Source organism: Methylobacterium sp. J-092 (assembly GCF_022829325.1).
Taxonomy (GTDB): Bacteria; Pseudomonadota; Alphaproteobacteria; order Rhizobiales; family Beijerinckiaceae; genus Methylobacterium.
Window position 1 is genome coordinate 1 of sequence record NZ_JAKSXU010000141.1, and the last position, 102,881, is coordinate 102,881.

The following is a 102,881-nucleotide window of genomic DNA, read 5'->3' on the forward strand; positions in this document are numbered from 1 at the left end:
GGATCGCCGGCCGGGGTCGCGACCGCCGCGAGGCTGGTCTGCCGCAGGTCCCGACGCCCCGGCAGGCGGACGAGCGCCGCGAACGGGTTGAAGCGTTCCGCCTCGGCAGCCGTCACCCGCAGGGCGAGGTAGCGGTCGCCCGCGAGGGGAACCGGGAACGGCGCCCAGGTGGCGCGGATGCCGTGGCCGTGCGTCCGCAGGGCGGCCAGCACCCGCGGCTTGATGCAGTCGAGATGGATGTGGAGCTGGTCCTGGCTTCGGCCCCGGGCCGAGTTCACCGCGAGGCCGACCTCCTCCACCGGCACGCGGCCCTTCAGCGGGGCGGATGCGAAGCGCCGGGCCGCGAGGGCGGCGCGCCAGTAGGCGATCCCCCGCGCCCCGCGCAGCACCGGCGCCTCGAGCCCGGCGACCGTGTCCGTCGGCATCACGACGACGTGGGTCGGCTCGCCCGGCGCGCGCAGCACCGCCGTCCCAGGCCGGTCCTTGTCGCCGAGATCGACGTCGAGGCAGGGAAAGGTCCGGTCGGCGAGCCTCTTGGCGAGGACGCAGGTCTTGAGCGCCGCCCAGAGCACGTCCCGGCTCGGATCGCCGGCGGCGCGGGCGGCCGCCGGAAGCGCGGCGAGAACGATCGCGGTCGGCACGATCCAGCGCATGACGTCCCTCCCGGATCCCCGACGCGCCGTCCGCCCGAGGCGGCCGCGATCACCCCCGCCGCGTCGCATCGGCGATCGCGCCTTGCAGCACGGCTTTCGAGCACCCTGCGGGCATGAAAAAACCCGCCACGTCGAGACTGGGCGGGTTGAAGAAATGGTAGCGGGAGAGGGACTCGAACCCCCGACACGAGGATTATGATTCCTCTGCTCTAACCAGCTGAGCTACCCCGCCCCAGCCCGCGGCCGTCTGCTCGGGCAGGCGGCCGGTTCGGAGATCGGCGGTATAGGGAACGGCGGCTTGCGGTGTCAACGCCCTGTTTCGGGATGGAGCCCGGGTTTTTTCGGGACCGGTTTGCGTCGCTTCCGCCGGGCCGCAACGGATCGGGCCGGGGCGGCTTATCGCACTGCGTGTCGTTCGAATGCCGGAACCCAGCGAGGGCCGTTTCCTTGTCAGACCTCCCATCCCAAGCGGCGCGGCCCTCCCGCCGCCATGCCGACCTCGGCGGCGACTTCTTCGACGTGGTCGAGGCCGCGCGCTTTCCCGAGACCATCCTGCGCGTCCGCAACCAGCCCTGGGCCGCGCGCGTCGGCCTCGACGGGCTGTCGGACGCCGAGTGGATCGCGCGGTTCGGCCGGTTCGAGCCCCTGCCCGGCTCGTTCCCGGCGCCGCTGGCCCTGCGCTATCACGGCCATCAGTTCCGCTCGTACAACCCCGATCTCGGCGACGGGCGTGGCTTCCTCTTTGCGCAGCTGCACGACCTGCGCGACGGGCGCCTGCTCGATCTCGCCACCAAGGGCAGCGGCACGACGCCGTGGTCGCGGGCCGGCGACGGGCGCCTGACCTTGAAGGGGGGCGTGCGCGAGGTGCTGGCCACCGCGCTCCTCGAAGCGCAGGGCGTGAACACCTCCAAGAGCTTCAGCCTGATCGAGACCGGCGAGGCTTTGGAGCGCGGCGACGAGCCCTCCCCCACCCGCTCGGCCGTGCTGGTGCGCCTGAGCCACGGCCACATCCGCATCGGCAGCTTCCAGCGCTTCCTGGCGCTCGACGAGCCGGGCAACGTCGCGCGGCTGCTCGATCACACGATCACCACCCACATGCCCGATCTCTGGCGCGAGTCGGTGGCCGAGCGGGCCGTCGCGTTCCTCGCCGAGGTCACGCGGCGGGTCGCGCGGATGGGCGCGCAATGGGCGGCGGCCGGCTTCGTCCACGGCGTGCTCAACACCGACAACATCAACGTCACCGGCGAGAGCTTCGATTACGGCCCGTGGCGCTGGCTGCCGGCCTACGACCCGAACTTCACCGCGGCCTACTTCGACACGCAAGGGCTCTACAGCTTCGGCCGGCAGCCGGAGGCGCTGTACTGGAACCTCGCCCGGCTGGCGGATTGCTTGCTGACGCTGGCGCCGCAGGCGGATCTCGAAGCCGTCCTCAGGGGCTTCGGCCCGGCCCTGCAGGAGGGGTTCGCGGACGCGTTGCTCGCGCGGCTCGGACTCGCCAAGGCGGGCCAAGACGAGACCGATCGCCTGGTCGGGGCGTTCTGGCGCTTCCTGGCCGAGAGCGGCGCCCCGTTCGAGCAGACGTTCTTCGACTGGTACGGCGGGACGGCCAGCGCGGACCGTGCCGCGGCGAGCCCGTCCGCCGCGCTCTATGCCGGCGAGAGCTTCGCGCCGGTGCGCGCGGCCCTGCAGGGCATGGCGCCGGCCGCCGGGGCGAACCTCGCCCACCCCTACTTCGCGCAGACGCGGCCGTGCACGCTGCTGATCGACGAGGTCGAGGCGCTCTGGGCGCCGATCGCGTCGTCCGACGACTGGTCGGTGCTCTCGGACAAGCTCGCGGCGATCGCGCACATGGCGGAGGCCTACGGCACCGCGCCGCTGCCCGTCGGATAGGGGCTCAGCGCTCCTCCTCCTCGCGCCGGCGCGCCTCGGCATGCCCGGCGCGGATGCCGAGGTCGACCATCACGCGGGTGATGCGCAGGCCGAGCCAGAACAGCAGGGCGCAGACGGCGACCGCGGCAGCGATCTTGAGTGGGCTCACGGGCGAAGGTCTCGCGACGGTGGACGATGCGTCCGAGTTAGGGCAGAGGCACGGCGGTGCGCGAGACCTTTCACATCGAAGTCCTCGGCCCCGAGCCGGGCGACGTCCAGACGCGGATCTCGGTGCGCAGCGCCGGGCTCGAGGGCGCGCAGGAACGCGCCTTGCGCCTGTTCGCCCGCGCCCGCGTCCCGCAGCGTTCGGGCGGGCCGGCGGAGGCGGTGCGGGTGATCGACGGCGCCGGGCGCGAGGTGTTCTTCCGCAGCCGCTTCGACGAGCCGGGCTGAGGCCATGCGCAAGGCTCTCGTCGTCCTGGCGCTGCTGGTGCTGGTCCCGGCCCTGTTCGTGCGCAGCTACAGCTTGCCGCCGGCCCCCGACCGGCGCGGCGGCACCACGATCCAGCTGACGCTGCCGAACCGGCCGCTGTTCGGCAGCCCGCGGGCCGACTGCGTCGGCGCGCCCGAGGACGATCCCGTGATCGCCTGCCTGATCGCCTCGGTGAACCGATCGCGGACCGAGGGCGTCGTGCTGCTGTCGCTGCCGTTCTCGCCGACCGCCTACGGCTTGTCCGAGCGGGTCGCGCTCCTCGGCCGGGACGAGGCCGCCGGCAAGGCGCAGCTCGCCCGGATCGCGCGGTTCGGCTGGTAGAGGCGGACCGACCCGGGCTTCCCCATCATGTGGGCGTGATCATTTGGGCTTAGTCATTTGGGCTTGGCCGGCGCGGCCGGCTCCAAGGCGGGCTTGGGCTTGCGCGCCTCCTGCAGGTCCTCGGCCTTCTCCTCGTCGGTGTCGCCCTTCTCGATCGTCTTTTCCGGGTCGGCGGCCAGGGTCTTCACGATCTCCAGAACGCGCTCGCACTCGGTGACGTAGGAATAGGTTTCGAGCACGATCGCCGCGTCGCGCAGCGTGCGCAGGTCGCGCACCGTCTGCTTGTTGGCGGCTTCCTGCAGCTCGCTCTTCCGGGCGATCGTCTCCTCGATCTTGGCGCCCTTCACGTCGCAGGCGGCTTCGACCGGCGTGGCGAGGCCGGCGGCGAGCATCAGGAGGGCGGCGTGAGCGAGGCGCATGCGTCAGGTTTCCGGGCGTCGTGCGTCGAGGGATCGGGATCAGGCGTGGTGGGCGTGGCTGCGCAGGATGTCGTTCGTGAGCGCGACCAGCTGGCTCGGTCGATAGGGTTTCGGCACGAAGATCGATTCGGGGACGGCCTCGCCCTGCGAGAGGCAGGCGCGGCCGCCGGAGGTGTAGACCACCGGGAGCGAGGGGCAATGCGCCCGGGCGGCCCGCGCCAGCGTGATCCCGTTCGTGTTGCGGGCGAGATCGATATCGGTGAAGAGCAGATCGACGGTCTCCCGGGTGAGGATCGCCTCGGCTTCCCAGGCATCCGCGGCGGTCAGGACGCGGTAGCCCTCGTCGAGCAGCGCCTCCGCCGCCAGTTCGCAGACGAACGGCTCGTCCTCCACCACCAGGACGGTGGTGGGCGCGCGGTCGAGGTAGCTCGGCAGGCCGATGGCGGCGCAGGCGAAGGACATCATGACGCAACTCCAACTCACCCGGCGCGGAACGAAGGTCCCGCAGCCGGATCGCAAGACCAACGGGGCCCTGTGCTCCGGCGTTCGCCGTGATTGCATCGAATTGCCGAGGTTTGGTGAGCGAAGCCTTAACCCTGCCCGCCCGCCCCTGGACGAGGCGCTGGGAATGGTTAACCGAGTGTTGACGGAACGCGCACCGGATCGGGTTTCGTGAGCCGGTCCTGGCAGCTCGGCACCGGCCTCGTGCTGACGGCGCTCGCTGGATACGTCGACGCCCTCGGCTTCGTTCGCCTCGGCGGCCTCTACACCTCGTTCATGAGCGGCAACACCACGCAGCTCTCGGTCTTCCTCGGGCACGCCGACTTCGCGCACGTGGTGCTGCCGGCGGTCCTGATCGGCGGGTTCCTCGCCGGCGCGGTCCTCGGCAGCGGGTTGTCGATCCTAGTCCCCTTCCCCTGGGCGACGCCGGCGGTGCTCGGCTACGAGGCCTTGCTGATCCTGGCCGCCCTCGGCGTCGGCCTCGCGATCCCGGAGCTCGGCATCGCCTCGTTCTTCATGGCGGTGGCGATGGGCTCGCAGAACGCCGTGCTGGCGCAGGTGAAGGGGTTTCGCGCCGGCACCACCTTCGTCACCGGAGCGCTGTTCAGCCTCGGGCACAAGATCGCGCAGGCGCTCACCCGCACCGGGCCGCCCTTCGGCTGGGTCGGGGACGGGGCGGTCTGGGCCGCCCTCCTGGTCGGCGCCCTCGCCGGCGCCGTGGCCTATGCCCGCCTCGACCTCTATGCCCTGGTGATCCCGGCGGCGATATCGGGCGTTCTCGCCCTGGTCGCCGCGATCTTCGCGCTCCGCCACCGCGCGATGATGCCCGAGCCGCCCGCCGCCTGATCCCGTTCCGCACCCGTCCTGTCCGCCTTCGTTCCGATCGAGTCGCCCGATGAGCAACACCTCGCTGACCACCCACGTCGCGCCGATCGAGGCGGGCGCCCACGTCGTCGCCGCGCACTTCGTGAAGGACGCGCTGCTGCTGGCGCTCGGCGACGGCACGATCGTCCTGAGCCGCGACGGCACCTCGAGCCGCCTCGCCGCCCATCCCGAGGCCGGCATCCTCGCTGCCGCCGGCGATGCTAACCGCCTCGTCACCGGCGGCGACGACGGGCGCGTCGTGGCGATCGGGGCCGACGGCACCCTGTCCGAGGTCGCCACCGCCAAGGGCGGCGCCTGGATCGATGCGCTGGCGCTGCACCCCGACGGGTCGGTCGCCTACGCCGCCGGGCGCAGCGTGGTCGCCCGCGACGCCAAGGGGCGCGAGCGGACCCTCACCGCCCCCTCCACCGCCCGCGGCCTCGCCTTCGCCCCGAAGGGCTACCGGCTGGCGGCGTCGCACTACAACGGCGTCTCGCTCTGGTACCCGAACCACGAGACCCCGGCCGAGATGGTCGAGTGGAAGGGCTCGCACATCGACGTGACGTGGTCGCCCGACGGGCGCTTCGTCGTCTCGACCATGCAGGAGAACGCGCTGCACGGCTGGCGCCTGCAGCCGGACCGCGGCCACATGCGGATGTCCGGCTACCCGGCCAAGGTGCGCTCGGTGTCGTGGTCGTCGGACGGGCACTGGCTCGCCACCAGCGGCGCGGAGGCCGCGATCGTCTGGCCGTTCGATTCGAAGGAGGGCCCGACCGGCAAGGCCCCGCGGGAGTGCGGGGTGCGCCCGGCCCGCGTCTCGCGCGTCGCGTTCCACCCCAAGGCCCTGGTGCTGGCGATGGGCTACGAGGACGGCTGCATCCTGCTCGTGCGCTTCACCGACGCCTCGGAGCTGCTGGTCCGCCCGGCGGTGAAGGGCAGCGCGATCTCGGCGCTCGCCTGGGACGCGAAGGGCGGGCGGCTGGCCTTCGGATGCGTCGACGGCGCGGCGGGCCTGCTGACCCTGCCGGCCTGAATCCGACCGGGTTCTGGAACTGCCGCCGTCGCCGTGCTCTTCTGCAACGACCATTTCGACGAGGCGATGCCGTGTTCCGTGTCTTCCGCACCCTCGGTCTGGCGCTCGGCCTCCTCGGCGGCGGGCTGGCGGCGCAGGGCCCCGAATTCGCCCAGCAATACGCCCAGCGCCTCGGCGGCGCCCTCGACGAGCTGAAGCGCGAGATCGCGACGCTCGATTCCGACGCCAAGGCCACCGGCAACACCCGCGACGGGGCGGTCGACCGGCTTCGCACCAACCCCGACACCCTGGTCGCGCGGCGGGGCGAGGCGGCGCGCTACGACATCGAGCGGCTCGCCCGGCTTTCGGCGCAGCAGCAGGCGCTGGCCTCGGCCACGAGCCCGCTCGGGCGGCTCGCCGCCGTGATCCGCGACCCGGACGTGCCGCTCGCCCGCGCCACCTACCAGGATTACGACCCGGCGCTGCCGACCACGACGGACGGGGTGGTGGCCGGGCTGCTCGGGTTCCTCGCCGCCTGGGGCGGCTGGCGCGTGCTGTCCGACGTCGGTCGCCGCGTGGTCCGCCGCCGGCCGCGGACAGAGGTCACGACCGCCTGAGGCGGGCGACGTCGGCGCCCCTGTGTGGCCGGGCGTCTACAGCTCCTAGCGCGCGGCTTGCTTAAGCGGGAAGGCAAGGACGGGCGCGGCCGGGTTTCCCGGGCACGTCGCCGTCACGCTGGTTTCGAGTCGCACCATGGCGCGCCCATCCACCCAGACGATCGACCCGGCGCTCGATGCGGCCGCGCTCCTGCGCCGCGTCGGGTTCTTCGGGCTGTTCGTGATCGTGCCGGTGGTGGCGCAGGTGGCGCGCCGCGCCACGGTGATCCTCGCCCCGATCGCGGTCGCGCTGCTGATCATCGCCAGCGCCATCGACGGGCGCCAGCGCCCGCTGCTGTCGGGCAGCGCCCGGCTGCTGCGCGCGCCGGCCTTCCTCGCCGGCCTGCTCGTGCTGGTGTGGATGGCGCTGTCGCTGGTCTGGACGCCGTTCCCCGGCGCCGCCTCCGAGCGCTTCGCCAACCTCGTCGCGACGATCCTGCTGACGCTCGCCGGCTACATGGCGCTGCCGGACCGGATGCGCTCGGCCAACCTCTACCTGCTGCCGCTCGGCGTCACCGCGGCGGCGATCGTCGCCATCGTGCTCGGCCTGTTCGGTGACACCCTGATGCGCGGCGTGCCCGACGACGACAACGCGCTCGATCGCGGCCTCACCCTCCTGGCCTTGCTGCTCTGGCCCTCGGTGGCGTGGCTGCGCTCGCGCCGGCGCGACCGCGAGGCGCTGGGCCTCGCCGTGGTGGTCGCCGTGGCGCTGGCGGTCTCCCCGAACGTCGGGCAGATCGCGGCCCTGGCGATCGGCGCCCTCGCCTTCGCCGTGACGAGCTTCCGGCCGCGCCTCGGCGTCGGCCTCACCGCGGGCCTGGCCGCCGGCCTGCTCGCCGTGGCGCCGCTGCTGCCGTTCCTGGCGCGACCGATCGGCGCCGCCCTGTTCGGGCCGCTCAGCCCCGGCGTGCTGACGCTGAAGAGCTGGCAGCGGATCGTGACCACCGAGCCGGTCCGGCTGATCACCGGCCACGGCTTCGAGACGGCGCTGCGCGGCCGGGTCTTCGGGTTGATCCCGGTGAACGCCCCGAGCACGGCGCTGTTCGCCATGTGGTACGAGCTCGGCGTCGTCGGGGCGCTCGCCGCCGCCTTCGCCCTCTACGCCTCGATCCGCCGGGCGGGCCGCGACGTGCCGCTGCTGGTGCCCGGGGCGATGGCGGGCTTCGCCGCCGCCTTCACCATCGCCTGCATCGGCGTCGGGCTCACGGTGGTGTGGTGGCTGACGACGCTCGCCATCACCATCCTGGTCTTCGTCGCGATCGAGCGCGGCCAGTTCCGCACGCGGCGCCCGAAGGTCAGCCGCCTGAAGCTGCCGGCGCCGGGCGAGCCGCCGCGCGCCTGACGGGTCAGAGGTCGGCCGCCGCCTCGATGCCGGCCATGTCGGCGTCCGAGAGCCCGACATGGTGGCCGATCTCGTGGATCAGGACGTGGGCGACGAGGTGGCCGAGCGTCTCGTCGTGCTCGGCCCAGTAATCCAGCAGCGGCCGGCGATAGAGCCAGACCGTGTTCGGCATCTGGCCCGTCACGGTCTCGCCCGCCTGGGCCAGCCCGATGCCGCGGAACAGGCCGAGCAGGTCGAACTCCGAGTCGCACGCCATTTCTGTCAGCGTGTCGTCGTCGGGAAAATCGTCGACGACGATGCGGACGTCCTTCGCCAGCGCCCGGAATTCCGCCGGCAGCGCGGCGAAGGCCGCCTGGGCCAGATCCTCGATCTCGGCGAGGCTCGGCGCCTTGGCGGCGGCGAGGCTCACGCGGCGTCCTTCGCCACCGGGAGGACGCAGCTGCGCAGGAAGCCGGCGAGGTCGTTGGTGATGTGGTCGATATGCACCTCCCGCACTGCCTCCTGCTCGAACGCCTCGCGGTAGGGGTCGATCGCGGCCGGAACCACCAGGACGGTGGCCATCCCCATCTGGTGGGGCACCGCGAGGTTGCGGGCGATGTCCTCGAACAGGGCCGCCCGCGTCGGGTCGACCGCATGCTGCGCGAGGGAACGCTCGTAGGTCGCGCGCTCGGGCTTGGGCACGAAGTCGGCGGCGGCGATGTCGAACACGTCCTCGAAATGGTCGAGGATGCCGAGGCTCTTCGCGACGTTCTCGGCGTGCCTGCGGGAGCCGTTCGTGAGGATCAGCTTGCGCCCGGGCAGCCGCTCGATCGCGTCGCCCAAAGCCGGGTCGAGCCGGATCGTCGCGTGGTCGATGTCGTGGGCGAAGTCGAGGAAGGCGTGCGGGTCGACGTTCTCCTCGACCATCAGCGCCTTCAGCGTCGTGCCGTAGCGGTGGTAGAAATACTTCTGCAGCGCACGCGCCGAGAGCCCGTCGAGGCCGTAGAGCTGCATTACGAACAGCGTGATGCGCTCGTCCACCTGCGGCCACACCATGGCGTCGCTCGGGTAGAGGGTGTTGTCGAGGTCGAACACCCAGGTGTCGACGGCCTCGAAGCCGCGCGCATCCGGGGCCGTCACGTGGCTCTCGCCGGGTATGGTTCTGTTCGAGATGTCCGGTCTCCGAAAATGACCGCGGGGCGCGATGCGGTCGCCCGGGCCGAAGCACGACCCGGGCGCTTTCGATGGTGCGTTCGTCCGTCAGCTTCGGCGGATCAGGGTGCCGGCGCCGTAATCGGTGAAGAGCTCGAGCAGCACCGCGTGGTTGACCTTGCCGTCGAGGATGACGACCGCCTCGACGCCCTGGTCGATCGCGTAGATGCAGGTCTCGATCTTCGGGATCATGCCGCCGGTGATGGTGCCGTCGGCGATGAGTCGCCGGCAATCCTCGACCGTCAGCTCCGGGATCAGGTTCTTGTCCTTGTCGAGCACCCCCGGCACGTCGGTGAGCAGCAGCAGGCGCTTGGCCCGCAGCGCGCCGGCGATGGCGCCGGAGAAGGTGTCGGCGTTGACGTTGTAGGTCTTGCCATCGGCACCGTACGCCACCGGCGCCAGGACCGGGATCAGCTCCGCCTTGAGCACCGCGTCGAGGACGCCGCGCTCGACATGCTCGGGCTCGCCGACGAGGCCGAGGTCCACCGTCTGCATCTCCCGGCTCTCGGGGTCCATCACGGTCTTCGACGCCCGCTTGGCGCGGACCATGTTCCCGTCCTTGCCGCACAGGCCGATCGCCCGGCCGCCCTCGGCCGAGATCCAGCCGACGATCTGCTTGTTGATCGACCCGGCCAAAACCATCTCGACCACCTCGACGGTGGCCTCGTCGGTGACGCGAAGGCCGCCGCGGAACTCGGATTGGATGCCGAGCCGGTCGAGCATCCGGCCGATCTGCGGGCCGCCGCCGTGGACGACGATCGGCTTCACGCCCGACTGCTCGAGCAGCACGATGTCCTCGGCGAAGTCCTCGGCCGCCGAAGCGTCGCCCATGGCATGCCCGCCATACTTGATGACCACGATCTCTTGGTCGTAGCGCTGCATGTGGGGCAGCGCCTGGGCCAGGACTTCGGCACGGACGTGCACGTTGGGCAGTTCGGTCATCGGCATCCTTTCGCGCCGGCATCGCGACGCGCGGGCTTCTACAGGAACGCGGGCGAACCGCGAAACGCGGTCACAGGCCGAGGTCGCTCAGGCCCGGATGGTCGGCCGGGCGCGGTCCTTGCGGCCAGTGGAACTTGCGCTCGGACGCGTCGATCGCGACGTCGTTGATGCTGGCCTCGCGGCGGCGCATCAGGCCCGTTTCGGTGAATTCCCACTGCTCGTTGCCGTGCGAGCGGAACCACTGCCCGGACGCGTCGTGCCATTCGTAGGCGAAGCGCGCCGCGATCCGGTTCTCGTGGAAGGCCCAGACCTCCTTGATCAGGCGGTACTCGCGCTCGCGCTCCCACTTGCGCGTCAGGAACGCGACGATCGCCGGCCGCCCGGTCAGGAACTCGGAGCGGTTCCGCCACCAGCTGTCGGGGGTGTAGGCGAGCGACACCCGCTCGGGATCGCGGGTGTTCCAGGCATCCTCGGCGCCGCGCGCCTTCTTCGCCGCGGACAAGGCGTCGAACGGCGGCAGCGGTGGGCGCGTCTCGGTCATGCTGGAACGGTTTCCTGTTGCCGATGCCCGATTGTTCGCGGGCCGTCGGGCCACGTCAATGCGCCGGATGGCGGCTCAGGCGCCGAGCCCGAGCATCAGGCCGATGTTCTGCACCGCCGCCCCGGAGGCGCCCTTGCCGAGGTTGTCGAGGCGCGCGACCAGCACCGCCTGACGGTGCTCGGCCGAGCCGAACACCCGCAGCTCGAGGCGGTCGGTGTCGTTCAACGCCTCCGGCTCGATCTGCTCCTTGTGCGCGCCGGTGGTGGCGCCGATCACCACCTGCACCAGCGCCTGCCCCGCGTACCAGCGCGCGAGCGCGTCCTCGAGATCGCCGGCGGACGGACGGCCCGGCAACGCGTCGAGATGGAGCGGGATCGAGACCAGCATGCCCTGCCGGAACGCGCCGACGGACGGGATGAAGATCGGCCGGGCGGTGAGCCGGGAATAGGCCTGCGTCTCCGGCAGGTGCTTGTGCGCGAAGCCGAGGCCGTAGAGCAGGAACGGGGCCGCGGAGCCGGCCTCGTAGGCCTCGATCATGCTCTTGCCGCCGCCGCTGTAGCCGCTGACCGCGTTGATGCTGACGGGGAAGTCGGACGGGATCAGGCCGCCCTCGACCAGGGGCCGCAGCAGCGCGATCGCGCCGGTGGGATAGCAGCCGGGGTTGGCGACCCGGCGCGCGGCGGCGATCGCCTCCGCCTGCCCCGGGGCCATCTCGGCGAAGCCGTAGGTCCAGCCCGCCGCGACGCGGTGGGCGGTGCTGGCATCGAGCACGCGGGGGCCGCCGCCGGGCAGCGCGTCGCAGAGCGCCACCGTCTCGCGGGCGGCGTCGTCCGGCAGGCAGAGCACCACGAGGTCGACCTCGGCGAGCAGCGCCCGCTTCACGCCGGCATCCTTGCGGTCGGCATGCGCGATGCTGCGCAGGGTCACCTTGCCGTCGCGCTCCAGGCGCTCGCGGATGCCGAGCCCGGTGGTGCCGGCCTCGCCGTCGATGAACACCGTCGGCTTGTGGTTCTCGCCCGCCATCGTCGTCGCACCCCCGAATCCGGCCGCCGCCGGCGCGTCGTGTCGCGGTGCGGGAGGTGGCCGGTGCGTGCCGGCCTGTCAATGCCGGGCGTCATCAACAGGCCATCGCATCACCGCCGGAACGGGGCCGGCGTGCTCTCGTTGTTGGCAAAATCCACGACGACGGGTGATCGAGCGATGTCCGAGACAGCGAAGAAAACCGACCCCAAGCTTTGGGAGAAGACCAAGGACAAGGTCACGAAGAGCGACAAGGGCGGAAAGGCCGGCCAATGGTCGGCCCGCAAGGCTCAGCTCGCGACCCAGGAATACAAGAAGGCCGGCGGCGGCTATGCCGGCAAGAAGACCGACGACAACCATCTCAAGCAGTGGACCGACGAGGCATGGGACACGAAGTCCGGCAAGGAGAGCGGCAAGACCGGGGAACGCTACCTGCCGAAGAAGGCGCGCGAGGCGGTCTCCGACGAGCAGTACGACCGCTCGACCGAGAAGAAGCGCAGCGACACGGCCAAGGGCAAGCAGTTCTCGAAGCAGCCGAAGGACGTGGCGAAGAAGGCCGCCGCGGCGCGCAAGTCCGCCTCCGGCGAGACCAAGGCCGACCTGATGAAGAAGGCCAAGGCGCAGAAGGTCGCCGGGCGCTCGAAGATGTCCAAGGCCGAGCTGGAGAAGGCCGTCCACGCCTGAAACGGAGTGGTTCGACGGCCTGCTCCATCGGACTCCCTTCGAAGCGCCGCGCGATAAGCGAGCCGGCGGTTCGACCAAACCAAGAAAAAAGGCGGCTCCGCGAGGAGCCGCCTTTTCCTTTGTCCGACCGGGCCGATCAGCGCTTCGAGAACTGGAAGCTGCGGCGGGCCTTCTTGCGGCCGTACTTCTTACGCTCGACCACGCGGCTGTCGCGGGTGAGGAAGCCCTCGCGCTTCAGCGGCGCGCGCAGCTCCGGCTCGTAGTAGGTCAGCGCCTTCGAGAGGCCGTGGCGCACCGCGCCGGCCTGGCCCGAGAGGCCGCCGCCGGCGACCGTGACGGTGATGTCGTACTGGTCGACGCGGTTGGCCACCGTGAGCGGCTGGCGCAGGATCATCCGCAGGACGGGGCGGGCGAAGTACACCTCGACCGCGCGCTTGTTGATGACGACCTTGCCGGTTCCGGGGCGGATCCAGACGCGGGCGACCGCGTCCTTACGCTTGCCGGTGGCGTAGGCGCGGCCCTGGGCGTCGAGCTTCTGGACGTGGACGGGGGCGGCGTGCTCGTTGTCGAGGCCGCCGGCGTTCGACCGGTTGAGGTCGGAGAGGGACTGAAGCGTCGCCATCTTAAGCGCTCACGTTCTTGCGGTTGAGGACGCCGACGTCGAACGTCTGCGGCTGCTGGGCCTCGTGCGGGTGGCTGGTGCCCTTGTAGACCCGGAGGTTGCCCATGATCTGGCGGAACAGCGGGCCGCGGGGCAGCATGCGCTCGACGGCCTTCTCCACGACGCGCTCGGGGAAGCGCCCTTCGAGGATGAACTTGGCCGACCGCTCCTTGATGCCGCCGGGGAAGCCGGTGTGGTGGTAGTACACCTTCTGGACGTATTTGCGCCCGGTGAACTTCACCTTGTCGGCGTTGATGACGATGACGTTGTCGCCGCAATCGACGTGGGGGGTGTAGGCGGGCTTGTGCTTGCCGCGCAGACGCAGGGCGATGATCGAAGCCAGACGGCCGACGACGAGGCCCTCCGCGTCGATCACGATCCACTTCTTGTCGACGTCGGCGGGCTTCAGCGAAAAGGTTTTCATAAGCCGAATTCCGTTGGCGCTCGGTGGTGTATCGAAAAACGAGCCGCCGCCGCGTCGGGGGACGCGGCGGCGTTGGGCGCTGGATAGACGGGCCGAGGTTCGAGGTCAACCCGTTTCACGGGCGCGCATCGTCCGAAAAGCGAAGTTCTGGAAGGGGTTCGGCCTGGTGGTATTAGGATACCGCAAGGCGGGAACCGGTGCTGTTACGCCGGATGCGGACGCAGCGTCTCAATCCGTTCCGCCGCCGCGCGGGGCGATGGTGAACTTCTGCACGCCCTTGGCCGCGAGCACCGGCTTCTTCGCGCTGATGATCCGCGAGTTGACGCCGGTCCAGCCGATCTCGCCGGACAGGCGGCCGTACTCGATCTTCGGGCAGCGGTTCATGATCACGGTGACGCCGCGCGCCTGGGCGCGGGCGGCGGCCGCGTCGTCGCGCACGCCGAGCTGCATCCAGATCGTCTTCGGCAGCGGGTCCAGCGCCAAGGCCTCGTCGACGAGGCCGCCGGCGGCGGCGGAGTTGCGGAAGATCTCGACCATGTCGATCGGTTCGCCGATCTCGGCGATGGACGCGGCCACCGGGCGCCCGAGCAGCGTCTGCCCGGCGAGCCCCGGATTGACCGGCGTGACCGCGTAGCCGCGATCGAGCAGGTACTTCAGCACGATCCAGCTCGGACGCGCCGGATTGGCCGAGGCGCCGACCAGGGCGATGGTGCGCGTCGCCCGCAGCGTGGCGCGAATATGCGCGTCGGCGTAGCGGTCGTGGCGGGTGGCGAGGCCGTCGGGAACCTGGTCGAGGGTCGGGATCATCGGGCTTGGCTTCTTCTTCGGATCGCAGCCCGCTCTGCTTACGGCTGCGCGCGGATCGGGTCGACCCGGTGCACGGTCTCGGGTCGTTCCGGCGGTCGGCCCCCCGGGTGTCGGCCATCGCCGCGCCGGCGGCGGCGGGCCCCGCGCCACGGGTCCACATCGCGCGGGGCATCGCGCGCCGCATTCGGCACCAAGCGCGGCAATTAGGTCGCTTGATTGCCGGGCGTCCCGCGCAACTTTGCTGGCATGAGCCCGCACGTCCCGTCCGCCCCCTCCCCGCCGCCGACCTTGTTCTGCCTGCACTTCCTCGGCGGCAGCGCACGGGAATGGGCGCAGGTCGCCGATCGCCTCGGCGCCGCGGTCGCGTGCGTCCCGATCGACCTCCCCGGCTTCGGCGACGCCGCCGACGTGCCGGGCTACGACGTCGCGGCGATGGCCGATCACGTCGCGGGCAAGATCCGTGCGGCGGCCCCGGCGCGCTGGCTGATCGCCGGGCACAGCATGGGTGCCAAGGTGGCGCTCGCGCTGGCCCGCCGCGCCGAGGACGGCGAGGCGGGGCTGGACGGTCTCTCCGGCCTCGTGCTGCTCGCGGGATCGCCGCCGAGCCCCGAGCCGATGGAAGAGGCGCGCCGCGAGACGATGATCGCCTGGATCGGAGCCGACGCGGCGACCCGGAAGGCGGAAGCCCGGGCCTTCATCGAGAGCAACGTCGGCTCTCCCCTCCCCGCCGAACGCGCCGAAGCCGCGGTCGCCGACGTGCTGCGCGCCGCGCCGGCGGCCTGGCGGACCTGGCTCAGCGACGGAAGCCGCGAAGATTGGTGCGAGCGCATCGGCATCCTGCGCACCCCGGCCCTGATCCTCGCCGGGGGCGAGGACGGCGACCTCGGGCCGGAGGCGCAGGCCGCGCTGATGGCGCCGCATCTCGGTTCATCGCGCCGTGTCACCCTCGACGGCGCCGGCCATCTGCTGCCGATCGAGCGGCCGGACGCGGTCGCCGACCTGATCCGCGCCCATGCGGCCGCACCCGACACGACGTTTGCCGAGACGCCTGTGATCGACGTGGCGTATGCGAGACTCATCGCGTCGGACCGGGTCAACAGCCGCCTGCGCGACGCCTTGCGCGCGCGGGCCGAGCCCGAAGATCCCAGCTATCGACCGCGGGCCCTCGACGCGATCGAGCTCGCGATCCTGCGCGCCCTCGTCGCCCGCGTCCTGCCGCAGGCCGCCGGGATCGACCTCGCCGCCCGCATCGATGCGCGGCTCGCGAGCGGCCAGGGCGACGGCTGGCGGTTCTCCGCCCTGCCGCCGGACGCATCGGCCTACAAGACCGCGCTTCGCAGCCTCGATGCCGCGGCGGGCGCCGACGGTCGGCGCTTCCTCGCCCTCGACGGCGCGGCGCAGGACGACCTGCTCCGGGCGATCGAGAAGGGCGTCCTGCCGGGCGGATCAGCGCTCGGCTTCGCGCCGGAGCAGCTGACCGTCTGGTTCGAGGACTTGCGCGCCGACGTGGTGCGCACCTGGCTCGCCCAGCCGGCGGCGCTCGCCTGGATCGGGTTCTCCGGCATCGGTGCGGGCGGCGACGGTGCGCGGCCGGTGGGCTTCACCAAGATCGGATTAGGCGAGCGCGAGGGCTGGGAGCCCGTCGCGCAGGGTGGGGACGGACGATGAACCTCGATTCGATGACGCGCTACGCGACCGACGAGGTCGTCGATGCGGTGGTGATCGGCACCGGTGCCGGCGGCGCGCCGCTGATGGCGCGCCTCGCCGCCGCCGGATCGCGCGTGGTCGCCCTCGAGGCTGGCCCGAACTTCGACCCCAAGGGCTTCGCCTTCGACGAGACGCTCGCTGACGAGATCTACTGGACCGACGAGCGCCTGAGCGGCGGCTCGACCCCGGAAGCCTTCGGCGGCAACAACAGCGGCACGGGCGTCGGCGGCTCGACCCTGCACTGGGGCGCGTTCTGCCCGCGCGCCGACCAGCGCGATTTGATGATCCGCACCGAGACCGGCGAGGGCGTCGACTGGCCGGTGAGCTACGACGAGCTGCTGCCGTTCTACGAGCGCGTCGAGGCCTTCATCGGCGTCTCCGGCCCGCAGAGCTATCCGTGGGACGCGAGCCGTCGCTACCCCCTCGCGCCGGTGCCCCGCAATGCGTCGGCGCAGATCATGGCGCAGGCCTGCGAGGGTGCGGGCATCCGCGCGACCGATGCGCCTGCGGCCGTGGTCTCCCGCGACTTCGCGCAGGAGGGCGGGGGCCTGCGCCCGGCCTGCATCAATTGCGGCTACTGCCACCAGGGCTGCCGCAACGGCGCCAAGACCAGCATGGACGTGACCTACCTTCCCCTGGCGGTGGCCCACGGCGCCGAGATCCGGTCCGAGGCGCGGGCCCACGGGTTCGAGCGCGATCGCGACGGCCGGATCACCGCGGTGGTCTACCGGCAGGGCGGCGTCGACCGCCGCCAGCGTTGCGCGCAGGTGTTCCTCTGCGCCGGCTCGGTCGAGACCGCGCGGCTGCTGCTGCATACGGGGCTGGCCAACGGCAGCGGGCAGGTCGGGCGCAACTACATGGGTCACGTCGCGACCCAGGTCTGGGGCACGTTCGACGCCGAGACGCGGCCCAACCGCGGCTACCCGTCGTCGCTGATCACCGAGGACATGATCCGGCCGAAGGACGCCGACTTCGCCGGCGGCTACCTCGTCCAGAGCCTCGGCGTCGCGCCGCTGACATTCGCCAACTCGGTGGCCCGCGGCCGCAAGCTCTGGGGCAAGGCGCTCGGCGACTACCTGGCGGACTACAACCACGTCGCCGGCATCGGCATCAACGGCGAGACCCTGCCGTGCGATGCCAACCGGCTGACGCTCTCCGACGAGACCGACGCCCTGGGCATGGGCAAGGCGGCGATCGATTTCGGCTACGGCCACAACGAGGAGCGGCTGAACGCCCACGCGACGAAGCTGATGATCGACCTGTGGACGCGGGCCGGCGCCCGCGACATCTGGGCGCTCGACCGGGTCGCCCACACCATCGGCACCTGCCGCATGGGGCATGACGGCGACGAGGCCGTCGTGGACCCGTTCGGAAAATCCTTCGAGGTCCCGAACCTGTGGATCTGCGACGGCTCCACCTTCCCGAGCTCGCTCGCGGCGAACCCGGCCCTGACCATCATGGCGCTCAGCCTGCGCAGTGCCGAGAAGGTGCTGAGCGGGGCCTGATCCGACGGGGCGCGCCGGCGGCGGGCCCCGTCGGAGCGACCGATCGCGCGACGTCAGGCTGCGATCGCCTCGGGCTTCGGGGCGGGAGCGTCCATGGCCCGCATATAGACGTCGAGCAGCGTCTCGTGCTCGTCGCGCGCATTCTGGTCGAGCTTGCGCAGGCGGATGATCTCCTTGAGGATCTTCACGTCGAGGCCCTCACCCTTGGCCTCGGCGAAGATTTCCTTCTTCGCCTCCATCAGCGCTTTGATCTCCTCGTCGACCCCCTCGACCCGCTCGATGATGGAGCGGATGCGGTCGCCGGCGATCCCAATCGTGTCGGTCATCCAAGAACCTCTGTTCGCGAGAAGCCACGGCCGGCTCGTCGCGCATTGGGGTGAGCGAACGGTTAAGGCGAGACCGCCCCCCGCGCACGAGGGATCTGGATTTTCGGCCGGGGACCGGCTATATCAGGGGTGCGGTTGATGACCGGTTCGTAATAACGTTTCAGGACCCGGAGGGCAGTACTCCGGCGCCTCCACCACGAACGCAGCGGGCGACGCCTGACGGAGCTGCGTTTCTGATGGGGGCGAAATAGGTTCGACTGGGCGGTAAAGGGATCGCGAGTTCAGCTTCACTCCGGTGAGGTACGATGCGACTGTCGGTAGGGACTCGACCGGTTCGACGCGGGCAACCCCCGTTTCGGGCACCTGACCAAATCCTAAATGCCAACGATAACGTTGTCATGGATGCCCGCCTCGCGGCGTAAGCATCTTGCGGTAGGGTAACCGTCGAAACAGAACCCGGGGCTTCGGCCCTGGGACCCACCTTTCCCTTCTCGTCGGCGTTCGCGTGCTCGATGCGCTAGGCCACCCGGCCCGGCATGTGCGCTCGCAGCCCCGCCGTCTCGAGAAACGGCGGGGCCGAGCGCTGCGAAGCCCTCAGCGCTTCTTGTTGGCGTTGTGGTGCCCGACGGCGCAGCCCGCGGCCGCACCCATCTTGCCGTGGCCGGCCATATGGCCCGCGACGCCGCCGACGATGGCACCCTTGATGCAGCCCTTGGCCTCGGCCGCTGCGGATTGGGCGAGCGCGCCGAGGGCGAGCAGGCCGGCGAGGATGGCGATCTTCATGAGCGTTGGTCTCCTTGGATGTGGAGACCGAACGAGCGGGACGCCGACAGCGTTCCGGACTGCTTTTTTCCGGTCTTCGATGCAGGGCCGCCATGCGCGCATCGAGCGACATGAATTGACACCGCGCGAAAACCCGCGACATCACGGGGCTTGATCGCACTGACACAGGAAGGCGCACGTGGCTCGTCCCGAACTCGGTACCAAACGGATCTGCCCGACGACCGGCAGGAAGTTCTATGACCTCGGTCGTGATCCGGTGGTTTCCCCCTATTCCGGCGAGGTCGTCCCGACCGCCGCCCTCACCCCCTTCGCCAGCCGGTCCGCGCCGATCGCCGCCCGCAAGGATCCGGTCGCCGACGACGACGAGGCCGATGCCGCCGGTCCGGAACTGGTCTCCCTTGACGAGGTCGAGGCCGAGGAGACCGAGAAGGATACCGACACGGACACCGAGGGCGACGACGTCATCGAGCCGGATGCCGACGGCGAAACCGCCGACGACGACACCCTCGTGGTCGACGACGAGGACGACGACACCACCGATCTCGTCGACGTCGAGGAAGACGACGACGATTGAGCGTTCGCGACGGGTCGGGTCGGCTCGATCCCCGCGATAGGATCCGGCTCGATGCACCCCCGGTGCGTCGAGCCGATCGCATGTCGGGATGAGCGATCGTCGGCGTCCTCCTAGGAACGTGTCCGAAACGACGCCTCGGCCAAGAAAAAAGGGCCCCCTGCGGAGCCCTCGCTTCGTTCGTCGATCATTCCACGAAAGCGGAATGGTGGGCGCGACAGGGATCGAACCTGTGACCCCTTCCATGTCAAGGAAGTGCTCTCCCGCTGAGCTACGCGCCCTCGCCGAAGCCGTTTCGCTTCGGTGTGGGGGGCCTATAGCCTCCGCCGTTCGGTGGCGCAAGCCGCATTGGACGATTGAGGCCGCGAAGCCTGCCAACTGAGACGGCCGCCTGTCCGCTCGCCCGGTCTGGCGGCGCTGCAACGACCACGGAAATGCGCTATGGCGCGGTCCCGGGCGGCGCGCGACGCCTCGCTCAGGACTGGGCCCGGAGCACGGGCGCGGCAGCGATGGAACATGCGGTTCTTGATCGACTACGACAACGGCGACGTGATCCGCGGCTGGATCGTCCCGGACAACCCTCTGGCGGTGAGCCGGGTCGTGGTCTCCGTCGAGGGCCGGCGGTTGGCTGAGGTCGCGGCCACGATCACCGAGCCTGCCTTCCAGCACAACGGCTGGCACTCGACCGGGCAATGCGTCTTCGAGCTGCGGGACGCCGAGGTGCCGGGCCTCTCGACGATGCCGGTCCTCGAACTCTACGACGCCGACACCAACGTGCTGGTCCACCGGCGCGTGCCGCGCGAGCGCCTGATCGACCGGCGGGTGCTCCTGATCAACACCGGCATCCACTCCGAAGTCGGCCTGCAGAACGCGCTGTTCCCGTACTTCCAGCAATCCTACTTCGGCATCCACAAGCTGTCCGACGAGATCGTGAGCAGCGTTCTGGGAAACATGACGCCGACGTCTCAGCTCCTGTCCGGCGCGCTGGTGGTGCCGCGCTACGAGCAGTACTTCCCACCCGAGCGCATGCTGTCGGCGATTCTGGTCCAGGACCCGTACGTCGAGATGGCGACGCGCATGCTGTGGCTGAAGGCGCGGACCGCGGCCGAGGAGGATGCCGGCTGGCGGATCGGCCGCTACGCCGAGGCGGCCCTGTTCGTCGACGCGTACGATTACGCCGACCCGAAGAGCCTGAAGCGCTTCTTCCGGATGCTCCCGGAGCCGGCCTATCACCTCCTCTACAATCCCCTGTCCCGCCAGCTCGGCACGCGCCTGCCCGACGACCGTCTGCACCCCGGCAATTCCATCGTCGCGATCGAGATCCTCGCGCGCCTCGGCATCGTCGGGCACAGGACCTACTTCAAGGCCTTCGCCTCCACCCTGTTCGACCAGATCGGGCTGGAGGGCATTGTGCCGATGCCGGCGCCGGTTCCGATCTCGAACGAGGCGCTGGCCTTGGCCGAGCGCCTCCGCGCGGTGAAGGCGGTCGCCGACATGCTGGTGTTCGACATCGCCATGTCGGACGCGGTGCTGATGTCCCTCGCCAAGAGCTGGAATAACTGAGGTGTCGGAGATCGAGGCTACCGTCCTCGGACGCGGACCGACGCGGACGCTCGCGATGCAACGCGACGCGGACGGGCTGCGCCTCGACCTTGCAGGGTTAGGCCTCGACGGGGCCTGGGTGACCATCACGCTGTACGACGACCCGGCCGCCCCCCGCGAGGCACGCCCGCTGATGAGCCTCGTCGTCACCGACGATGCCCGGCCCGGCGTGCCGCTCGCCGACGAAGCCATCGGCGGCGGCGTCTCCGCCTGGACCGGCCAGGTCCCGGCCGCGATCCGCGCCCTACGGATAGCGAACCTCGCCGGCGGCAGGCCGCCGCATCCGAGCCGGATCACCATTCGACGCCGCACGCGTCCGGCCCTGGTCGCCCGCGCCTTCGCGCGTGCTCCTGGGCTCGCGGTGCAGGCCGTGTACTGGCGCAGCCTCGGCAAACGGCTGCGCGGGCGCGGGTTCCTCGATCGGGCGCTGCGGTACCGGACCGAGAGCGGCTATGCCGCTTGGATCCGGCGAGCCGACACCCTGGACCCGGCCGAGCGCCGCCGCATCCGGGCGGAGGTCTCGGCCTGGGAAACGCCGCCGCTGATCTCGATCCTGATGCCGGTCTACGATCCGGCTCCGAAGGTCCTGCGCACGGCGCTGCTTTCGGTCCAGGCCCAGCTCTATCCGCATTGGGAGCTCTGCGTCGTCGACGACGCCTCGACCGACCCGGCGGTCCCGAGGCTGCTCGAACGGTTCGCCGCTTCCGATCCCCGGATCCGCGTGGCGCGCCGGTCGGAGAACGGGCACATCGCCCGCGCGACCAACGACGCGCTGGCGGCGGCGCAGGGCCCGTTCTGCGCCTTCCTCGACCACGACGATGCGCTCCCCGCCCATGCCCTCTACGAGGTTGTCCGGGCGATCCGCATCGATCCCGACCTCGTTCTGATCTACAGCGACGAGGACAAGATCGATCGCCGCAGCAACCGCTTCGAGCCGCACTTCAAGGCCGACTTCGATCGCGAGCTGCTGTACGGGCAGAACTACATCAACCACCTGACCGTGATCCGCACCGAGGCCCTGCGCGCCGTCGGGGGCCTGCGCCCCGGCTTCGAGGGCAGCCAGGATCACGACCTGCTCCTTCGCCTCACCGACGGGCTCGATCCCGCCCGGATCCGGCACATCCCGGCGGTGCTGTATCACTGGCGGGCGGCGGGCGGTTCGGGCACCTTCTCTGACCGGGCGCTCGCCCGCGCCGAGGCGGCCCGCCTCCAGGCGCTCGCCGAGGTCGTCGCCCCTTGGGGCGGCCGGGCCGAGCGTGGGCCCGCAGGCTTCAACCGGCTGGTGCGCCCCCTCCCCGATCCTGTACCCCGTGTCTCGGTGATCATCCCGACGCGGGACCGTGCCGAGTTGCTGCGCGTGACCCTCGACGGCCTGTTCGGTCGGACCGCTTATCCGGCGATCGAGGTCATCGTCGTCGACAACGACAGCCGGGAGCCCGAAACCCACGCCCTGTTCACACGATACCGGGACGATCCGCGCCTGCGTGTCCTCCCGGTTCCCGGCGCGTTCAACTTCTCGGACCTGTCGAACCGCGGGGCGGCGGCCGCGACGGGTTCGGTGCTGCTCTTCCTCAACAACGACGTCGAAGTGATCGAGCCGGGCTGGCTCCGGGAGCTGGTGTCGATCGCGCTCGCGCCCGACATCGGCGCGGTCGGCGCCAAGCTGCTCTACCCGGACGGGACGCTGCAGCACGGCGGCGTGATCCTCGGGATCGGGGGCGTCGCCGGTCACAGCCATCTCGGGCTCGACGGTACCGAGCCCGGCTATTTCGGGCGGATGACGATGGCGCATGAGGTTTCGGCGGTCACGGGGGCGTGCCTCGCAATGCGCGCCGACGTCTTCGCCGCCCTCGGCGGCTTCGACGCCGAGGATCTCAAGGTTGCCTTCAACGATGTCGACCTCTGCCTGCGCGTGCGCGCGGCCGGCTACCGGATCGTGTGGACGCCCTTCGCCGCCCTTGTCCACCACGAGTCGAAGAGTCGCGGTCCGGAGGACACGCCGGAGAAGTGGGCGCGGTTCGAGCGCGAGACGGCGGTGATGCAGGCGCGCTGGGGCGCGCGACTGCGCGCCGATCCCTACTACAACATCAATCTGTCACGGATTTCCGGGCATTACCGGCTCTGAGCCGTGGCCGGGATCGTGGGCCGTGCGAGAAGACGACGCAGGTCTGCGGCCTTCCCCCGCACGCGTTCCGATGCGGGCGCTCTCCGGCCTGTTCCCTGGACGTCCGATCCGGGGTAATGCTGCAGTGCAATCGGCGATCGCACCCGAGCCGACGACGGAGGTTGCATGCGGATCGTCATGGTCGGGTCGGGGTATGTCGGCCTCGTCTCCGGGACCTGCTTTGCCGATTTCGGGCACGAGGTGGTGTGCCTGGACAAGGACCCGGCCAAGATCGAGGCGCTGCGCGCCGGTCGCATGCCGATCTACGAGCCGGGCCTCGAGGCGCTGGTCGCCGAGAACGTGCGCAGCGGCCGGCTCGGCTTCGGGCTGGACCTCGCTGCGGCGGTGGCCGAGGCGGATGCGGTGTTCATCGCGGTCGGCACGCCGTCGCGCCGCGGCGACGGGTTCGCCGACCTGAGCTACGTCTACGCGGCCGCCCGCGAGATCGCCGCCGCGCTCACCGGCTACACGGTGATCGTCACCAAATCGACGGTGCCGGTCGGCACCGGCGACGAGGTCGAGCGCATCATCTGCGAGGCGCGGCCCGATGCCGCCTTCGGGGTCGTGTCCAACCCCGAGTTCCTGCGCGAGGGAGCGGCGATCGACGACTTCAAGCGGCCCGACCGCATCGTCATCGGCACCGACGACGCGCGCGCCGAAGGCGTGATGCGCGAGGTCTACCGGCCGCTCTACCTCAACGCCGCGCCGATCCTGGTCACCGGACGGCGCACGGCCGAGCTGACCAAGTACGCCGCCAACGCGTTCCTGGCCACCAAGATCACCTTCATCAACGAGATCGCCGACCTGTGCGAGCAGGTCGGTGCCGACGTGCAGGAGGTCGCTCGCGGGATCGGCCTCGACAACCGCATCGGCGCGAAGTTCCTGCATGCCGGGCCGGGCTACGGCGGCTCGTGCTTCCCCAAGGACACGCTGGCCCTGGTGAAGACCGCGCAGGATGCCGGGACGCCGATGCGGCTGGTCGAGACGGTGGTCTCGGTCAACGACCAGAGGAAGCGCGCAATGGCGCGCAAGGTGATCCAGGCCTGCGGCGGCTCGGTGCGGGGCAAGACGATCGCGCTGCTCGGCCTCACCTTCAAGCCCAACACCGACGACATGCGCGATGCGCCCTCGCTCGCCATCGTCGCGGGGTTGCAGGATGCCGGCGCCACCGTGCGCGCCTACGATCCCGAGGGGATGGAACAGGCCCGCCCGCTCCTGCCCGACATCGCCTACGCCGAGGATCCCTATTCCTGCGCGGAGGGCGCCGACGCCCTGGTGCTGGTGACCGAGTGGAACGCGTTCCGGGCGCTCGATCTCGAACGCCTGCGCGCCACCATGGCCGAGCCGGTCCTCGTCGACCTTCGCAACGTCTATCGCGTGCAGGATGTCGAGCGCCTCGGCTTCCGCTACGCCGGCGTGGGGCGTGCGTCCGATCGCCGAGCGCGGCTGGATTGAGCCGGCAATCCGCGCCTCGCGATGGCGATCGCATCGCCGACCTGGGGACAGGCGGCACGTCGCTGCGACGTGCGGCAATGATGCAGCGGTCTCAACACAAATTCACCCGGTTTCATCGGCTCAGATGCGGGGTGATATCAGTGTGCGGCAAAGCTTAGGTTGATGAACGTTCGCCACAGCCGACCGCAAATCGGCCATTTCGATGCCGTCGTCCCTTCCTCAGGTTGGACAGCGATTTAGAGCCATACTAAGCATCGGCCCGGGGGCTGTCTTGCCGGCGACTGAACCGTTTTCCGTTAACGAGCGTGTGCGAATCAAACGTGACACAACGTACTGACATCGCGATCGTCGGTCGCGCCTGCCGGCTCCCCGGCGCGCCGAGCGTCGACGGTCTCTGGCAGCTCCTGACGGAGGCGCGCTGCGCCGTCGGCCGCATTCCCGGGGACCGCTGGTCCCTGGACCGCTTCGGGCATCCGCGGGCGCAGGAGCGCGGCAAGAGCTACACCTGGGCCGCCGGCGTCCTCGACGACATCTGGTCGTTCGACCCGGCGGTGTTCGGCATCTCGCCGCGCGAGGCCGAGCAGATGGATCCGCAGCAGCGGCTCCTGCTCGAGCTGACTTGGGAGGCGCTGGAAGATGCGGGCATGCGCCCCTCGAGCGTCGCCGGCAGCCCGATCGGCGTGTACGTCGGCGCCTCGTCGCTCGATTACGGCAACCTGCGCATCCTCGACGTGCCGTCGGGCGACGCCTACGCGGCGACCGGCAACACGCTCTCGATCCTGTCGAACCGGATCTCGTACATCTTCGACCTCAAGGGTCCGAGCTTCACCGTCGACACCGCCTGCTCGTCCTCCCTGGTCGCCCTCGACAACGCGGTCGCCGCGATCCGGTCCGGCCGCGTCGACACCGCGGTCGTGGCCGGCGTCAACGTGCTGGCGAGCCCCTTCAACTTCATCTGCTTCTCCAATGCGCAGATGCTGTCGCGCACCGGGCTGTGCCAGGCCTTCTCGGCCTCCGCCGACGGCTACGTCCGCTCGGAGGGCGGCGTGGTGCTCGTGCTGCAATCGGCGGAGGCCGCGCGGCGCGGCGGATCGACCGTGCGCGGCGTGATCGCCGCGTCCGGCGTGAACTCGGACGGGCGCACCACCGGCATCTCGCTGCCGTCGGGCTACGCGCAGGGCGCGCTGCTGGAGCAGGTCTACCGCGAGGCCGAGATCGACCTCGACGACATGGCCTTCATGGAGGCCCACGGCACCGGCACGCCGGTGGGCGACCCGATCGAGGCCTCCGCCATCGGCGGCAAGATCGGCAAGGGCCGCAAAAGCCCGCTGCCGATCGGCTCGATCAAGACCAACATCGGGCACACCGAGCCGGTCTCCGGCCTCGCCGGCCTGCTCAAGGCGAGCCTCGCCCTCGAGCACGACCTGGTGCCGCCGTCGCTGCACTCGGCCGAGCTCAACCCCGACATCCCCTTCGCCGAGATGAACCTGCACGTGGTGCAGACGGCGCTGGCGATTCCGCGCGGCGCGCGTCAGCGCTTCGCCGGCGTGAACTCCTTCGGCTTCGGCGGCACCAACGCCCACGTCGTGCTGACCGATCCGGCCCCGGTGGCCACGCTGGCCTCCGCGGCCCGCGCGCCCGAGGTGCTGCTGCTCTCGGCCCAGAGCCGCGCCGCCCTCAACGAGCTCGCCCTCGACTATGCCGATCGCTTCGACGCCGCGGGCCCTGCCGAGGCCGATCGGATCGCGGCCGGCGCCGCGCATCGTCGGGAGCGCCTGTCGTCCCGCCTCGCGATCACCCTCGACGGCAAGGCCGACATCGCCGCCGAGCTCCGTACCATCGGCGAGGCCGAGGACTCGGCCGTCGCGCTCACCGGCACCGCGATCGACCGGGCGGCCGACGTCGCCTTCGTCTATTCCGGCAACGGCAGCCAGTGGGCCGGAATGGGCCGCGAGGCCTATGCCGAGAACGCGGTGTTCCGCGCGGCCTTCGACCGGATCGACACGCTGTTCGCCGCCTACTCGAAATGGTCGCTCAAGGCGGCTTTGGACGCCGAGGACCTCGACGAGCGCCTGGCGCTGACCAGCGTCTCGCAGCCGCTGATCTTCGCGATCCAGAGCGCTTCGACCACCGCCCTCCGCGCGGCCGGCCTCGCGCCGAAATTCGTGCTCGGGCACAGCGTCGGCGAGATCGCCGCGGCGGAGGCTGCCGGGATCCTCAGCCTCGAGCAGGCGGTGAGGGTCATCTTCTACCGCAGCCATCATCAAGAGACGACGCGCGGCCAGGGCACCATGGCGGTGCTGCTGATGCCGGCCGAGGAGGTCGAGGGCTTCCTCGAGGATTACCCGACCCTCGACATCGCCGCCTACAATAGCCCCAAGGCCGTCACCGTGGCCGGGCCCGTCGCCGCGATCGACGCTGCGCTCAAGGCGCTGTCGCGCAAGCGCCGGCGCGGGCGCAAGCTCGACCTCGACTACGCCTTCCACGGCCGGTTCATGGACCCGACCGAGAAGCCGCTGCTGCGCGACCTCGCCGGCCTGAAGCCGTCGCCCGGAACCACCGCGATGGTCTCGACGGTGACCGGCGCGGTGCTCGACGGCGGCCAGTTCGGCGGCACCTACTGGTGGCGCAACATCCGCGAGCCGGTGCGCTTCTGCGAGGCGGTGCAGGAGGCGACCCGCCAGGGCGCCCGCATCTTCGTTGAGGTCGGCCCGCGCGCGACGCTGATGTCGCATATCGGCGACGCCATCGAGCCGCTCGGCATCGACAACGCCACCGTCGGCGTGATGCACAAGAAGGCCAGCGGCGGCGATCCGATCGCCCGCGCGTTGGCGGCCGCCCTGGTCCAGGGCGCGGCCGTGGACGAGCGGACCGTCTTCGGCGACGCGCCGGCCGGCGCCCTGAACCTGCCGGCCTATCCCTGGCAGCGCCGCCCCTTCCGCCTCGGCGACACCACCGAAAGCCTGGGTGCGGCGACCCCGCGCGTGTACCACCCGCTCATCGGCTCGCGCGTCCAGGTCGACGGCCTGGAATGGCACGGCTTCGCCGACATTGCCACGATCCCCGAGCTCGACGACCACCGCATCGAGGGCCAGGCGATCATGCCGGGCGCCGGCTTCGTCGAGATGGCTCTGGCCGCCGTGCGCGAGGCCCTGCGCAGCGACCACGTCGTGCTCGCCGAGTTCGAGATCCACTCCCCGATGGTGTTCGGCGAGGAGGCCCTGCGCGAGGTCGCGGTGCGGATGTCGGGCTCCGGCAACGCGGTTCAGGTCCTGAGCCGCCCGCGGCTCACCCCGTCGCCGTGGCAGCTGCATGCCTCGGCCAAGATCGTCGAAGGCACCTTCGCGCCGCCGGTGCGGCCCGACGTCGAGATGCCGTCCGAGGACGTGCTCACCGGCGACGAGCTCTACCTGCGCGCCGAGGCGGCCGGGCTCGGCTTCGGCCCGAGCTTCCGCCAGGTCGCGGCGAGCGCCCGGATCGACGACGTCACCATCGTCTCCGACCTCGTTCCCGCCGAGGCCGACCCGCGCTACGGCCTCGTGCCGGCCCGGCTCGACGCCTGCTTCCACGGGCTGATCCTGCTGTTCGCCGACCTGCTCGGCGAGAATGCCGGCAAGGCCTACATCCCGGTGCGCTTCGGCGAGGTCCGGCTGCTGCGCCCCGGCGCCGCGATCGCGCGGGCCGTCATCCGGACCCGACGCTGCAACGAGCGCTCGATCCTGGCCGACTTCACCATCCTCGACGCCGAGGGCGAGGTCGTCGCCACCATCCGCGAGGGCCGCTTCCAGGCGCTGCGCGCCAAGGGCGGCGGCGACCTCGCCGCCTACGCGATCACGCAAGCGGCGGAACTCGCGACCGAGCCGACCGCGATCGCGACGGACCGCCGGTCGAGCATCGCCGCGCTGCTGAAGCCGGCCGCCAAGGCTGCCCGCGCCGCATCCGGCGCCCCGCTCTCGCCCGGGCATCTCCTGCTCGAGGGCTGGGCGACCTCGCTCGCCTACCGCCTCGCCTCCGGCCTGAAGCAGGGCGCCACCGTCGCGATCGACGCGCGCGTCCCGGACGAGATGCGCCCGTGGCTCGTCAACGCGCTCTACGCCCTGGAAAGCAGCGGGCTCGCCGAGCAGGATGGCGACCTCTGGCGTCTCGGCGACGGCGACGCGCTGCCGGCGCCGACCGAGATCATGCGCTGGATCGCGGCCGACCATCCCGAGCTGTCGGCCGAGCTGGTCCTGCTGGCCGATGTCGGCGCCCTGGTCGATCGCCTGCTCGCCGGCACCCTCACCGAGGCTCCGAGCCTGCCGCAGAATGCGCTCGACGCGTTCACCCTGCGCAGCGCCACCGCCCGCGCCTCGGCCGACGTCGTCGCCGGGATCGCCGAGGCCTGCGGCGGCATGCTGCCGAAGGACCGGGCGCTCCGCCTGCTCCAGGTCGGCTTCGGGCCGTTGTCCGCCCAGGTCGCGGCCTTCGCCGAATCCGCCGAGGCGCGCCTCACGGTGTTCGACACCGACCGGCGCCTTGCGGAGCGCGCCCGCCTCGCCCTCCCCCGCGGCGTCGCGGTGATCGAGGCCGCCGAGGACCTTCCGGCGGCCGGCTTCGACCTGATCCTGGCCAGCGGCGCGTTGCATCGCGGCGAACGCGACCTGCCGCAGCGGCTGGCCAACGCGCTCGCCACCGGCGGCCTGCTGCTCGCGGTCGAGCCCGGCGCCTCGCTGTTCCGCGACCTCGTCTTCGGCCTGATCCCCGGCTGGTTCGAGGCCGGGCTCGGCGACATGCCGGTCGGCCGCCTCGACGACATCCCGGGCTGGCAGCGCACCCTCAGCGCCACCGGCCTCGTCAGCGTCGCGGTCGACCGCGCCGCCTCGGTCAACGGCGACGACCTCCTGCTCGTCGCCGAAGCGCCGCCCCGGCCCGGCAAGGCCGCCGCGCAGACCTTCGCCTTCGTCATCGGCTCGGACGACGAGTTCGCCGCCGAGACCGCCTCGTCGCTCGCGACCCTGCTCGTCGCCGCCGGCGTGCACGTCTCGATCATCCTCGACTCCGAGGCCTCGCTGCTGGAGCTGGAGCGCGAGACCCCGGACACGGTGGTGTTCCTGGCCGGCGCCTTCACCCGCGGCGGCGATGCCGCGGCGCGGTTGCGCGAACGCTGCCTCAGCCTGAAGCGCTGCACCGAGCATCTCGGCGCGCGCCAGACCAAGCTCTGGGTGGTCTCGCCCGGCGCGACCCGCGACGGCGGCGGGCAGGCCGCGTCCGTCGAGGCCGGGGTCTGGGCGTTCTCGCGCACGCTGGCCAACGAGATCGCGACGCTCGACGTGCGCCGCATCGACCTCGCCCCCGAGATCGGCTCGAAGCGCGCGGCCGAGCGCCTGCGCGACCTGATCCTCTCGGGCACGCAAGAGACCGAGATCGTTCTGGACGACGACCGCACCCGGGTGATCCGCTTCCGTCCCGGTCACACGCTCAGGCGGATCGATCCCGAGGCGGTGCCGGCCGAGGCCGCCCGCCTGGAGCGCAGCAACACCGGCGGCCTCAACGAGATGGTCTGGGGGCCGGCGATCCGCCGCGCGCCGGGTGCCGGCGAGGTCGAGATCGCCGTCGAGGCGACCGGCCTGAACTTCCGCGACGTGCTCTGGGCGCTCTCGATGCTGCCCGAGGAGATCCTGGAGGACGGCTTCGCCGGCCCCCGCCTCGGCCTCGAATGCGCCGGCCGCGTCGTCGCGGTCGGTGCCGGCGTCCAGGCGTTCAAGGTCGGCGATCCGGTCGTGGCCTTCGCGCAGTCCGGCTTCTCGACCCACATCGTCGTGCCCGAGCTGGTCGTCGCGCCGTCGCCCGCCGGCCTCGATCCGATGGCGGCGGCGACCGTGCCGGTCGCCTTCCTCACCGCCTATTACGGGCTGGTCTCCTGCGCCCGGCTGCGCCGCGGCGAATGGGTGCTGGTCCACGGCGGTGCCGGCGGCGTCGGCCTCGCCGCCCTGCAGATCGCCAAGCTCAAGGGCGCCCGCGTCATCGCCACCGCCGGCTCGCGCGAGAAGCGTGCGCTGGTCAAGGCGCTCGGCGCCGAGCACGTGCTTGACTCGCGCTCGCTCGCCTTCGTCGACGATATCCGCGCGCTCACCGGCACCGGCGTCGACGTGGTCCTGAACAGCCTGTTCGGCGAGGCGATGGAGCGCTCGCTCAACGCGCTGAAGCCGTTCGGCCGGTTCATCGAGCTGGGCAAGCGCGACTATGTCGCCAACACCCATATCGGCCTGCGTCCGTTCCGGCGGAACCTGAGCTACTTCGGCGTCGACCTCGACCAGGTGCTGCAGCACCAGGGCGACGACGGCGCACGGATGTTCCGCGAGGTGATGGCGCTGTTCAACGACGGCGGCCTCAAGCCCCTGCCCTACCAGCCGTTCACCGCCGACGAGACCTCGGACGCGTTCCGGCTGATGCAGCAATCGGGACACGTCGGGAAGATCGTGATCGCGCCGCCGAAGCCCGGCCGCGTGCTCACCGCCCGCAACACGCCCTTCACGGTCTCGACCGACGGCGTCCACCTGATCACCGGCGGCCTCGGCGGCTTCGGTGGCGTGGCGGCCCGCTGGCTCGCCGACCGCGGCGCGAAGAACCTCCTCCTCGTCGGCCGCAAGGGCGCCGAGTCCGACGAGGCCAAGGCCGTCGTCGCCGACCTGACCGCCCGCGGCGTGACGGTCGCGGCCACGCCGTGCGACATCACCAACCGCGTCGCGGTGGATGCATTGCTCGCCGGGATCGAGGCGTCGGGCCGCAAGCTCGCCGGCGTGATCCATGCGGCCGCCGTGCTGCAGGACGGGCTGATCGCCAACCTGGACGCCGCCGCGCTCGACGCGGTGATCGGCCCCAAGGTGATCGGCGCCCAGAACCTCGACGCCGCGACGCGCGACCGTGCGCTCGACTACTTCGTGGTGTTCTCCTCGGCCACGACCTTCATTGGCAATCCCGGCCAGGGCGCCTACGTCGCGGCCAACGGCTTCATGGAGGGGCTGGCGCGCCAGCGCCGCCGCCGGGGGCTGCCGGCGCTGGCCGTCGCCTGGGGCGCGATCGGCGACGTCGGCATGCTCGCCCGCAACAAGACGGTGATGGAGGGGCTTGCCGGCCGCGTCGGCGTGACGCCGATGGAGGCCCGCCGCTGCCTCGACCTCATGGCCGATGCGCTGGGCGTCCAGGGCTCGGCGCCCGACGACGCGGTGCTCGCCATCGCCTCGATGCATTGGGGCAAGACGCGCGAGCGCCTCGCGACCATGCGCTCGCCGAGCTACGACGACCTCGGCTCCGACCAGCAGATGGAGGCCGGCGCGGTCGCCGCGATCAGCATCGGCACGCTGCTCAAGGGCAACGACATCGACGCGGTGCGCAAGACCGTGTCCGACGCGATCGTCGAGGACATCGCCCGCATCCTGCGCCTGCCGAAGGACGACATCAGCCGCGTGCGCCAGCTCTCCGAGATCGGCCTCGACTCGCTGATGGGCGTCGAGCTCGGCGCCAGCCTGCAGGAGCGCTTCGGCCTCGATTCGCCGCCGGCGGGCCTATCCTCTGGGATGACCGTCAACGAGCTGTCGGAGTCCTTAATTCAGGCGGTTTCGGCGCCGATGGACGAGGCCGCCGGGGTCGCCCTGAGCCTCGCTTCGAGGCACGTCGGCAGCGAGGTCGATGCGGCGGTGCTCCAGCCGTTCCAGGATCTCGTCGAGAAGAAGAGCCTCGAGAGCAAAGAGATCCTGTCATGACGCAATCGCCACGGCCGGATGGGGGGCGCGCCGCGCTCGCGGGCTTCGTGACGAACCGGCTGGGACGCAACGCGCCCCGGCCGACCGCGCTCCGCGCGCCGGAGAAGGTCGGCGATCCCTCGGTGCAGGATTTCGCGAGCCTGCCCGGCTACCGCGAGCTGCGGCTGCAGCGCTCGGCCGCCGAGCTGATCGGCCTCGACAACCCGTTCTTCCACGTCCACGAGACCAAGGCCGGCGCGACCACCCGCATCGCCGGGCGGTCCTTCGTCAACTTCTCGTCCTATGACTACCTCGGCCTCAACGGCCACCCGCGCATCTCGGATGCCGCCCGCGCGGCGATCGCCGAGTTCGGCACCTCGTCGTCGGCGAGCCGCGTCGTCGCCGGCGAGCGGCCGGGCCACCTCAGCCTGGAGAAGGCGCTGGCGGCGCATTACCAGACCGAGGCCTGCGTGGTGATGGTGAGCGGGCACGCCACCAACGTCACGACGATCGGGGCGCTGCTCGAGCCGGGCGACGTGATCTTCCACGACAACCTGATCCACAACAGCATCGTCACCGGCGCGCAGCTGTCCGGCGCCCAGCGCCGCTCCTTCGCCCACAACGACCTCGACGCGCTCGAAACCCTGCTTCAGGCGACCCGGCACGAGCACCGCCGGGCCCTGATCGTGATCGAGGGCCTCTACAGCATGGACGGCGACGCGCCGGACCTCGCCGGCTTCATCGCCCTCAAGGAGCGTTACAACGCCTGGCTGATGGTCGACGACGCCCACGGGCTCGGCGTGCTCGGCCGAACCGGCGCCGGGCTGTTCGAGCATGCCGGCATCGACCCGAAGCGGGTCGACATCTGGATGGGCACCTTCTCGAAGACGCTCTCGGCCTGCGGCGGCTACATCTGCGGCGCCTCGACGCTGATCGAGTACCTGAAGTGCACGGCCGGCGGCTTCGTCTACAGCGTCGGCATGTCCCCGCCGCTCGCGGCCGCCGCCGAGGCCGCGCTCGCGGTGATGCACGACGAGCCGGAGCGGGTCGAGCGCCTGCGCCAGAACGGCGCCCTGTTCCTCGCCTGCGCGAAGAAGCGCGGGCTCGATACCGGGACCAGCATGGGGCTCGCGGTGATCCCTGTGATCGTCGGCGATTCGCTGAAGTCGGTGACGTTGTCCGATCGGCTGTACAAGCGCGGGATCAACGTGCAGCCGATCATCCACCCGGCCGTGCCCGAGCGCGCCTCGCGCCTGCGCTTCTTCATGACCTCGGAGCACACGCCCGAGCAGATCCGCGAGACGGTCGCCGCGGTCGCCGAGGAGCTCGCCGCCATCGAGAAGGGCGGCTCGCTGATCGAGCAGCTCCTGGCCAAGCGCAGCTGACGATCCGATCGATCGAGACCAATGACGCCCGGGTTCGAAGCCCGGGCGTTTTCCGTTTCAGTGATCGAGACAAGCAACGCGATCTGAATCGAGCGACTGTAGATCGTCGATCAACAAGTCTAGGATTGGGCGATCGGTTTTCGGTGACGAAGAGTGCTTCCGAACCTCGGCGAACGCGATGGCGATCGGCTGTCCCGAGCATTCGAGGATTGTCGACTTTACGGTCCTTTAACCACGACCTGCAACGTTGACGAGGTCTTCCAGGGACCGCCGACGATGCTCCATTCCGACCCGCTCCTGACCCGCCCCACCCTCACCCATACCGGCCTGCTCGCGCGGGCGGTCGATGGCCTGAAGGGCGAGGCCGCCTCTCCGGCCGAGATGTGGCGCCTGCTGACCGACAACTACATCGTCGATCTCGACGCGGTCGCGGCGCTGATGCCGATCCCCGAGCCCGAGCCGGTCTGGCTCGCCGCGCGGGGCTGATGCAGCAAGATCACAGGTGCGGCCGGCCTCGCCGAGCTGGCACGACATCTGCAAACCCCACAGCGTCATCAAGAGAAACGTCACGACGAGGAACGCCCGGACAAGAAACACGCGGTGGCTCGAACGCCTGAGCACCCCGCGGACCTGTCGATCGCTCGAACACGGGGTCCGTCATGTCCGAATTGTTGTCCGTTGCCCTCGTCTGCGCCGGGACGCTGCTGGCCCAGGATTGCTCCCGCGAGACCGCGCTCGACGTGATCGTCTCGCCGGCGCGCACGCCGATGGAGTGCATCATGCACGCCCAGACCATGGCCGCCGCGGCCGGGCTGCCCGGCGGCGACCATCGCTACCTCAAGGTCTCGTGCGAGCATCGGCGTACCGAAGCCGCCCCGGTGGTCGTCGTGCGCCGGGCGTCCTGAGCGCGGCTCAGCCGACCGCCGTCAGGGTGTCGCCGACCGCGAGGGTCCCGCCGGCGATCACCTCGGCATAGACGCCGCAATCGCGGTGGCCGAGACGCGCGTCGATCGCCCAGGGGATGTCGAGGTCGCGCACGCCGCTGACCGGGTCGACGTTGGTCGCCGCGCAGCGCACGGTGCGCTGGGTCAGCTTGAGGCGCAGCCCGCTCGGCGCCTCGAGCACGCGGCCGACCATCTCCAGCTCGGCCCAGGGGGCGAGCCCTTCCACGAAGAGGTTGCCGCGAAAGCGCAGCGGATCGACGGGCGCGCCGACGTAATCCTCGATCGCGCGCACGCTGGCGAGGTTGATCAGCGAGACGAAGCCGATCCTGGAATCGGTGAAGCGGTATCCGGTCTGCGCCGCCGCCGCCAGCACTCGCGGCGCGCCGCGCAGGGCGTGGGGCAGCAGGCGCCGCAACAGGTCCTCAAGCGTCGCCCGGCCCTCTTCGGTGTCGAGCTTGGCCTTGACGGTCTCGCCTTCGGCCTCGATGGTGAGCGTCGCGGTGGCGTCGTCGTAGCGGGTGCGCAGGCGCGCCAGCGCCTCGTCGCGCATCAGCATCATGTACTTCGTCTTGGGCTGATGACGCGGTGCGTTCGGGTCGAAGCCCGAATCGCCGTTCTCGACCGCGTAGAGCCGATCGCCCGGGAAGTTGCCCGACGTCTCGAGGTCCGCCCGTTCCAGCGGCTCGGGGCTGAACCCCTTCACGGGGTAGCGGTAGAGGGCGGAGAGCGTCGCGGTCATGCCGGCACCGTGGCCCGGATCTTCACATCGATGCAAGGGGTCTGCCCCCTCTTGTGGTGCGCAACTGCAACACCACATCCTCGATACCGGCGGCCATCGGCGCCGGGGCCTTCCGCGGCGGTTCCTCGTCGGGAGGCGGCGTCTCGGGCCGACATCGCGCCTTCCAGGGCGGCGGAGGCCGAAGCGGTAGGAAACAAGAACGCATGAATTTCGAGAAATACACCGAGCGCGCCCGCGGCTTCGTCCAGGCTGCGCAGAACCTCGCGATGCGCGAGGGCCATCCCCAATTGCAGCCGGGCCACCTGCTCAAGGTGCTGCTCGACGATCCCGAGGGCCTGTGCGCGGGCCTGATCGACCGGGCCGGCGGCCAGTCGCGCGTCGCCCTGGCGCAGATCGAGGCGTGGCTCGCCAAGCAGCCGAAGGTCTCCGGCAACGCAAGCCAGCCGCAGGCGACGCGCGACCTGATGCGCCTGTTCGACACCGCCGAGAAGGCTGCCGAGAAGGCCGGCGATTCCTACGTCACCGTGGAGCGCCTCCTGCTCGCGCTCGCCGTCGAGAAGGACACCGAGGCCGGCAAGGCGCTCGTCTCCGCCGGCGTGACGCCGGCTTCGCTCAACGGCGCGATCAACGCCCTGCGCAAGGGCCGGACGGCCGACAACGCTTCGGCCGAGAACGCCTACGACGCCCTGAAGAAGTACGCCCGCGACCTCACCGAAGCCGCGCGCGAGGGCAAGCTCGACCCGGTGATCGGCCGCGACGAGGAGATCCGCCGCACGATCCAGGTCCTGTCCCGGCGCACCAAGAACAATCCGGTCCTCATCGGCGAGCCCGGCGTCGGCAAGACGGCGATCGTCGAGGGGCTGGCCCTGCGCATCGTCAACGGCGACGTGCCCGAGAGCCTGAAGGAGAAGAGCCTTCTCGCCCTCGACCTCGGCGCGCTCATCGCCGGGGCGAAGTTCCGCGGCGAGTTCGAGGAGCGGCTGAAGGCCGTGCTGTCCGAGGTCACCGCGGCCGCGGGCGGCATCATCCTGTTCATCGACGAGATGCACACCCTGGTCGGCGCCGGAAAGGCCGATGGGGCGATGGACGCCTCGAACCTGCTGAAGCCGGCGCTGGCCCGCGGCGAGCTGCACTGCGTCGGCGCGACCACGCTCGACGAGTACCGCAAGCATGTCGAGAAGGATGCGGCGCTGGCCCGCCGCTTCCAGCCGGTCTTCGTCTCGGAGCCCACCGTGGAGGATACGGTCTCGATCCTGCGCGGGATCAAGGAGAAGTACGAGCAGCACCACGGCGTCCGCATCCAGGATTCCGCCTTGGTCGCGGCCGCGACGCTGTCGAACCGCTACATCACCGACCGCTTCCTGCCCGACAAGGCGATCGACCTCATGGACGAGGCCGGCTCGCGCCTGCGCATGCAGGTCGATTCGAAGCCCGAGGAGCTGGACAACCTCGACCGCGAGATCGTGCGCCTGAAGATCGAGGGCGAGGCGCTGAAGAAGGAGACCGATTCGGCCTCCCGCGACCGTCTGGCCCGGCTCGAGAAGGAGCTTGCCGACCTCGAGGAGCAGTCCGCCACCATCACCTCGCGCTGGAAGGCGGACAAGGACAAGCTCGGCGCCGCCGCCGAGCTCAAGAAGAAGCTCGACGAGGCGCGCAACGAGCTGGCCTCCGCCCAGCGCCAGGGGCAGTACCAGCGCGCGGGCGAGCTCGCCTACGGCGTGATCCCGGGGCTGGAGAAGCGGCTCGCCGAGATCGAGGCCGCGGCCGAGAGCGCGGTCGCGCGCGACGGCATGGTCGAGGAGGCGGTGACGCCGGCCCACATCGCGGGCGTGGTCTCGCGCTGGACCGGCGTGCCGGTGGACAAGATGCTGGAGGGCGAGCGCGACAAGCTGCTCGCGATGGAGGACGCGATCGGCAGGCGCGTCGTTGGCCAGCGCGAAGCGGTGGAAGCGGTCTCGACCGCGGTGCGCCGCGCGCGCGCCGGCCTGCAGGACCCGAACCGGCCGATCGGCTCGTTCATGTTCCTCGGGCCGACCGGCGTCGGCAAGACCGAGCTGACCAAGGCGCTCGCCAGCTTCCTGTTCGACGACGACACCGCGTTGGTGCGCATCGACATGTCGGAATACATGGAGAAGCACTCCGTGGCCCGGCTGATCGGCGCGCCCCCCGGCTATGTCGGCTACGAGGAGGGCGGCGCGCTGACCGAGGCGGTGCGGCGCCGGCCGTATCAGGTCGTGCTGTTCGACGAGATCGAGAAGGCGCATCCGGACGTGTTCAACGTCCTGCTGCAGGTTCTCGACGACGGGCGCCTGACCGACGGGCAGGGGCGGACGGTCGACTTCCGCAACACGCTGCTGATCATGACCTCGAACCTCGGGGCCGAGTATCTGGTGGCGCAGAGCGAGGGCGAGGACACCGATGCGGTGCGGGACGACGTGATGGGCGTGGTGCGAAGCCACTTCCGGCCGGAGTTCCTGAACCGGATCGACGAGATCATCCTGTTCCACCGGCTCAAGCGGGCGGAGATGGGCGCCATCGTCGACATCCAGCTCGTCCGCCTCCAGAAGCTGCTGGAGGAGCGCAAGATCGTCCTCGACGTCGACGCCGAGGCGCGCGCCTGGCTCGCCGACCGCGGCTACGACCCGGCCTACGGGGCGCGGCCGTTGAAGCGGGTGATCCAGAAGACGGTGCAAGACCCGCTGGCGGAGCTACTGCTGTCGAGCAAGATCCACGACGGCGAGAGCGTGCCGGTGGCGGTGGGGCCGGACGGCCTCGTCATCGCCGGCACCGCGACAGCGCCGCGGCGGCGGCCGGCCAACGTGACGCTGAACTGACCTCGTGCGGCGCATCGGTTTCGAACCGGTGCGCCGCAGTTCTCGTGAAACGCTGCGCTCAGCGCACGACGACGTGGTATCGCTGCCGCAACGGATTGCCGAGCGGCCCGATGTACTCGACCGTGAAGCTGTCCTCACCGACCGTTCCCAGCGCGGTGCTGTAGATCAGCTGCGTCGCCGGCACCTTCCGCGTGTTGCACAGCGATCGCGGATTGTAGAAGCCGAAGCTCGGATATTCCCGGCCCTGACGGACCGTGACGCTGCCGAGCCGCGGCGGATCGATGAGGCCAAGCGACCCGGCGCCCATCGAGTGGCAGGCCGGATCGAGGTAAATGCGCCAACCGATCTTCTGGCTCTGGCCGGACGCGACGACGCGCTCCTGGTCAGCCAGGAATTGTGCGTAGGCGATATGTGAAGACACGCCAAGGTAAAAAGTTGCCAGAAGAAATGCAATTACGCGTTTCATCTTGAGTCTCCGAATCGAAACCGCAATCACATCGCACGACATTATGGTTATTGAGAAGCCCATGACATCGGGAGCTTCGTGACATCCGCGACCTCAGCGTAGAGAGAAATGCGACGCCGGCAGGCGGAGTGGTGCGGGGCGGCAAACCGTGCATTCTGGCCGTCGGCGACGCGCGCGCCGTCCGCGGCGCTTCTGGCCTTCCACCGACGGAACGATCCGGCTGACATGCTGACCTACGCCATCGGCGACATCCACGGCTGCGCCGACCTGCTCGACGCCCTGCTCGCCCGCATCGAGGCCCATGCGGCGGGCGAGCCCTATCGCCTCGTCTTCCTGGGCGACTACATCGACCGTGGCCCGGACAGCGTGCGGGTGCTGCAGACGGTCAGCCGCCTGCACTGGAGCGATCCCGGGCGCGTCGCCTGCCTGATGGGCAACCACGAGGCGATGCTGCTCTCCGCACTGACGACCCCGGGGGCCGACGCGCTGTGGCTGCGCAACGGCGGCGCGGAGACGCTGGCCTCGTTCGGCGTGGACGAGGCGGCCGCGATCCCCGGCGACGTGCTCGACTGGATCGAAGGGCTGCAGACGGTGCATGCGGATGCCCGCCGCTGGTTCGTCCATGCCGGCTTCAGGCCGGGGTCCGACCCGGAGACCGCCGAGGTGCAGGACCGCCTCTGGATCCGCGAGCCGTTCCTCGCCGAGGATCACGATTTCGGCCGCCACGTCGTCCACGGCCACACGCCGCAAACCGGCGGCAACCCGGAGGTTCGCCCGTTCCGGACCAACCTCGACACGGGCGCCGTCTATGGCGGAGCGTTGACCGCGGGCGTGTTCTCGGATGCGCAGGGGCCGGCGCTGACGTTTTTGCAGGTCCGGGCGGACTGACCGGCTCCGACCTGCGCAATGCGAAGCGATCGGCCGAGTCGTCCCAAACCCCCGATCATCGGGGGGCCACGACCCGCGCCGGGTTGCCGACCACCGTCGCGCCGGCCGGCACGTCCCGCGTCACGACGGCGCCGGCACCGATGATCGCGTCGTCGCCCACCGTCACGCCCGGCAGGATCAGGGCGGCCCCGCCGATCCAGACGTTGGCGCCGATCGCGATCGGGCGACCGAACTCGAGGCCAGACCGGCGCGCCTCGGGATCGCGCGGGTGGTCCGCGGTGAGAATCTGGACGCCCGGCCCGATCTGCGTGCACGCACCGATCGTCACCGCGACCACGTCGAGGATCACGCAGCCGAAGTTGAGGAACGCCTCCGGGCCGAGCGTGATGTTGTAGCCGTAGTCGCAATGGAATGGCGGCCGGATCACCGCCTTCGGGCCGACGCCGCCGAGATGAGCGGCCAGCAGCGCGTGCCGCTCGGCCGACGGCAGCGCCAGCGTGGTGTTGTAGTGCGCGAGCCACGCCATGTTGGCGGCGGCATCCCGACGAAGCTCGGGATCGCCCGCGCGGTAGAGCGCGCCCGCGAGCATCTTCTGTTTCTCGGATCCCGACATCGGGCCTCGCGGTCACCTTGGGCGTGGAGAGCGGTCGTCAAGCCGCGCCTGTCCCGGCAGGGGCTCAACGCCTGGCCGGGATGAACGCCGCGATCGCCCCCAGGGTCCAGCCTGCCATCAGCAGGATGCCGCCCGACGGCGCGGCCATCGGGAACAGCGGCTGCCCGGCAAGCGCGCGGAGCGCGAGGTCACCGGAGAACAGCGCGAGGCCCAGCACAAGCGCCCAGGCGGCGATCCGGGTGGCGATCGCATGGGTCAGGCCGGCGGCGGCGAGTCCGGCGAGGGCCAGGATCGCGGGGGCATGGAACAGCAGGAACTGCGCCGCGGTCTTGAGGCTGTCCGCCCCCGGGATGTGGGCGGCCGCGGCGCTGGCTGCGACGCCGAGCCCGCCGGCGAGGCAGGCCAGGGCGACGAGGGCCCGATCCTTGACGGCAAGCATCAGGCGCCGCGCTCGGCCATCAGCCGGGCCACGGCGGCGCGCAGCTCGGGCACGCCGCGGTCGTCGCGGCTCGAGGTCAGCAGGATCTGCGGATAGGCCGCCGGACGCCGGGCGAGCGCGGCCTGGATGCCGGCGATGCGCGCGTCGATCTCGGACTTCTTCAGGGCGTCGCCCTTGGTCAGCACGATCTGGTAGCTCACGGCGGCCTTGTCGAGCCCGTCGAGCACGTCGGTGTCGATGCCCTTCAGCCCATGGCGGGAATCGATCAGCATGAAGACCCGCGCGAGGTTGGCGCGGCCCTTGAGGTAGGCGTGGATCAGGTCGGTCCAGGCCTCGACCTTCTCCTTGCCGACCGCGGCGTAGCCGTAGCCCGGCATGTCGACCAGCGTCAGGCGCTCGCCGATCCGGAAGAAGTTGAGCTGCTGGGTCCGCCCCGGCGTGTGCGAGGTGCGGGCCAGCGTGTTGCGCCCGGTCAGCGCGTTGACGAGGCTCGACTTGCCGACGTTCGAGCGGCCGGCGAAGGCGATCTCGACGCCTTCCATCGCCGGCAGCGTCCCGAGCGAGGGCGCCGCCGCGACGAAGTCGGCGGCGCCTGCGAACAGCAGGCGGCCGCTCTCGGCGAGCGCCGCATCTTCCTGCTCCTGCTGTGTCACGTCAGCTCTTCGCAGGCGCGGTCTTGCCGCCGCGCTTGAACGTGTTCCGCAGGTTGTCCCACAGCTCCACCTTCACGCCGTTGCGGCGCATGATGACGTATTGCTGCGTCACCGAGAGGGTGTTGTTCCAGGCCCAGTAGATCACCAGGCCGGCCGGGAACGAGCCGAGCATGAAGGTGAACACGATCGGCATGAAGGTGAAGATCTGCGCCTGCACCGGGTCCGGCGGGGCGGGGTTCATCTTCATCTGCACGAACATCGTCACGCCCATGATGATCGGCCAGATGCCGAGATGGACGAAGTCCGGCGCCGCGAAGGGCAGCAGGCCGAACAGGTTGACGATGCTGGTCGGATCGGGCGCGGCGAGGTCCTGGATCCAGCCGAAGAACGGCGCGTGACGCATCTCGATGGTGATGAACAGGACCTTGTACAGCGCAAAGAAGACCGGGATCTGCACCAGCACCGGCCAGCAGCCGGCGACGGGGTTGATCTTCTCCTTCTTGTACAGCTCCATCATCGCCTGTTGCTGCTTCATCTTATCGTCTTTGTACCGCTCCCGGATGGCGGTCATCTCGGGCTGCACGGCCTTCATCTTGGCCATGGAGACGTAGGAGCGGTTGGCGATCGGCAGGAACAGCAGCTTGAGGCAGAAGGTCACGATCAGGATCGCGACGCCGAAATTGCCGAAGAGGTGGAAGAAGAAGTCCAGCGCCCGGAACATCGGCTTGGTGATGAAGTGGAACCAGCCCCAGTCGATCATCAGGTCGAACTGCTTGATGCCGAGGTTCTTCTCGTAGCCGTTGATCGTGTTGACCTCCTTGGCGCCGGCGAACAGGCGCTGGGTGGTCGAGGCGGTGGCGCCCGGCTCGATGCTGCGGCCGTCGCCGCGCACGCTCGCCTGGTAGATCTTGGTCGCGCCGTCAGTGCGCTCGGTGAACGCGCCGGTATAGGACATCGTCTGGTCGGGGATCGCGGCCGCGGCCCAGTACTTGTCGGTGATGCCGACGAAGCCGCCGGTGACGTTCGCCCAGGCCTTGCCCTTGGTGGCGGCCCCGCCGTAGGCCGGCTCCTTGGCGAGGTGATCGTAGGTGTATTCCTGCAGGCCGTCGCCGCCGAGCACGCCGATCATGCCCTCGTGCAGCACGTAGTAGCCCTGGGTGTGCGGCTTACCCCAGCGCGAGACGAGGCTGTAGGGATAGAGCGTGACGGCGTTCGCGCCCTTGTTCTCGACCTCGTCGCGGACCGTGAACATGTACTTGTCGTCGACGGCGAGGATGCGCTTGAACACCAGCCCCGCGCCGTTGTCCCACGACAGCGTCACCGGCATGTTCACGCCGAGCGTCTGGCCGTCGGCGGTCCAGACGGTGTCGTTGGTCGGAAGCGGGCCCGCGGCGGCGCCGACCCAGCCGAACTCGGCGTAGTACGGCGCTTCCGTCCCGGCCGGCGACAGCAGCACGATCTCCGGGCTCTTGTCGTCCACGGTCTCGTGGTAGTTCTTCAGCGCGATGTCGTCGATGCGGCCGCCCTTGAGCGCGATCGACCCGGCCAGCGCCGGGGTCTCGATCTTGATGCGGGGCGAGCGGGCGAGCGCCTCGGTGCGGCCGATCGGGCCGGTGGCGGCGTTGGGCAGCGTGCCGGCGACGGGGGCGGCCGGGCCGCCCTCCTTCGGGCTCGGCGAGGGCACGCCGTCCGGCGTCACGCCGGGGCTCTGCTGGGCCGCCTGGTTCTGGATGTTGGCCTGGCGCTGCTGCTCGACCCGCGGCGCGGCGACGAAGTAGTTCCACCCGAGCAGCACGACCAGCGACAGGGCGATGGCCACGAACATATTCGTCTTGTCATTGCCCATCGGGGCCACCGTCGCACGCGTTCGAGGTTGCTGAGGGCGCACGGGCTGGTGCCGCTGCGCGATCGGATCTTTGGGGCGTCGCTTCCCGGGATGGCGCCGGCCCCTTGCCGCGGCCCTTCGCGGATCCCGGCTTGCCGGAGCGCGACGGACGGGCGCGCTCGCTCGGCCCGCGGGGCTTGGCCACCGCGGGGATCGCCCGGCGCAGGTCGTCCTTGAGGATGTCGAACGCGGCGTCGATCGCCGGGCGACGGGCGATCAGCACGACGTCGGCCGCGACCGCGCCGAACTCGGGCCCGAGTTCGGCGACCGCGGCGCGAAGGCGCCGGCGGATGCGGTTGCGCTCGGTGGCATGGCCGACCCGCTTGGTGATCGTGAAGCCGAGATGGAGCCCGGCGATCGATTCGCCGTCCCGGGTCTCGCACGCCTCGCGCACGCGGCCCTGCGCCGTCAGGCGCTCGGTGTGGAAGCGGCGCCCGTCGGCCGCCGCCAGAAAGTCCGGCCGCCGCCTCAGCCGCGCGATCGCCGCGCGATCCGTCGTCGGCAGATCCGTCGTCGGCAAGTCGGTCGCAGGCAAGTCGGTCATAGGCATGGGAAGCTCGGCCTCGCTCACGCCTCGGGCACCCTCCGCGCCGCGATGGGCGGCGCGACGGTCACGCTCAGGCCGAGAGCTTCTTGCGGCCGTGCGCGCGACGACGGGCGATGACCTTGCGGCCGCCGGCGGTCGCCATGCGGGCGCGGAAACCGTGACGGCGCTTCCGGACGAGGCGGCTCGGCTGGTAGGTTCTTTTCATGGCTCTTCAAGCCTCCAAAGGTCGAGGCGCGCTCGCGGGCGGCTGACGCCGCACCCGACCTTCACGCGTCTTTGAATTGTGAATGCACGTGCGGACGGCGCCCGAACGGAGCGCCATCGCGACTGCGCGGCTTATGGCGGATGGGATTTACCGAGTCAACGTTTTGGCGGGCCTCCGATGCCGGCGCGCGCGTCAGTGGCCCTCGAATTCCATCAGGGTCCGCACGGGCACGTCGAGGTCGCGCAGCTTCTGCGCACCGCCGATCTCGGGCAGGTCGATCACGAAGCAGGCGGCCACCACCTCGGCCCCGATCTGGCGGAGCAGGTTCACCGCCGCGGTCGCGGTCCCGCCGGTGGCGATCAGGTCGTCCACGAGCAGCACCCGGTCGCCCGGCTTGATCGCGTCGACGTGGATCTCCAGCTCGTCGGTGCCGTATTCGAGGGTGTAGGCGATCGACACCGTCTTGTGGGGCAGCTTGCCCTTCTTGCGCACCGGCACGAAGCCCGCCGAGAGCTGGTGCGCGACCGCCCCGCCGAGGATGAAGCCGCGCGCCTCGATGCCGGCGACCTGATCGATCCGCCCGCCCGCGAACGGATGCACCAGCGCGTCCACCGCCCGGCGGAAGGCGCGCGGGTCGCTGAGCAGCGTGGTGATGTCCCGGAACACGATGCCGGGCTTCGGATAGTCGGGGATCGAGCGGATCGATTCCTTCAGGGCGATGTGGCGGCGTTCCATGCCGGGCGGGCCTTCCTCGTGGTGATCGGCGGCTTAGAGCAGATGGCGCGCACCCTGGCCAGTTCGGCGCTCAGCCGTTGACCTTGCGCAGGATCGCGACGAGCTCCCGGTGCAGGCCCTCGTTGCCGCAGGCCACCGACTTCGCGGCGAGGGGCTCCGAGGCGCCGTCGGCCGAGGTGACGAAGCCGCCGGCCTCGCGCACCAGGATGATGCCGGCGGCGATGTCCCAGGTCTGCAGGTCGCGCTCCCAGTACAGGTCGAGGCGGCCGCAGGCGACGTAGGCGAGGTCGAGGGCCGCCGAGCCCATCCGGCGGGTGCCGCCGGAGACCGCCATCACCGCGGCGACCTCGCGCAGCAGGCGGGGATGGTTGCCGCGGCCGAGATAGGGCGTGCCGTAGGCGCTCAGCGCGTCGGCCATGTCGACCCGGCCCGAGACGCGCAGGCGCCGGTTGTTGAGGTAGGCGCCCTTGCCGCGCTCGGCCACGAACAGCTCGTCCTTGACCGGATCGTAGATCACGCCGGCGACCACCTGGCCCTCGCGCTCGAGCCCGACCGAAATCGCGAAGTGCGGGATGCCGTGCAGGAAGTTCGAGGTGCCGTCGAGCGGATCGACGTGCCAGACGTGGCTCTTGTCGGTGCCCTCGACGATGCCGGATTCCTCGAGAACCATGCCGTAGCCCGGCCGCGCCTTCGTCAGCGCGTCGCGCAGCACCTCCTCGGCCTTGCGGTCGGCCGCCGAGACGAAGTCGCCGGGGCCTTTTCGCGAGACCTGAAGGTTCTCGATCTCGCCGTAGTCGCGCCGCAGCCCCCGCGAGGCCTTGCGCACGGCATCGACCATCACGGTCATTAGGGGAGAGGAGATCATCGGGGAGCCTCGAGCGTTCGCGCGTCGTTTGACGCCGCGTTAAACGCTCTCGGGCGCAGAATCGAGGGCCGGGCGGGGTATGCCTGTCATCCGCGCACGGGCCGGTCCGGCGCCGGATTCAATTCGGGTCGGCAATCGAGGAGCGGTGATCGAGGCGATGCGATGTCGTCACTGACCCCCATCGTGCTGCTTCACGGGCTTGGGCGGACGCCGAGGAGCATGGCCCGGCTGGCGCGGCGCCTCGAAGCGCTGGGCCATCAAACGCTCATCCCGGGCTATCCCTCGCAGAGCCGCGGGGTTCATGCGTGTGCGACGGGCCTCGAGCCTGTGGTCGAGGCTTTCCGGCAGCGTACCGGTCGAGCCATCGCGTTCGTCACCCACTCGATGGGCGGACTCGTGGCGCGCTGCCTCGCGACGGATCCGAATGACTCTCGGGCTATCGTGATGTTGGCGCCGCCGAACAGAGGCAGCGAAGTGGCCGATCACCTGTTCCGGTATCGTCTCGCGCGGGCGATGCTTGGTCCGGCACTCGCCGACCTGAGATCAGGCGTGCCTGACAAGCTGCCGATCCCACCCTGTTCGATCGGGATCATCGCCGGCACGCGGGCTTGGTTGCCGTTCACGGGACGTGTCATTGCTGGCCCGCACGACGGCTTGGTCGGTCTCGCCCGCACGCGCATCGCCGGACCGCACGACTGGATTGTCGTGGATGCCGCGCATACGCTGCTGATGAACCATCCGGACGTGTTCGAGGCGACGGGCGCCTTCCTGAGGGACGGCCGCTTCCCGGACCATCTGCATGATCTGCCGGACGACGTCATTGGCCCGGCACGGTAGGCGCCATCGCCGTTTCGCCGTCCAGCTTGTCCCGGCACGCGACGGTTCCCGTCCAAGCGAAGATCCGAGGCGATCGCGTTGGCCGAGGCCTTCTCGCCCTTCCGGTGCTTGCAGTGGAGAAGCGTCACGGTGCCGTGTTCGGCGTCGGCGCCGACCGACGGTCTGGCTGCCGGGCGGCATCAGCACCGACCATTATCGTCATGACGAGGGCGCAATCGCCGTGCGCCGCTCGAATTGAGCCTTATGCTCGCAACGCCATCGCTGGCGCCGCCGGAGGGGATGGATCCCAATCAGGCGATGATGCCGGAGCATAGTGACTGAAGCTCATGGCCACCGTAGCGCGACCGCCAGCCAGCGAGTGCAGCGGTTGATCATATCCGATCATGCCAGAGAGCGGCACCATGGCGTTGACGACGTTCGCGTTGCCGCGCATGTCCTGGCCCTGGATCTGGCCGCGGCGGGAGTTGAGATCGCCGATCACCGAGCCGGTATACTCCTCCGGCGAGACGACCTCGACCTTCATCACCGGCTCGAGCAGCACGGAGCCACCCTTCTGCAGGGCCTCGCGCAGCGCCGCCCGGGACGCGATCTCGAAGGCCAGCGCCGAGGAGTCGACGTCGTGATAGGCGCCGTCGATCAGCTCGACCTTGATGTCGACCACCGGGAAGCCGGCGAGGATGCCGGCGCCGAGGACCGAGTTGAGCCCCTTCTCGACGCCCGGGATGTACTCCTTGGGCACCGCGCCGCCGATCACCTTCGAGGCGAACTCGAAGCCCTTGCCCGGCTCGTTCGGCTCGACCACGAACTTCACCCGCGCGAACTGGCCCGTGCCGCCGGTCTGCTTCTTGTGGGTGTAGTCGATCTCGGTCCGGCGGGTCAGCTTCTCGCGGTACGCCACCTGCGGCTGGCCGATGTTGGCGTCGACCTTGTAGGTGCGGCGCAGGATGTCGACCTTGATGTCGAGGTGGAGCTCGCCCATCCCGCGCAGGATGGTCTGGCCCGACTCCTGATCGGTGGAGACGCGGAAGGACGGATCCTCCGCCGCGAGCTTGGCGAGCGCGATGCCGAGCTTCTCCTGATCGGCCTTCGACTTCGGCTCGACCGCGATCTCGATGATTGGCCCCTGATCGTTCGGCATCGCAAGCGCCCTCGAAGAGCTGAAATCGCCACCTGACGATCCTCTATGAAGGAAATCCCTATCGGACTCAATGCGCACTATGCCTATAGTCCTAAGATAGTCATCACTGCCAGCGAGTTTTTTCGAAGGATCCGTTTCTTGGCTGGGCACGTCGAATAGTATGCGTCGACGGAATGCCGAGTCTACCAGTGCGCGATCAGGACATTATTCCAGTGCGACCATCGCTGCGTCGCTTGGTAAGGAATACTGATGAACCATCCCGACGTGGCGGAAGCGGCCCTCGCCTTCCTGCGCGACCGCCGCTTCCCGGATCGGTTGCGCGACATGCCGGGCGGAGCTGTCCGCCCGGCGCGATAGGGCCTCAGCCCGCCATCGCCGCTTTGAGGTTCTCGTCGACCTTGTCGAGGAAGCCGGTGGTGGAGAGCCACTTCTGCTCGGGCCCGACCAGGAGGGCGAGATCCTTGGTCATGAAGCCCGCCTCGACGGTGTCGACGCAGACGGTCTCGATCGTCGTCGCGAACTTGGCGAGCTCGGCGTTGCCGTCGAGCTTGGCCCGGTGGGCGAGGCCGCGGGTCCAGGCGAAGATCGAGGCGATCGAGTTGGTCGAGGTCTCCTTGCCCTTCTGGTGCTCGCGGTAGTGGCGCGTCACCGTGCCGTGCGCGGCCTCGGCCTCGACGGTCTGGCCGTCCGGCGTCATCAGCACCGAGGTCATCAGGCCGAGCGAGCCGAAGCCCTGCGCCGCCGTGTCGGACTGCACGTCGCCGTCGTAGTTCTTGCAGGCCCAGACGTAGCCGCCGGACCACTTCAGGCACGAGGCGACCATGTCGTCGATCAGCCGGTGCTCGTAGGTGATGCCGAGCGCCTGGAACTTGCCCTTGAACTCGGCGTCGAACACTTCCTGGAACAGGTCCTTGAAGCGGCCGTCATAGGCCTTGAGGATGGTGTTCTTGGTCGACAGGTAGACCGGGTACTTGCGTGCGAGGCCGTAGTTCAGCGAGGCGCGGGCGAAGTCGCGGATCGAGTCGTCGAGGTTGTACATCGACATCGCGACGCCGGCGGCCGGGAACTTGAACACCTCCTTCTCGATCACGGTGCCGTCGTCGCCCTCGAACTTGATCGTCAGGCGGCCCTTGCCCGGCACCTTGAAGTCGGTGGCGCGGTACTGGTCGCCGTAGGCGTGGCGGCCGATGACGAAGGGCTGGGTCCAGCCCGGCACGAGGCGGGGCACGTTCTTGCAGATGATCGGCTCGCGGAAGATGACGCCGCCGAGGATGTTGCGGATCGTGCCGTTGGGCGAGCGCCACATCTCCTTGAGCTTGAACTCCTCGACGCGCTGCTCGTCGGGGGTGATGGTAGCGCACTTCACGCCGACGCCGTGGCGCTTGATCGCCTCGGCCGCGTCGACCGTCACCTTGTCGTTCGTGGCATCGCGATGTTCGACGCCGAGGTCGTAATAGTCGAGGTCCAGGTCGAGATAGGGGTGGATCAGCTTGTTCTTGATCTCGGACCAGATGATCCGGGTCATCTCGTCGCCGTCGAGCTCGACGACGGGCTTCGCCACCTTGATCTTGTCCATGAGCCGCTGCCTTCCGTGGTAATCCGGGCGGGCCCCATGCAAATGCCGTGCGGCCGCGGGGCGGGTCATAGCGCGGGCGTTTCCCGGGCGAAAGCCGGGGGCGCGGACAGGCCGCCGGGGCTGTCATGCAAGCTCGGCCGTGCGGCGCTTAGGGGTGGACATCCGGGCGTCCGGCTGGGATCAGCGCGCATCCATCACGCGTGAGGAGCAACCATGAGCGAGCGCATCATCCTGCGGGCCGGCGAGGCGCTGGTCGCTGGCGGGCCGCCGAACACCGCATCCGAGCCGGAGGTGATCATCGGCGAGCTCGACGGGCCGGTCGGCACCGCGCTGGCCACGCTGACCGGCGACCAGGTCGTCGGCCATTCCCGCGTCTTCGCGCTGCTGAACACCGACATCATGGTGCGGCCGGTGACGCTGTGCGTCTCCAAGGTCAGCGTCACGGAATCGAAGTACACCTCGATCCTGATGGGCACGGTGCAGTTCGCCATCGCCAACGGCGTGCTCGACGCGGTCCGCGCCGGCTACATCCCCAAGGAGAAGGCCAACGACCTCGGCATCATCTGCTCGGTCTGGCTCAGCCCCGGCGTGATCCAGGCCGAGACCGTCGACCACAAGGCGCTGTTCGACATCCAGCGCCGCGGCATGACGGAGGCGATCCGCAAGGCGATGACCAACGAGCCCTCGATCGACTGGCTGCTGGAGAACCAGGACAAGATCGTGCACAAGTATTATCAGATGGGCCTCGACGGGAAGATCTGATCCTTGCGGCTGAGACCCTCCGGTCCGGCCGGCGGCCCTTCCGCACGGCGGACGTCCATGCGAGAGCGCCGCGCATGAGCGCCCCCGTCGTCATCCTCGTCGAACCGCAGCTGGCCGAGAACATCGGCATGACCGCCCGCGCCATGGCGAATTTCGGGCTGTCGGAGCTGCGGCTCGTCGCACCGCGCAACGGCTGGCCGAAGAAGGGCGCGCGCGAGGCCGCCTCCGGCGCGACGCATGTGCTCGCCGCCGCCAAGGTCTTCGCGACGCTCCCAGACGCCGTCGCCGACCTCACCATGCTGCTCGCGACCACCGCGCGGGAGCGCGGGCAGATGAAGCGCGTGCTACTGCCCGACGCCGCGATGACGGAGGCGGCCGAGCGCGGCGCGAACGCCGAGAAGGTCGGGGTGATGTTCGGCCGCGAGCGCGTCGGGCTCCTGAACGACGAGGTCTCGCTGGCCGATGCCATCGTCACCTTTCCCGTCGCCGAGGCATTCCCGTCGCTCAACCTCGCCCAGGCCGTGCTGCTGGTCGGCTACGAGTGGCGGCGCGCGGCGGGCCTCGCCCGACCGCGCTTCACCGGCGAGATCCGGGCGCCGCAGGCGACCCGCGAGGCGCTGCTCTCCTTGTTCGACATCCTCGAGGCGACGCTCGCGCGCGCCGGATTCTACCCGCCGCAGAAGCGCGAGATCATCGCCCGCAACATGCGCGACCGGCTCCACCGCATGAGCCTGACCGACCAGGACGTGCGCACCTTCCGCGGTGCGCTCAAGGCGCTCGAACGCGGGGCGCACCGCCGACCGGACGACGCGTCCTAGAAGATTTTTTGGTGATCCCCGGATCACGAAAAACGCTCTATCTTGTCGAGAGATCGCATTGTCTTCACGCGAGCCGGGATCCACCTCGCTGGAAGATGCTCTAGCTGCGATCGGCCGGCTTGCGGGCCGAGGCGGCCGCGGCGCGGCTCGACTGGGCGGCGAGGCTGCGCAGCGAGGCGAGGTTGGCGGCGACCTCCGCGGGCGGCAGGTCGCGCCGCAGGATCGCCTCGGCCTCGTCGAACCGGCTCTTCAGGCCGAGCACCAGGGCGAGGTTGCCGCGCACCCGCGCGTCTGCGCCGGGCCGCGAGACCGCGACGCGCATCGTCTCCTCGGCGCGGTCGAGCTGGCGCGCCAGCGCGTAGGACAGACCGAGATTGGACAGGACGGAGGGCTCGTCGGGGCGGATCTTGAGGGCCGCTTCGTAGAAGCTCTGCGCGCGGGCGTGGTCGCCGAGCTGGTCGGAGACGGAGCCCTGCGCCGACAGGATGCGCCAGTCGGGCTGCGCCGGGGAATGGGCGTTCTGCAGCACGTCCTGCGCCTCCTGCAGCCGTCCGACCTCGACCAGGGACTTGCCGTAGGCGCCGAGCACCGCCGTGTTGCGCGGGTTCCGCAGGGCGGCCTGCTGCAGCACCGCGCTCGCCTGGGCGCGTTGGTCGGTGGCCCGCAGCGCCTGCGCGTAGCGCATCGCGATGCCGAGATCGTTCGGGTTGGCGGCGTAGGATTCGGCGAGCGACTCGACCTGCCCGGCCGCGATGCGCGGGGCGTCGATCGAGCCGGTGGTCTCGGGCGAGCGCGACTGGCACCCGGCGGCCACGAGGGTGACCAGGCAGGCGGCGACCAGGCGGGGGGCCGAACCCCAGGCGAACGGGGCCGTATTCGGCCGGAGGGCCGCGATCATGGAATGCTCCGTCGAGGTCCGGCAGGAGGTTCTTCCCGTGCCGGACGGGACGGTGATAGAGCGTTAACCCTAACCCGGGGTTAAGCGCCCGGCCCGGCCAGGACCGCATGACAGACACCGCACCGTCCCTTCCGCCCCTGTTGCCGGCCGGAACCTCCGGCATCCCGATCTCCCTGGTCGCGAAGGACGGGTGGCCGAGGATCGAAGCCGGCCTCGACGCCGCGCAGCGGACCTATGCGGCGGCGATCGGCTTCGCGGCCAAGCCCGGGCAGGTCGCGTTGCTGCCCGCCGCCGACGGGACGCTCGCCCGCGTTCTGTTCGGCCTCGGCGAGACCGACGCGGCCGGCCACGATCGGCTTCTCGCCGGCAAGCTCCCCGGCCTGCTGCCGCCCGGCACCTACGCCTTCGCGGATGCCGAGGCGCCGGCCGAGGCGGCGCTCGCCTGGCTGCTCGGATCCTATCGCTTCTCGCGCTACCGCCCCGCCGGGCCGGAGCGCCCCCGCCTCGTCGCGCCGGACGGGATCGACGCCGCCGACACCGATCGCATCGCCGCCGCGGTCGCGCTCGGGCGCGACCTCGTCAACACGCCGGCCAACGACCTCGGCCCGGCCGAGATCGAGGCGGCGGCGCGCGCGCTGGCCGAGCGGCACGGGGCGACGATCACGGTCATCGCCGGCGCCGAGCTCGAGCGCGATTTCCCGCTGGTCCACGCGGTCGGCGCCGCCTCGACCCGCCCGCCCCGGCTGATCGACCTCACCTGGGGGCCGGCCGACGCGCCGCGGGTGACGCTGGTCGGCAAGGGCGTCGCCTTCGACACCGGCGGCCTCGACATCAAGCCGTCGGCCGGCATGCTGCTGATGAAGAAGGATATGGGCGGCGCAGCCGCAGCCCTCGCCGCCGCCGACATGGCGATGGGCGCCGGCCTGCGCCTGCGGCTGCGCCTGCTCATCCCGGCTGTGGAGAACGCGATCTCCGGCGAGGCCTTCCGCCCCGGCGACGTGATCCGCAGCCGCGCCGGGCTCACCGTCGAGATCGGCAACACCGATGCCGAGGGCCGGCTGATCCTCGCCGACGCGCTGGCGCTCGCCGATGCCGACGCGCCCGAGCTGCTGATCGACTTCGCGACGCTCACCGGCGCCGCCCGCGTGGCGCTCGGCCCCGACCTGCCGGCGTTCTTCACCGAGGACGACGCGTTCGCCGCCGCGTTCGAGGCGGCGGGCCGCGCCGCGGCCGATCCGGTCTGGCGCCTGCCGCTGCACGCGCCCTATGCGAGCCTGCTCGCCTCGAAGGTGGCCGACCTCAACAACGTCTCCGGCGGCCCCTTCGCCGGGGCGATCACCGCCGCGCTGTTCCTGCGCCGCTTCGCCCCGAGCACCAAGCGCCACGTCCACCTCGACCTCTACGGCTGGAACCCCTCGGCCAAGCCCGGCCGGCCGGAGGGCGGCGAGGTGCAGACCGCGCGCCTGGTCTACGCGCTGCTCAAGGAGCGCTACCCGGCGGCGTGACACGCGGGATCTCCGTGGGGGAAGATGGCCCACGTCGTCGTCGGCTCGCCTGCCGGGCTCGTCGCGGGCCGGAGCCGGGCCGCTAGGCCGCGGCGGCCAGCGCCTCCGGGCCGGCGGCCTCGATGCGGTTCCGACCGAGGACTTTTGCCCGGTACAGCGCGCCGTCGGCGCTCGCGAGCCTCTCGGCGAGACCGCGGCCCTCCGGGGCCGCGAGCCCGCCGCTGACGGTGGCGTGGATCGCGAGGCCGTCCGCCCCCGCCGGCGCCGCAGCGAACCGGCGCGCGATCGCCGCGCCGCGGCTGAGCGCCGGCTGCCGGTCGTAGCCGGGCAGGAGCGCGGCGAACGCCTCGCCGCCGAGACGGACGAGGAGCGCATCGGACCCCGTCCCCTCGCGTACGGTCTCGGCGAACAGCGTCAAGTCTCGTCGCCGACCGGATGGCCGTAGCGGTCGACGGTCCGCTCGCGAAGCTGGACGACGCCCGCGATGCAGGCTTGCCGCATGCCCGACATCCTTACGCCGCGTGATCACGAGGCTGCACGCGCCTGCGCGCCGAGGTTTCCACCAGCGCGCGTGTCGGCGACGGTCGCCGCGACCGCGATGATCAAGCAATGGCGGCGCTCTCATCTTCCCGCGTCGACAGCCGCGACCCGGAGACGCTTGCGCGTCCACGTCTCATCCCGCCAGCGGCAGCCCCGTCTCGATCAGCCGTGCCCAGAGCGAGGCGCCGAGCGGGGCGGCGGCGTCGCAGAAATCGTAGTGCGGGTGGTGGAGCGCGGCGCTGTCGCCGTTGCCGAGGAACAGGTAGGCGCCAGGGCGCCGGCCGAGCATGTAGGAGAAGTCCTCGGCCGCCATCATCGGCGCGACGGCGCGGTCGACCCGCGCTTCGCCGACGAGGCCGGCGGCGACGTCGGCCATGAAGGCGGCTTCCGCCGGGTGGTTCTCGGTCACGGGGTAGCTCGATCCGAAGTCGACGCTGCCGACCGCGCCGAACCCGGCCGAGACCTGCTCGACGATCGCCACGATCCGCGCCTTCGTCGTTGTGCGCACCGCGGTCGAGAGCGCGCGCATGGTGCCGCGCATCGTCACCGTCTGCGGCAGCACGTTGAAGGCTTCGCCGGCTTCGAGCGCGCAGACCGAGACCACGGCCGATTGCAGCGGGTCGATGGTGCGCGACACGATCGATTGCAGGGCGATCACCACGTGGCTCGCCACCACGACGCTGTCGATCGCGTTGTGCGGCAGGGCGGCGTGGCCGCCGCGTCCCTCGATCGTCAGGGTGAAGCGGTCGGTCGAGGCCATGATCGGGCCGGGACGGATCGCGAAGGATCCGAGCGCGAGGCCGGGGATGTTGTGCATCCCGTAGACCGCATCGATGCCGAAGCGCTCCATCAGCCCGTCCTCGACCATCGCCTCGCCGCCGCCGCCGCCCTCCTCCGCGGGCTGGAAGATCAGCACCGCCGTCCCGTCGAAGTTGCGGGTGGCCGCGAGGTACTTCGCGGCGCCGAGCAGCATCGCGGTGTGCCCGTCGTGCCCGCAGGCGTGCATCTTGCCCGGCACGGTCGAGCGGTAGGCGAGGTCGCGCACCTCCTGGATCGGCAGGGCGTCCATGTCGGCGCGCAGGCCCAGGGTGCGGGCGGCGGCTTGGCCCGCGCCGTGTCCGGCCCCGTTTCCCCTGCCCCGGATCACGCCGACGACGCCGGTCCGGCCGATGCCGGTCTCGACCGCGTCGCAGCCGAAGGCCGCGAGCTTGTCGGCGACGAAGCCGGCGGTGCGCGTGACGTCGTAGAGCAGCTCGGGATGGGCGTGCAGGTTGTGCCGCCAGGCGGTCATCTCGTCGGCGAAGCGCCGGATCTCCGGCAGGCCGCCCGTGGATCGGTCCTCGGCGGCCGCGCCGCGGACGTGGGCATCGCGGGCGATCGGAGGTTCGGCGGACGGGTGCGGCAACGGCATGGATCGGTAGGCCTTCGGCTCCGGTCGTCGCGGCCGGCAGGTCCCACCAGCAAACAGGGGGCCAACGCTCCGGTCAACGCGGGAGCGACGGCGTATCGCCTCAGCGGCGGCGCCCCGATCCGCCGTCGTTGTGGGCGAGCGTCTGCGCCGCGAGCGCCGCGTCGAGCTTCCGCATCGCCTCGAAGCGCGCGATGTCGGCCTCAACGTCGCGGATCGTCTCCTCGACGAGGTGATGCTGGATCGCGAGGCGGGGATCGTCGGGCGCCATGCCCTCGCGCTCGCGCAGGCGCAGCACCGCCTGCCGCACCACCCCGTAGACCGCCTCGCGCTCGGCCCGGTTCATGGTCGGCTTGATCGCCTGGGCGACGAGGTCGGAGAAGTCCGGCATGGGCGTGCGATCGGGTCCGCTCGAGGGGGGGCGGCCGGACCCGGATGCGGGCCGGCCCTATCGGGCGCTGCGCCCGCTCAGATCCGCTGGTCCCTGATCCCGCCGACGATCAGCGACACCGAGCTCCACAGCACGACGAAGCAGAAGAACAGCACCGCGAGCTGGCGCCAGCGCTTGGGATAGAGCGAATCCGTCGGGATCATCGGCGGCACGAAGGCCGTGAGGAAGATGTGCTGCTTGCCGGCGGAGACGCGCGCCCGGTCGAGCAGCGTGTTCGCCATCTCGTTGAGCTTCTCGGCGATGGTGCGCTCGACCATCAGGCCCTCGTATTCGAGCAGCGCGTTGGTCATGGTCGCGCCGCCGGCGGCGCCCCCGTCGGTGGTCAGCTGGTCCTGCAGCGTCTTCATCTGGCCGTCGATCGCCGCCACCGTCGCGGCGAGGACCTGGATCGAGCGGGACTTCTCGTCGAGGTTCGAGCCGCGCAGCACCTGGAGGTCGTTCTCCGCCTTCAGCTTCTCCTTACGCAGGGTCATCATCGTCAGCAGGGTGCCCTCCGCCGACTTGATCGGATCGATGATGCCCCAGTGGTTGCGGTAGCGCTGGATGTCGAGCGTCGCCTTGCGCAGCCGCTCCTGCGCCGCCGCCGAATCGATCTCGGCCTGCTTGACCATGTCGACCTGCGCGCGCCGCGAGATCTCGTTGATCAGCACCTCGGAGCGGGCGACGACGTCCTTGGCGATCGCCAGGGCGTCCTCCGGCGTGAAGGCGCGGACCGACAGCTGGATCACGCCCGAGATCGCGTCGATCCGCGCCTGGACGTGCTCCTGCCAGTACTTCGTCAGCTCCTCGATCGGCTGCGGCGTGCGATAGCGCGCCCAGAAGTCGGCTTCCTTGCGAGAGAACATCTGCGACACGCCGAGGCTCTTCTCGACGGCGTCGACCATCGCCTGGCTGTTGATGAAGTCCCGGACGATGTAGCTGTCCTGGCTGTTGTGCTTCTGAATCAGGCTGGTGTACTCGCCGAGCGACACGTTCTCCATCGGCTCGACGTTGCCGCGCACGGCGAACTGCGCCTCGGCGATGTACTGGTCCGAGGCGATCGCGAACAGGTAGAACCCGACGACCGCGGTCGGCAGCAGGACGAACAGGCTGAAGCGCTGGACCAGCCGGGCGACGTAGCTCTTCGGCTCCGCGTCGACCGGGCTGAGGCCCGGCAGGCGGGTCCAGGCGAGGCTCTCGCGGGTGCGCTGGACCAGCGAGCGCCGGGCCGGATCGCGGATCGGCTCGATCGTCTCGGCACCGCGCCGAAGCTCGGTCACAGACCGCTGCGCGACCTGCAGAAGGCCGCGGAGCCGATCGCCTTGCCTGACCTCGTCGACGCTCATCCGTTCCGGTTTCCTGCGCTCTGCTCGTTCGACCGCGCCGTGACGGAGACGGCCGCGCCGTGCGACCTCGCCGGCTCGCTTTCGAGACGAGGCCCGCTCGCGATCGGAGCGGTGCCGCAATCCCGTTCTTTTCGGCCCTTTTTAAGGCGTCGGCGGTGCGCGGCCGGCGGCGGCCGGCACGATCCGCCGCGGTTGCGCGCCGCCCGTCCCCGTCCTACCCGATGTGCGATGAAAACGGATTCCGCCGACGTTGCACCTGCCCGACCCGTCCGAACGGCGAAGGCGAAGTTCTCCGAGGTCGTGGCGGTCTGCACGAAGTGCGCCAAGCGCCAGGGCCTGCCCAAGCGGGCGATCCGCGACCAGGTGAAGGCCGGCCTGAAGCAGGCCCGGCCCGGGGCGAAGCTTCGGATCGTCGAGACCGGATGCCTCGGCCCCTGCCCGAAGCGCCTCGTCGCCGTCGCCACCGGGGCGAGCGTTGCGGGCGGGCGGATCCTGCTGATCGACCCGACGGCGCCCGCGGCCGATATCGCCGCCCAGCTGCTGCCGTGCCGGAGACCGGCCGCGCCGTCGCACGATCCGGATGCCGGAGACGATCGGGACGCGGCCGCGTGACGGCGCCGGGGGCCTCCCGCGCGGGCCGGCCCGGGGTCGCGCGGGCGATCCTGCGCCGCCTGCCGCTGGCCGGCACCGTGCTCGGCCTCGGCCTCGCCGTCTGGCTCGTCGCCACCAACGACCTCGGAGCCGTCGCCGACGCGTTCGGCCGCATCGGGTTCCTGGGCCTGGCCGCCGTGGTGATGATGCGGGCGGCCATCGTGACGATCTGCGCGGTCGCCTGGCAGCGCATCCTCGACGGCCTGTCGCCGGCCGGCCTTCCCGCCTTCGCCACCCTGCGCTTCGTGCGCGAGGGCATCAACGTGCTGCTGCCGGTCGCCTCCGTCGGGGGCGACGTGGTCGGCGGCCGGCTGTTGACCTTCTGGGGCGTCGCCGGGCCGCTCGCCGCCGCCTCGATCCTCGCCGACATGCTGTTCCAAGTCGGGACGCAGGCGCTGTTCGCGCTGCTCGGCGCCGGCCTGCTGATGCAGGTGGAGGGCGAGCCGGCCGCCGAGCTCGCGCGCTGGGTGCTGCGGGCGCTCGCGGTCGCCGGCCTCGTGCTCGCCGCCTTCTTCGCCTTCCAGCGCACGGGTGCGGCGCGCTTCGTCGAGCGCAAGCTCGGCGCGCTCTCGCGGCGCTTCGTGCGCGAGGCCGAGCCGGCCCGCTGCGAGGGCGGCAGCGTGCAGGATGCGCTCGATGCGGTTTGGGGCTGCGGACGGCGCCTGCGGCTGCTGCAATCGGTCCTGCTGCACGCCCTCGCCTGGACGCTGGGCGCGGCCGAGATCGCCATCGTGCTCGCCTGCATCGGCGTCGAGGGCGTGACCGTGCCCGAGGTCCTGGTGATCGAGGCCCTGAGCCAGGCGATCAAGTCGGCGGCCTTCCCGATCCCGAGCGGGCTCGGCGTGCAGGAGGGCGGCTTCGTGATCGTCGGCGCGCTGTTCGGCATCGATCCCGGCACCGCCATCGCCCTGTCGCTCGCCAAGCGCATCCCCGACGTGGTGCTCGGCCTGCCCTCCCTGATCGTGTGGCAGAACCTCGAATCGCGCCGCGGCACCGTGGGCTCGCCGACGCCATGAGCGCGCGCGGCCCGTCCGCAAGGCTCGATCCGTCCTCCAGGCTTGCACGGCCCGAGAACCCGCCCCAGGGTGCCGCCGCCATGAAGCCCGCCGACATCCATCCTCGTTTCCGGATCCCGCGTCGTCTCGGGCTCGCCGTCTTCGCGCTCGCGCTCGGCGCGGGTCCGGCCGCCGCGCAGAGCCTCACCGTGGATCTCGGGGCGGGCGGCGCCAGCGAGCGCGCGCTGCAGCTCGTCGCGCTCATCACCGTGCTGGCTTTGGCGCCCTCGGTCCTGGTGATGGCGACCGCGTTCACGCGGATCGTGGTGGTGCTGTCGATCCTGCGCTCGGCGCTCGGCACCCAGACCGCGCCGCCCACCACGGTGATCGTCAGCCTCGCGCTGTTCCTCACCGCCTTCGTGATGGCGCCGACCGGGCGCGAAGCCTACCGCGCCGGCATCGAGCCGCTGCTCGCCAACCAGATCACGCAGGGGCAGGCCTTCGAGCGGGCGTCGGCGCCGTTCAAGGCGTTCATGCTGAAGAACGTCCGCGAGAAGGACCTGAAGCTGTTCCTCGACATGGCCAAGGTGCCGGTGCCCTCCGGGCCCGAGGCGGTCGGCCTCGAGATCGTCACGCCGGCCTTCATGATCTCGGAGCTGCGCCGCGCCTTCGAGATCGGCTTCCTGCTGTTCATCCCGTTCCTGATCATCGACCTCGTGGTCGCGTCGGTGCTGATGGCGGTGGGCATGATGATGGTGCCGCCGGCGACCGTGGCGCTGCCGTTCAAGCTGATCTTCTTCGTGCTGGTCGACGGCTGGACGCTCGTCGCCGGGTCGCTGGTGCAGAGCTACGGGGGAAGCTGACGCGGGCTTCGTTCGCGGAAAGCTCACATTGACGAGCCGCCCGGCGCGGCCCATCCTGAGCCCATGTCGGTCGACACCATCCACCTCATGCGGCGGACCGATCCCGGCGCTCCGCTGCGGGATCTCGACGACGTGCGCGTGCTTGCCAGTGTCGTGACGATGGACGGCGACATGATCCCGGCCGGCGCCGCGGGAACCGTGGTCGCGGTCTGGGGGGCCGGCGAGGCCTACGAGGTCGAGTTCCCGGAACCACCCGGCGCGCTCGCCACCGTCGAGGCAGCGCAGCTCGTGCGAACGGGGCGCTCGGTTCCTTGATCGACGAAGGCTGGTGGCCGGTCCTCGAGATTCCGGACGGCAAGCTGGTCGATTACCTCCCAAACCCCGAACATCCGACAGGCGGCTCGAAGGCGCGCTTCTTCCTGTCTTTCGGGTTCGTCCCGGCCGCAAGATCTCGGCCGAGCCTTGCTGGCACAGGCCGACGCACTCTACGGCACGGAAGCCCTTCGCTTGGTCCAGGTCGACGGTCGCGTGCGCCTCGTCGTCGAGGGGCCGATCGCTGCCCCGGATGGACGGCGCCCGCGCGTCCGCGTCGTCTGGCAGCAACAAGCGGCGATCGCTTGGCGCCTCATCACCGCGGTGCCGCTGACGCGCTGATGCCTTCGCCCATCGACCCGACGAAGCGAAGGCCGCGATCACGGCAACCGCTCCGATGACGAATGCATGCGGCGGACGCATCGCCATCCGGCGAGGCCGCACCGCCAGGTCCGACGATGCTCAGCCTGGCGGCGTCGCCTGCCCGTCCGCGCGCTTCTCGGGCTCGCCGCGGGCGGGGAGCGAGGCGTCCGGGTAGCGCTTGCGGTACTCGGCGAGGAAGGCAGCCAGGGTCTCGGCGTTCGTCGCCTTCTGGGCGATCTCGCGGAACCCCGGCTTCTTGGTCGCGTCGGCGCTGGTCAGCAGCGCGAAGGTGCGGGCATCGGCGCTGTCGGCCATCGCATCCGAGAACTTGGCCTTCAGCCGCTCGAGCCCGATCGGCTCGACCGCGAGGTCGTAGGCGATGCCGGCGCGGATCACGTCGGCGCGGGCCGCGTCGTCGAGCACCTTGCCTGAGCGCCACGCGTCACCGAGCAGGGCCTCGTGCGCCTCCCCGGCCTCGCGCCAGCGCCGCGCCGACCACAGGATGTCCGCCCGCAGCCGCGCCGCGTCCGGGCCGGCCTCGCCCTCGATCGTCTCGAGCGCGAGATCGGTCCGCGACAGGTCGGACAGCGCGCGCGCGCGCAGCAGCGACCGGGCGCGGCGCAGGTCGCGGGGAAGCTCGGGCAGGTAGGTTCCCTCGATCGCCTCCAGCGCCATCAGCGGCTTGCCGTCCATGAGACGGATCGAGGCGAGCTGCGTCGCGACGCTCGATCGGCTCGGTCCGGTGAGGCGGTTGTCGATCTGGTACTGGAGCAGGTTGGCGGCGGGATCGAGCAGGTCGAGGCCGACGAGCCGCTCGGCCAGGCGACGCACCACGGCGTCGCCCCGCCGCCCGATCGGCGCGAAGTCCTTGAAGTCGAAGTACAGCGCCACCGCGTCGATCCCGCTGAGCGAATCGCCCCGCGGCGAGAGGTACAGCTCGTCGAACAGCGCCATCGCCTCGTCGTGCAGCGCCCGGGTCTCGGGTGCATCGGAGCCGATGGCATCGGCGGCCCGCACGGCGGTGAAGGCGTCGCGATAGCGCCCGGCCGCCATGTAGAGCCGGGCGAGCCCGGCGGTGATCGCGTTCTCGATCTCGCCGCCGTGCCAGGTGATCGCCAGCCGCTCGAGCTGGTCCATCGCCTCGTCGGGGGTGATCTTGCCGGTCTCGCGCGCGAGCAGCGTGCCGCGCAGAGCCGCCGCCGCCGCCGCCGGTCGCTCGCCCGATTCGGCGAGGCGATCGTAGGCGTCGAGCGCGGCCTTGGTCCGATCGGTCGCCTCGTCGACGCGGGCCCGGACCAGGGCGACGCGGTCCCGCTCCAACGGTGTCGGCTCGGCGGTCGCGAGCCGCGCGACCCGCTGCAATGCGGTGTCGAGGTCACCGGTCTCGAGTGCGGATTCGGCCGCCAGCGTGCGGATCGTCGCCTGCAGGGCGAGCGGGTAGCGCTCGATCACCGGCAAAGTCCGCTGGAAGCCGGCCTCGGCGTCGTGCCAGCGTCCCGCCTGCCCGTCGGCGACCGCGCGCCACAGCACTGCCTCGGGATCGCGTTGCAGCGCCTCGGTCGCGAGCACCCGACGCGCCTCTGCATTTCGGCCGATCGCGGCGAGCGCCGCGGCGCGCAGGATCGCGGTGTCGCGGCCGCTCGCCACCAGGGGGTCGTCGGCCGAGGCCGCGTCGAGGGTGGTCAGGGCCTCGGGCGCGAGGCCGTTGGCGAGCTGGGTGCGCGCGAGGGTGAGCCGCAGCGGGCCGCGCGTTCCGGCGGACGCCGCGATCGAGGCGCCGAACTGTGCCCGGATCGTCTCGCGCACGTCGCCGAGGCGCGCCTGCTCCCAGGGCTCGCGCTGGATCGCGAGGTTCGAGGCCTCGGCGAGCGGCGCTTCGGGGGGCCGCGCCACGGACGAGACCGCGAGGCCGCCCTCGCGCCCGATGACCACGCCGTCGAGGTCGGGACGCACGGTGAGGTCGTCGGCCTGAGCCAGCACGGCGAGGCCGAAGCGGCTCGGCAGCAGCTCGAAATCGACGAAGCGCTGGCGCTTCGCGATGCCGGCGGGCTTCCAGCCGCGCGCGGTGACGACGGCGATGCGCTCGCCGTCGAGATCGAGCCATGCCGCGCTGGCGGGTTGCGGCAGGCCGACCGCGACGCGCCCGTGCCCGGCGGCGTCGGACAGGCGCGTCGGCGCGAGGGTGTCGCTCGGGCCGAGGTCGTCCCCCGCTATCAGCTCCCAGGCGCCGGCGGCGGACCCGGCACGCACCGGCACGAGATCGAGCAAGGTCCCGGCCGTGACGGCGAAGCGCAACGCCGTCAGCGCACCCGTCCGCACCGGCTCGCCGAGGGCGCGCAGGCCGCCCGACCCGCCGGTCGGGAGGGCGACCGGCTCGCCGGTCTCGAAGACCAGGGTCGCGACCCCGCCGCGCTCGAACAATGCGACCGCCGGGCGCTTGGCGAACGGGAAGACGAGGCCGGACCCGGCCTGCCGCTCGGGCGGCTCGGGCGCCGGTGGCCGGTTCGGCGCCGCGGTGCCCGGTGGTCCGGCGGCCGCCGGAACATCGGCCGTGGCGGAGGCTTTGGCATCCCCGGTCCTGGGCGCGACCCGGCTCGGCGGCTCTCTCTTGCTCGTGGGTTCGGGCTTGGTCGCAGGTTCGGCCTTGGTCGCGGCTTCGGCCTTGGCAGCCTGCTCCGCCCTGGCAGCCGCCTCGGCCTTGGCGGCGGCGTCCTTCTTGGCGACGATGTCGAACACCACGGTGTCGTCGTCGCGGTCGGTCGAGACCGTGAAAGCATCGCCCGCCGCCACCACGAGCCCGGCCGAGGCATCGTCGGCCGACGCGGTCAGGCGGGCCATGTCCTGGCGCAGCCGGCCACGGGTCTCGGACAGGTCGAAGCTGTAGGCCCCCAGGATGCGCAGCCGCGTTGCGCCACCTTCCGGGCCGACGGTCGCCTCGGCGCCCTCGGGCAGCCGCACCGTCAGGCGGGTGAGCGTCGGCAGCTTCGCGACCTCGACGCCGAGCGGCCGGCGCACGGGTGCGGGGTTGCGCGATTTCAGGATCGCTTCCGCGGCACGCGCACGCCGGGCCAGGTCGGCGACGATCTCCGGCGGCAGCGGCGGCGGCAGGCTCGTCCAGCTCTCGGGCAGGAGGTCGACGAAGACTTTCTCGCCGGCGTCCTGCACGTTGACGCGCACGGTCCGCTGCAGGGCGAGCCGCAGGCCGCTGCCGTCGGGATCGCGCCGGACGGCGGTGAGGTAATCGGGCAGCTGCGAGACCAGCCGCTCCGGCCCGGCCTCGGTCCGCTCGCCGTAGCCGAGCACCAGCACGCCGTTCGAGAGCCGCGCCTTGATCGAGACCGCGCTGTCGAAGGTGAAGGCGATTCGCGCATAACCCTGCGCATCGGTGCCGGCGACGGCGAGGAGCTTCGCCGCCTGGACCGGCAGCCCGAGGCCGATCAGGACGGCGAGCGCGAGGCCCGCGCTGCGGGGCGTGCGGCGGACCCCTGGTCCCGTCTCAAGCCTCGCGCCCATTGATACGCCGCACCCGGGGCGGCGGGCGCCCCGGACGAGGGACGCAACGCTCCGACGCCGCTGAGGGCCGACACTGCCGGATCGCGGCTAACGTGCGCTTAATCGTGGTCGCCGCCGACGTCCCAACGGCATTCCCGATGGGAGGCCGCGCGACGCTCAGCGCTTGACGATCAGGTTCGGGACGATTCGGCTCGACGGGCCGAACGTCTCGATCGCGCGTTGGCAATTGGCCGGAACGTCCTTGCGATAAGTCTCAACATACGAGCGCGAGATCGCCGCCAGCTCGCCCTGCTCCAGGTCCTGCGGATCGATCCCGAGGCGCTCGACGGCCGATTTCAGCAGCGCGGGATCGCCCTGGATGTCCGGGCAGGAGGTGTTGGCGAAGCCGACCAGCCCGGCGAGCCGCGCGGCCATGACCCGCTTCTTGTCCATCGGCGGTGCGTCGGGCATCGAGTCCGGCGGCGCACCGGGCGGGCTCGACTCTTGCGACGCGAGCGGGCTGGCGAGGCAGGCGAGCAGGGCCGCCAGGATCATCGGGTCGCGCATGCTCGGCCTCTCCTCTCGCTCGCCGGTGTCGTGGCGCGGCGGGTTGATGTCCCGCGCGTCGACTTGGTCGCCGCGCGTCAGTTGCTCAGGGCGATCGCCCGGTCCCAGACCGGTGCGAACCCGCCGAGCGGCACGGCGATCGGCTGCGGATCGTTGGTCCCGGATTTCACCCCGATCACCTGAAGGGTCTTGGCCGTCCGCATCGCGTCGGTGGCGAGCGTCGGGAAGCTGATCGGCACCAGGCAGCCCTCGGACCCGCACGAGATGTAGGGCGCGCCCTTGCCGAGCACCACGTCGTCGAGCTTGAAGGTGATGCCCGGGTCGATCGCCAGGCCGAACGGCATCAGGATCAGCCCCTCGGACCGCCCGTCCTTGGGCGCCTGCAATTCGAAGGCGAACAGGCGCTTGCCGGTCTTGTTGTCCCCCTGCGACTGCATCAGCATGCACGACGTCGCCGGCTCGGCACGGCTGCAGCTCAGCGTCCAGTCGCCGTAATTCTCGGTGATGGAGAGTGCGCCGGCCGGCCAGACCGCCGCGGTCTTGGCAGGCGCGGCCTGCGCGGCAGGGGCGGCGGCCGGCGTCGCCTTCGGGGCCGGCTTCGGCGCGGGCGGGCGCGGCTTCGGCTTGACCTTCGGCGCGGCCTCGGGCGGAGCCTCCGGCGCCTCTTCCTGTGCGGCGCACGGGACTGTGCCGATCGACAGCGCGATCAGGACGGCGGCGAGGATCGCGGGACGGCGGGATGCGCGGATCGGCGACATGCGAAGAACGGCCCCCCCGGCCGATGTGGCGTTGAGGAAGCCGCCTAGCGGTCAAGCCGAGGCTGCGCAATCCGGTGCCGGTGGATTCGACCGGCGCCGCAACAGGATCAAGGGTGCGGCAGCGTCTCGGCGGCGCGTGCGCAACGCCGCTCGAAGGCGCTGCGGCCCTCGCGCCGGAGGACGCGCACGACCGTGAAGGCGAGGGTCAGGAAACCGGGATCGCGGTCCTGCGGCTCGTCGGCGGGTACCGGAACGCGGGCGGTGAGGACGGACAGCATGGCGGACTCCGTTCGATCGATGATCCGGCACGGATCGTGATCGATTTCGCAGTGCAGCATGCGAGCGTTGTGCGATGCACGCAACATGAGGTTCGGTGGGGCTCGCATGCAGTCATCGCATGCCGCGGCAACACTTCGTTGACGACTCTGCTCGCCGCGCGGGCGTTGCCCGGTTGACCCACACGGCACGAGGCGGCACTAGGGCCGGACATACCCCGTGCCGCGATCGATCGCCGACCGGGATCGGCGCCCGGGCCGGAGGGCCGTCGCGGACGCCCGTTCGCGGACGAGCCCAGCCTGTCGCCCCATCGTCACATTGGCCGCCTAACCCGAGCCGCCCCTGCGCGCCGCGCACATCCGAAGGACCGCCCGAGCCATGACCGACACGCCGAACCAAGGGCCGAACAGAGGGCCGATCCACGGCCACATCAGCGGACCCATCGTGATGATCGGGTTCGGATCGATCGGTCGCGGCACGCTTCCGCTCATCGAGCGCCATTTCGAATACGACCGTGCCCGCTTCACCGTGATCGATCCGGATGATTCGCACCGGTCTCTCGCCGACAAGTACGGCCTGCGCTTCGAGACGGTCGCGCTGACCCGCGAGAATTATCGCGACGTGCTCACGCCCCTCCTCACCGAGGGCGGCGGCCAGGGCTTCTGCGTCAACCTCTCGGTCGACACCTCGTCGCGCGCGATCCTGGAGCTGTGCCGCGAGCTCGGCGCCCTCTACATCGACACCGTCGCCGAGCCGTGGCCGGGCTTCTACTTCGACAAGGAGAAGAGCCAGGGCGACCGCACCAACTACGCGCTGCGGCAGGACATCCTGGACGCGCGCACCGCCAGCCCCGGCGGCACCACCGCGGTCTCGTGCTGCGGCGCCAATCCCGGCATGGTCTCGTGGTTCGTGAAGCAGGCGGTGCTGAACATCGCGAAGGACACCGGCGTGACCACGCCCGAGCCGACGTCCCGCGCCGAATGGGCCGCGCTGATGCGCGAGGTCGGCGTCAAGGGCGTCCACATCGCCGAGCGCGACACCCAGCGCGCCAAGCATCCGAAGCCGCAGGGCGTGTTCGTCAACACCTGGTCGGTCGAGGGCTTCGTCTCGGAGGGCAACCAGCCGGCCGAGCTCGGCTGGGGCACGCACGAGAGCTGGATGCCCGAGAACGCCCGCGAGCAGGAGAAGGGCTCGCGCTGCGCGATCTACCTGCTCCAGCCCGGCGCCGACACCCGCGTGCGCTCGTGGACCCCGACTGCGCAGTCGCAGTTCGGCTTCCTCGTGACCCACAACGAGGCGATCTCGATCTCGGACTACTACACGGTTCTCGAGGGCGAGCGCGCGGCCTACCGCCCGACCTGCCACTACGCCTACCACCCGGCCAACGACGCCGTGCTGTCGCTCCACGAGATGTTCGGCAATGCCGGCAAGGTGCAGGAGAAGCACCACATCCTCGACGAGAACGAGATCGAGGACGGCATCGACGAGCTCGGCGTGCTGCTCTACGGCCACAAGAAGAACGCCTACTGGTACGGCTCGCAGCTCTCGATCGAGGAGACGCGCCGGATCGCGCCCTACCAGAACGCCACCGGCCTTCAGGTGACCTCGGCGGTGCTCGCCGGCATGGTCTGGGCGCTGGAGAACCCCGAGGCCGGCATCGTCGAGGCCGACGAGATGGATTTCCGCCGCTGCCTCGAAGTCCAGACCCCGTATCTCGGCCCCGTCGTCGGCGTCTACACCGACTGGACGCCGCTCGCCGGCCGCCCGGGCCTGTTCCCGGAGGACATCGACGCCAGCGACCCCTGGCAGTTCCGCAACGTGCTCGTGCACGGCTGAACCCGAGCGTCCGCGCCGTTGCGGACCGGTCCCGGACTGCTACCATCGCGGCCTCACCGGAGGAGGCCGCGATGGCCGTTGCCCGACGACGCGACGCGCGCATGGGCGTCGCCGAATACCAGGATTGGGTCGCGTCCAAGCCGGACGACCAGCGCTGGGAACTGCTCGACGGCGTACCGACGCTGATGTCGCCGACGAGCGGGCGTCACCAGCGCATCGTCGCGAACCTGGTCCGGCGCCTCGACGAACTCGCCGAGCGCAGGGGCTGCAGCGCCCTCCCCGGCCTCGCCGTGCTCAGCGCGGAGATGGACGACTTCGCGCCGATCCCCGACATCGTGGTCCAGTGCGGCCCGCTGCCTCGCGACGGCTACACCCGCGACCCGCTGCTCGTCGCCGAGGTGCTGTCCCCCTCGACGATGAGCATGGATCGCGGCCGCAAGACCGATTTCTTCCGCACGGTCGCGGCGCTGCAGGTCTTCCTGATCGTCTATCAGGACGATGCCCGGGCCGAGGTCTGGCGGCGCGACGCCGGATGGGCGATGCGGATGCTGGGACGGGGCGACGTGATCGACCTGCCCGAGCTCGGCGGCACGCTCGCTGTAGCCGACATCTACGCCCGGGTGGAATTCTGAACGCCCGCGGCTGACGCCGGTCGCGGGCGGACCCATCTATGGTACGCTCGCCCAGGCAGTTCGGAGAGGCCCGCATGGCAGTCGCGGCGAAGCGGGACGACCGCATGAGCGTCCCGGACTACCGGGCTTGGGTCGCCGGCCGCCCGGACGACGAGCGCTGGGAACTGCTCGACGGCGAGCCGGTGCTGATGTCGCCACCGACCGAGCGGCACCAGCGCATCGTCTCCAACCTCATCCGTCGCCTCGGCGACCTCGCCGATGTGCGGGGCTGCCGCGTCGTCCCCGGCATCGCGGTCGTCGGCCGGGACATGGACGACTTCGCGCCGATCCCCGACGTGGTGGTGCGTTGCGGCCCGATGCTGCCGGACGGCTACGCGTCCGATCCCGTCCTCGTCGCGGAGGTGCTGTCCCCCTCGACGATGAGCGCCGACCGCGGCCGCAAGACCGACTTCTACCGTGCCGTCGAGAGCCTGCAGGTCTTCCTGATCGTGTATCAGGACGAGCCGCGGGTGGAGGTCTGGCGCCGGCAGGAGGGCGACGCCCGGCGCAAGCAGGCGCTCGGCCTCGACGGCGCGATCGAGCTTCCCGAATTCGGCAGCGCCTTGCCCGTCGCAACCGTCTTCGCCGGTCTGTCGTTCTAGCCAACACCCACCAGGTCGCAGCCCTTGCCCCATTTCGAAGACTTCTACGCCGACAAGCTGCGCGGCGGCCTCGGCGTCACCGATGCGGAATCGGTGATGGACCTGCGCGGCGCCAACCGGGCGACCGCGGAGGCGTCGCTGAACGAGTTGCTGGAGCGGAGCCGCTTCGCCAAGGGCAAGACCGTGGCGATCCGCCTCGATCCGCCGCCTGAGGGCGGCGGCGAGACCCTGTTCCAACCGGCGGGCCGCCTGCTGCTCGACGCCAAGCGCCGCGGCCTCGTCGACCGGTTGCAGACGCTCCCGGCCGGGGACGGGCTCGGGTTTTACGTGGCGCTGGCCGGGAAGCCGCAGCGCGAGCCGGCGTGACCGGCTCGGCCCAAGGTCCGTCCACCGTGTTCGCCGGGCGCAACACCATCGAGCGGCTGGCGCGCTTCGGGTTCTGCGCCCGCGGCGCGGTCTACTGCGTCGTCGGCGTGCTGGCGGTGCTCGCGGCGGTCGGGGCCGGCGGCAAGGCCGGCGACAGCGAGAACGCGCTCCGCTTCGTGCTGCTCGGACCCCTCGGCCCCTGGATCGTCGGCCTGATCGCCCTCGGGCTCTGGGGCTTCGCCGCCTGGCGCCTCGTCGAGGCGGTGACCGACGCCGACCGGCGCGGCACCTCGCCCAAGGGGCTCGTGGTGCGGGGCGCCCACCTCGTCAGCGCCGGCATCTATGCCGGCCTCGGGCTCACGGCGGCGAGCCTCGCCCTCGGGCTCGGCCTGCAGTCGGACGGCGACGGCCTGCAGGACTGGACGGCGTGGCTGCTGGCCAAACCCTTCGGCCGCTTCGCCGTGGCGCTGATCGGCCTCGGCGTCGCCGGCGGCGGCGTCGGCTTCCTGGTCAAGGCCGTCCGCGGCGACGTGACCGAGCGCCTCGCCCTGGACGCGGCGCGGCAGGCCTGGGCGGAGCCGGTCGGCCGGTTCGGCTACGCAACCCGCGGCATCGCATTCCTGATCATCGGCGGCTTCGTCGTCGTCGCGGCCTGGTATCAGGCCTCGTCGGAGGTGAAGGGCCTGTCCGGGGCGTTCCAGGCCCTGCGCGCCCAGCCCTACGGCCGGATCCTGCTCGCGATCGTCGCGGCCGGCCACGTGGCGTTCGGGGCCTTCGGCCTGATCCAGGCCCGCTATCGCCGGATCGACGCGCCCGACATCGACCAAGCCGACGACGCGGTGGCGCGGGCCGTCCGCCCGACCGGCTGACCGATCGCGTTGACACCGCCCGAGGCGGAGCCGATACCGCCGCGGAACATCATGCAGCAGCGCACCTACAAGACCGCGGTGATGGTGGTCCACGATCTCGTGGCGACCGCGCTGGCCGTGGTCCTCACCTTCGTGTTCCGCTTCACCGGCGACGCCCTCGCCGAACGCGTGCACGCGCTTCCCGTCCTGCTGCCGCCGTTCCTCGTCGTCGCCGGCCTCGTCTACGGACGGTTCAGGCTCTACCGCACCAAGTGGCGCTTCGCCTCCCTGCCCGATCTCGCCGGCATCGTTCGCGCCGCGAGCGTGCTCGCCTTCGGGCTGCTGGTGCTCGACTACGTCCTGGTCTCGTCGGACCTGTACGGGTTCTACTTCTTCGGCAAGATCGCCATCGTCCTGTACTGGGTGCTGCAGATCTTCCTGCTCGGCGGCACGCGCCTCGCCTTCCGCTACCTGAAATACGCCCGCTCCAAGCAATCGAGCGCACGCTCGGCCACGGTGCCGACGCTGCTGCTCGGCCGCGGTGCCGACATCGAGACGCTGCTGCGTGCGATCGAATCCGGCTCGGTGCGCAAGCTCGCGCCGAAGGGCATCCTCTCGCCGCGCGCCGACGAGGCCGGGCAGACGATGCGCGAGGTCGCCGTGCTCGGCGGCTTCGCCGACCTGGAGCGGGTCGTCGGCGACCTCGCCGCCCGCGGCCAGCCGGTGCGCCGGCTCGTCGCGACCCCGAGCGCGCTGGCGCCCGAGGCCGAGCCCGACGACCTGATCGCCCGCGCCCGGCGGGTCGGCCTGCCGCTCGCCCGGGTGGTCAGCCTCGGCGACGGCATGCGCGACGCCGAGCTCGCGCCGCTCGAGATCGAGGACCTGCTGCTGCGCCCCACCGTCGCGATCGACAGGCCGCGGCTGGAGCGGTTCCTCGCCGGCAAGCGCGTGCTCGTGACCGGCGGCGGTGGCTCGATCGGCTCCGAGATCTGCGCCCGGGCGCTCGCCTTCGGCGCCTCGGCGCTGATGGTGGTGGAAAGCTCCGAGCCGGCCTTGCACGGCATCCTGAGCCAGCCTGCGCTGCTCAACGCGCAGGCCGAGGTCGGCGGGACGCTCGCCGACATCCGCGATCGCGAGCGCCTGCACGCGGTCTTCGCCGAATTCCGGCCCGACTACGTGTTCCATGCCGCCGCGCTGAAGCAGGTGCCCTATCTCGAGCGCGACTGGAGCGAGGGCATCAAGACCAACGTGTTCGGCTCGATCAACGTCGCCGACGCGTCGGTGGCGGCCGGCGCCCGCGCGCTGGTGATGATCTCGACCGACAAGGCGATCGAGCCGGTGTCGCAGCTCGGCGTCACCAAGCGCTTCGCCGAGATGGTGGCGCAGGCGCGCGACGCCGAGCAGGCCGCGATCCCCGGCCACCCGACACGGCTGATCGCCGTGCGCTTCGGCAACGTGCTCGGCTCGGTCGGCTCGGTGGTGCCGGTGTTCAAGGCGCAGATCGCCCGCGGCGGCCCCGTCACCGTGACGCACCCCGACATGGTCCGCTACTTCATGACCGTGCGCGAGGCGGCCGACCTCGTCCTCACCGCGGCCTCGCATGCCGACCGCGAGGCGCGCAGCCTCGCGCCGGGCGCGGCCGACCAGCGCGCCGCGGTCTACGTCCTCAAGATGGGCCAGCCGGTGAAGATCGCCGAATTGGCCGAGCGCATGATCCGGCTCGCCGGCTTCGAGCCCGGCGCGGAGATCGAGCTGGTGTTCTCCGGCGCACGGCCGGGCGAGCGCCTGAACGAGATCCTGTTCGCGCGCGAGGAGCCCCGCGTCAGCCTCGACGGGATCGACGGCGTGATGGCGGCCAAGCCGGTCTTCGCCGACCGCGCCCGGCTCGATGCCTGGACGGCGTCCTTGCGCGAGGCGGTGGAGGCCGGCGACCGGGCCGCCGCGGAGGCGGTGTTCGAGGCGGCGATCCCGCATTTCCGCGAGCGCTTCGACAAGCCGGTCGCGGCGGCGCCGGCGAGCCCGGATGCGCCGGCCCTCGGAACCGCCGACGCCGGCCTCTGTTGATTCGCGAGCTTTCCCGGTCGGGAACCATTCGACGCCCCGCCGATTGAGGCGACGACCGAACCGAGCGCAGTTTCCGTACAGGGAGTGTGCCGAAGGAAGGACGAATTCATGCGGACGAAGACGTTTCTCGCAGGCCTCACGATGGTCGCCGGTCTCGGCGTGGCCGGACTCGGCGTCGCTGCGCCGGCCTCGGCGCAGGGCATCCAGATCGGACCGGGCGGCGTTCGCGTCGATCCCGGCTATCGCGACCGCGGGCCCCGCGACGACATCGACCTGAGCCGCGGCGAGGCGATCCGGATCGCCCGTCGCGAGGGCCTCGCCGACGTCGACAACGTCGACCGCCGCGGGCCGCGCATCATCGTTCGCGGATCGGATCGTCGTGGCGACGACATCACGGTGGTGGTGGACAGCCGCTCGGGCGACGTGATCGACGTTCGCCGCTGACGCCATCGCCTCGGTGTCGTAGGATCGAGCCCCGGCCTCGCGGCCGGGGTTTTCTTTCGACCGAGGCCTGACTTCGATGATGCCGTCCCGTGCCGCCGCATCGCTTCGCCGAAGCTCCATCGTCGCCGCTGCGGCGTTCGCGATCGTCCTGCCCGGGGCCTTATCCGCAAGCGCTGAAAGTTGCCGCGCCGCCGTTGGGGCGCGTCAGGCCGAGCGGCTGGTCGCGCGCTGCATGTCGGTCTCCCCGGCGACCCATCCGCCCTGCAACGCTGACAATGCCTGCGCCCTGATCGAATCCGAGATCGCCCGGGGCTGCGGGATGATCGACGACGGCACCGCGCCGTCGTTCTGCCGGGACGACTGATCCGCCGATCAGGCCGACAGGCGCGCGAGCCGAGCGAGGCCGCCCCGCGTCGTGCCGGCCGGCGCCCAGCCGAGGGCCGCCAAACCGTCGCTGCGCGCGACCAGATTCTCGGCCAACCGCGAGAAGGTCGCCTCTCGCCCAGTCAGGCGGCAGGCCAGCCCGATCGCCGCCGAGGGTATCGGAACCAGGCCGGGCCGTCGGCCGAGCCCGGTGCGCAGGGCCGTCAGCATCTCCGGGAGCGTCGGCGCGTCGGGGTCGGCGACGACCAGCGGCCGGTTCAGCGCGGCGTCGGTCCGCAGCGCCGTATCGATCGCCGCCGACACGCTCTCGACCGAGACCAGCGACCGGCGGCCGGCCAGCGATCCGAGCGGAAGCGGATACGGCGAGCGGGCGAGCCGCACCAGCGCGGCCATGTTGCCCTTCACGCCGGCGCCGTAGACTAGGACGGGCCGCAGGGCGACCCAATCGAGGCCGATCGCGTCGAGCGCCCGCTCGGCCTCGAGCTTGGAGCGGCCGTAGGCGTCGGTGGGAGCCGGATCGTCGGCCTCCGTCACGGTCCCGGCGGCGGTCGGGCCGGTCTGCGCACGGATCGATGACAGGAACACGAAGCGGCGCACCCGCGCCCGCGCGGCGGCTTCGGCCAGGCGCCGCGTCGCCTCAGTGTTGAGCGTGCGGTAATCGTCCTCCGGTGCGCCCGACATCGCGTGCGCGAGGCCGGCCGAATGCACCACCGCATCGACGCCGGCGAGCGCCGCCGCCATGTTCATCGGCCGGGTCAGGTCGCCGACGATGGCGCTCGAGGCACCCTCCGGCATCGCGTCCACCGGCCGCCGCAGCAGCAGGCGGACGCGGTAGCCGCGCGCCGTCAGATCTCTCAGGACGTGCCGGCCGATGAAGCCGGTCGCCCCGGTGAGCGCGATCAATTGGCTCAAGACGTCGTCACTCCGTGCTTGGCCGGCGCCCGCGCGAATCGGACCAGCACCGATCCGACGAGACCGCATCCGACCGCCAGGGCACCGAGGGTGATGGCCGGCGAGGGCCAAAACAAGGTCGCTCCGGCGAGCGCGGCCAGGCACGCGTTGAGCGCGAGCACGCGTCCGACGACGCCGGTCACCGCGATGCCGTTCGTGGTGGCCCGCTGGTAGAAGTGGCTGCGATGCGCCTGCCACACCGGCTCGCGCCGGGCGGCGCGCCGGATCAGCGTGAGGGTGGCGTCGGCGAGGTAGTAGAGCGGCAGCAGGATCGCCGCGGCGAGGCCGCCCGCGAGGGCGAGCCGGTACAGCAGCCAGGCTAGGATCAGCCCGAGCGGCAGCGAGCCGACATCGCCGAGGAAGAGCTTCGCCACCGGCCGGTTGAACGGCGCGAAGCCGAGCATCGCCCCGAGCAGGGCCGCGGCGACGAGGATCGCGGCCGGCGGCAAGGCGCCGGACCCGCCGAGCAGGATCAGCGCGCCGGTAACGGGCACCGTCTCGGCGACCGTCATCCAGTCGAGCCCGTCCATGAAGTTGACGAGGTTCACGAACCAGATCCCGGCGAGCACCGCCAGCGCCCGTTCCACCGCGAGCGGCAGGGCCGGCACCAGCCGGCCGTCGACGCTCGCCACCAGGGCGGCGACGACGAGGGCCTGCAGCACGAGGCGAAGCGACGCCGGCAGCGGGCGGATGTCGTCGACGGCGCCGACCAGGGCGAGCACCACGGCGCCGAGCCCGAGCACCAGCACGTCGCGGCCCGCATCCGGCGCGGCGAGCAGCAGCCCCGTCACCGCGAGGGTCGCCGCGACGACGGCGATCCCGCCGCCCTGCGGCGTCGGCTCGGTGTGGCTTGAGCGCGCGTTGGGGCGGGCCAGCGCGTAGCGGACCAGCAGCGGCCGGAGCCGGACGATCAGGCCGGCGCTGAGGGCCGCGGCGAGGGGAACCGCGATGAGGGGGGCGAGCATGGTGCCGCTCTACGCTCCCGGGCCGCCCGGGTGAAGCCGCCGGGTGCGCGTGTCGCTGCACCCGGCGGCCTCGCGCCTCAATAGACCTGCGCCGCCGCGTCCTTGCCCTTCGCGGCGCCGTCGGTGCGGTTGGTCTTGTCGATCGCGCGCTCGACCACCTTGGCAATGCCGATCATGATCGTGTCAATCACGTAGTCCTTCGGCGTATAGACCGCCGAGACGCCCATGTTCTTCAAGACCAGCTCGTCGTCGGGCGAGATGATGCCGCCGACCACGAGCGGGATGTGGTCGAGGCCGGCCTCGCGCATCTTCGCCTTCACGTCGCGCACCAGCGGGACGTGGCTGCCGGAGAGGATCGAGAGGCCGACCACGTGGGCGCCGGTCTCCTTCGCCTTCGCGACGATCTCGGCCGGGGTCTGGCGGATGCCGTCGTAGGTCACGTCGAATCCGACGTCGCGGGCGCGCAGCGCGATCTGCTCGGCGCCGTTCGAGTGGCCGTCGAGGCCGGGCTTGCCGACGACGATGCGCGGCTGCTCGCCGAGGCGCTCGCCGAGATCGGCGATCAGCAGCTTGGCCTCCTCGGCGGCACCGGACGAAACGGTCTGAAGAGTGACGCCGGTCGGCGCGCGGTACTCGCCGAACACCTCACGCAGGCGCGTCCCCCACTCGCCGGTCGTGACGCCGGCCTTCGCGGCGGCAATCGAGACCGGCATGATGTTGGCGCCCGAGCGCGCCGCCGCCTCGAGCTCCTCGAGCGCCTTGCCGACGGCGTTGTCGTCGCGCTTCGCGCGCCAGTCCCGGATGCGGGCCTCGGCCTCCATCTCGACCGTCTCGGACACGGTGAAGATCGCGCCCTCGCCTGCGGTGAGCGGCGAGGGCTCGCCCTGCTGCCACTTGTTGACGCCGACGACGATCTGGTCGCCGGCCTCGATCGCCGAGATGCGGCGGGCATTGGATTCGACGAGCGACCGCTTGAGCGCGCCGGTCTCGACCGCGGCGACCGCGCCGCCGATCCCGCCGATGCGCTCCAGCTCGGCCCGGGTCTCGACCTTGAGCGCCTCGACCTTGGCGTCGATCACCTTCGAGCCGTCGAAGATGTCGTCGTACTCGAGCAGGTCGGTCTCGAAGGCGAGAATCTGCTGCATCCGCATCGACCACTGCTGATCCCAGGGGCGCGGCAGGCCGAGCGCCTCGTTCCAGGCCGGCAGCTGCACCGCGCGGGCGCGCGCCCGCTTCGACAGCGTCACCGCCAGCATCTCGATCAGGATGCGGTGGACGTTGTTCTCAGGCTGTTGCTCGGTGAGGCCGAGCGAGTTCACCTGCACGCCGTAGCGGAAGATCCGCTTCTTCGGGTCGTCGATGCCGTAGCGTTCCTGGGCGATCTCGTCCCACAGCTCGGAGAACGCGCGCATCTTGCAGATCTCGGTGACGAACCGCAGGCCTGCGTTCACGAAGAACGAGATCCGCCCGAACACCTCCGGGAAGCTCTCGGCATCGAAGTTCGGGTCGTCCCGCACGGTGTCGAGCACCGCGATCGCGATGGCGAGCGCGTAGGACAGCTCCTGCACCGGCGTCGCCCCGGCCTCCTGCAGGTGGTACGAGCAGACGTTCATCGGGTTCCACTTCGGCACCTCCTTGGTCGTGAACAGGATCACGTCCTTGGTCAGCCGAAGGCTCGGCGCCGGCGGGAACACGTAGGTGCCGCGCGACAGGTACTCCTTGATGATGTCGTTCTGGGTGGTGCCCTGCAGCCCCGAGAACGGCGCGCCCTGCTCCTCCGCCACCGCGAGGTAGAGCGACAGCAGCCACGGCGCCGTGGCGTTGATCGTCATGGAGGTGTTCATCTGGACGAGCGGGATGTTGTCGAACAACGTCCGCATGTCGCCGAGATGGGCGATCGAGACGCCGACCTTGCCGACCTCGCCGCGCGCCAGCTCGTGGTCGGGGTCGTAGCCGGTCTGGGTCGGCAGGTCGAAGGCGACCGACAGGCCGGTCTGCCCCTTGGCGAGGTTGCCCCGGTACAGCGCGTTCGATTCCTTGGCGTTCGAATGGCCCGCATAGGTGCGGATGATCCAGGGCTTGTCGCGCTTCACCCCGTCGACGCTCGCGCTCGCGCTCATGTCACCCGTCTCCGCTGATCCGTTCGTCGCGCGGCTCGCTCGCCCCGCCCCTTGCGGCGCACCGTAGCGAAGCCGTCGCGGGCCGTCATCTCATGCGAAGGGCCGGCGCCCGTCACCGGGCGGCGAGGCGCCCGCAAAAATCTCAGGGTCGACATCAAGGAAATTTGACGGGGATGGGTGGCACCGCCGCGGTTTCGAACGGTTCCAAACCGCTCGACGCGCGTTGGCTGGCCGCATTCGGACCTGGACGCGCGGCGTGCGCGCCCGACCACGCGGACCACCAAGCCAAGGAGCCCTGCACGATGGCAGACACCTCGCCCCGTCTGACGACGGCGTTCGGAAACCCGATTTCCGACAACCAGAACTCGCTCACCGCCGGCACCCGCGGCCCGGTGCTGATGCAGGATTACCATCTCATCGAGAAGATGGCGCATTTCAACCGGGAGCGGATCCCGGAGCGGGTCGTCCACGCCAAGGGCTACGGCGCCTACGGCACCTTCCGGCTGACCCGGAGCCTGTCGCAGTACACCCGCGCCAAGGTGCTGACCGAGGTCGGGCAGGACGTGCCGATGGTAGCGCGCTTCTCGACGGTCGGCGGTGAATCCGGCTCGGCCGACACCGCCCGCGATCCGCGCGGCTTCGCGCTGAAGTTCTACACCTCGGAAGGCAACTGGGACCTCGTCGGCAACAACACGCCGATCTTCTTCGTCCGCGACGCGATCAAGTTCTCCGACTTCATCCGCACCCAGAAGCGCGATCCGCGCACCCACCTGAAACCCCATTGGCGCCGCTGGGACTTCTGGGGCCTCTCCCCCGAGGCGATCCACCAGGTCATGATCCTGTACTCGGACCGCGGCACGCCGAAGTCGGCCCGCTTCATGAACGGCTACGGCTCGCACACCTTCTCGCTCTGGAACGAGGCTGGCGAGCGGCACTGGGTGAAGTTCCACTTCCACACCCAGCAGGGCATCCAGAATTTCTCTGCGGCGGAAGCCGACAAGATCGCCGGCGAGGATCCGGACTACTCGGCCGCCGATCTCTCGACCGCGATCGAGAAGGGCGACTTCCCGAAGTGGAGGGTCTCGGTGCAGCTGATGCCCGAGCTCGACGCCGACACCTACCGCATCAACCCGTTCGACCTCACCAAGGTCTGGCCGCACGGCGACTATCCGCTGATCGAGATCGGCGAGATGGAGCTCAACCGGAACCCGGAGAACTACTTCGCCGAGATCGAGCAGTCGGCCTTCGAGCCCTCGAACGTCGTACCCGGCATCGGCTTCTCGCCGGACAAGATGCTGCAGAACCGCCTGCTCTCCTACGGCGACGCGCACCGCTACCGCCTCGGGATCAACTACCAGCAGATCCCGGTGAACCAGGCGAAGAAGGCCGCCGTCCAGACCTACCATCGCGACGGCGCGATGCGCACGGACGGCAATCACGGCGCGCAGGTCGACTATCAGCCGAACTCCTTCGGCGGGCCGGTCGAGGATCCGTCGGTGGCCGAGCCGCCGCTGCGGATCACCGGGGATGCCGGCCGCTACGGCTGGCCGGGCGACGACGCCGACCTCTACGGCCAGCCGCGGGACCTGTGGACGAAGGTATTCGACGACGGCGAGCGCAAGCGGCTCGTGGAGAACATCGTCACCTCGATGGACGACTCGCCGCGCCACATCCAGGATCGGATGATCGGGCACTGGTACAGGGTGCATCCCGACTTCGGCCGCGGGGTCGCGGAAGGTCTCGGCATCGAGACGAGCAAGGCCGCCGCCGAATAGTTTTTGGGTGGCCGCCAAGTTAATTTTGTATCCAGAAGGCGTCGGCATGAGCCGGCGCCTTTTTTCTTGTCGGACACCGTACTCCTGGCCTTTCGGACGACTTGCAGACCCTTGGACGCCTCATCCTTCGCCGTTATAGCGCTAGGCCGGAACCGCGGCGTCGTCAGAACCGCGAGCGGGCACGAAACGGATTCAGGAGAGAGACGATGGCTGCCAGCGCGGCACTGCAACCGGCCAGCGCCGGGACGGGCGAGGTCAAGGACCTCTACGAGATGGGCGAGATCCCGCCGCTCGGTCACGTGCCCGCCAAGATGTATGCCTGGGCGATCCGCCGCGAGCGCCACGGGCCGCCGGAGGATTCGCATCAGCTCGAGGTGCTGCCGGTCTGGGACATCGGCGACGACGAGGTCCTGGTCTACGTCATGGCCGCCGGCGTGAACTACAACGGCGTCTGGGCCGGCCTCGGCGAGCCGATCTCGCCCTTCGACGTGCACAAGGCCGCGTACCACATCGCCGGCTCCGACGCGTCCGGCATCGTCTGGGCGGTCGGCGCCAAGGTGAAGCGCTGGAAGGTCGGCGACGAGGTCATCGTCCACTGCAACCAGGACGACGGCGACGACGAGGAGTGCAACGGCGGCGACCCGATGTTCTCGTCCTCGCAGCGGATCTGGGGCTACGAGACTCCCGACGGCTCGTTCGCCCAGTATTGCCGGGTGCAGTCGCGCCAGCTGATGAAGCGGCCGCAGCACCTCACCTGGGAGGAGGCCGCCTGCTACACGCTGACGCTCGCCACCGCCTACCGCATGCTGTTCGGCCACGCGCCGCACACCGTCCGCCCCGGCCAGAACGTGCTGATCTGGGGCGCCTCGGGCGGCCTCGGCGTGTTCGGCGTCCAGCTCTGCGCCGCGTCCGGCGCCAACGCCATCGCCGTGATCTCGGACGAGTCGAAGCGCGACTACGTGATGAGCCTCGGCGCCAAGGGCGTCATCAACCGCAAGGACTTCGACTGCTGGGGCCAGCTGCCCAAGGTGAACTCGCCGGAGTTCAACGCCTGGACCAAGGAAGCCCGCAAGTTCGGCAAGGCAATCTGGGACATCACCGGCAAGGGCAACGACGTCGACATCGTGTTCGAGCACCCGGGCGAGGCGACCTTCCCGGTCTCGGCGCTGGTGGTGAAGCGCGGCGGCATGGTGGTGTTCTGCGCCGGCACCACCGGCTTCAACATCACCTTCGACGCCCGCTACGTCTGGATGCGCCAGAAGCGCATCCAGGGCTCGCACTTCGCCCACCTCAAGCAGGCCTCGGCCGCCAACCAGTTCGTGATCGACCGCCGGGTCGACCCGTGCATGAGCGAGGTGTTCCCCTGGGAGAAGATCCCGCAGGCGCATACCAAGATGTGGAAGAACCAGCACCCGCCCGGCAACATGGCCTGCCTCGTCAACTCTCCGCGCGCCGGCCTGCGGACGGTCGAGGACGTGATCGAGGCGGCGGGTTTTCCGCGCGGCTGACGCGAACTCTTCGAAGCCTTAAGACCCGCGTCCCTCAGGGGGCGCGGGTCTTTCTTTGGCCGAGGGATTCGCGCGCGGCGCGTCGTGGCACGCTCCCGTCCGGGCCATTGTCACGCATCGCGTCGAGGCGCCCGCGCCTTCCCTCCCCCCTCTGCGGGGAGGGTAGGCCTCGCGTGAGCGAGGGTCGGGAGAGGGGACGCACCGCACGTCCGCGACGGGCGACCCGACGAGGGTTCGAGCCGGTCGTGCAGCGTGCCGTCCGCGCTACCGCTTCGTCTCGGTCCCCGGCAGGTGGCGCCCGTAGCTTTCCTGCTTGGTCGCCTTCTCGGTGATCAGGTCGGCGTAGGCCTGCCGCATCTCCGGGGAGACGGAAACCGTGCGGGCCTTCTCCTTCTTGCGCTTGGGCGCTTTCTTGAAGGTGTTGCTCGTCTCGCTCATGCCGGGCCTCGCGTCGGGGTGGTCGGGGTCGGCGTGCCCGGATCTGGCTCGCCCGGGGCAGGCGGATCGCAAGGGAACGCGACGAACGAAAGAAGGCGGGGCGGCTTTCGCCGTCCCGCCTTCGTGTTTCTATCGTCCGAGGAAGATAGAGGCCAGTCGCTGGAGCAGGCCCCGCGGTGCGGGCGGAGGCGCGCTCTGCCCAGGACTGTCCCCGATCTAAGCGTTCGCGGCGAAGGGGTGGGTCGCGGACTTGCGCTGCTCGGTGACCGCGGCGGCCTTCGGCTCGCCGGAGACGGCGCGCTGGATCGACAGCTTGGTGGCCTCGTAGTTGTACTTCTGGATCTTGGCGTCGTCGGCCGCTTCCCAGTGGATGAACACGCCGACCAGGATGAACAGGTCGTCGGCCTCATCGGCGGGGATGATGCCCTCGGCGACGGCGTCCTGCACGGCCATGGCGACGCCATGCTGGGCGGGGCCGAACATCTGGACGGCCTGACGGGCGTCGTTGATGGTCACCTTGTTGAACATCAGGGTGTTGGGCTTGCACGGCAGGTTCGGCGCGATGACCGCGAGCAGGCTGGTGAAGCCGTGCTTGTTGTTCACGAGGCCGTTGCAGAAGGCGGTCTCGGCCGGCGAACCGCGCGGTCCGATGATCAGGTCGATGTGGGCGACCTCGTTGCCGTCGCCGACGAGGGCTTCGCCGACCTGGACCTTGGTGATCTTTGCCATTCGGGTTTTCTCCCTGGATTCCAAACTCAAGGACCGCGGCCCGTCGAGTCGGGCGCGGCCGGAAGCCATCCTTGTTCGCGACGCCCGGCCTTGGAAAAGCCGGGCCGGTTAGCCCGGATAGCGGCGCGGACCCTACAGCGCGGTCCGGCCCGTCACAACCCATGGCAACGCGCTGAAATCGATATTAAAAGTGCGGCCCGGCGCTTGACGGCGGGAACTTTTTCAGAGGACGCCCGCAGGGTCCGCGACGCGGGCGCCCGCGGATGCGAGGGCATCGCAGAACAGCGTGGCGACGGTGAAATCGGCGCTGGTGCCGGGATTGATCCCGGCGGCCTTCCAGGCCGCGTCCAGCGCCAGCAGGCGCTCCACAGGTCGGGCGCGCAGGTCGAGGCCTGTAAGCGCCTCCACGGCCTCGGACCGCACGGCCTCCGCCCGGTCGGCGCCGTGCTTGCGCGCCACGTGGCTGTCGGGAAACGCCTGCAGGTAGGCGAGGTGCACGGCGGTGGTGCACCAGGCCGGTTCGAGATCCTTCTCGCGCGCGGCCGCCAGAGCCGGGAGGCCGACCCGGACGAGGTCGGCGAAGCCGTCGGTATAGGCGCGGGCGATGCGGTCGCGCGGGGCAGCCTCCTGCATTGCCGCCGCCAGGGAATCCGGGGCCGGCGCGGCCACGTCGTGCCGTCCGGCCCGGCCAAGCCCGCCCGGGTTGGCGAGGCGGATCGCGTCGAAGACGCCTTGCGCGTCCGCCGGTTCGAGGCCGGCCAGCACCTCGGCCACGGTGGTTCCCCGCTCGGCGGCCAGCGCCAGGGGCGCGCAGAGCAGGAGGATGCCGAGGTTGGTGTTCTGTCCCACCGCCGCCATCGTTGCCGCGACCGCGTCGCGGATCCGTGCGCCGAGCCCGGCTCCGCCGCGTGCCAGGGCGGGCGCCGACACCGCGGCGCTCATCATGAAATCGGCCACCGCCATGCGATGGCCGGCGGCGTAGGCGTGGACGTTGCCGGGTTTCAGGGCGTCGAGCTCGGCCAGGCACGCCGCCTGGTACGAGGCCGCGATCGCCTCCGGCGCGAGGCGCATCAGGCGACCACGAGCCGCGGCCGGCGCGCGGACCGGACGGCGGCGAGGAAGCCGCGCACCACCGCCCCGGCGATGTCGACCTCCGAGACCTTCTGCAGCCCCGACCATGCCGGCATCGAGTTGACCTCGAGCACGAGGAAGCCGCCCTCCCCGTCCTCGACGAGGTCGATGCCGGTGTAGTCGACGCCGACCGCGGCGGCGGCGGCCTCGGCGAGCTCGGCCGCCCGCGCCGGCATCGCCCAGGGCAGCGGGCGGCCGCCGAGGTGGACGTTGGTGATCCAGCCGTCGCCCTCGCGGATCATCCCGGCGATGGCCCTGCCCTCGCAGACGAAGACGCGGTAGTCGCGCCACAGCCCGTCGCTGCGGGGCACGTAGCGCTGGAGGTAGTAGACCCGCGAGACCGCATCCTCCGGCGGCAGGTCGTCCGGCCGCTCGATCAGCTGCAGCCCCTCGCCCTGCGAGCCGAACAGCGGCTTCAGCACCAGGGGCCGCCCGGGGCCGGCCTCGCGCGCGACGATCTCGGCGGCGGCCGTGCGCTTCGAGCACACGAAGGTGTCGGGCGTCGGCAGGCCGGCGCGGGCGATCATCAGGCTGGTCGCCGCCTTGTCGACCGAGCGCTCGATCGCGACCGGCCCGTTCCAGACGGTGACGTCCGAGGCCACCAGCGCATGCAGCACGCCCAGACGCATCGTCGTGGCCTCGAAGGTGCCGCCGGCGATGGTCCGCAGCAGCACGCCGTCGGGCAGCGTCCCGGCGAAGCCCGGCACCTGCAGGGGCTCGCCGCCGCCGGTGACGATCGCCACGTCGGCGAGCGAGAACAGCACCGGCTCGACGCCCTGCGCGCGAAGCGCCGCCAGGAGCCGGGCCTTGTGCCAATTGCCGTTGTCGGCCGCGAGCGCGATGCGCATTCTGTCGGTCACCCCAAGGATGGTTCAAGCCGCCGGTTCCGCCGACACGCATTGCCCTCCCGCTCCACGCCGTCATCCCGGGGCCGCGAAGCGGAGCCCGGGATCCAGAGCCGCCGACGGTGCCCGAGCTTGCCGCCACGGCGGATCTGGATTCCGGGCTCACCTGTGGCGCCCCGGAATGACGATGGTGGGGAAACCCCGGGAGAGCCGCGGGCGATGGCCTTCGTGTCGTGAAAGCCGGCCTCGACTGCCGCTACGAGAACGACGCCTCGACCAGCTCCGGCATCAGCTTGCCGCCGCGGAAGGTCGCGCCGGTGCGGATGGAGGTGACGATCGCCTCGGCCGGCGAGAACAGCGCGCCGTCGATCTTGTAGAAGTCGCCGTTCACCCGCGAGAAGATCTCGGCGAAGGGCGCGCCGTGGTCGCTCGACGTGGTTGAGGGCAGCTGCTCGGCGAGCTGCTTGGCCTCCGCGTCGTCGGCGTCGACGAAGAGCTGGACCCGGCCGCCGTAGATGATCGCGTCGTTGGTGCGGCCCATCGCCTTGATGAAGTCCGGGTGCTGCGGCGACAGCGGCGCCGAGCCGATGCCGTCGACGATCCGGTGCAGGTCGAAGCCGACCGTGTGCGCCTTGTGGAGGGCGACCTCGAGCACGCGGGCAACGACCTGTGTCGCGCCGGCGAGGCTCTGGGTCGGCGCGAAGATGAAGGTCAGGTCCTCCGGGCGCAGGGAGCAGGCCTCGGCGACCTTGGCGACGACGCTGGCCGGCGGCCCGCCGGCGGCCTCGAGCACCAGGGCGGTCTTCGTGGCCGAATCGCGGTAGCCGAGCTCCTTGTAGAGGTCCTCGACCACGGCGACGGCGCGGCCCGGGCCGGAGCCGAGGGCGAAGAAGCCGGAATCGCCGTCCTCGTCGGCGAGCGACCAGCCGGCATACTGGCTGCCGAGGCAGGCCAGCACCGGGTCGGCGGCGTGGACGACCACCGAGTACGGCCAGGACGGGATCGGGCCCGACGGGCTGATCGAGACGGTACCGAGGCCGCCGAGGCAGATCTCGGCGATCCGGCGGCCGGCCTCGATCGAGCCGCGCGCCGAGGCGCCGGCGTCGACCATGCGCGCGCCGCCCGGCACCTGTGTCACGGACAGGCGCAGAACGTCGGCGTCAGCGACGAAGCGCTCCACCAGGGGGGTCGCGATGGCGTTCAGGCTCGGCTGGTTGGTGCTCATGCGTTTCCTCCTCGGACAGCCGGTCGCGCAAGCTGGCGATCCGGGTCCCCAATTCTTGTCGTGCCGCCGGCCCGTCCGGCCCCCCCGCCAGGACCGTGCAGAGCGGGGCGTCCCGCATCACCCGTGTCCCGGCGCGGGGCCGGTCCCGCACGTGGTCCGGCCAGGCGACCGCCGGGACGACGGCGTGATCCCGCGCCGCGTAACAGATCTGCGAGGCCGCCGCATCCTCCGGCGCCGGCCCGATCTCGGGCGCATGGCCGAGGCAGGCCTCGACATGCGCGCGAAGAAGCGGCACGCCGCGCCGGTCGAGCACGTCGAGGGTGGCGCCCGGGCGCGGGTTGATCTCGGTCAGCCACCATGCCTCGCCGTCGGACAGAAAGTCGACGCTCGCGAGCCCGCGCAGCCCGGTCGCGCGGACCAGCTCGTCGGCCGCCTCCGCGACGGCGGCGACGATGGCGTCCGGGAGCGCGGAGGTCTCCCGCCGCCCCGGCGCCAGCGCGCCGGCATAGCGGAACGGGCGCAGGAGAGACGGCGCGCTCCACTGCTCGGTCAGCGCCAGGATGCGCGCGCCCGACGCGTCGGCCAGGATGTTGAGCGCGAAGGCGCGGCCCGGGACCCGGGCCTGGAAATAGGCGCCCGCCGGCGCCGGCCCGCTTGTCGCCGCGCGGATATGGCTCCCGCCCGAGCCCCCGGCCCGCTTGAGCAGCCAGGCCTTCGGGTCGTCGAGCCGCGCCCGCGTCACCGCCGGATGCGGGATGGCGAGCGTCGCGCACAGGGCCGCGAAGCGCAGCGGGTCCTTCAGCGCGGACACCGTCTCGGCCCCCGCGCCGACCAGGCGATGGCGCCGCGCGATCGCAGCGATCAGCGCGGGTGCGGCCTCGAAGCCGCTGCCGAGCACCACGCCGAGCGGAGCACCGCCGGCCATCGCCGACAGCGCGTCGAGATGGGCGAGCACCGTCTCCGCGAGCCGTCCCGTGCCGAACCGGCCCTCGAGCGGGCGATGCGCCGCGGCGAGTTCCAGGGTGTCCGAATCGGCGAACAGGTCGGCGACGAACGGGCGCAACCCGGCGCGGCGGGCGGCCTCGGCCAGGGCCCGCCCCGACTGGGCCGCGATCAGGATCGCCGCGCCGGCCATGATCGCCCCGCCGGCCTTGCCGGTCTCAGCCGGCGATCTCGACGGCGAGGGCGTAGGCGTCGCGGAAATCGAGGCAGAGCGGCGCCTCGGCCGCGAGCATCCGCCCGAACAGCTGCTTCTGCGTCTCGTACTTCACGTTGCCGACGGCGAGCGCGCCGATGCCGACGCCCTTGCCGACCGGAAGCGCCACGTCCACCGCGTTGACGTCGATCCCGGCGATGCCCGCCGGCGGCACCGCGTTGACGTCCGAGGCGACGAGCAGGTTCGGGGCCGCGCGCAGGTCCTCGGCCGAGAGGATCGGAATGCCGGCGGGGCCGGCCGAAAGGATCACGTCGGCATCCGCGATCGCCTTGCGGCGGTCGTCCGGCGTGGTGCCGTCGATGGCGCCGACCTCGATCCCGAAGCGCCACTTCATCGTGAAGGCGATCTTCGAGACCCGCTCCTCGCCGTCATGGCCGACCAGCACCGTCCTGGCACCTTCGAGCGCGCCGATCACCGCGGCGACGTAGGCGACGACGCCGGCGCCCCCGAAGATGACGATGCGCTTGTCCTTCAGGCCGGTGCCGAATTTCTGGCGCAAGGCCCGCGAGACCTGCGCCACCATCGCCGCGCCGGTGGTGAAGGAGCCGGCCGGGTCGGCGAACAGGTGGTTGGCGAAGGGCGGCACGAAAGCCTTCCTGGCCCGGTCGACCATGTCGAGGGCGTCCTCGGCGTTCTTGCCGCCGATGAAGATGCCGGTGCGGACGCCGTCTCCGGGCGCGCGCGAGAAGATCGAATCCTGCGTGAGCGAGACCACGTCCGGCAGCGTCACGTCGGTGTAGGTGACAATGGTCTCGAACCCGGCATCGACGGCCATGTTCACGTCGAACGGGCTCATGTGCTTGAGCGGCGTCAGCATGTGCAGGATCGAGCGGGCCATGGGGATTCCCTGTCTGGTGCGAGGATCGTCGGTCGGTGTCGTTGAGAGTCGCAATCGACGCCCGCGGTCAAGCGTGCCGGTTCAGGCGGTCGTGATCTCGGCGCCCGTGTTCCGGCCCCGCGCGATGAGGAAGCGCAGCGGGCCCGGCCGGTCGAGCCCGGCGACCAGCGCGCGGGCGTCGGCCTCCGACGGCATCAGCGCGAAGCCGGTCGGCCCCCAGGAGCTCTGGCCGTAGCCGGCGACGCCCTGGTCGGCGATCGTCCGCAGCGCCTCCGCGACGGCGGGGCTGGCGTAGCGGCCGCCCTGGTGCGGCGCGAAGTGGTCGCCGATCAGGCGCTGGATCTGGGTGATGCCGGCGCCGAAGCCCTGCGGCTCGGCGAGCACCGCCGCCGGCATCACCTGCATCAGCACGATCCGGCAGATCTCGGCGGCCTGGCGCTCGGGAAAGCGCGGCAGCTCGGCGAAGGCGCGCTGCTCGCGCGAGCCGTGGATGCCGGTGGCGTCGCGGTCGAGGATCAGCACGACGCGCCACGAGTCGGGGTAGGCCAGGCGGGCGATCACCGGCGGCGGCGCTCCGGTGGCGTCGCGTCCGCCGTCGACGATCAACCCGCCCTCGGTGAAGGCCGACAGCCCGACGCCGGACCGGTTGCCGCGATCGAGCGCGTTCGAGAAATCCTCGGCCGAGAACGGCTTGCCCGAGAGGCGGGCCAGGGCCGCGGCCACGCTGAGCGCGAGCTGCGTGCCCGAGCCGAACCCGGCATGAGCCGGAATCGCCTCCTCGACCCGGATCGCGACCGATTCGGCGACGCCGAGATGGCTCGCCGCCGCGTGGACGTAGCCGCGGACGCGGCCCTCCTCCGGTCCCGAGACGGACAGCCCGTCGGCGGCGCTCGCGGTGAGTCGGACGCCGGGGGCGTCGATCGCCAGGCCGATGCTGCCGAAGCGGCGGCCGAGGCCGCCATGCAGGTCGAGGAACCCGAAATGCAGGCGCGCCGGCGCGTGGACGTGGACGGAGCGCGAGGCGGCCTCGGAGCGGCCGCGTGCGGGTTCAGACACGTCGATCCCCTCCGCCTTCGCCACGCCGCTTCATCCTGCCGTCGCGGCGGACCTCTCGGGAAATCGGTCCCCGCGGTAGCCGGCTTCTCCCATGGAGGCGCCCCGCCGGGCAACCGCCTGTCGGGGCGAAGCGGCCGCAAATCGCGGCGACAGGGTTGCCTGTGGCGTCCGAGCGATGCAAACGTGCCCTCCAGCGCAGGCATTCCGAGTGCCGCCGGGTCGGGATCGCATCCCGTCCGGGCAGGCCATTCCGGCTGCGACGGTCCTTCGGCCGTCCTCCCCGGTCTTACGGCGACGATCTGCGACGCCTCAAGAAACGGTTCGGGTGAGGACGCATGACAGCCTGGGTGAAGGGTGACGCGACCGATGCGGAGGGCGCCATCGCGGCCGCCGCCGCTCTGCTCGCCGCCGCGCATGCACCGGTCTTCGCCGGACTGAACGCCGACGTCGCCGCGATCCGCGCCGCCTACCGCCTCGCCGGCACGATCGGCGCCTCCCTCGATACGCAGGGCGCCGCCGGCACCTACGCCGACCTCGGAGCGCTCAGCCGCGTCGGCGCGATGACGTCGACGCCGGCCGAGGTCCAGGGGCGGGCCGACGTGGTGCTCGTCGTCGGCGCCAAGGCCGGCACCAGCACCCTTGCCTCGGCCCTGCGCGGCAGCAAGCCGGTGCGCGGCCTCGCGGCCGGGGCCGACCGCCAGGTGCTCGCCGTCGCCGGCGCATCCGCTCAGGCGCTGGCCTCCGACCTCGCCCTGCTCCGCGCCCATGCCAAGGGGCACCTCAAGGACGCCACCCCGCTCAACGAGATCGCCCGCGCGCTCTACGCCGCCCGGTACGGCGCGGTGCTCTACGACCCGGCCGAGCTCGGCGAGCTCGGCGTCGAGACGGTGCAGGGGCTGGTGCGCGACGTGAACGAGATCACGCGCTGCTTCGCGCTCTCGCTCGGCGGCCCCGACCAGGACCGCTCGGTGGTGCAGGTCGCGGCCTGGACCACGGGCCAGGCCCCGCGCACCGGCTTCGGCCGCAAGGTCCCCGAGCACGATCCCTGGCGCTTCGACGCCGCGCGGCAGGTCTCGACCGGCGAGGCCGACGCCGCGCTGTGGCTCTCGACGCTTCCGGCCGCGCGCCCCGACTGGCTCGGCGCCCTGCCCTCGATCGCGATCGTCGGCACGGGCAGCCCCGAGGCCGCCCCCGGCACCGCCGAGGTCGTGATCGCGGTCGGCGTGCCCGGCGCGAGCGCCGGCGGCGTCCTCTGGAACGAGGGCCGCGGTGCCCTCACCTACCGACCCGGCACGGGGGGCGGCGCTTCGGCCGCCGACGTGCTGGCCCGCATCGAACACCATTTCGCTGGGAAGGATTCCTGATGCTGATCCGGATCCAGGGCGGCCGGGTGGTCGACCCGACGGCCGGCCGCGACGGCGTCGGCGACGTCTGGGTGGAGGACGGCCGCGTCGTCGCCCCCTCCGAGCGGACCCCCGACCGCACCGTCGACGCGACGGGCTGCGTGGTGATGGCCGGCGGCGTCGAGGTGCACTCGCACATCGCCGGCGGCAACGTCATCACCTCGCGGCTGCTGCTGCCCGACCTCTACGTCAGCGAGACGGCGCCGAACGGCCACCCCTTCGCCCATGCCGGCGGCGCGGCGGCCTGGATCGGCGCGGCCTACGCCAAGATGGGCTACACCACGGCGGTCGAGCCGGCGATGCCGCCGACCCACGCGCTCGCGACGCAGCTCGAATTGGCCGACATCCCGCTGCTCGACCGCGGCGCGCTCGCGGTGATGGGCAACGACGATCAGCTGCTGCAGCTGCTGCGCGCGGGCGAGAGCCGGGACGCGGTCCGCGACCTCGTGGCGCTCAACGTGGCGCAAAGCCGGGCGCTCGGGGTCAAGTGCATCAACGCCGGTGGCGCCTCGGCCTTCAAGGACGGCGTGCTCAAGCTCAGCCTCGACGACGAGATCCCGGTCTACGGGCTCTCGACCCGCAAGATCATGGGCTCGCTCCTCGACGCGGTCGAGGCGATCGGCGTGCCGCATCCGTTGCACGTCCACTGCAACAACCTCGGGCTGCCCGGCGCCGACGACAGCTTCATCGAGACGCTGGATGCGGCCGAGGGCCGGCGCATCCACTTCGCCCACGCCCAGTTCTACGCCTACGGCGCGGCCGACCCGGCGAATCCGGGCACAGGCGGCTTCCGCTCGGCGGCGCGCCGCATCGTCGACGCGATGCACGCGAACCCGAACGCGACCCTCGACATCGGGCAGGTGGTGTTCGGCCAGACCGTCACGGTCTCGATGGACATCCTGCGCCAGTTCGGCGGCCGCAAGGGCGCCAACCCGAAGAAATGGGTGCTGAACGCGGGCGATGCCGAGGGCGGCGGCGTGGTGCCGTTCCTGTATAAGCCGCGCGGGCCGACGAGCTCGCTGCAATGGGCGATCGGCCTCGAGATCATGCTGCTCTCGAACGAGCCCGAGCGCACGATCCTGACCACCGACCACCCGAACGGCGGCCCGTTCACCGCCTATCCGCGCATCATCCACCTGCTGATGGACAAGGAGGAGCGCGACCGCGAGATCGCGACGCTGCCCAAGGTCGTCGGCGAGCGCTCGTCGCTGCCCGAGATCGAGCGCGAATACTCCTTCTCCGAGATCGCCGAGCTGACCCGCTCGGGGCCGGCCAAGCTCCTCGGCCTTTCCGATCGCGGGCACCTGCGCGCCGGCGCGCGCGCCGACATCGCGGTCTACCGCGAGGACAGGAACCGCACCGCGATGTTTGCGAGCGCCAAGCTCGTGCTCAAGGACGGCGTGGCGATCGTCGAGGACGGCGAGGTCGTGCACTGGCACGTCGGCCGCTCGCTGTCGCTCACCGTCGAGTCCGACAAGGCGATGGAGCGCCGCACCGACGCCTACCTGCAAGACCGGTTCGGCCAGGGGCTCGACAGCTTCGCCGTGCCGGACGCGGCCTTCCCCGAGGCCGAGGTGTTCGAGGACGTGGCATGCCGGGCATGAGCGAGCGGCTTTGCGCGAGGGACGGGAACCGGAATGTCTGACCTCACCCTCAACGGCATCCGCGTCGAGGACACCTTCGCGGAGGCGTTCGACGTCGCCGGCACCGCGATCGTCGTCACCAACGACACCGCGAAGTGGGCGATGATCGCCGCCACGACGATGACCGGCTTCGCTACCTCGGTGATCGGCTGCGGCGCCGAGGCCGGGATCGACGCCGAGCTGTCGCCCGAGGAGACGCCGGACGGGCGCCCGGGCGTGCGCATCCTGCTGTTCGGCTTCGAGCCGAACGGGCTGAAGGAGCAGCTGCTGAAGCGCGTCGGGCAGTGCATCCTCACCTGCCCCGGGACGGCGTGCTTCGCCGGCGTCGAGGGGCCGACCAAGATCAAGCTCGGCGGCGCGATCCGCTACTTCGGCGACGGCTTCGCCATCGCCAAGCGCCTGCCGGACCACACCGGCAGGATGCGGCGCTACTGGCGCATCCCGGTGATGGACGGCGAGTTCCTGTGCGAGGATTCCGTGCGCGCGGTCGACGGCGCGGTCGGCGGCGGCAACCTGCTGTTCCTCGGCCGCACCCACGCCGAGACGCTGACGGTGGCCGAGGTCGCCGTGGAGGCCGCCAAGGCCATCCCCGGGGCGATCCTGCCCTTCCCCGGCGGCATCGTCCGCTCCGGCTCGAAGGTCGGCGGCCGCACCAAGGGCATGATGGCCTCGACCAACGACGCCTACTGCCCGACGCTGAAAGGCCGGGCCGGCTCGGCCCTGCCGCCCGAATGCGGCGTGGTCCTGGAGATCGTCATCGACGCGCTGACCTCGCAGGGCGTCTCCGATTCGATGCGGGCGGCGCTCCACGCCGCGACCGAGATCGGCGCGCAGCACGGCCTCGTCGCGGTCACCGCCGGCAATTACGGCGGCAACCTCGGGCGGCACCACTACCGCCTGCGCGACCTGCTCGACAAGAATCCCGCCGCGAAGGAGACCGTAGCGTGAGCGTCCTCTCCCTGCGGCAGGCGCCCCCCGAGCGCCTCGACTTCCTCAACATCGCGCCGGCGACCCTGGCCGCGCTGTCGCCGGCCGAGGCCGAGCGCCTGCCGATCGGCACCACCCGGCGCGGCCTGGTGCTCGGCGACTGCTTCCAGGTGTCGCTCGACGGCGGCGACAGCCTGACCATCGAGGGCGGCCACGAGCGGCTCGACCGCGTCGGCGGCGCGCTCGCGGCCGGCACGATCCGCGTCGTCGGCGACGTCGGCCAGCGGCTCGGCGAGGGCATGGCCGGCGGCATGCTGACCGTCACCGGCACGGCCGGCCCGTTCGCCGGCACCGGCGCCACCGGCGGCACCATCACCATCGCGGGCGATGCCGGCGATTACGCCGGCGGCGCGGTCTACGGGGCCAAGGCCGGGCTCGACGGCGCGACACTGATCATCAAGGGCACCGCCGGCCGCCATCTCGGCGACCGCATGCGGCGCGGGCTGATCCTGGTCGAGCGCGCGGGCGATTACGCCGGCTCGCGGATGATCGCCGGCACGATCGCCGCCGGGTCCGTCGGCGACGACGCCGGCTACGGCATGCGCCGCGGCACGCTCCTCCTCGGCAGCCACGGGCGCCTGACGCCGACCTTCGTCGAGACCGGCGAGCACGACCTCGTCTTCCTGCGGCTGCTGGCGCGCTCGCTCAAGACCCTGAGCCCGCGCCACGCCGAGATCGCCGCCGGCCCGCTGCGGCGCTATTCCGGCGACCTCGCGACGATCGCCAAGGGCGAGATCTGGGCGGCGGCCTGAGAGCCGCTCCTGCCTCCCCCCGCAGTGGGGGGGGAGGCAGGCTCACGTGCCGTCCTCGCCGCATCACTTCCCACGGACCTCGGCGTCGTCTTAAGATCCTCTCAACCCGGCCGCGGAGCCGGGGCCCTGCGAGGACGTCCTGCCGATGCTGATCCTGCTGTCCGCCTGCCTGCTGTCGCAACCGACGCAGTGCCACGACGACCAGATCCCGATGTCCTACGAGGGCAGCAACCCGTTCATCTGCCTGCGCCACGCCCAGAGCGTCCTCGCCGAATGGCAGGCGGCGCACCCCGACCTCCACGTCGCGAAGTGGCGCTGTGCCGTTCGCGGCACGGTGCCGAAGGACCTGTGACCGCCGCGGACCGAAGCTGAACGGATCCCGACGCGTCCGCTCGCGAACGGTTCAGCCTCCCTCGATCATCCTCCGGGCTTCGATGGCCGCCGGCCACGCATTGCGCGAGGACATGTCGTGTCGCTCCACCGTTTCCGTCTTGCCGGGTTCTGCGCGTTCGTCCTTGCGGGCCAAGCCTCCGTCGGCGCCGCACGGGCCGCGGATTTCGACGGGCCCTATCCGCCGCCGCACCCGGAATACGGCGGCTACGCCCACCGGGAGCCGCCCCCGCCCGAGCCGGCCTTCCGCCGCCCGCGCTTCACCGCCGGCCCGGATTTCGAGCCGCCCGAGCGCTGCCGCAGCTTCGTGAAGCGCCGCATCGACGCCTATGGCGAGGAGGTGGTGCGCCGTGTCCGGGTCTGCGACGAGCCGGGCGGATACGACGACGGCCCCCATCGCCCGGTCGTCTTCGATCGCCCGCCGCGGCCGCCGGTCGACATCCCGGATCGCGGTTGGGGCGGCTCGCGCTGGTAGCCCGGGGCGCGAGGACGCCCCCGCCTGAGATGAATAAGATCTCCGTAGCGGAAAACGCGACGTCCCGCCGTGTCGACGATCATCCTGCGATCCAGGGATCACGGGATCGACGTCACGCCCGGACCGGCGCCTTCTTGAGGGCGGCGGCGAAGGCCTTGAGCTGGCGGTTCAGGTCCGCCAGCTCGTTCAGCGCGATCGTCTTGTGCCCGTCCTTGACGGCACGCTCGATGTCCTCGACCTGCGAGGCGGCGAGGCGCCGGATTGCGGTGGCGACTTGGTCACGGGTCAACGGCGCCTCTCCCGGCACGACGCATGAGGGATGCTCGGTGATAGGTCGACAGGCTTAACCGTTGGTGTGCGGGCCTCCTCGCGCGCGGGCCCGCATCAGTCGTCCGGCGCGGTCGGTGGGGGCGGCGCCAGCGCGGCCTCGGCCGCCTGCAGGCCGGCCCGCGCCTTCGCCATCGCCGCGGCCTTGGCGCCGGTCTCGGCGTTCAGCGCTTCGAGGAAGGCGGTCCAGTTCCCGCGCAGCGCCGGCGGCATCTCGGCGTCGAGACGGTCGCGCAGCTGCGCCATCCGGGCGACGTGGCTGTCCGCCGGCCCGGCCCCGTCCGAATCGTAGACGCCGACGCCGCACACCTGGTCGCCGGCGCGGGTGTAGTAGGTGGTCTTCTGGAGCGCGACGGTGCTGCCCGGCTTAGGGAACAGGTAGCGGATCTCGGCGACCGTGCCGGCCTTGGCCGTCTCCAACATCCGGCGGATGAAGTAGGTGCCGTTGCTGTCGTGCAGGTCGCGCACGTTCTGGCCCTGCAGGATCGGGTTGGGATGCGCGCTCATCACGCCGTCCGGCCCGACGCAGAAGACGTAGGTGTCGGCGGTGCGGAACCCCGCCTCCCCCTTGGTGAAATGCGCGAGCGCCGCCGGCGCGTCGGCCGCGATCGCCGCGACGACGTGCTTCAGCATCCACTTGGCGGAGGCTTCCGAGCCGGCATCGCCGCAGGAGACCGGCGCCTCCCCGTCGCCGCAGGCGCGCCCGGGCTGGGGCGTCGCCGCCAACCCGATCGCGGCGAGGAGGGACGCAGCGACTACGGAGCGAAGCAATGCCATCGGTCGCGCCTCGACGATCAAGCGAAGGCCCGCGCGCGGCGGTAAGGCGTGCGCACGTCCGTTGCAGATGGATCCGTAGCTCGACAAGTCATGGTCGAAGCAGCCGGGATGGACGGCAGCTTCCATCGATTTCGTCGAATCTTCAAGAGCGAAATCGAGCATTCGAAACGCGCGAAAACAGTAGACCGGCGCGCGCCGGCGCCGGCGCATCTCTTGCGGGCCGAAGCGGCGCGACCCGTCCGCGGGTCGCGCCCTCGGCGCCGGGCATCGGCGTGGCCGTGGCGCGGCTCAGGTCCGCCAGGGGTGGGCCGGCAGCTCGGTCTTGCCGATCGTGCTGGCGCCGGCCTCGGCCACCACGTGGTCGTTCTCCACGGTCGAGCCGCTGACGCCGATGGCGCCCGACATCTCGCCGTCCGCGTCGACGATCGGGATGCCGCCGGGGAAGGTGATCAGCCCGTCGTTCGAGTGCTCGATGCCGTAGAGCGGGCCGCCCGGCTGCGACAGCGCGCCGATCTGTCCGGTCATCATGCCGAAGAACACCGAGGTCTTGGCCTTCTTCTGGGCGATGTCGATCGAGCCGACCCAGGCGCCGTCCATGCGGTAGAACGCCTTCAGGTTTCCGCCGGAATCGACGACGGCGATGCACATCTGCGTGCCGAGTTCGGCGGCCTTGGCTTTGGCGGCGGCGATCGCGGTCTCCGCCTGCTCGATGGTGACGTGCATGGTGTCATCTCCCTGATGGCGCCGCCGGACCGGGGCGCGTCGTCCCCGCAGCCTCGGCGGGGATACCGATCGACAACGGCCGAGGTTGCGCCCGGTGCCGAGAACAAGGACGGCCGCCCCGGATGTCCCGGGGCGGCCGCGGATCGATCGCGTCGGTCGGCCTGCCTCTGCCGGCCTACTTGGCCGACATCGCGTTGGCCTTCTCGATCAGCGCCTCGGCCATGCGGATCGAGGCGATGTCGATCAGGCGGCCATCGAGGGAGACGGCGCCGCGGCCGGCCTTGGCGGCCTCTTCCATCGCCACGAGGATGCGGCGCGCCTTGGTGACCTCGGCCTCGGACGGGGTGAACACCTCGTTGGCGAGGTCGATCTGCGAGGGGTGGATCGCCCACTTGCCCTCGTAGCCGGCCGACGCGCAGCGCCGGGCCGCGGAGGTGTAGCCGTCGGGATCGGAGAAGTCGCCGAACGGGCCGTCGATCGGGCGCAGGCCGTAGGCGCGGCAGGCCACCAGCATGCGCTGCTGGGCGAACAGCCACGGATCCTGCCAGTGGGTCTCGCGCTTGCCGCTCTCGTCCTTGTCGGTGAGCACGCTGTAATCGGGGTTCACCCCGCCGATGACCTGGGCGCGGGCGCGGCAGGACGCGGCGTAGTCGGCGACGCCGAAGGACATCGCCTCGAGGCGCTTCGAGGAGGTCGCGATCGCCTCGACGTTGGCCATGCCGAGCGCGGTCTCGATCAGCACCTCGAAGCCGAGCTTCTTCTCGCGCTTCTTGGCCTGCTCGATCTGCGTCACCAGCACGTCGATCGCGTAGACGTCGGCCGGTACGCCGACCTTCGGGATCAGGATCATGTCGAGGCGCGGACAGGCTTCGACGATGTCGACCACGTCGCGGTACATGTAGTGGGTGTCGAGACCGTTGATGCGGATCATCATGGTCTTCGAGCCCCAATCGATATCGTTGAGGGCAGCGATGATGTTGGTGCGGGCCTTCTCCTTGTCGTCCGGCGCGACCGCGTCCTCGAGGTCGAGGAAGATCACGTCGGCGTTCGAGGTGGCCGACTTCTCCATGAAGGTCGGGTTCGAGCCTGGCACCGCGAGTTCGGAGCGGTGGAGCCGCGGGGTGGCCTGCTGGACGAGGGTGAAGCTCATGGGGGGTCTCCTGTTTCCCTGGGAAGTCGGGCGGCTTGCGGTGCCGCCGTCAGAGCGCGGGCTCAGCTAGGCCGCCCGAACCGTCGGTTTCAACATGGGCCTGTGCGTTCTCGGCGACAGGCCTAGGCGATACGTTTGCATCAGCCGGTCGCACCGAAGCCGACGGCGATGCAGTTGATCGAGAGCAGGAGCGCGGATTTCACCGCCTCGCGCTTGTCCTCGTCGGTCTCGGCGCGGAACCGGCGCAGCAGCTCGACCTGCTCGCGGCCGACCTGGTTGATCGTCGGCAGGCGGCCGGTGAGACGGTCGCGGAACAGCGGCGCGCGCTCGGCCAGCTCCCGCCCGCCGGTGATCCGCAGCACCATCTCGCGCGTCAGCGCGTACTCGGCCTCGATCATCCCGAAGATGCGGTCGCGGATCTCCGGGTCGGCGACGAGGCCGGCGTAATCCCGGGCGATGCCGAGATCGACCATGAGCAGCGTCTTCTCGACCTCGTCGAGGATCAGGCGGAACAGCCGGCATTCCTGGAACAGGCGCTTGAGCAGCGCTTCGCCCTGGTCGCCGCGCACGTCGAGGAAGCTGCGGATGCCGGAGCCGACGCCGTACCAGCCGGTGACGACGTGTCGGTTCTGCGACCATGCGAACACCCAGGGAATCGCGCGCAGGTCGCTCAGCGATTTCGCCCCGAAGCGCCGCGCCGGGCGCGAGCCGATGTTGAGCAGCGCGATCTCGTCGAGCGGGCTCGCGGCCTGGAAGTAGTCCACGAGGCCGTCGGCCTGGAGCAGGTTGACGTAGGCCGCGCGCGAGGCGCCCGACAGCGCCTCCAGCGCATCGTCGAACTCGTGCCGGGGCTGGTTCGCGCGCTGCCGCTCGGATTGCAGCGCGTGCTCGAACACGGAGGCCGCCAGCAGCTCCATCTGGTAGGCGGCGGTGCCGCGGTTGGCGTACTTGAACGAGACCACCTCGCCCTGCTCGGTGGTGCGGAAGCGGCCGTTGATCGAGCCAGGCGGTTGCGCGTCGATCCCGCGCTGGGTCGGCACGCCGCCGCGGCTCACCGAGCCGCCGCGCCCGTGGAAGAATGCGATCGGCACGCCGGCTTCCTTGCCGAGCGCCGTCAGCTTCGCCTGCGCCTTGTACAGCTCCCAGTTCGAGGCGACGAAGCCGCCGTCCTTGTTCGAATCCGAGTAGCCGATCATCACCTCCTGCACGCCGCCCTGCCAGCGGGTGGAGCGGCGGACCACCGGGATGCCGACGAGCTCCTTCATGATCGCCGGCGCGGCGCGCAGGTCCTCGATGGTCTCGAACAGCGGCACGATCGGCAGCGGGCAGATCTCGGTGCCGGCGGCGTCGAGGTAGAGGCCGGCCTCCTTGGCCAGCAGGTAGGCGCCGAGGATGTCGGGCACCGAGCGGGTCATCGACAGGACGAAGGCGCCGAACGCCTCGCGGTCGAGGGTGTCGCGCATCTCGCCGACGAGCGCGAAGGTGGCCAGGGTCTCGCGAGCGTCGTCCGGCAGGCCCTCGAACGAGGTTTCGCCGGTCCGCGGCCGCGCCAGCTCGGCGACGAGCCAGGCCTTCCACTCGGGCGACTCGAGGTCCGGCGGCGCCTTGCCGCCGCTCTGGCGGGCGTAGAGCGCGTGCAGCGTCTTCGTGGTGCGGGTGGTGTTCTCGCGCAGGTCGAGGCGGACGGTGGAGAACCGGAAGATCTCGACCATGCGCCGCACCGGCCGCACGAGGTCGGTGGCGAGCGAGGTGCACTTGGCGTCCGCGAGGCCCTGCTCCAGGGTGCGCAGGTCGTTGATCAGCCCGTCGGCGCTCGGGTAGTCCGGCCCGCTCGTGCGGCCGCCCTCGTTGCGCCGGATCGTCGCCTCGATCTTGCGCAGGATGCAGGACAGGTACTGGCGATAGGCCTCGCCGGGGTTGCGGCCGGCGATCGCCTTGGCGTCGCCGCTCTCAGACAGGGCCCGGGCCAGCTCGGCCCGGAAGGTCTCGGGCACCGGCATCGAGCGCTCGGTGAGCGACAGCACCCGGCCGAGATGAAGCACGCCGTCGCGGTAGCGCCTGAGCGAGGCGAGCGCGTTCCACTTCAGCGTCTCGCGGGTGACGCTGGCGGTGACGTAGGGATTGCCGTCGCGGTCGCCGCCGATCCAGGAGCCGAACTGAAAGAAGGCCGGCACCTCGAACTTCTCGTCCGGATAGTACTGCGCCAGGGATTCCTCGAGCGAGTAGACCACCTCCGGCAGCATCTCGAACAAGGTCTCGTCGAAGAAGTGCAGGCCCCAGGAGACCTCGCGCTCGACGGTGGCCTTCTCCAGGTGCAGCTCGCCGGTCATCCAGACCAGCTCGATCTGGTCGCGCAGCTCGTTCATCAGGCCGTTGCGCTCGCGCGTGGTCCAGCGCGGCAACTCGAGCTCGCGCAGCACGAGGTAGATGCGCCGGAACTTCTCCAGCACGGTCACGCGCTTGCCCTCGGTCGGGTGGGCGGTGATCGTCGGGCGGATGCGCAGGTCCTTCAGCAGGGCATGGATCTGCGGCGCGGGGATGCCGCCGGCCGAGGCTTCCGCCAGCACCTTGGCGAAGGACCCGCCGAGGGCCGAGCGGCCCTCCGTGCGCTCGACGTGCCGGCGCCGGCGCATGGCGACGTTCTGCTCGGCGATCGACAGCAGCTGGAACCAGATGCCCTGCACCTGGAGCGCGCGGGCCAGCATCTCGGGCGTGAAGGTCGAGATGTCGGCGGTGCCGTGCAGCACGGCCTCCAGCTCCGGCTCGTGCCGCCGCGCCACGTCGAGCAGCGCGTGGAACAGGATGTCGAGGGCTTCCTTCGACGAGGTGCCGGTGATCACCGGCGGGGCGAAGGCGTTCTCGTCGGCATGGCCGAGGGAGGCGTGAAGGGTCTTTGGCATCGGATCAAGCCACCTGGGGCGGATATCATTTTGGCGGGGGTGGCACCGCGCGGCCCCCTCTCCCGAGCGGGAGAGGGTCGGGGTGAGGGGCTAGGTCATTCCGGAGAGGTCACGCCCCTCACCCTGTCCCTCTCCCGAACGGGAGAGGGGACCCGCGCTTCAGGTTCGCGCTTCGGGCGCTACGCCGCCCGCCGCATCACCTCGGCGACGGTGTCGCCGAACGAGCCGGGATCGGGCGCCACAGTCAGCCCGTAGGACCGCATGATCTCGGCCTTCTCGGCCGCGCTGTCGCCGGTGGCCGAGATGATCGCGCCGGCATGGCCCATGCGGCGGCCCTTCGGCGCCGTGAGCCCGGCGACGAAGCCGATCACGGGCTTCGAGAAGTTCGCCTTGATCCAGGCCGCGGCCTCGGCCTCCTGCGGGCCGCCGATCTCGCCGATCATCAGCACGGCCGCGGTCTCCGGGTCCTGCTCGAACAGCGCGAGATGGTCGAGGAAGGACGAGCCGTTGATCGGGTCGCCGCCGATGCCGACCGAGGTCGAGATGCCGATGCCGTGCGCCTTCATCTGCGAGGCGGCCTCGTAGCCGAGCGTCCCCGAGCGCGAGATCACGCCGACGTTGCCCTTCAGGTAGATGTGCGGCGGCATGATGCCGAGCATCGACTTGCCGGGCGAGATGATGCCGGCGCAGTTGGGGCCGACCACCATGGTGCGGCGGTCCTTGGGGTAGCGCATCAGGTAGCGCTTCACCCGCATCATGTCCTGGGCCGGGATGCCGTCGGTGATCGAGCAGACCAGCTTCAGCCCGGCATCGGCCGCCTCCATGATCGCGTCCGCGGCGAAGGGCGGGGCGACGAAGGTGATCGAGGTGGTGGCGCCCGTCGCCTCCACGGCGTCCTTGACGGTGTTGAACACCGGCAGGCCGAGATGGGTCTTGCCGCCCTTGCCGGGGGTGACGCCGCCGACGACGTTGGCGCCGTAATCCTTCATCTCCTTGGCGTGGAAGGTGCCCTTGTCGCCGGTGATGCCCTGGACGATGATCGGGGTGGTCTCGTCGATGAGAATGCTCATGGCGGTATCCTTCGCTTATCTCACGGACGTCAGTGCTTGGTGCCGTTGCAGGCCTCGACGGCCTTGCGCGCGGCCTCCGACAGGGTCTCAGCGGTGATCAGGTCGAGCCCGCTCTCGGCCAGGATGCGCTGCCCGGCCTCGACGTTCGTGCCGGCGAGCCGGACGATCAGCGGCACCTCGATCTTCACCTCGCGCGCCGCCTGGACCACGCCCTCCGCGACCCAGTCGCAGCGGTTGATGCCGGCGAAGATGTTGACGAGGATCGCCTTCACGTTCTTGTCCGACAGGACGAGGCGGAAGGCGGTGGCGACGCGCTCGGGGCTCGCGCCGCCGCCGACGTCGAGGAAGTTCGCCGGCTCGCCGCCCGCGTGCTTGATCATGTCCATGGTCGCCATGGCGAGGCCGGCGCCGTTGACGATGCAGCCGATCTCGCCCTCGAGCCCGATGTAGCTGAGGTTGTGCTCGGCGGCCTGGGCCTCGCGCGGGTCGCCCTGCGACGGGTCGTGCATGTCGGCGATGTTGCGGCGGCGGAACATCGCGTTGTCGTCGAACGACATCTTGGCGTCGAGCGCCAGCACGCGGTCGTCCTTGGTGACGACGAGCGGGTTGATCTCCAGCATGGTGCCGTCGCAGTCGCGGAAAGCCCGGTAGGCGTTCATGATCGTCTTCACCGCGGCCGAGACCTGCCTGATGTTGAGGCCGAGCTGGAACGCGATCTCGCGGGCCTGGAACTGCTGCAGGCCGACGGCCGGCTCGACCACCACCTGGATCAGCGCCTTGGGCTCGCTGGCCGCGATCTCCTCGATGTCCATGCCGCCGCGCTGGGAGGCGATCACGCGGACGCGCTCGGCCTTCCGGTCGAGGACGTAGCCGAGATACAGCTCGCGCTCGAACGGGTCGGCGGTCTCGACGTAGACCCGCTGCACCGGCTTCCCCTCGGGCCCGGTCTGCAGGGTGACGAGGCGCTTGCCGAGCAGCTCGCGGGCGGCGTCGCGGACCTCGTTGTAGGTCCGGCACAGCTTGATCCCGCCGGCCTTGCCGCGGGCGCCGGCATGGATCTGAGCCTTCACCGCCCAGAACGAGCCGCCGAGCTCGGTCGCGGCATAGACAGCCTGATCGGCGCTGAAGGCGACGGCGCCCTTGGGAACCGCGACGCCGAAGCTCGCGAGCAGCTCCTTGGCCTGATACTCGTGCACGTCCATCGGGCGCCTCCTTCGGTACTGTTCTTGGCTGCGTTTCTACGCCCTCATTTTACTTTGGGGGAGAGCAGTGTCGCATTAAATTTTTTTGCATTCTCATTGAGTTCGCCTTGATCGGCGAAGGAATGCTTGCGGTCTTCTTGTTGCGTCGCACAATCTTCTGGCGACGATCGTTTCCCGACTTCGCAATTCGCCCGATGGCGGTCCCCGATCGCCGCCGATCGGGGACCGCCATCGGGCTTCGCGTCAGCTCACCTTGGCCTTGACCACGTCGTAGACCTTATCGTTGAGCGGGCCGGCATCGCCGAGCAGCGCTTCGAGCTCGGTCAGGCGCGCCTGCGCGAAATCGCGGTCGTCGAGGCCCTTGGCATTGACGTAGACGTTCAGCGCCGCGCTGCGCAGCCCGGCATGGGCCGAGAGCACGGCGACGCCGGCATCCGAGATGACGTTGAGGTTGCCCTTGTCGGCGACGACCTCGGCGAGGTCGATCACCGCGCGGCAGGCGCGGCAGCAGGCGAGCGGCACGTCGGTCGCCACCTTCAGCGCCGCCTGGATCCCCTCGGCGCGGACCGCCTTCTCGTCGTCGGTGGCCTTGGGCAGCCCGTAGGCCCCCATCACCGCGTCGAAGGCGGCGACGTCCTCGGCGATCATGCCGGTGAGCTGCGCCCGCAGCGCCTCGGACTGGACGAGCATGTCCTTCAGCTCGGCCTCGACCTCGACGTACTTCTTCTTGCCGATGGTGAGGTTGCACACCATCGAGACCAGGGCCGCGCCCATGGCGCCGGAAATGGCGGCGGCACCGCCGCCGCCGGGGGTCGGGGCGGCGCTGGCCAGCCCGTCGAGGAAGGTCGCGATCGTATCGTGCTCGGCCATGCGCCCCACTCCCCCGTTCAGGCCATCTTCTTGGCGAGCGCGTAGATCTCCTCGGCATCCAGCACCTGCTCGGTGCTGTCGAAGAGCTGGCCGACGCAGGCGCGATGGAGCTTCAGCTTCAGGCCGCCGATGCCCAGTGCGCCGAACGACTTCTTGCCGTGCCGGTCCTTGCCCTTGTCCATGGCGTCGATGCCGCCGAAGCCGAGCGGCGGCTGGGCGTTGTAGTCGGCCACGAACTCGATCGAGGCCTCGTCCTTCCAGGCCGACTCGGGCAGCAGCTCGATGCCGATGGCGCCGGCCGAGAACACCAGGTTCTTGCCCTTGACGATCTCGGCGCGCGAGGCCTCGTCCGGGGTCGCGGCCGCCGTCACGGCGACGCCGAAGCGCTTGTTGACGGCGTCCGCCGCCGCCTGCGCGCGGTCGAGCTGACGGGCGGCGAGGACGACCTCGGCGCCCTCCTGGGCGAGCAGCGCCGCCGAGCGCATGCCGACCGGGCCGGTGCCGGCGAGCACCACGGCCTTCTTGCCCTCGAGCGAGCCGGCGGCCTTCGCCACCAGAGCGACGCCGGCGGCGGCGGTGGTGTTCGAGCCGTTGGAATCGAGCATGGTCGAGACGCGGAACGGGCCGAAGAAGCGCTTCTTCACCGCCTCGAGCACCGCCTCGCCGGCCGCCATGTTGCCGCCGCCGACGAAGATCGCCGTCGACTTCTTCTCCGAGCCGCCGCGGGTGTAGATCGTGCCATCGACGAGCGCGCCGACGTTCTCGGGCGTCACGCCGCCGTAGCCGGTGATGTGGTCGGCGCCGCCGTCGTAGCCGACGACGGTGTCGAATACGGACGGCATCGCATCGGTGTCGAACAGGAACAGAAGCTTCTTCATGGTGCGTCCTCTCGCCCGCGTCTCGGCGCGGATGGCGTTCGTGTTGGAAATTGGGTCCGGGCTCGTCTGTCGCTCAGCCTTCCCTCCCCCCTCTGCGGGGGAGGGTGGCCCGCGAAGCGGGTCGGGAGAGGGGCAGCGCGACGTTCGGAGACGTGGCTTTCCTCTCCCGCCGCTCGCTGACGCTCGGCCCACCCTCCCCCGCAGCGCGGGGCGGGAGAGGTCGACCTAGACCACGTTGTGCGGCTTGCCGGCGACGAATGCTTCCGCGTTGTCGACGAGCTTGTCGCCCCGGATCTGCATCGGCTCCTTCCTGTCTCAGGCCCCGTGCGCCCTCGCGATGGGGTTCCTCCGCTCC

General features: G+C 70.9%; 99 protein-coding genes, 2 tRNA genes, 1 other RNA gene and 1 pseudogene. 46 read left to right on the forward strand and 57 right to left on the reverse strand.

Annotated elements, in window-relative coordinates:
* A partial coding sequence (locus MKK60_RS17410) for a CDP-diacylglycerol diphosphatase (RefSeq protein WP_243987716.1) occupies positions 1–653 on the reverse strand: 653 nt, incomplete at its 3' end.
* A 155-nt stretch (positions 654–808) separates the two neighbouring features.
* Positions 809–885: transfer RNA gene (locus MKK60_RS17415), tRNA-Met, on the reverse strand.
* A 215-nt stretch (positions 886–1,100) separates the two neighbouring features.
* On the opposite strand from MKK60_RS17415, the gene MKK60_RS17420 reads away from it, so the two are divergent.
* Positions 1,101–2,543 (forward strand): protein adenylyltransferase SelO, encoded by a 1,443-nt coding sequence (locus tag MKK60_RS17420; protein ID WP_243987718.1) that lies wholly within the window; start codon positions 1,101–1,103, stop codon positions 2,541–2,543.
* Positions 2,544–2,547: 4 nt separating this feature from the next.
* Here MKK60_RS17420 and MKK60_RS17425 read toward each other — a convergent pair whose 3' ends face one another.
* Positions 2,548–2,691, reverse strand: a complete 144-nt coding sequence (locus tag MKK60_RS17425; protein WP_187274659.1) for a hypothetical protein — start codon at positions 2,689–2,691, stop codon at positions 2,548–2,550.
* Between the two features lie 56 nt (positions 2,692–2,747).
* Between MKK60_RS17425 and MKK60_RS17430 the strand changes: the two genes are divergently transcribed.
* Complete coding sequence (locus MKK60_RS17430; RefSeq protein WP_147844422.1) at positions 2,748–2,975, forward strand: hypothetical protein; 228 nt, start codon at positions 2,748–2,750, stop codon at positions 2,973–2,975.
* 4 nt (positions 2,976–2,979) lie between these two features.
* A complete protein-coding gene (locus tag MKK60_RS17435; RefSeq protein WP_147728010.1) occupies positions 2,980–3,336 on the forward strand; it encodes a hypothetical protein in 357 nt (118 codons plus the stop codon).
* Between the two features lie 53 nt (positions 3,337–3,389).
* Here MKK60_RS17435 and MKK60_RS17440 read toward each other — a convergent pair whose 3' ends face one another.
* Together MKK60_RS17440 and MKK60_RS17445 are read right to left on the reverse strand one after the other, a co-directional pair.
* Positions 3,390–3,755 carry a photosystem reaction center subunit H gene (locus tag MKK60_RS17440; protein ID WP_147728009.1) on the reverse strand — a complete coding sequence of 122 codons (366 nt, stop codon included), beginning with the start codon at positions 3,753–3,755 and terminating at the stop codon, positions 3,390–3,392.
* A 39-nt stretch (positions 3,756–3,794) separates the two neighbouring features.
* Complete coding sequence (locus tag MKK60_RS17445) at positions 3,795–4,220, reverse strand: response regulator (protein ID WP_243987720.1); 426 nt, start codon at positions 4,218–4,220, stop codon at positions 3,795–3,797.
* 207 nt (positions 4,221–4,427) lie between these two features.
* Here MKK60_RS17445 and MKK60_RS17450 point away from each other — a divergent pair, with 207 nt between their 5' ends.
* From MKK60_RS17450 to MKK60_RS17465, 4 genes are all read left to right on the forward strand, one after another.
* Positions 4,428–5,102, forward strand: a complete 675-nt coding sequence (locus tag MKK60_RS17450; RefSeq protein WP_243987722.1) for a YoaK family protein — start codon at positions 4,428–4,430, stop codon at positions 5,100–5,102.
* Between the two features lie 49 nt (positions 5,103–5,151).
* Positions 5,152–6,153, forward strand: a complete 1,002-nt coding sequence (locus MKK60_RS17455; protein ID WP_147728007.1) for a WD40 repeat domain-containing protein — start codon at positions 5,152–5,154, stop codon at positions 6,151–6,153.
* 71 nt (positions 6,154–6,224) lie between these two features.
* Positions 6,225–6,749: a DUF2937 family protein gene (locus MKK60_RS17460; protein ID WP_147842044.1), complete on the forward strand. Its 525-nt coding sequence runs from the start codon at positions 6,225–6,227 to the stop codon at positions 6,747–6,749.
* A gap of 136 nt (positions 6,750–6,885) precedes the next feature.
* Positions 6,886–8,130: a peptide ABC transporter permease gene (locus MKK60_RS17465; protein WP_243987724.1), complete on the forward strand. Its 1,245-nt coding sequence runs from the start codon at positions 6,886–6,888 to the stop codon at positions 8,128–8,130.
* Positions 8,131–8,134: 4 nt separating this feature from the next.
* On the opposite strand, the gene MKK60_RS17470 is transcribed toward MKK60_RS17465, so the two are convergent.
* From MKK60_RS17470 to argC, 5 genes are all read right to left on the reverse strand, one after another.
* Positions 8,135–8,539, reverse strand: a complete 405-nt coding sequence (locus tag MKK60_RS17470; RefSeq protein WP_147727767.1) for a metallopeptidase family protein — start codon at positions 8,537–8,539, stop codon at positions 8,135–8,137.
* On the reverse strand, positions 8,536–9,249 hold the full coding sequence (locus MKK60_RS17475) for a pyrimidine 5'-nucleotidase (protein WP_243987726.1): 714 nt from the start codon (positions 9,247–9,249) through the stop codon (positions 8,536–8,538). The genes MKK60_RS17470 and MKK60_RS17475 overlap by 4 nt, the downstream gene beginning before the upstream one ends.
* 120 nt (positions 9,250–9,369) lie before the next feature.
* Positions 9,370–10,263 (reverse strand): acetylglutamate kinase, encoded by an 894-nt coding sequence (argB, locus tag MKK60_RS17480; protein WP_147727765.1) that lies wholly within the window; start codon positions 10,261–10,263, stop codon positions 9,370–9,372.
* Between the two features lie 70 nt (positions 10,264–10,333).
* Positions 10,334–10,804, reverse strand: a complete 471-nt coding sequence (locus tag MKK60_RS17485; RefSeq protein WP_147858225.1) for a DUF1348 family protein — start codon at positions 10,802–10,804, stop codon at positions 10,334–10,336.
* 75 nt (positions 10,805–10,879) lie between these two features.
* Positions 10,880–11,827, reverse strand: coding sequence for an N-acetyl-gamma-glutamyl-phosphate reductase (gene argC / locus MKK60_RS17490; protein WP_243987733.1), 948 nt, complete (start codon positions 11,825–11,827; stop codon positions 10,880–10,882).
* Between the two features lie 177 nt (positions 11,828–12,004).
* On the opposite strand from argC, the gene MKK60_RS17495 reads away from it, so the two are divergent.
* Positions 12,005–12,508, forward strand: coding sequence for a hypothetical protein (locus tag MKK60_RS17495; RefSeq protein ID WP_243932519.1), 504 nt, complete (start codon positions 12,005–12,007; stop codon positions 12,506–12,508).
* 136 nt (positions 12,509–12,644) lie between these two features.
* Here the strand turns inward: MKK60_RS17495 and rpsI are convergent, their stop codons facing one another.
* From rpsI to MKK60_RS17510, 3 genes are all read right to left on the reverse strand, one after another.
* Positions 12,645–13,130, reverse strand: a complete 486-nt coding sequence (gene rpsI, locus MKK60_RS17500) for a 30S ribosomal protein S9 (RefSeq protein WP_147842051.1) — start codon at positions 13,128–13,130, stop codon at positions 12,645–12,647.
* 1 nt (position 13,131) lies between these two features.
* Positions 13,132–13,593 carry a 50S ribosomal protein L13 gene (gene rplM / locus MKK60_RS17505; RefSeq protein WP_147750196.1) on the reverse strand — a complete coding sequence of 154 codons (462 nt, stop codon included), beginning with the start codon at positions 13,591–13,593 and terminating at the stop codon, positions 13,132–13,134.
* A gap of 228 nt (positions 13,594–13,821) precedes the next feature.
* Positions 13,822–14,400 carry a CoA-binding protein gene (locus MKK60_RS17510; RefSeq protein ID WP_243987734.1) on the reverse strand — a complete coding sequence of 193 codons (579 nt, stop codon included), beginning with the start codon at positions 14,398–14,400 and terminating at the stop codon, positions 13,822–13,824.
* Between the two features lie 246 nt (positions 14,401–14,646).
* Between MKK60_RS17510 and MKK60_RS17515 the strand changes: the two genes are divergently transcribed.
* Entirely contained in the window at positions 14,647–16,068 is a 1,422-nt protein-coding gene (locus tag MKK60_RS17515) for an alpha/beta hydrolase (RefSeq protein WP_243987736.1), read from the forward strand.
* A complete protein-coding gene (locus MKK60_RS17520; protein ID WP_243987738.1) occupies positions 16,065–17,612 on the forward strand; it encodes a GMC family oxidoreductase in 1,548 nt (515 codons plus the stop codon). The genes MKK60_RS17515 and MKK60_RS17520 overlap by 4 nt, the downstream gene beginning before the upstream one ends.
* A 53-nt stretch (positions 17,613–17,665) precedes the next feature.
* Here MKK60_RS17520 and MKK60_RS17525 read toward each other — a convergent pair whose 3' ends face one another.
* Positions 17,666–17,938, reverse strand: coding sequence for a DUF2312 domain-containing protein (locus MKK60_RS17525; RefSeq protein WP_243987740.1), 273 nt, complete (start codon positions 17,936–17,938; stop codon positions 17,666–17,668).
* A 92-nt stretch (positions 17,939–18,030) separates the two neighbouring features.
* On the opposite strand from MKK60_RS17525, the gene ssrA reads away from it, so the two are divergent.
* Positions 18,031–18,402: a transfer-messenger RNA gene (gene ssrA, locus MKK60_RS17530) on the forward strand.
* Positions 18,403–18,532: 130 nt separating this feature from the next.
* On the opposite strand, the gene MKK60_RS17535 is transcribed toward ssrA, so the two are convergent.
* Positions 18,533–18,721: a hypothetical protein gene (locus tag MKK60_RS17535; RefSeq protein ID WP_243987742.1), complete on the reverse strand. Its 189-nt coding sequence runs from the start codon at positions 18,719–18,721 to the stop codon at positions 18,533–18,535.
* A gap of 178 nt (positions 18,722–18,899) precedes the next feature.
* Between MKK60_RS17535 and MKK60_RS17540 the strand changes: the two genes are divergently transcribed.
* Positions 18,900–19,295, forward strand: a complete 396-nt coding sequence (locus tag MKK60_RS17540; RefSeq protein WP_147842056.1) for a TIGR02300 family protein — start codon at positions 18,900–18,902, stop codon at positions 19,293–19,295.
* A gap of 203 nt (positions 19,296–19,498) precedes the next feature.
* On the opposite strand, the gene MKK60_RS17545 is transcribed toward MKK60_RS17540, so the two are convergent.
* Positions 19,499–19,573, reverse strand: a tRNA-Val gene (locus MKK60_RS17545).
* 235 nt (positions 19,574–19,808) lie between these two features.
* Between MKK60_RS17545 and MKK60_RS17550 the strand changes: the two genes are divergently transcribed.
* The 7 genes from MKK60_RS17550 to MKK60_RS17580 all read left to right on the forward strand — a co-directional run bounded on the left by MKK60_RS17550 (position 19,809) and on the right by MKK60_RS17580 (position 34,524).
* Positions 19,809–20,855, forward strand: a complete 1,047-nt coding sequence (locus tag MKK60_RS17550) for a hypothetical protein (RefSeq protein ID WP_243987751.1) — start codon at positions 19,809–19,811, stop codon at positions 20,853–20,855.
* Between the two features lie 55 nt (positions 20,856–20,910).
* Entirely contained in the window at positions 20,911–23,019 is a 2,109-nt protein-coding gene (locus tag MKK60_RS17555) for a glycosyltransferase family 2 protein (protein WP_243987753.1), read from the forward strand.
* 165 nt (positions 23,020–23,184) lie between these two features.
* Complete coding sequence (locus tag MKK60_RS17560) at positions 23,185–24,513, forward strand: UDP-glucose dehydrogenase family protein (protein WP_243987755.1); 1,329 nt, start codon at positions 23,185–23,187, stop codon at positions 24,511–24,513.
* Between the two features lie 320 nt (positions 24,514–24,833).
* Positions 24,834–32,255 carry a type I polyketide synthase gene (locus MKK60_RS17565; protein ID WP_243987764.1) on the forward strand — a complete coding sequence of 2,474 codons (7,422 nt, stop codon included), beginning with the start codon at positions 24,834–24,836 and terminating at the stop codon, positions 32,253–32,255.
* Positions 32,252–33,619, forward strand: a complete 1,368-nt coding sequence (locus MKK60_RS17570) for an aminotransferase class I/II-fold pyridoxal phosphate-dependent enzyme (protein ID WP_147842541.1) — start codon at positions 32,252–32,254, stop codon at positions 33,617–33,619. Before MKK60_RS17565 ends, MKK60_RS17570 begins: the two co-directional genes overlap by 4 nt.
* Before the next feature lie 276 nt (positions 33,620–33,895).
* A complete protein-coding gene (locus tag MKK60_RS17575) occupies positions 33,896–34,105 on the forward strand; it encodes a hypothetical protein (RefSeq protein ID WP_147725883.1) in 210 nt (69 codons plus the stop codon).
* A gap of 173 nt (positions 34,106–34,278) precedes the next feature.
* Complete coding sequence (locus MKK60_RS17580; protein ID WP_243987767.1) at positions 34,279–34,524, forward strand: hypothetical protein; 246 nt, start codon at positions 34,279–34,281, stop codon at positions 34,522–34,524.
* 7 nt (positions 34,525–34,531) lie between these two features.
* Here the strand turns inward: MKK60_RS17580 and MKK60_RS17585 are convergent, their stop codons facing one another.
* Positions 34,532–35,302: an MOSC domain-containing protein gene (locus tag MKK60_RS17585; protein ID WP_243987781.1), complete on the reverse strand. Its 771-nt coding sequence runs from the start codon at positions 35,300–35,302 to the stop codon at positions 34,532–34,534.
* A 203-nt stretch (positions 35,303–35,505) separates the two neighbouring features.
* Here MKK60_RS17585 and clpB point away from each other — a divergent pair, with 203 nt between their 5' ends.
* On the forward strand, positions 35,506–38,136 hold the full coding sequence (clpB, locus tag MKK60_RS17590) for an ATP-dependent chaperone ClpB (protein ID WP_243987791.1): 2,631 nt from the start codon (positions 35,506–35,508) through the stop codon (positions 38,134–38,136).
* 58 nt (positions 38,137–38,194) lie between these two features.
* Here the strand turns inward: clpB and MKK60_RS17595 are convergent, their stop codons facing one another.
* Positions 38,195–38,602 (reverse strand): hypothetical protein, encoded by a 408-nt coding sequence (locus MKK60_RS17595; RefSeq protein ID WP_243987793.1) that lies wholly within the window; start codon positions 38,600–38,602, stop codon positions 38,195–38,197.
* 225 nt (positions 38,603–38,827) lie between these two features.
* Here MKK60_RS17595 and MKK60_RS17600 point away from each other — a divergent pair, with 225 nt between their 5' ends.
* A complete protein-coding gene (locus tag MKK60_RS17600; RefSeq protein WP_243987795.1) occupies positions 38,828–39,490 on the forward strand; it encodes a metallophosphoesterase family protein in 663 nt (220 codons plus the stop codon).
* A gap of 55 nt (positions 39,491–39,545) precedes the next feature.
* Here MKK60_RS17600 and MKK60_RS17605 read toward each other — a convergent pair whose 3' ends face one another.
* The 8 genes from MKK60_RS17605 to MKK60_RS17640 form a co-directional block, all read right to left on the reverse strand.
* On the reverse strand, positions 39,546–40,103 hold the full coding sequence (locus MKK60_RS17605; RefSeq protein ID WP_243932507.1) for a sugar O-acetyltransferase: 558 nt from the start codon (positions 40,101–40,103) through the stop codon (positions 39,546–39,548).
* Between the two features lie 64 nt (positions 40,104–40,167).
* Entirely contained in the window at positions 40,168–40,542 is a 375-nt protein-coding gene (locus tag MKK60_RS17610) for a DUF423 domain-containing protein (protein WP_147842535.1), read from the reverse strand.
* A complete protein-coding gene (yihA, locus tag MKK60_RS17615; RefSeq protein ID WP_243987809.1) occupies positions 40,542–41,195 on the reverse strand; it encodes a ribosome biogenesis GTP-binding protein YihA/YsxC in 654 nt (217 codons plus the stop codon). Before yihA ends, MKK60_RS17610 begins: the two co-directional genes overlap by 1 nt.
* Before the next feature lies 1 nt (position 41,196).
* Positions 41,197–43,041, reverse strand: coding sequence for a membrane protein insertase YidC (gene yidC, locus MKK60_RS17620; RefSeq protein ID WP_243987811.1), 1,845 nt, complete (start codon positions 43,039–43,041; stop codon positions 41,197–41,199).
* On the reverse strand, positions 43,031–43,624 hold the full coding sequence (gene rnpA / locus MKK60_RS17625) for a ribonuclease P protein component (protein ID WP_243987819.1): 594 nt from the start codon (positions 43,622–43,624) through the stop codon (positions 43,031–43,033). Before rnpA ends, yidC begins: the two co-directional genes overlap by 11 nt.
* Positions 43,625–43,697: 73 nt before the next feature.
* A complete protein-coding gene (gene rpmH, locus MKK60_RS17630) occupies positions 43,698–43,832 on the reverse strand; it encodes a 50S ribosomal protein L34 (RefSeq protein WP_082643292.1) in 135 nt (44 codons plus the stop codon).
* A 192-nt stretch (positions 43,833–44,024) separates the two neighbouring features.
* Positions 44,025–44,567 (reverse strand): adenine phosphoribosyltransferase, encoded by a 543-nt coding sequence (locus MKK60_RS17635; RefSeq protein WP_147725873.1) that lies wholly within the window; start codon positions 44,565–44,567, stop codon positions 44,025–44,027.
* Positions 44,568–44,637: 70 nt separating this feature from the next.
* Complete coding sequence (locus tag MKK60_RS17640; RefSeq protein WP_147725872.1) at positions 44,638–45,432, reverse strand: inositol monophosphatase family protein; 795 nt, start codon at positions 45,430–45,432, stop codon at positions 44,638–44,640.
* A gap of 162 nt (positions 45,433–45,594) precedes the next feature.
* On the opposite strand from MKK60_RS17640, the gene MKK60_RS17645 reads away from it, so the two are divergent.
* Positions 45,595–46,269, forward strand: coding sequence for an alpha/beta fold hydrolase (locus MKK60_RS17645; RefSeq protein ID WP_243949359.1), 675 nt, complete (start codon positions 45,595–45,597; stop codon positions 46,267–46,269).
* A 241-nt stretch (positions 46,270–46,510) separates the two neighbouring features.
* On the opposite strand, the pseudogene fusA reads toward MKK60_RS17645, so the two are convergent.
* Both fusA and MKK60_RS17655 read right to left on the reverse strand, forming a co-directional pair.
* Positions 46,511–47,389: pseudogene (gene fusA / locus MKK60_RS17650) on the reverse strand (elongation factor G); the annotation flags it as partial.
* A gap of 379 nt (positions 47,390–47,768) precedes the next feature.
* Positions 47,769–48,983, reverse strand: a complete 1,215-nt coding sequence (locus MKK60_RS17655) for an NADP-dependent isocitrate dehydrogenase (protein WP_147842530.1) — start codon at positions 48,981–48,983, stop codon at positions 47,769–47,771.
* A 213-nt stretch (positions 48,984–49,196) separates the two neighbouring features.
* Between MKK60_RS17655 and MKK60_RS17660 the strand changes: the two genes are divergently transcribed.
* Positions 49,197–49,745 (forward strand): formaldehyde-activating enzyme, encoded by a 549-nt coding sequence (locus tag MKK60_RS17660; protein ID WP_147725869.1) that lies wholly within the window; start codon positions 49,197–49,199, stop codon positions 49,743–49,745.
* Positions 49,746–49,819: 74 nt separating this feature from the next.
* Complete coding sequence (locus MKK60_RS17665; protein WP_243987821.1) at positions 49,820–50,563, forward strand: RNA methyltransferase; 744 nt, start codon at positions 49,820–49,822, stop codon at positions 50,561–50,563.
* A 100-nt stretch (positions 50,564–50,663) separates the two neighbouring features.
* On the opposite strand, the gene MKK60_RS17670 is transcribed toward MKK60_RS17665, so the two are convergent.
* Positions 50,664–51,461, reverse strand: a complete 798-nt coding sequence (locus tag MKK60_RS17670) for a tetratricopeptide repeat protein (protein ID WP_243987823.1) — start codon at positions 51,459–51,461, stop codon at positions 50,664–50,666.
* A gap of 107 nt (positions 51,462–51,568) precedes the next feature.
* Here MKK60_RS17670 and MKK60_RS17675 point away from each other — a divergent pair, with 107 nt between their 5' ends.
* Entirely contained in the window at positions 51,569–52,966 is a 1,398-nt protein-coding gene (locus MKK60_RS17675) for a leucyl aminopeptidase family protein (RefSeq protein ID WP_243987825.1), read from the forward strand.
* 82 nt (positions 52,967–53,048) lie between these two features.
* On the opposite strand, the gene MKK60_RS17680 is transcribed toward MKK60_RS17675, so the two are convergent.
* The 4 genes from MKK60_RS17680 to MKK60_RS17695 all read right to left on the reverse strand — a co-directional run bounded on the left by MKK60_RS17680 (position 53,049) and on the right by MKK60_RS17695 (position 56,690).
* A complete protein-coding gene (locus MKK60_RS17680; protein ID WP_243935619.1) occupies positions 53,049–53,384 on the reverse strand; it encodes a GGDEF domain-containing protein in 336 nt (111 codons plus the stop codon).
* Between the two features lie 255 nt (positions 53,385–53,639).
* Complete coding sequence (locus MKK60_RS17685; protein ID WP_243987924.1) at positions 53,640–54,827, reverse strand: M20 aminoacylase family protein; 1,188 nt, start codon at positions 54,825–54,827, stop codon at positions 53,640–53,642.
* A 190-nt stretch (positions 54,828–55,017) separates the two neighbouring features.
* A complete protein-coding gene (locus MKK60_RS17690) occupies positions 55,018–55,305 on the reverse strand; it encodes a hypothetical protein (RefSeq protein WP_147728782.1) in 288 nt (95 codons plus the stop codon).
* Between the two features lie 77 nt (positions 55,306–55,382).
* Positions 55,383–56,690 (reverse strand): capsule biosynthesis protein, encoded by a 1,308-nt coding sequence (locus MKK60_RS17695; RefSeq protein ID WP_243987827.1) that lies wholly within the window; start codon positions 56,688–56,690, stop codon positions 55,383–55,385.
* 228 nt (positions 56,691–56,918) lie between these two features.
* Here MKK60_RS17695 and MKK60_RS17700 point away from each other — a divergent pair, with 228 nt between their 5' ends.
* The 5 genes from MKK60_RS17700 to MKK60_RS17720 all read left to right on the forward strand — a co-directional run bounded on the left by MKK60_RS17700 (position 56,919) and on the right by MKK60_RS17720 (position 59,853).
* Positions 56,919–57,302, forward strand: a complete 384-nt coding sequence (locus MKK60_RS17700; RefSeq protein WP_243987829.1) for a hypothetical protein — start codon at positions 56,919–56,921, stop codon at positions 57,300–57,302.
* Complete coding sequence (locus MKK60_RS17705) at positions 57,299–58,357, forward strand: lysylphosphatidylglycerol synthase domain-containing protein (protein WP_243987836.1); 1,059 nt, start codon at positions 57,299–57,301, stop codon at positions 58,355–58,357. Before MKK60_RS17700 ends, MKK60_RS17705 begins: the two co-directional genes overlap by 4 nt.
* Before the next feature lie 80 nt (positions 58,358–58,437).
* Positions 58,438–59,199 (forward strand): flagellar type III secretion system pore protein FliP, encoded by a 762-nt coding sequence (fliP, locus tag MKK60_RS17710; RefSeq protein ID WP_279596288.1) that lies wholly within the window; start codon positions 58,438–58,440, stop codon positions 59,197–59,199.
* 63 nt (positions 59,200–59,262) lie between these two features.
* Complete coding sequence (locus MKK60_RS17715; protein WP_147728581.1) at positions 59,263–59,514, forward strand: DUF4926 domain-containing protein; 252 nt, start codon at positions 59,263–59,265, stop codon at positions 59,512–59,514.
* A gap of 147 nt (positions 59,515–59,661) precedes the next feature.
* Positions 59,662–59,853 carry a hypothetical protein gene (locus MKK60_RS17720; protein ID WP_243987838.1) on the forward strand — a complete coding sequence of 64 codons (192 nt, stop codon included), beginning with the start codon at positions 59,662–59,664 and terminating at the stop codon, positions 59,851–59,853.
* Positions 59,854–59,973: 120 nt separating this feature from the next.
* On the opposite strand, the gene MKK60_RS17725 is transcribed toward MKK60_RS17720, so the two are convergent.
* From MKK60_RS17725 to MKK60_RS17740, 4 genes are all read right to left on the reverse strand, one after another.
* A complete protein-coding gene (locus MKK60_RS17725; RefSeq protein WP_243987841.1) occupies positions 59,974–63,387 on the reverse strand; it encodes a tetratricopeptide repeat protein in 3,414 nt (1,137 codons plus the stop codon).
* Between the two features lie 156 nt (positions 63,388–63,543).
* Positions 63,544–63,933, reverse strand: a complete 390-nt coding sequence (locus tag MKK60_RS17730; protein ID WP_243937235.1) for a hypothetical protein — start codon at positions 63,931–63,933, stop codon at positions 63,544–63,546.
* A 77-nt stretch (positions 63,934–64,010) separates the two neighbouring features.
* Positions 64,011–64,691 (reverse strand): invasion associated locus B family protein, encoded by a 681-nt coding sequence (locus tag MKK60_RS17735; RefSeq protein WP_243935629.1) that lies wholly within the window; start codon positions 64,689–64,691, stop codon positions 64,011–64,013.
* A 107-nt stretch (positions 64,692–64,798) separates the two neighbouring features.
* A complete protein-coding gene (locus tag MKK60_RS17740) occupies positions 64,799–65,056 on the reverse strand; it encodes a hypothetical protein (RefSeq protein ID WP_243987843.1) in 258 nt (85 codons plus the stop codon).
* A gap of 289 nt (positions 65,057–65,345) precedes the next feature.
* On the opposite strand from MKK60_RS17740, the gene MKK60_RS17745 reads away from it, so the two are divergent.
* The 8 genes from MKK60_RS17745 (at position 65,346) to MKK60_RS17780 (ending at position 72,162) form a co-directional block, all read left to right on the forward strand.
* Positions 65,346–66,803 (forward strand): homospermidine synthase, encoded by a 1,458-nt coding sequence (locus MKK60_RS17745; RefSeq protein ID WP_243987851.1) that lies wholly within the window; start codon positions 65,346–65,348, stop codon positions 66,801–66,803.
* A gap of 71 nt (positions 66,804–66,874) precedes the next feature.
* A complete protein-coding gene (locus tag MKK60_RS17750) occupies positions 66,875–67,435 on the forward strand; it encodes a Uma2 family endonuclease (RefSeq protein WP_243945705.1) in 561 nt (186 codons plus the stop codon).
* Positions 67,436–67,509: 74 nt separating this feature from the next.
* Positions 67,510–68,076: a Uma2 family endonuclease gene (locus tag MKK60_RS17755; protein ID WP_243987853.1), complete on the forward strand. Its 567-nt coding sequence runs from the start codon at positions 67,510–67,512 to the stop codon at positions 68,074–68,076.
* Between the two features lie 24 nt (positions 68,077–68,100).
* Positions 68,101–68,442, forward strand: a complete 342-nt coding sequence (locus MKK60_RS17760; protein ID WP_243987855.1) for a hypothetical protein — start codon at positions 68,101–68,103, stop codon at positions 68,440–68,442.
* Positions 68,439–69,311, forward strand: coding sequence for a DUF1206 domain-containing protein (locus MKK60_RS17765; protein ID WP_243987857.1), 873 nt, complete (start codon positions 68,439–68,441; stop codon positions 69,309–69,311). Before MKK60_RS17760 ends, MKK60_RS17765 begins: the two co-directional genes overlap by 4 nt.
* 51 nt (positions 69,312–69,362) lie before the next feature.
* Positions 69,363–71,354 carry an SDR family NAD(P)-dependent oxidoreductase gene (locus tag MKK60_RS17770; RefSeq protein WP_243987865.1) on the forward strand — a complete coding sequence of 664 codons (1,992 nt, stop codon included), beginning with the start codon at positions 69,363–69,365 and terminating at the stop codon, positions 71,352–71,354.
* A gap of 108 nt (positions 71,355–71,462) precedes the next feature.
* Positions 71,463–71,798: a PepSY domain-containing protein gene (locus tag MKK60_RS17775; protein ID WP_243935642.1), complete on the forward strand. Its 336-nt coding sequence runs from the start codon at positions 71,463–71,465 to the stop codon at positions 71,796–71,798.
* A gap of 76 nt (positions 71,799–71,874) precedes the next feature.
* Complete coding sequence (locus tag MKK60_RS17780) at positions 71,875–72,162, forward strand: hypothetical protein (protein ID WP_243987867.1); 288 nt, start codon at positions 71,875–71,877, stop codon at positions 72,160–72,162.
* Positions 72,163–72,170: 8 nt separating this feature from the next.
* Here MKK60_RS17780 and MKK60_RS17785 read toward each other — a convergent pair whose 3' ends face one another.
* The 3 genes from MKK60_RS17785 to MKK60_RS17795 form a co-directional block, all read right to left on the reverse strand.
* On the reverse strand, positions 72,171–73,094 hold the full coding sequence (locus MKK60_RS17785; protein ID WP_243987878.1) for an NAD-dependent epimerase/dehydratase family protein: 924 nt from the start codon (positions 73,092–73,094) through the stop codon (positions 72,171–72,173).
* The gene (locus MKK60_RS17790; protein WP_243987880.1) at positions 73,091–74,098 is read right to left on the reverse strand and encodes an MraY family glycosyltransferase; all 1,008 of its coding nucleotides are present in this window, start codon (positions 74,096–74,098) and stop codon (positions 73,091–73,093) included. Before MKK60_RS17790 ends, MKK60_RS17785 begins: the two co-directional genes overlap by 4 nt.
* A 77-nt stretch (positions 74,099–74,175) precedes the next feature.
* Positions 74,176–76,218 carry a protein meaA gene (locus MKK60_RS17795; RefSeq protein WP_243987882.1) on the reverse strand — a complete coding sequence of 681 codons (2,043 nt, stop codon included), beginning with the start codon at positions 76,216–76,218 and terminating at the stop codon, positions 74,176–74,178.
* Positions 76,219–76,520: 302 nt separating this feature from the next.
* Here MKK60_RS17795 and MKK60_RS17800 point away from each other — a divergent pair, with 302 nt between their 5' ends.
* Both MKK60_RS17800 and ccrA read left to right on the forward strand, forming a co-directional pair.
* Entirely contained in the window at positions 76,521–77,993 is a 1,473-nt protein-coding gene (locus MKK60_RS17800; protein ID WP_243987884.1) for a catalase, read from the forward strand.
* A 206-nt stretch (positions 77,994–78,199) separates the two neighbouring features.
* Entirely contained in the window at positions 78,200–79,501 is a 1,302-nt protein-coding gene (gene ccrA / locus MKK60_RS17805) for a crotonyl-CoA carboxylase/reductase (protein ID WP_147726857.1), read from the forward strand.
* Positions 79,502–79,765: 264 nt separating this feature from the next.
* Here the strand turns inward: ccrA and MKK60_RS17810 are convergent, their stop codons facing one another.
* From MKK60_RS17810 to MKK60_RS17845, 8 genes are all read right to left on the reverse strand, one after another.
* Complete coding sequence (locus MKK60_RS17810; protein ID WP_187274654.1) at positions 79,766–79,939, reverse strand: hypothetical protein; 174 nt, start codon at positions 79,937–79,939, stop codon at positions 79,766–79,768.
* A 216-nt stretch (positions 79,940–80,155) separates the two neighbouring features.
* Positions 80,156–80,668 carry a 5,6,7,8-tetrahydromethanopterin hydro-lyase gene (gene fae / locus MKK60_RS17815; RefSeq protein WP_147726855.1) on the reverse strand — a complete coding sequence of 171 codons (513 nt, stop codon included), beginning with the start codon at positions 80,666–80,668 and terminating at the stop codon, positions 80,156–80,158.
* A 222-nt stretch (positions 80,669–80,890) separates the two neighbouring features.
* Positions 80,891–81,739, reverse strand: a complete 849-nt coding sequence (locus MKK60_RS17820; protein WP_243987886.1) for a triphosphoribosyl-dephospho-CoA synthase — start codon at positions 81,737–81,739, stop codon at positions 80,891–80,893.
* Positions 81,739–82,647 carry a RimK family alpha-L-glutamate ligase gene (locus MKK60_RS17825; protein ID WP_147842520.1) on the reverse strand — a complete coding sequence of 303 codons (909 nt, stop codon included), beginning with the start codon at positions 82,645–82,647 and terminating at the stop codon, positions 81,739–81,741. The genes MKK60_RS17820 and MKK60_RS17825 overlap by 1 nt, the downstream gene beginning before the upstream one ends.
* A 253-nt stretch (positions 82,648–82,900) precedes the next feature.
* Positions 82,901–83,869: a methenyltetrahydromethanopterin cyclohydrolase gene (gene mch, locus MKK60_RS17830; protein WP_243987889.1), complete on the reverse strand. Its 969-nt coding sequence runs from the start codon at positions 83,867–83,869 to the stop codon at positions 82,901–82,903.
* A complete protein-coding gene (locus tag MKK60_RS17835; protein ID WP_243987891.1) occupies positions 83,805–85,004 on the reverse strand; it encodes an ATP-grasp domain-containing protein in 1,200 nt (399 codons plus the stop codon). Before MKK60_RS17835 ends, mch begins: the two co-directional genes overlap by 65 nt.
* A 25-nt stretch (positions 85,005–85,029) precedes the next feature.
* The gene (locus tag MKK60_RS17840) at positions 85,030–85,923 is read right to left on the reverse strand and encodes an NAD(P)-dependent methylenetetrahydromethanopterin dehydrogenase (protein ID WP_243987893.1); all 894 of its coding nucleotides are present in this window, start codon (positions 85,921–85,923) and stop codon (positions 85,030–85,032) included.
* A gap of 81 nt (positions 85,924–86,004) precedes the next feature.
* The gene (locus MKK60_RS17845) at positions 86,005–86,979 is read right to left on the reverse strand and encodes a beta-ribofuranosylaminobenzene 5'-phosphate synthase family protein (RefSeq protein WP_243937209.1); all 975 of its coding nucleotides are present in this window, start codon (positions 86,977–86,979) and stop codon (positions 86,005–86,007) included.
* Positions 86,980–87,314: 335 nt separating this feature from the next.
* Here MKK60_RS17845 and MKK60_RS17850 point away from each other — a divergent pair, with 335 nt between their 5' ends.
* The 6 genes from MKK60_RS17850 (at position 87,315) to MKK60_RS17875 (ending at position 92,629) form a co-directional block, all read left to right on the forward strand.
* A complete protein-coding gene (locus MKK60_RS17850) occupies positions 87,315–88,343 on the forward strand; it encodes a formyltransferase (protein WP_243987896.1) in 1,029 nt (342 codons plus the stop codon).
* A complete protein-coding gene (locus MKK60_RS17855) occupies positions 88,343–89,986 on the forward strand; it encodes a formylmethanofuran dehydrogenase subunit A (RefSeq protein WP_243935658.1) in 1,644 nt (547 codons plus the stop codon). The genes MKK60_RS17850 and MKK60_RS17855 overlap by 1 nt, the downstream gene beginning before the upstream one ends.
* Before the next feature lie 33 nt (positions 89,987–90,019).
* Entirely contained in the window at positions 90,020–90,973 is a 954-nt protein-coding gene (gene fhcD / locus MKK60_RS17860; RefSeq protein WP_147842526.1) for a formylmethanofuran--tetrahydromethanopterin N-formyltransferase, read from the forward strand.
* Entirely contained in the window at positions 90,970–91,764 is a 795-nt protein-coding gene (locus tag MKK60_RS17865; RefSeq protein ID WP_243987905.1) for a formylmethanofuran dehydrogenase subunit C, read from the forward strand. The genes fhcD and MKK60_RS17865 overlap by 4 nt, the downstream gene beginning before the upstream one ends.
* A gap of 145 nt (positions 91,765–91,909) precedes the next feature.
* The gene (locus MKK60_RS17870) at positions 91,910–92,116 is read left to right on the forward strand and encodes a hypothetical protein (protein WP_147729737.1); all 207 of its coding nucleotides are present in this window, start codon (positions 91,910–91,912) and stop codon (positions 92,114–92,116) included.
* A 117-nt stretch (positions 92,117–92,233) separates the two neighbouring features.
* Complete coding sequence (locus MKK60_RS17875) at positions 92,234–92,629, forward strand: hypothetical protein (protein WP_243987908.1); 396 nt, start codon at positions 92,234–92,236, stop codon at positions 92,627–92,629.
* A 112-nt stretch (positions 92,630–92,741) separates the two neighbouring features.
* Here MKK60_RS17875 and MKK60_RS17880 read toward each other — a convergent pair whose 3' ends face one another.
* From MKK60_RS17880 to MKK60_RS17920, 9 genes are all read right to left on the reverse strand, one after another.
* Complete coding sequence (locus MKK60_RS17880) at positions 92,742–92,918, reverse strand: hypothetical protein (RefSeq protein ID WP_187274652.1); 177 nt, start codon at positions 92,916–92,918, stop codon at positions 92,742–92,744.
* Between the two features lie 95 nt (positions 92,919–93,013).
* A complete protein-coding gene (locus MKK60_RS17885; RefSeq protein ID WP_243987916.1) occupies positions 93,014–93,733 on the reverse strand; it encodes a cache domain-containing protein in 720 nt (239 codons plus the stop codon).
* A 288-nt stretch (positions 93,734–94,021) separates the two neighbouring features.
* The gene (locus MKK60_RS17890) at positions 94,022–94,456 is read right to left on the reverse strand and encodes a GlcG/HbpS family heme-binding protein (RefSeq protein WP_147726365.1); all 435 of its coding nucleotides are present in this window, start codon (positions 94,454–94,456) and stop codon (positions 94,022–94,024) included.
* A 175-nt stretch (positions 94,457–94,631) separates the two neighbouring features.
* A complete protein-coding gene (locus MKK60_RS17895; protein ID WP_147726364.1) occupies positions 94,632–95,606 on the reverse strand; it encodes an HpcH/HpaI aldolase/citrate lyase family protein in 975 nt (324 codons plus the stop codon).
* A 140-nt stretch (positions 95,607–95,746) separates the two neighbouring features.
* The gene (locus MKK60_RS17900) at positions 95,747–98,506 is read right to left on the reverse strand and encodes a phosphoenolpyruvate carboxylase (protein ID WP_243935665.1); all 2,760 of its coding nucleotides are present in this window, start codon (positions 98,504–98,506) and stop codon (positions 95,747–95,749) included.
* Positions 98,507–98,685: 179 nt separating this feature from the next.
* Positions 98,686–99,576 carry a succinate--CoA ligase subunit alpha gene (gene sucD / locus MKK60_RS17905; RefSeq protein ID WP_147726362.1) on the reverse strand — a complete coding sequence of 297 codons (891 nt, stop codon included), beginning with the start codon at positions 99,574–99,576 and terminating at the stop codon, positions 98,686–98,688.
* Between the two features lie 29 nt (positions 99,577–99,605).
* Entirely contained in the window at positions 99,606–100,778 is a 1,173-nt protein-coding gene (locus MKK60_RS17910; protein WP_243987920.1) for a malate--CoA ligase subunit beta, read from the reverse strand.
* Between the two features lie 243 nt (positions 100,779–101,021).
* Positions 101,022–101,648 (reverse strand): methenyltetrahydrofolate cyclohydrolase, encoded by a 627-nt coding sequence (gene fchA, locus MKK60_RS17915; RefSeq protein WP_243987922.1) that lies wholly within the window; start codon positions 101,646–101,648, stop codon positions 101,022–101,024.
* A 17-nt stretch (positions 101,649–101,665) separates the two neighbouring features.
* Entirely contained in the window at positions 101,666–102,526 is an 861-nt protein-coding gene (locus MKK60_RS17920; RefSeq protein WP_147726359.1) for an NADP-dependent methylenetetrahydromethanopterin/methylenetetrahydrofolate dehydrogenase, read from the reverse strand.
* Between the last annotated feature and the right edge of the window lie 355 nt (positions 102,527–102,881).

What these genes read in the sequence shown, in the direction of transcription:
- MKK60_RS17435 (WP_147728010.1), top strand. Translation starts at nt 2,980, where the DNA reads ATGCGCAAGGCTCTCGTCGTCCTGGCGCTGCTGGTGCTGGTCCCGGCC.
- MKK60_RS17440 (WP_147728009.1), bottom strand. Translation starts at nt 3,755, where the DNA reads ATGCGCCTCGCTCACGCCGCCCTCCTGATGCTCGCCGCCGGCCTCGCC.
- MKK60_RS17445 (WP_243987720.1), bottom strand. Translation starts at nt 4,220, where the DNA reads ATGATGTCCTTCGCCTGCGCCGCCATCGGCCTGCCGAGCTACCTCGAC.
- MKK60_RS17455 (WP_147728007.1), top strand. Translation starts at nt 5,152, where the DNA reads ATGAGCAACACCTCGCTGACCACCCACGTCGCGCCGATCGAGGCGGGC.
- MKK60_RS17465 (WP_243987724.1), top strand. Translation starts at nt 6,886, where the DNA reads ATGGCGCGCCCATCCACCCAGACGATCGACCCGGCGCTCGATGCGGCC.
- argB (WP_147727765.1), bottom strand. Translation starts at nt 10,263, where the DNA reads ATGACCGAACTGCCCAACGTGCACGTCCGTGCCGAAGTCCTGGCCCAG.
- MKK60_RS17485 (WP_147858225.1), bottom strand. Translation starts at nt 10,804, where the DNA reads ATGACCGAGACGCGCCCACCGCTGCCGCCGTTCGACGCCTTGTCCGCG.
- argC (WP_243987733.1), bottom strand. Translation starts at nt 11,827, where the DNA reads ATGGCGGGCGAGAACCACAAGCCGACGGTGTTCATCGACGGCGAGGCC.
- MKK60_RS17495 (WP_243932519.1), top strand. Translation starts at nt 12,005, where the DNA reads ATGTCCGAGACAGCGAAGAAAACCGACCCCAAGCTTTGGGAGAAGACC.
- rpsI (WP_147842051.1), bottom strand. Translation starts at nt 13,130, where the DNA reads ATGGCGACGCTTCAGTCCCTCTCCGACCTCAACCGGTCGAACGCCGGC.
- rplM (WP_147750196.1), bottom strand. Translation starts at nt 13,593, where the DNA reads ATGAAAACCTTTTCGCTGAAGCCCGCCGACGTCGACAAGAAGTGGATC.
- MKK60_RS17510 (WP_243987734.1), bottom strand. Translation starts at nt 14,400, where the DNA reads ATGATCCCGACCCTCGACCAGGTTCCCGACGGCCTCGCCACCCGCCAC.
- MKK60_RS17515 (WP_243987736.1), top strand. Translation starts at nt 14,647, where the DNA reads ATGAGCCCGCACGTCCCGTCCGCCCCCTCCCCGCCGCCGACCTTGTTC.
- MKK60_RS17520 (WP_243987738.1), top strand. Translation starts at nt 16,065, where the DNA reads ATGAACCTCGATTCGATGACGCGCTACGCGACCGACGAGGTCGTCGAT.
- MKK60_RS17525 (WP_243987740.1), bottom strand. Translation starts at nt 17,938, where the DNA reads ATGACCGACACGATTGGGATCGCCGGCGACCGCATCCGCTCCATCATC.
- MKK60_RS17535 (WP_243987742.1), bottom strand. Translation starts at nt 18,721, where the DNA reads ATGAAGATCGCCATCCTCGCCGGCCTGCTCGCCCTCGGCGCGCTCGCC.
- MKK60_RS17550 (WP_243987751.1), top strand. Translation starts at nt 19,809, where the DNA reads ATGCGGTTCTTGATCGACTACGACAACGGCGACGTGATCCGCGGCTGG.
- MKK60_RS17555 (WP_243987753.1), top strand. Translation starts at nt 20,911, where the DNA reads ATGCAACGCGACGCGGACGGGCTGCGCCTCGACCTTGCAGGGTTAGGC.
- MKK60_RS17560 (WP_243987755.1), top strand. Translation starts at nt 23,185, where the DNA reads ATGCGGATCGTCATGGTCGGGTCGGGGTATGTCGGCCTCGTCTCCGGG.
- MKK60_RS17570 (WP_147842541.1), top strand. Translation starts at nt 32,252, where the DNA reads ATGACGCAATCGCCACGGCCGGATGGGGGGCGCGCCGCGCTCGCGGGC.
- MKK60_RS17575 (WP_147725883.1), top strand. Translation starts at nt 33,896, where the DNA reads ATGCTCCATTCCGACCCGCTCCTGACCCGCCCCACCCTCACCCATACC.
- MKK60_RS17580 (WP_243987767.1), top strand. Translation starts at nt 34,279, where the DNA reads ATGTCCGAATTGTTGTCCGTTGCCCTCGTCTGCGCCGGGACGCTGCTG.
- MKK60_RS17585 (WP_243987781.1), bottom strand. Translation starts at nt 35,302, where the DNA reads ATGACCGCGACGCTCTCCGCCCTCTACCGCTACCCCGTGAAGGGGTTC.
- clpB (WP_243987791.1), top strand. Translation starts at nt 35,506, where the DNA reads ATGAATTTCGAGAAATACACCGAGCGCGCCCGCGGCTTCGTCCAGGCT.
- MKK60_RS17595 (WP_243987793.1), bottom strand. Translation starts at nt 38,602, where the DNA reads ATGAAACGCGTAATTGCATTTCTTCTGGCAACTTTTTACCTTGGCGTG.
- MKK60_RS17600 (WP_243987795.1), top strand. Translation starts at nt 38,828, where the DNA reads ATGCTGACCTACGCCATCGGCGACATCCACGGCTGCGCCGACCTGCTC.
- MKK60_RS17605 (WP_243932507.1), bottom strand. Translation starts at nt 40,103, where the DNA reads ATGTCGGGATCCGAGAAACAGAAGATGCTCGCGGGCGCGCTCTACCGC.
- MKK60_RS17610 (WP_147842535.1), bottom strand. Translation starts at nt 40,542, where the DNA reads ATGCTTGCCGTCAAGGATCGGGCCCTCGTCGCCCTGGCCTGCCTCGCC.
- yidC (WP_243987811.1), bottom strand. Translation starts at nt 43,041, where the DNA reads ATGGGCAATGACAAGACGAATATGTTCGTGGCCATCGCCCTGTCGCTG.
- rnpA (WP_243987819.1), bottom strand. Translation starts at nt 43,624, where the DNA reads ATGACCGACTTGCCTGCGACCGACTTGCCGACGACGGATCTGCCGACG.
- rpmH (WP_082643292.1), bottom strand. Translation starts at nt 43,832, where the DNA reads ATGAAAAGAACCTACCAGCCGAGCCGCCTCGTCCGGAAGCGCCGTCAC.
- MKK60_RS17635 (WP_147725873.1), bottom strand. Translation starts at nt 44,567, where the DNA reads ATGGAACGCCGCCACATCGCCCTGAAGGAATCGATCCGCTCGATCCCC.
- MKK60_RS17640 (WP_147725872.1), bottom strand. Translation starts at nt 45,432, where the DNA reads ATGATCTCCTCTCCCCTAATGACCGTGATGGTCGATGCCGTGCGCAAG.
- MKK60_RS17645 (WP_243949359.1), top strand. Translation starts at nt 45,595, where the DNA reads ATGTCGTCACTGACCCCCATCGTGCTGCTTCACGGGCTTGGGCGGACG.
- MKK60_RS17655 (WP_147842530.1), bottom strand. Translation starts at nt 48,983, where the DNA reads ATGGACAAGATCAAGGTGGCGAAGCCCGTCGTCGAGCTCGACGGCGAC.
- MKK60_RS17660 (WP_147725869.1), top strand. Translation starts at nt 49,197, where the DNA reads ATGAGCGAGCGCATCATCCTGCGGGCCGGCGAGGCGCTGGTCGCTGGC.
- MKK60_RS17665 (WP_243987821.1), top strand. Translation starts at nt 49,820, where the DNA reads ATGAGCGCCCCCGTCGTCATCCTCGTCGAACCGCAGCTGGCCGAGAAC.
- MKK60_RS17670 (WP_243987823.1), bottom strand. Translation starts at nt 51,461, where the DNA reads ATGATCGCGGCCCTCCGGCCGAATACGGCCCCGTTCGCCTGGGGTTCG.
- MKK60_RS17675 (WP_243987825.1), top strand. Translation starts at nt 51,569, where the DNA reads ATGACAGACACCGCACCGTCCCTTCCGCCCCTGTTGCCGGCCGGAACC.
- MKK60_RS17690 (WP_147728782.1), bottom strand. Translation starts at nt 55,305, where the DNA reads ATGCCGGACTTCTCCGACCTCGTCGCCCAGGCGATCAAGCCGACCATG.
- MKK60_RS17695 (WP_243987827.1), bottom strand. Translation starts at nt 56,690, where the DNA reads ATGAGCGTCGACGAGGTCAGGCAAGGCGATCGGCTCCGCGGCCTTCTG.
- MKK60_RS17700 (WP_243987829.1), top strand. Translation starts at nt 56,919, where the DNA reads ATGAAAACGGATTCCGCCGACGTTGCACCTGCCCGACCCGTCCGAACG.
- fliP (WP_279596288.1), top strand. Translation starts at nt 58,438, where the DNA reads ATGAAGCCCGCCGACATCCATCCTCGTTTCCGGATCCCGCGTCGTCTC.
- MKK60_RS17715 (WP_147728581.1), top strand. Translation starts at nt 59,263, where the DNA reads ATGTCGGTCGACACCATCCACCTCATGCGGCGGACCGATCCCGGCGCT.
- MKK60_RS17725 (WP_243987841.1), bottom strand. Translation starts at nt 63,387, where the DNA reads ATGGGCGCGAGGCTTGAGACGGGACCAGGGGTCCGCCGCACGCCCCGC.
- MKK60_RS17730 (WP_243937235.1), bottom strand. Translation starts at nt 63,933, where the DNA reads ATGCGCGACCCGATGATCCTGGCGGCCCTGCTCGCCTGCCTCGCCAGC.
- MKK60_RS17735 (WP_243935629.1), bottom strand. Translation starts at nt 64,691, where the DNA reads ATGTCGCCGATCCGCGCATCCCGCCGTCCCGCGATCCTCGCCGCCGTC.
- MKK60_RS17740 (WP_243987843.1), bottom strand. Translation starts at nt 65,056, where the DNA reads ATGTTGCGTGCATCGCACAACGCTCGCATGCTGCACTGCGAAATCGAT.
- MKK60_RS17745 (WP_243987851.1), top strand. Translation starts at nt 65,346, where the DNA reads ATGACCGACACGCCGAACCAAGGGCCGAACAGAGGGCCGATCCACGGC.
- MKK60_RS17750 (WP_243945705.1), top strand. Translation starts at nt 66,875, where the DNA reads ATGGCCGTTGCCCGACGACGCGACGCGCGCATGGGCGTCGCCGAATAC.
- MKK60_RS17755 (WP_243987853.1), top strand. Translation starts at nt 67,510, where the DNA reads ATGGCAGTCGCGGCGAAGCGGGACGACCGCATGAGCGTCCCGGACTAC.
- MKK60_RS17770 (WP_243987865.1), top strand. Translation starts at nt 69,363, where the DNA reads ATGCAGCAGCGCACCTACAAGACCGCGGTGATGGTGGTCCACGATCTC.
- MKK60_RS17775 (WP_243935642.1), top strand. Translation starts at nt 71,463, where the DNA reads ATGCGGACGAAGACGTTTCTCGCAGGCCTCACGATGGTCGCCGGTCTC.
- MKK60_RS17780 (WP_243987867.1), top strand. Translation starts at nt 71,875, where the DNA reads ATGATGCCGTCCCGTGCCGCCGCATCGCTTCGCCGAAGCTCCATCGTC.
- MKK60_RS17790 (WP_243987880.1), bottom strand. Translation starts at nt 74,098, where the DNA reads ATGCTCGCCCCCCTCATCGCGGTTCCCCTCGCCGCGGCCCTCAGCGCC.
- MKK60_RS17795 (WP_243987882.1), bottom strand. Translation starts at nt 76,218, where the DNA reads ATGAGCGCGAGCGCGAGCGTCGACGGGGTGAAGCGCGACAAGCCCTGG.
- MKK60_RS17800 (WP_243987884.1), top strand. Translation starts at nt 76,521, where the DNA reads ATGGCAGACACCTCGCCCCGTCTGACGACGGCGTTCGGAAACCCGATT.
- ccrA (WP_147726857.1), top strand. Translation starts at nt 78,200, where the DNA reads ATGGCTGCCAGCGCGGCACTGCAACCGGCCAGCGCCGGGACGGGCGAG.
- MKK60_RS17810 (WP_187274654.1), bottom strand. Translation starts at nt 79,939, where the DNA reads ATGAGCGAGACGAGCAACACCTTCAAGAAAGCGCCCAAGCGCAAGAAG.
- fae (WP_147726855.1), bottom strand. Translation starts at nt 80,668, where the DNA reads ATGGCAAAGATCACCAAGGTCCAGGTCGGCGAAGCCCTCGTCGGCGAC.
- MKK60_RS17820 (WP_243987886.1), bottom strand. Translation starts at nt 81,739, where the DNA reads ATGCGCCTCGCGCCGGAGGCGATCGCGGCCTCGTACCAGGCGGCGTGC.
- MKK60_RS17825 (WP_147842520.1), bottom strand. Translation starts at nt 82,647, where the DNA reads ATGCGCATCGCGCTCGCGGCCGACAACGGCAATTGGCACAAGGCCCGG.
- mch (WP_243987889.1), bottom strand. Translation starts at nt 83,869, where the DNA reads ATGAGCACCAACCAGCCGAGCCTGAACGCCATCGCGACCCCCCTGGTG.
- MKK60_RS17835 (WP_243987891.1), bottom strand. Translation starts at nt 85,004, where the DNA reads ATGGCCGGCGCGGCGATCCTGATCGCGGCCCAGTCGGGGCGGGCCCTG.
- MKK60_RS17840 (WP_243987893.1), bottom strand. Translation starts at nt 85,923, where the DNA reads ATGGCCCGCTCGATCCTGCACATGCTGACGCCGCTCAAGCACATGAGC.
- MKK60_RS17850 (WP_243987896.1), top strand. Translation starts at nt 87,315, where the DNA reads ATGACAGCCTGGGTGAAGGGTGACGCGACCGATGCGGAGGGCGCCATC.
- MKK60_RS17855 (WP_243935658.1), top strand. Translation starts at nt 88,343, where the DNA reads ATGCTGATCCGGATCCAGGGCGGCCGGGTGGTCGACCCGACGGCCGGC.
- fhcD (WP_147842526.1), top strand. Translation starts at nt 90,020, where the DNA reads ATGTCTGACCTCACCCTCAACGGCATCCGCGTCGAGGACACCTTCGCG.
- MKK60_RS17870 (WP_147729737.1), top strand. Translation starts at nt 91,910, where the DNA reads ATGCTGATCCTGCTGTCCGCCTGCCTGCTGTCGCAACCGACGCAGTGC.
- MKK60_RS17885 (WP_243987916.1), bottom strand. Translation starts at nt 93,733, where the DNA reads ATGGCATTGCTTCGCTCCGTAGTCGCTGCGTCCCTCCTCGCCGCGATC.
- MKK60_RS17890 (WP_147726365.1), bottom strand. Translation starts at nt 94,456, where the DNA reads ATGCACGTCACCATCGAGCAGGCGGAGACCGCGATCGCCGCCGCCAAA.
- MKK60_RS17895 (WP_147726364.1), bottom strand. Translation starts at nt 95,606, where the DNA reads ATGAGCTTCACCCTCGTCCAGCAGGCCACCCCGCGGCTCCACCGCTCC.
- MKK60_RS17900 (WP_243935665.1), bottom strand. Translation starts at nt 98,506, where the DNA reads ATGCCAAAGACCCTTCACGCCTCCCTCGGCCATGCCGACGAGAACGCC.
- sucD (WP_147726362.1), bottom strand. Translation starts at nt 99,576, where the DNA reads ATGAGCATTCTCATCGACGAGACCACCCCGATCATCGTCCAGGGCATC.
- MKK60_RS17910 (WP_243987920.1), bottom strand. Translation starts at nt 100,778, where the DNA reads ATGGACGTGCACGAGTATCAGGCCAAGGAGCTGCTCGCGAGCTTCGGC.
- fchA (WP_243987922.1), bottom strand. Translation starts at nt 101,648, where the DNA reads ATGGCCGAGCACGATACGATCGCGACCTTCCTCGACGGGCTGGCCAGC.
- MKK60_RS17920 (WP_147726359.1), bottom strand. Translation starts at nt 102,526, where the DNA reads ATGAAGAAGCTTCTGTTCCTGTTCGACACCGATGCGATGCCGTCCGTA.